Genomic DNA, 115,343 nt, shown 5'->3' with positions numbered 1-115,343 from the left:
TAGGTGTAGAGCGGTGCCTCGATTTTTATGGGCGTTTTCCCCAATGAAAACGCCACTGCACGCCCGCTTCCGGATTCCCAGCAACAGGGAAAATGCTCTACCCGGCGTCTGATGGTTTATGTGTCGCCGTAATGCGCCATCTTATGTACCCAGAATGGTAAAGCGCATCTTCCATCAAGCGAGGGCAGATATCCTGGCTTGCATGCTGATCGATGAACGCTCTACCGCTATCAAGTGACTATCCTCAGGCAGGTGGAGATTGAGATGGGGCATATTGACTTGAAGGATTCGCCTCTATGGGCGAATTACGTAATGCGCTCACGAGAGCAGCTAGCGCAGAAGGTATGTTATTCGGCAGAGGCGGCGGCACACTGCGGTGTCCAGGAGCAAGCAAGGCCTTCAATCTCAAAAACGGCGATTCCAGGTAGCGGAAACTCAGAAATGCCGCGCCGTAGGTGTAAGCAAAAGCAAGGGGGAAAACAAGAAGATTGAGGTGATAGGGATGCAGTTTGCTGGACACAATCAAAAATTGAGCCTCAGGCAAATCATGAAAAAAATAGAATCCGTAGCTGATGACGCCAAGTCGTCTGAGCGCCGGATGCAGGAGCGCTCGATACACCTTCGATCTCTCATCCAGGCACCTAAGGAGCACGCCACCGCCTGCAAAGGCAATTAACGTGTATCCCACCGTCTGCAGCACAGGATTATCGATCTCAAAATAGCAATGCCCGCTGAAGATAAGCTGCAATAACGTGAGCAGACCGAGACTGCCCCAAAACATGACATGAGCAATACGTCGCAATGACTCGCGAGAGGGGGTTGCGCCACGCAGCCAAAGTGCTATCCATGCGCCCACAAGCAGCGTATCGCACCGCGCATAGGTAGCGTTATAGAGGTATTTTGTCTTGTACGCCAGAGCCGGGTCGTGAAAATAAAGAAGACTCCGTAATACGACCGTCAGACAAATAACGACGGCACATATATTCATCAGTTTTGTGCGTGAAGGAACGAGCCAGACAATAAGCGGCCATAACAAATAAAACTGTTCCTCTACGCATAAGCTCCAGAGCGGCCCCAGCGAGACCTGCATCCCAGGGAGTTGGGGGACCCAAAAGACAGTTGGGTTTCCGTGCTTGAGAAGAACTGCTCCTTTGACGACAAAGTTCATCACATACAGCGGATTTGTCCATATGTAGTTGGAATATCGCAGGTGCAGCAGCGGAGTCAGCAAGAACACTAAAAGGAAAAACCCATAAAAGACTGGAAGAATACGTAATGAACGTCTTATATAAAAATTGCGGAAGTAGTGCTCTGTCCGTTGTGAATCACAGAGGATTCCAGTAATCAAAAAACCGGAGAGAACAAAGAACAGGTCGACTCCTGTCCAGAATCCTGGAAGAAAGTGTCCGGGCAGCGCAATCGGCATGTAATGGCAAAAAAAGACCATAAGGATTGCAACGGCACGTAACCCGTCGAATGCTGGGTAGTATTTATGAATCCAGTTGTGCGGCCTCTGGATTTCTGCTTCCGCAGGCGCGGACTGAATGGCAACCTTGAAGATTGGGTTGGAAATATAGCACCTCTCGAGTACGGTCCATCTCTAGTTGTTCGAACGTCTTCTCCGCGTGAGCGGCAAGCCACAAACCAGGGTGAATCATCGAGCGCTCGATTGCATTATTGGGGAGTTGGCAACAGAAACGCCAACCGCGCAAACCCAGTAAACGAGCACACAGGCAAACTATTTTCACTTATGAGTACACAATGCAATGACATGCTGCAATAGCTGCCAAACGCCGTCAGCTTCTTATCCCAAGTGCTGCAGTCGAGCTAAAAATTGCTCAAAATTAGCGTATGCGAATTGATTCCACCAGGATAGGCTGCTATTGCCAAACGGTAAATGTGAAACCGGCGATGCGTATAAAATTTTGACGTGTGCAGCTTTTATATCAGAAACCGCATTTGCTGACACAAAAAAATATATGTTAATTATTAGGTGCGCAGGCATGCGAAACCACAAAATAGAGTGTTTTCCAATTATGGGGGAGGCGGATATTTTAAATATTAACTTCTTCGATTCATCACATCGTTAAGCTGTGGACGAGCTATCGCCGGACACATTCTCTCTTAGGGCGGGTTCTCTCATTCGCATAACGCTCCACCCTGTTATCGCCATGATCATGGCAGCGGCGCAGGGAACTGCAATTCCCATCCGCAACGATCCTGTTCTGCTGGAGACCGTGCCCGTTAGTAGCGGCAACAGCGCGGAGCCGATGCCCCCGATGACGTAGACGGTATTGCCGCTGTCATGTTCGAACACCAGGGCGAGTAGCAGGGGATAGATGGGGCCGGCGGCGAATCCGATCGCAAAAGCTGCCGACAACAATACGGGACCGTTGCGGAAGAGAATCAAGGCTGCGAGAGCCGTGGCCATCGCCAACAGGTTCCATGTCAGCAGAAACCGTTTTGTGGCTCGTCCAATGGCGGCACTCGAATGGACCAGACGGCTTGTCAGCAGGCCGATCCAAAAGCAGGTAGGCGCGCCTATTGTGATGCGGAGGCTGTCCCCGCTGCGTTGCGAGTAGGTCGCGAGCCAGCCAGCCGACGAAGCCTCCACGCCTGTTGCGCAGAGCACGAGCACCAATAGGGACAGAGGTGCTGCAAACCCTGCCAGTTTGAGAGACCCAGCCGCGGCCTGCGATGGTGTGGGACGAGGCTCATCTCGTTCGAAGGCGGCTACCCACACACCAAAGGCGGCGAAGGCGGAGGCCAGAAGCAGCAAGACGTTTTTTGCATTGGCTGTATTGCGAATGCCCTCGTGCAGGATGATCCAGGGGGCGGTGCAGGCGCCGATAGCCCACAGCAGGTTTAGACGGGTCATCTCAGCCGGGCGCGTCTCCGTCCATCGCCTCGACTGAAGGAGGCTGATGGAGGTCATGGTGATTCCCAGGCCCAGGCCGAAGAGCAGGATCGCTCCATTGGCAGTCCTGCCGGAGGCAAAGGGCAGAAGGGCTGCTCCGATCGAGGTGCAGAGGGTTCCGCGAAAGATCGACCAGCGCAGCGACCCGCGGGAGAGCAGGGCTCCGCTGGTTCCTCCTACGAAGAAAAGGCCCAGCAGTAGTCCCACTTCAGAGTCTTGAAGCGACCAGCGGGCAAGCAGCCACGGCATGAGAGCGCCGGGAAGGGCGCAGGAAAACCCTGTTGCCGCGAAGGCAAGATACAGAGGCAACCGCTTGCGGATCGAAAGCCAGCTAAGGAGCTTCGGCTCAGGAGACGAGTTCATTTCTTCCCGGGATGAGATCGCGCCGCTGCTGATTTCTTCGGAGCCGGTCCTGTCGACTCACGAACGATCAGTTCAGGCTCAATGGTGACAATAGAAGGGACCCGTTCGCCGGCGATCTTTCTCAAGAGCAACTGCGCGGCTGTGCGGCCGAACTCCTGTAGCGGTTGCCGAATCGTCGAGATGCTGGGCACGTTGAATGCTGCAGCGGGGATATCGTCGAAGCCCAGGATGGAGACATCGTGGGGAACGCGCAAACCCGTATCGAAGAGGGCTCGCAGCGTTCCAATGGCGGCGACGTCGTTGAAGCACAGCATGGCGGTGAAGTTGCTCGTGTGGCGCAACAGGTTTCGAATGCCCGGATAACCCAGCTCGGGTGTGTCGAGGTCCTGATCCAGTTTGACGGTCAGGTCGGACGAGACGGTCAGTCCCATGCTGCGTGCTACTTTGACCGTTGCCTTCCAGCGGGCATCCGAGTCCGAGCTGACGTTCTGACCGCGCATGAAGGCGATCTTGCGGTGACCGAGTTGATAAAGGTGTTGTAGCGCCAGCTCTGCCGCACGTTGGTGGTTCAGGACGACATTCGTGACACCGGGCAGGGCATGATGGCTCGCAATGGCCACGGTCGGGCATTGCGGCGATTTCTTGAGATGGGTATCGATGGCCAGGATGCCTTCGATGCCTCGCGCCGCCATCAGGTTGGGATACTCCAGCACCAGGTCTTCGCGATGGCGATGATGCGCCGTGAAGAAGAAGTAGCCCTTGTCGATCAGGGAGTCTCCAGCGCCTGCCAGCACCTGCGTATGGTAGCCCTCGCCGAAGACCGGCAGCAGCACGCCGATGGTCTGGCTCTTCATCCCCTGCAGGGACCGGGCCACAAAACTCGGCTGGTATCCGAACTTCTTGGCGGCGGCATGAACGCGATTGCGCGTGATCTGCGGAATGGAACGCCCCGGAACATTGTTCAGGACGAAGGAGATGGTTGCGGGGCTTAGATCCAGGAAATCGGCAAGCGTCTTGAGGCTTACACGAGCCGGGATGCTTGGTGATTTGGTTGAACGTGGCATTACCGCCCAGTCTAAACCCTGTCAGGGCGGTTGTAGCAGGTTCGGACAGGTTCTTAGCGTGGTTCTTTTGCAGGGACCCTTCTCCTTTAGGGCCACTTGCGCATCACTCCTGCGACTCGTTATAGTTTTCCGGCAGCGCGATCCGCGATGCATCTCGTTTAGACAAGCGTTTATCTTCAATAATCGAAAAGTATTCGGCGACACCAGGAGCAATTCATCATGCGCATCTTTCAAGCTATTTCCCCCTCTTTTCCCCGGATTGCGGCCAGTTCGGTCCTTTTGCTGGGAGCGCTTGCTGTGCCTGCCCGTGCTGCCGGTCCGAAGGTTACGCAATGGCTGACGACGCCGGACCGCACGTCTCTGCTGGCAAAACAGCCTGGGCAACTCCGCTTCAAAGATGCCTCCGGAGCGGGACCCACGATTGAGGTGGATGATGCGAAGACCTTTCAGACAATGGATGGTTTTGGCTTCGCTCTGACGGGAGGAAGCGCCGAGTTGATCATGCGCATGACCCCGAAGGCGCGCACGAGCCTTCTCCATGAGCTCTTTGGCGTGAAGGGGAATGCGATTGGAGTGAGTTATCTCCGGGTGAGCATCGGTTCCTCCGACATGAACGACCACGTGTTTACCTATGACGATCTGGCGCAGGAGGAGAAGGATCTGTCCCTGAAGCACTTCAATCTGGGCCCTGATCTGAAGGACGTGGTTCCTGTTTTGAAGGAGATTCTCGCGATCAACCCCAGGATCTCTATCCTCGCTTCCCCCTGGAGCGCTCCTTCGTGGATGAAGACGAACGACGATCCGAAAGGCGGCTCCCTCAAGCCGGAGTACTACGAGGTTTATAGCCGCTACCTGGTGAAGTACATCGAGGCGATGCGTTCCCTGGGGATTACGATCGCTGCGATCACGATCCAGAACGAGCCGTTGAATCCAAAGAACACGCCGAGTATGTCCATGTCGTCGGAAGAGCAGGAGCAGTTCATCCAGCAGGCTTTTGGGCCGCAGCTTCGCAAGAGCAACCTCGCTACGAAGATCGTCCTCTACGACCACAACTGCGACAAGCCGCAGTATGCGATCTCAATTCTTAAGGACCCAGAGGCCAGCCAGTACGTCGATGGTTCGGGCTTCCATCTTTATGGCGGCACCATCGATGCGATGACGACGGTCCACGACGCGGCTCCGCAAAAGAACCTCTACTTTACCGAGCAGATGATCATCGATCAGAAGTCTGACCCAACTCTCCAGATCGCCAAGCCTGTGTCTCGCGTTGTGATCGGTGCGACTGAAAACTGGAGCCGCAATGTCCTGCTTTGGAACCTGGCGGCCGATCCGCAGTTCGGTCCCCACACCAGCAATGGAGGTTGCCCGGTCTGCGAAGGCGCCATCACCCTCGATGGCGACAAGGTAACTAGAAACCTGGCCTTCTATACCGTTGGTCAGGCATCGAAGTTTATTCCGGTGGGCTCTACTAGGATCGCTTCCAGCCCTGCCTCTGCTGAGATTCCTCCGCATGTTGCCTTTCGCACTCCGGCGGGGAAGCATGTGCTGATCGTTGCCAATCCGGGAGCGGAGGCCAAAACCTTCAATATTCGCTTTGAGGGCAAAGACATCAGCACCAGTCTCGGAGCGAATGCGGCCGCGACGTATACGTGGTGATTCGGGAGTGTTACCTAACCTTGTTCCAGGTCTAACCAACTTCTCGCTTTGAAGGGGCGGGGCTGAAGCCCCGCCCTTTCAAAGCAAAAGCTGAGCCTGGGCGAATTTTGATGATAGGTCCCGGCCTTCTGGCATCATCCACAACACAAAGGCCACCAGAATCTCCTGGCGGCCTTTGTCTGCTTTATGAAGAATGGTTTTAGTAGACGTCGCGCTGATACCGCTTGGCCTTCTTCATCTCCCCGAGATACTCCGTCGCGTGCTCCAGGGTTCCGTTCGAGCCCTTCGCGATCACATCCAGCAATGCATTCTCCACGTCCTTGGCCATGCGGCTTGCATCGCCGCAGACATAGAAGTAAGCTCCGCGTTCCAGCCAGGCGTAGAGTTCCGCAGCCTTCTCCTGCATGCGGTCCTGCACGTAGACTTTCTTGCCCTGGTCGCGCGAGAAGGCGGTGTCGAGCCGTGTCAGCAGGCCGTCCTTCTGCATGCCGAGGAACTGCTCCTTATATAGGTAGTCCGACACCGACCGCTGCTCGCCGAAGAAGAGCCACATGTCGCCCTTTTCGCCGAGGGCCTGGCGATGCTCCAGGAACGCGCGGAACGGTGCGATGCCTGTGCCCGGACCGATCATGATGACCGGCGCATTGGTGTCTTCGGGCAGACGGAACGCGTTGTTCTCGTGCAGGAAGATCGGCATGGTGCTGTCTACGGGAGAGCGCTCGCCGAGGTGGCCCGAGCACACGCCCTGCCGGTCGGCATGGTGGGCGTTGTAGCGGACGACGCGTACGGTCGTATGTACCTGGTCGGGATGTGCTGCCTGGCTGGAGGCGATCGAATACATGCGCGGTGTCAGGCGCTGCAGAACGTTGAACAACTCTTGGGGCTGCTTTACGATGCCCGGAAACTCGGTTGCGAGGTCGATGAACTCACGTCCCCAGACGTACTCCTCAGCGATGGCCTTGTTTTCCTGGCCCATCAGGGCCTTCAGGCCGGCAGGAACGTTCTCGCCGCACAGCTTGGCGTACTGGTTCAGGTTTCCGCGGCCCAGTTTGCCGATGCCGAGGCGCGTCGTCAGCGCATCATGCAGTGAAATCTCGACCTTGTAGTGGTCCAGTACGCGCTCCGTGCCGTCGAAGCCAAGCGCCTTCAGGACGCCTTCTACAGCCTCTTCGCGGTTCGTCGGGATAATTCCGACGGCGTCGCCCGGCGTGTAGGTCATGCCCTCTTCCAGGGCCAGTTCAATGTGGATGGTCTCTTTTTCCGACTCGGGGCCGGTCAGCCGATCGTTTACCAGGACTTTAGAGGTGTAAGGCTGGTTGCGTGTGTACTTCGAAGCATGTTCACTCATGTTCCTTTTATTGTAAACGGCCAGAAACGCCGAGGTCTGCGGGCGAGCGAGCTTTCCAAATGGAAACCGCCGCGCTGCGGTTGCGGTAGGCTTTCTTACATGGCAAAGAAGCGAATTGGTGTGCATGTAGGGACCTCGGGCGGGGTATGGACGGCGGTAGAACGCGCGGCTGCGGCAGGCGCGAACACATTTCAGATCTTCAGCGCGAGTCCCAGGCAGTGGAAGTCCGCGCCTGTAAAGCCTGAAGACGCGCTGAAGATGCAGGAACTGCGTGCAAAGCTCGACGTAAATCCCGTGGCGATCCACGCCAGCTACCTGATCAACCTGTGCTCGCAGACCGAAAGCGTGCGGGCGAACTCCATCGGCGGCTTTCGTGGCGAAGTAGAGCGGGCACTGGCGCTGGGGGCGGAGTTTCTGGTGCTGCATCCGGGAAGCTGGAAGGGGCTGACGCGCGACGAGGGCTTGCGGCTGGCTGCGCAGTCGATCGAGCAGGCTATCGAGGGGCTGGCATGGCAGGACAAGAACTTCCGCATCCTGATCGAGAACACGGCCGGCGCGGAGTTTTCGCTGGGCGGCAGCCTGGAGCAGGTCGCCGAGTTGGTGGAGCGGCTGAAGGCGTGCGCGCCGGTCGCGGTGTGCCTCGATACGTGCCACGTACACGTTGCTGGCTATGACATTGTGTCTCCCGAGGGCTACGACGCGACGATGCAGCAGATCGGCGAGACCGTCGGCTTCGACGCGGTGCGGGTCTGGCATTGCAATGACGCGAAGGCCGCGATGGGCTCGAAGCTCGACCGGCATGAGCATATCGGTGAAGGCACGATTGGGGCGGCGGCATTTCGGCGGCTGTTACACGATGAGCGTTTCGCCCATGCGGCGTTTATCGCGGAGACGCCCGTGGATGAACCCGGCGATGAGACGCGCAATGTGATGGCATTACGGGCGTTGTCGGCGGGGTAAGGGGACGTCGTTGGATGAAGAGCTAGCCCTGCCGCAATGGAAATTTAAAAAGACTTCAGAAGATTGATTGATTTTCTCGTATCGGATTGATTACCTTGATTGCGCTTGACCGTTGAGGAATTAGCTAAGGATCCAGCCGAGAGGGAATGACGATGCGCATGAAGCTTTGTCGTTGGACGATGGCCGCAGCGGCTGCTGGGATGGCTCTGAGCGTGGCGGCGAAAGCGCAGAACTCGGAACCTGTCTGCTCTGTGGGTGTTGGCAGTGCGAGCGGCTACGGCTCTTCGGGTAGAGTTGCCTACACCGCAACTGCAAAGACGATCTTTGAACAGCGACTTCCAGATGGCAACGTCGTTGGTGGTTTCATGCGGACCCACTTGGCGCGTGATGGGGCAGGGAAACGGATGTCCGAAATGGGGCAAGGTTGCGTGCGGGATGAGAATGGCGAGCCGAGAGCTCTGCTTTATGTGAGTGTTTTCGATCCTGCGACGAAGACCTCGATGAATTGGAACGTGGGGAGAGACGATACGCCCAAGGTTGTTAAGGTATTTCATGCGTCGACAACGCCGCGCAAGCCGTTAACGCCGGAAGAGCTTGCCGCTCAACGTAAAGCTGCGGAGAGGCAGCAACCTCCAAGAAACGAGTACAAAACGGAGGATTTGGGCTCCAAAATCATTGCAGGTGTGGAAGTACATGGATCGCGGACGACGCGGACAATTCCGCCAGGGGAGGAAGGCAATCAGCTTCAACTGGTGACGACAAACGAAATCTGGCAGTCGACTAAGCTCGGACTTGTGATGATGACTGTCAGTGACGATCCAAGACACGGAAAGACGACCTACGAGATAGAAGAACTGGACCAGAACGAGCCGAACCCTGCTGTATTCGCTCCTCCCGAGGGGTACAAGATAGAAGACCACCCGGCTGACGTTATAACCGCTTCTACAGCTCAGTAGTGCTCCGGTTCTTTACAATCAATCTGTATGCCAGAGATTGAGAAGAACGAGAACCAGAACCGGTACAATCCCGCAGAGATCGAACCCAGGTGGCAGGCGCGGTGGGACGCCGATCCTTCGCTTTACGCAGCGGAGCCGCATTCGAGCGGCAAACCCAAGTTTTATTGCCTCGAGATGCTGCCGTACCCCAGCGGCCAACTGCACATGGGGCATGTGCGCAACTACTCCATCGGCGATGCGCTAGCGCGCTTTATGTGGATGCGCGGCTATAACGTGCTGCACCCCATGGGCTGGGACGCCTTCGGCCTGCCGGCGGAGAACGCCGCGCTCAAGAACAACACGCCGCCGCGCGAGTGGACCCTCAAGAACATCGAGCAGATGAAGGTGCAGATGCGGCGCATCGGCCTCAGCTACGACTGGGCCGGCACCGAGATCGCCACCTGCCTGCCCGAGTACTACCGCTGGAACCAGTGGATCTTCCTGAAGATGGTCGAAAACGACCTCGCTTATCGCAAATCGAGCAAGGTGAACTGGTGCCCGAAGTGCGCGACCGTGCTGGCGAACGAGCAGGTCATCGGCGGTTGCTGCTGGCGTCACGAAGACACGCTCGTAGAGCAACGCGAGCTGGAACAGTGGTTCCTGCGCATCACGAAGTATGCCGATGAGCTGCTGGACGGCCTGGACAAGCTGCCCGGCTGGCCCGAGAAGGTGCGCACGATGCAGCGCAACTGGATCGGACGCAGTGAAGGCACGCACGTCGACTTTGCTGTCAGCGAGCCGGAGGGGCAGCGAGTCAGCGAGTCAGCGAGTCAGCGAGTCAGTGAGCCGGAGGGAAAGATTCGGGTGTTTACGACCCGTGTGGATACCATCTTTGGTGCGACGTCGATTCAGCTTGCGCCGGAGCACCCGTTGGTCAAGCAGTGGGCGTTGAATGATGCTGCATTGCAGCAGTCTGTTGAGGAGATGATCGGGCAGCAGAAGGTCGCGCGTGAGACTGGTGATATCGGCAACATCGAGAAGCATGGTGTCTCTACCGGCGGGCATGCGGTCAATCCCTTCAACGGCGAGACGCTGCCGATCTGGGTCGCGAACTATATTCTGGCGGACTACGGCACGGGCGCGATCATGAGCGTTCCGGGTCACGATGAGCGCGACTTTGAGTTCGCGCAGAAGTATGGCCTGCCGATCAAGCGTGTTGTTGCGCCGAGCGTTTCCGGCACCGAAGAGATTGCGCTCCCCTACACCGGCAAGGAAGAGGCCGTGCTGGTCGACTCCGGCGAGTGGACCGGTGAGGCTTCGCTCGAAGCGCAGGACAAGATGGCTCGCTTCGCTGAGGAACACGGCTTCGGCCAGAAGACCACGACGTTCCGCCTGAAGGACTGGGGCGTGAGCCGCCAGCGCTACTGGGGCACGCCGATCCCGATGGTGTATTGCATCAACGGACATGAGGGCGTGAAGCCCCAGGGCGTCGTTGCTCTGCCGGAGAGCGCGTTGCCGGTGCTGCTGCCGGAGAAGATCGAGATCACGCAGGAGGGCGGTTCGCCGCTCGCCAAGGTGCCGGAGTTCGTCAACACCACCTGTCCGGTGTGCGGTGGTCCCGCGCGGCGTGAGACCGACACGATGGATACCTTCGTCGATTCGAGCTGGTACTTCTATCGCTACACCGATGCACGGAACTCGAATGCGCCGTTCGATTCCGACAAGGCTAATTACTGGTTCCCGATCGACCAGTACATTGGCGGCGTAGAGCACGCCATTCTGCACCTGATCTACTCGCGCTTCTGGACGAAGGTGATGCGAGATCTCGGGTTGATCAAGAATGCCGAGCCTGCCGAGCGCCTGTTTACGCAGGGCATGGTCATCAAGGACGGCGCGAAGATGTCCAAGTCGAAGGGCAACGTGGTCTCGCCCGACGAGATGATCTCGCGCTACGGCGCCGATGCGACACGCATGTACGCCCTCTTCGCTGCGCCGCCGGATCGCGATCTGGAGTGGCAGGAAGAGGGCGTTGCGGGCATTAGCCGCTTCCTGGCGCGCGTCTATCGGCTGACTTCGAAGTTCGCGCCTGTTGTGCGCGAGCTGGAGAAGAACGCACACGGCGATGAGATTGCCCCGTCGGCGTTTGCGGCTCAGACGCCAGCCGGCGCGGCGCTGCTGCGCACGCTGCATCAGACGATCGCCAAGATCACCGAGGACTTCAGCGGGCGCTGGCACTTCAACACCTGCATCGCCGCGATCATGATCCTGGTGAACGAGATCTCCACCGCCGAAGCGGCGATGGACGCGGGCGATATCTCCGCAGGCACGATTGCCGAGGTCTTCCATAAGCTGGTGTTGATGCTCGCCCCGTTCGCGCCTTTCATGGCGGCGGAGTTGTGGGAGCAGATGGGCGGCGAAGGCGTGCTGTTCCGGCAGCCCTGGCCGGAGGCCGACGCGGAACTCGCACGTGAGAGCGAGATTGAGATTCCCGTGCAGATCAACGGCAAGCTCGCGAACGTGGTGAAGGTCGCCGCGGAGAGCGACGAAGAGACGATCAAGGCGGCAGCCCTGGCAGATGAAAAGGTCGCCGCGCGGCTCGTGGGCAAGACGGTGGTCAAGACCATTGTGGTCAAGGGCCGCATGGTGAACCTGGTGGTGAAGTAGTGCCGGAGACTGCAGGCCATCACGTACCGGTTCGTGGAACGCAGTCGTTCGTTGGCGTGATGGCCGCAGTGTGGAAGCGGCCATCGCTCACGGGTTTTGAAGTGCTTTGGCGCTGGCTTGTCGGGGGGCCGATTGTTGCGCTGGTCGCCTGGGAGGCTATGCGCATCCAGCGTGTTGTGCCGGTGGATACACGTGCGCTCGAGGCGATGACGGTCTTCAAGCCCGTGGACGCGGCGCAGACCCTGAGCCTGGTGGCGAGTGCTCTGCTGCCAGCGATCCTGCATGTCGCCCTTTGGCTTGCGCCGCTCGCGTTGATAGCCTGGGCGGTGGTGGCTGCGTTCGGCAGAACGTATGTGCTGCGTCGCCTGGATCCACAACTGGTTCCGAAACCGGGGACGCTGCTGGTGCTGGGCGGCCTGCGCATCGTCGTGCTGCTGGCGGTGTATGGAGTCTGGTTCTGGGGCGTTCAGTTTGCGGGGCAGGCGGCGGTTACAGGGCCTGTGGTCCACGGTGGCGAGCCGAACCTGGTGCTCTACGCTGCGATGCTGATCTGCGGGACTCTGGCTCTGTTTGTCGCCTGGGCGGCTACCGGATGGCTGCTCGATATTGCGCCGGTGCTCGCGATGGTTCGCGGTATCGGTGCGATGGAAAGCCTGCGGCAGGCGTGGAAGCTGGGGCCTCTGCGCGGCAAACTGGTCGAGATCAACCTGGTGATGGGGATCATCAGGATCGCGCTGCTGGTGCTGGCGCTGGTCTTCTCGGCCTGTCCGCTGCCGTTTGAGAGTGTGGCGACGCAGGATTTCCTGGTGCACTGGAGTATGGGAGTGGGCGTGCTGTACCTGCTGGCGTCGGACTACTTCCACGTTGTGCGGACGGCGGCCTATATTTCGCTTTGCCGGGTGTATGAAGTGGCTTGAGGCTGTTTCGCCGTTGCTTGTCTTTCGTCGTCATCCTGAGCCGCAGGCTCAGGATGACGACGAAAAACAAAAGCTAGGCAGACCCATAGATTTAGACTAGATCTGTGGACACTCCTCAAACTTCAACCATCGTCATCCTCGATTTTGGATCGCAGTACACCCAACTGATCGCGCGTCGCATCCGCGAGTTCAATGTCTTCTCCGTCGTGCTGCCCTGCACAACGCCTCTCGATAAAGTGCTGGCTCTTCAGCCGAAGGGCATCGTGCTCTCCGGAGGCCCATCGAGCGTGTACGACGATACAGCCCCCAAGGCCGATCCCAAGGTGCTCGAAACCGGCCTGCCGGTGCTTGGCATCTGCTACGGACTCCAGTTCATGACCCATCATCTCGGCGGCAAGGTCGTTCCCGCCGCGGCCCGCGAGTATGGCCATGCGGAGGTCGAACTCGTCGATCCGACGGCGCTATTCCATGGCCTGCCGGAGAAGCTGGAAGTCTGGATGTCGCATGGCGACCACGCTGAGACGCTTGCGCCAGGCTTTCGCGTGACAGCCCGCACGGCCAACGCCGTGGCGAGTATCGCCGATGAGTCGCGCAAGATGTGGGCGGTACAGTTCCATCCCGAGGTAGCGCACACCAAGCAGGGCATGGCCCTGTTGAAGAACTTCGCTGTAGACATCTGCGGCGCAAAGCAGGATTGGACCCCCGAGCACTTCATCGCTACGACTGTCGCCAAGATTCGCGAGCAGGTAGGCGAGACGGGGCATGCTATCTGCGGCCTCAGCGGCGGTGTGGATTCGAGCGTTGCGGCGGTGCTGGTCGCGCGTGCGATTGGCGACAGGCTGACGTGCATCTTCGTAAACAATGGCGTGCTGCGCAAGGACGAGTTTGCGAAGGTACAGAAGACCATGCGCGAGGAGCTGAAGCTGAACGTCGTCGCGGTTGATGCGAGCGAACGATTCCTTGGCAAGCTGGCGGGTGTGACCGACCCCGAGAAGAAGCGCAAGATTATCGGCAACGAGTTCATCTCGGTCTTCGACGATGAAGCCAAGAAGATCTTTGAGGCGGAGAAGTCCTCGGGCGAGGAGATTGCCTGGTTGGTGCAGGGGACACTCTACCCCGACGTGATCGAATCCGCCAGTGTCCATGGGCCTTCGCACGTGATCAAGAGCCATCACAACGTCGGTGGCCTGCCGGAAGACATGAAGCTCAAGCTGATCGAGCCGCTACGCGATCTCTTCAAGGATGAGGTTCGCCGTATCGGCCGCGATCTCGATATGCCGGAGGAGATTCTTGAACGCCAGCCCTTTCCGGGGCCCGGTCTCGCGGTGCGCATCCTTGGCGAGGTTACGCCGGACCGTGTGGCCATCCTGCAGGAGGCGGATGCGATCTGTGTCGAAGAGATCAAGCGCGCGGGACTCTACCGTAAGGTCTGGCAGAGCTTCGCGGTGCTGCTGCCAGTCAAATCTGTGGGGGTGATGGGCGACCAGCGCACCTATGCCTATACCTGCGCGATTCGTGCGGTGGAGAGCGAAGACGGCATGACTGCCGACTGGGCTGCGCTGCCGTATGAGGTGCTGCGTGCTATCTCCAGCCGCATCGTAAGCGAGGTGCGGGGAATCAATCGCGTGGTGTATGACATTACGTCGAAGCCGCCAGGGACGATTGAGTGGGAGTAATCGGTTAGTCCACTCATCGAGTGGGCCTTCAAAATAAAGGCGGGTGATGAGATGCAGGGCCAACGGCCCGGTTTCATACCAGCCTGGGGCAAAGCCCCAGGTACGCGAATTACCAAGACACTAAGGGCTGAAGGCCCGACTCATGAGTGCCAGGGATGAGTCGGGCTTTCAGCCCTCACAAATTTCCTCACCCTTTTCCTGGGGCTTCACCCCAGGCTGGTATGAAATCGGGCCGTTGGCCCTGCGTTATCCGAATAACAGCTATTCCGGCCCTACTGCGCACCATCAACGCGCACGGTGCGGATGCCGAAGACGCCGGGAATCGCCTCTCCTTCTTTCGCCTGGAAGCGCACCGTGATCTTCTGCTTGCCCTTCACGATGTCCAGCGGAAGTGGATACTTTACATCGAAGAAGCGAACATCCTGCTCCGGAGTTCGTCGTTCCATCGACTGCTCCCCGACCTTCGTGCCGTCCACCAGGACGTCGAAGCCGCCTTTGCGCCCTCGTGCATCGTTGCTGTAGGTCACGACCAGGGTCGCAGGAGAAGCGGGATCGACCGGCAAGTCGTACGAGAACCAGTTGTTCCCCTGACGTCCGTAGCGGCCCTGCAGCTGTACTGGTGAGCTATCTTCGTCTTTCTCCGCAAAATCGCGTTCTGACTGCATCTGCCCGGGCTGAGCGAAGCCGATGGTGGCCGCCGTCAATTTTTTCTCGCTTGCCTCTTCGGCTTGATAGGCCGCGGATTTATTGGCCCAATCAGTGGGCGTAAACACGTCCCAATAGATCGCGTACCGGCGGCGCGGCATCTCGTAGAACGGCGCAAATTCGATGTCCTGTTTCAGCCCGACGTTGGCGGTGCGAAAGACTCCATCCTTGCCGGCAACGGGCTTCAACCAGCCATCGACATTTTGCTCCGCAGTGATCAACGCAGGTGCCGGCTCGGGAGCCGTTCCGCCCTGGCCGCCGGAATGTCTGCGGCTCACCTCCGGCCCAAGATCGCCTGCCAGCACAAGCGGTCCCCACATGATCGCCATACGGCTCGGATTGTCCGGCAGAGCCTCTTTCCGCAGCGTTTTGGGCAGCACAATTTCGACCGTATCGCCCACTTTCCATTTGCGGTTGATCTCGATGTACGTATCGGGCGTCGAGGTGTTTGGCAAGGTCTCACCGTTTACCTTTACCGAAAAGCCGGCACCGACCCAGTACGGACGCCGCAGCGCAATCGTGAACACCTTCGTCTTCCCAGAGGTAATCTTTAAGGCCGCCGAATCGCCCATGGGCAGGTTTGTCACCATCTCGAGCTTCATGCCCTGCGATGTCCAATCGACCGTGGTCGGATCATACTGGCTGACCCAGAGCTTGTTGCCGGATTCGCTGTAAATCCCGTAGGCATGAAAGGCGTGGGTTTCCATCTGCGATCCGACGCAGCAGGTAAAGCTTTCGAACTTGTCCTGATATTCGTGCTGCACGCCGCGTCCGACCGGAACCATGTAACTGACGCGTCCGTCTTCGGGATCCTGTCCGCCGAGAATCGCGTTGAGATCCGCGCGTTCGATAAAGTCTGCATAACGGGCCTGAGGGTCAAGCGAGAAAAGGTCCCGCGCCATCTTGATCATGTTGTAGGCGGCGCAGCTCTCGGCGGTGCGCCCGTCGATCATGTCATTCATCTTGTCGGGCTGTCCGAAATATTCATTTTTGCCATCCCCGCCGGTGGCGAAGCTGTGGTGCTCGGACACCTCGTCGAAGAAGAACATCGCTGCTTTCCCGTCGGTTTCATCCCCGGTGTAGACGTAGCGCGCGAGCTCTCCGATCATCTTCGGGATCTGCGTGTTGGCATGCTTGCCGGCAAGGATGTCCTGCCCTTTCGACAGAGGATCGACGATAGCGTGATGTTCGAACTTGTCCGAAAGCTTAAGCCAGCGCGGGTCGTTGGTGTCGGCGTAAAGATCCGCGAGCACTTCGTTCATGCCGCCGAACTCGGTTGCGAGCATGCGCTGAAGCTGCTCGTCGCTGAGATGTCCCACGATGCTCTCTGCCCATCCGGCGAACTTGATTTCGACGTCGAGCGCTTTGCGGTTCCCCGTGAGGTGGTACGCATCGCGCAACCCGGCAAAGAGTTTGTGCTCGACGTACCAGGGGGACCATAAGCCATTCAGATCGAAGCCTCCGGAGTGGATCTCGCCCTTGCTCAGATCCTGGAACCGAACCTTGCCATCCACACCCTTTGCATCCAGCAGCGCGCCGATGTAGCCGTCTCCCTGCGCATTTTGGATGTTCTGCAACTCCGTAACGAAATCGTCAGCGCGGTTCTTGAAGCGTATATCTCCCGTGGTCGCATACATCATGCTGATGGCGGAGAGATAGTGTCCTGCGATATGTCCGGTGAGCTGCCGGCCGTCACCGTCCCAACCACCGTACCCTTCCGCCTTGGGGTCGAGACCGGCGCGCTGGCGCAGACGGGCAAGCATGCGCTCGGGCTGAAGGTCGAGGAGGTACTGGGCGTCGAGGTCTTGCGCCCGCTTCAATGGGCCACCCGTCAGCCGCACGCTACTGAACGGTAGAGGGACAGCCTTGAGCTGAACCTTTTGCTGAATCGTCGCGGCATGCGCGAAGGGAAGCGCCTGCAGAAAAGAGCAGAGAAAGAGTACCGGCGTGGTGAGCTTTCGCATACAACCTCGAATCGTATTTACGAATACAAAATAGTATAATTAAAGTAGGGTTTTGTGCTGGCATTGTGGTTTTTGCTGCTTCTGTCGCTTCCCACAAATATCCAGTTGTTCCCGTACGCCTTCTCTCCAGCCTTCGGCAGAGCAGAAGGGTTTCTCATCTTTATGGCCCGACTGAAGTCGGGCCTTCTGATTTATGCGCTAAGACCAGGGCATTTGATGGCATTCGCTGGGCACGCTTTTATCGATTCTCTGGGAAAGGCGGCGACAGGGAATGACAACGTGTATCGTGAGACGTCAAAGTGAATAGAATTCAGGGACGGTCTCAATGAAAAGGCTTGGAGTGCTGCTGCTTTGCGGTGTTGCGAGTGTAGGTTCCATGCGGGTGCAGAGGCCTGTGCAGAGCGTTCCTGATTGGCAGAAGGCGGCTGGCGGAGCGATGACGTTTGAGGTCGCTTCGATTCGCGAGGACAAGGGCGAGTTCAAGTCGCCTTCGTTTGCACTGAGTTCCGATGATTGGTTCCGGGAAACGAATGGGCGGTTTCACGCAGATTTTGCGTTGCCGACCTACATTGAGTTTGCTTACAAGATCTGGCTCTCGGGAGAAGAAGAGAAGGCCATGTTGGCCAATCTTCCCGGGTGGGTGAAGACAGACCGATTTGATATCGAGGCGACAGCCCCGCTGCACGCGACCAAGGACCAGTACCGGTTGATGATGCAGGCACTATTGGCCGACCGATTTGGACTAAAGATACACTTCGAGCAAAAAGAGGCTCCAGTGCTCGCGATGGTGCTGGTGAAGCCCGGGAAACCGGGGCCGAGGTTGATTCCGCATGCTCAGGGGCAGGCTTGCGACGAAAAACCGAAACCGGAGACCTATCCGATAGAGTGCTATGGTTACTTCGCCAGGCCCAGCAAAGACGGCATGGCTCTGTTTGGTTCACGAGCGACTTCCATGGATCTGGTTGGCAAGTTTGTAGGGAGTTTGGGCGGGTCTTCAGAGGAGATCGGCCGCCGTGTTGTGGACCAGACCGGGTTGACGGGGCTGTGGGACTTTACTCTGGAGGGTCCCCCACCGATGCAGACGTCTCCGCCGGATGTGGCATCGACGGGACCGACCGTATTGGAGGCCGTGCAGGAACAGTTGGGAATCAAGCTGAAGCCGACGCGGGCTATGGTTTCTGTGATTGTCGCAGACCATATTGAGCGGCCTACGGAGAACTAAGCCACTTGGTCGATAGGACGACGTATCGTCCCAATATCGAGAACGGCGTTTGTCGCTAATCATTGAGCAGTGTAGGAAGAAAAGAATTCAAGCATAGCCGTGTCACAGCCGTAAGGCACGTTTAACCTTGGCAGAGTGTGGGAAGAAATTTCGCAAAGTTTCATAGCCCAGCTTGTCACCGGCTAGTCTATCCCCGCAGAAATTGCCGGTAGAGTTCTGTCTCGTGCCAGTCCTGGCCTCTGCCATGTAAGATGGCTCCCGTAGCTGTCTGACAGATTCCCGTGGAGTGTGCGCAATGCGTTTTGTAGCGTTGATTGGAGTGTTGGCCCTGGCGGTAGTGCCGCAGGCGTGGGCGGCTGGTACAAGTGCGAAGACCTGTGATGTACGTGCGTTCGGCGCCAAGGGCGATGGCACGACCAAGGATACGGCGGCTATTCAGGAGGCCATCGATACTTGTGCCGGCTATAAAAAGGGTGGTGTCGTAAAGCTCAGCGGCGGCACATTCTTGAGTGGACCCATCTCCCTGAAGTCGAATATCACGCTGAACATTGCCGAGGGCGCGACCCTGCTCGGTTCTCCAGACCGTGAGGACTATCCCAAAGTGACGTTTGCCCGGCAACCGACCGTGCAGCCCCTGGTGGGCTCGGTGAATGCGGAGAACATCACCATTACCGGCGGCGGAACAATCGACGGCAACGGACATATCTGGTGGGAGTATGTGCACGCCGTGAAGGAGGCCGGTGTACTGGGCAACGATCATCCGCGACCGATGGGCCTCGTCTTCGACCACTCGAAGCACATCCGTGTCGAGGGAATCACCATACAGAATGCGGGCTTCTGGCAGATCGTGCCGTACTACGCAGACGATCTTGTCTTTCGTAACCTCAAGATCCTCGCTCCGCACTCGCCGAACACCGACGCGATTGACCCCTTCAGCTCCAGCAATATTGTGATCGACCACGTGTTCTCGTCGGTTGGAGATGACAACGTCGCGATCAAGTCAGGCGCGATCAACTCGCCCGGACCGGATGCTCCTTCGAAGAACATCATGATCACCGACTGCACGTTCGAAAATGGCCACGGGCTCTCTATCGGCAGTGAGATCGCTGGCGGCGTGCAGAATGTTCACGCCGAGCGGATTCACTTCAAGGGCACGGACCAGGGAATTCGTATCAAGGCGAATCGCGACCGGGGCAACGATGTGAGCAACATCTCGTTCAAGGACATCGACATGGTCGATGTGAAGACGGCGATCCTGATCACGGAGTATTACCCGAAGGCAGCGCCGGACGGTGAGGTTCCGTCTATGCCGATGGGACGTCTGACGCCGCGCTTTCACAACATCGCGATCGAGAATGTTCATGCAACTGGAAGTGGATCGGCAGGAACGATCGTAGGTTTGCCGGAGTCGCCTGTGGAAGGGCTGTCGTTGAAGAACGTCGATCTGCAAGCGAAGACCGGGCTGAAGATTGCCTATGCGAAGGTCGCGTTCGACAACGTAAAGGTCAAAGCGGACGAGGGTGAGAACCTGACCGTGGCACCGACGGCGACGGTGGCCGGGAAGTAAGAGGCGGAGGCAGTAGACTCGCCTTATGCAGTATGTGTGGAAGGCATCAGTCGTGGTGGCGGTCTTCGTCGGCGTAGGATGGCTGACGGCGAAGACCGTCATCGCCCACGCCGCGCCGGGTGGAATGTATGCTCTGCAGGTTCGGCTTGGCAGCGCAATGGCGGGACTCTTCGCGGGGGGAATTGCGGCGACCCTGGTCTTGATTGCGCTGCTCTGGAAGCGGAGCAAGAGCTAAGCGAGATCGGTGAGCAATCGGGCTTCGACCTCTGCGGAAGTTAGTCCCGCTATGCGCAGCATCTTGGTCCGGCTGGTCGCGCCGGTGAGGAGTTCGATATGGGCTCGCGGGATGTTGAGGCGGTCGCTGAGGAAGGCGATCAGCGCGGCGTTGGCACGTCCGTCGGTGGGCGGTGTGATCAGTGAGACCTTGATGGAACCGTCGTGTGTGCCCGTGATGGCATTCTGTTTGGCCCCGGGATGAACGCGTACTGGGAGGGAACAGCCGCCGGGCGTATCCCGCAGCGCGAGAATCACACGTAACTCCGTTTGCCGAAGATCGCAGTGCCGATGCGTACCGTGGTGGAACCCTCTTCAATGGCCACTTGAAAATCGTGGGACATCCCCATGGAGAGCTGCGTGAGATTTGAATGTTTGGCAACGTTCTCGTCGCGCAACCTGCGTAGATGCTGGAAGTAGGGCCGTGCCGTTTCGGGGTCGTCGCTCCAGGGGGGAACGGTCATCAATCCCAGGGGTTTTAGGAAGCTGAATGGTTGCAGGGCATCCAGGAAGGCTGGGAGTTCTTCAGGAGCGAGACCATGTTTGGTCTCTTCATGCGAAAGCTTCACTTCGATGAGCAGGGGCAAGGTCTTGCCGAGGGCCTGTGCGGCGGAGTTGAGGCGTTCCGCGGTCTTCAGCGAGTCGACGGCGTCGATGGCGTGGAAGATCTCGGCGGCCTTGGCTGTCTTGTTGTTCTGCAGGGGGCCGATGAGGTGCAGGTCGAGCCCTTCAAGCAGCTCAATTTGCGCGGATTTGGCCTGAGCCTCCTGCACGCGGTTTTCGCCGAACAGGCGCTGGCCTGCGGAGTGGGCTTCCAGAATAGCTTCGGCGGGGTGCATCTTGCTGACGGCCATCAGGGCGACGTCTTCTACACGGCGGTTGGCACGGGCGCAGGCGTCCGCAATCTCATTGCGAAGACGATCGATGTTTGAGGTTATGGACATATTATGTCCAGTTTAGACGCGAAGCCTGAGATAAGGATTCTCATTGGCCAGACGCATAATCGCGGATTTAGTGGACGCCGGCGGCCTGGGCATCGCGTGCGGCCTGGTGCGCGACCTTTTCTCGGTGTGTGCGAACGTAGTGTGCGGCGATGTCGGGGTAGAACTCGCGGATGGAGGTGAAGGCGATGTCACGCATGGAGGCGTAGGCGAACTTCGTGGCGAGGACACCGAAGCTGGTGGCTCCCGCGGGATAGTACTCGCGGGAGATGACCTGGGTGAGCACTTTGCCGCCGAGGCCGGCGATATTGGGGGTCTGCTTGCCTCCGTAGGTTTGAGCTACGGCCTGCCGGCTGATGACGTAGAGGGCGCGGATGGGAATACTGTGGCCACGGCCCATCGCATAGTAGCGCGTGTCTTCATGCAGCAGGCTGGGAAGAAACCAGGCGGAGAGATAGGTGCCGTCTGTCTTGTCGAGCAAGCCGCGCCAGGTGTAGGCATAGAAGCCATCGACACCTTTGCCCAGGACTGGATGAGAGTTCAGGCCTTCGGCCGAAAGGGATGTGATGCCGAGGAAGATAAAGGAGGAGTAATCGAACGACTGATGGGTGGCTACCTGGAAGTTGTACTTCCAACCGGGAGGATGAGCTACGGCACCGCCTGAAACAGAACGAAAGTTCGGCATAAACCCGAGAATGCGCTGCGGCTGGCGGCGATTGAGCGGAATCGGGTTTCCATTGGAGTCGAGTTCGATAGGGGGAACAGGTTTCTTCTTGGTGTCGGGAGAGTTGTCCTGTGTCCGTTGGTGCGGATCTTTCAGATCCTGATTGTCCGCGGAATCCGGATCGCTGTTGGAAGAGGAGTCGTCGGTATCCAATGTATCCGGAGAGGTGCCTGTTTCGGTGGGCGAAAACAGCAGCGCGGAGGGAGCATTAGGAAGCGCAGGATGAGTCACTGGCGTAAGGGTCGCAATCAGCACATTGGAGGGAGCTTGCTGGGCAGAGGAAGTCAGGGGTAGGAGGGCGAGTCCGGCAAAACCAAAAGCACAGGCGCAAAAAGCCCGTGGCATAGACCAGACATGCGGGGAAAAAGACAAGCAGACACCATCCTGACGAAGTTACTCGCGCTTACAAAGCAGCGGAATTTGGATACACGTAGACTTACTATATTAGACGGCCTTTTTCGCATAGAGTTGCGCAAACTTGAAGGAATGCCCATGATTTGTCACCTTATCGAGGCAGGCACATGAGGATTGATTCCTAAATATCCTGCATCCTATTCGGCATTATGATCGTCCTACGTGGAAATGGAATCGAAAGGGGCGCAGCGTTCGCAACAATTCGCGAAGGCTTGGGTTTGATCCAGCATTCGGTTCCCGTTTTACGGCAAGGAGTTCAAAAGATGTTGTTTACCTTTACTAGACCCTCAGGTTTTGTGCGCCGCACTGTGGCGCTGTCGGCGATTCTCGGCGCAAGTGTTGCCGTGATGAGTGCGCAGACCAGCCAGTCCAGCGATTCTTCAGTCGCCCGGGCTGCCACCCAGTCCAACGTGGCTTCTATGCAAAACAGTCTTCAGGCGAAGCCAACATTGAATTTGGACGTTCCGGTAGCCGGAACCAGCAGTGACGCGCTGTTTTCAAGCAGCAGCGCGGAGATCAATGAAGTGGCGGATAACTCCGCTGCTCCCTTCAATTTTGTCGATCCCCAGTATGGTGGCGGACATCAGCGCTATGGCCGTCCTCGCTATCGTGGCGGCAACACGAACGCGGATGGCTCGAACAAGTTCACTTTCTACGGTGGCGCCGGTTTCACCGTACCGACTGGCAATACTCATACCTATCTGACCCCGAGCTACAGCTTCCAGGTCGGCGGCGGTCCTCAGTTCAGTAAGCATTTTGCGCTTCCGATCGAGTTCGATTGGGATAACTTCGGCTTCCAGGGCCGTACGCTCGCCAATCAGACGACAATCTATAACACCTACATCGATCTCTACAATCAGAACCCGGACCCCTCGGTTGGCACCATTGCACCTATCTCCAACCTGGACGGTAGCAGCCATGTGTGGTCCTTCTCCATCGATCCCACCTATACGTTCTACTCGGGTGAGGGACTGGGCGCTTATGTCGTAGCCGGTGTCGGCTTCTACCACAAGACAGCCGATTTCACGGTTCCGGCGCTCGGTGAGTACTGCGATCCGTTCTATGGTTGCTATACCTACTCTGCAAACCAGACCATCGACCACTACACTTCGAACGCACCTGGCTTCAATGCCGGCCTGGGACTGACCTATAAGTTCTCGCGCTTCTCGAATGAGCGGTTCTACGGCGAGGTTCGGTATGTGTTCGTTGATAACTCGCAGCGTGCCGGTGTTACGGCCGCTACCGCTTCCGCGGCAAATGTCGATGTGGCGAACGATTATCCGGCGAACAGCAACCACACGGGATACTTTCCGATCAAGTTTGGCGTCCGCTTCTAACGGATACTGAATAGGTTCGTGCAAGCAGAAAGGCCCGCGAAAGCGGGCCTTTCTGCTTGTGTGCGAACGAAGGATGGTTTTATAGTCGAGCCTAAATCCCTACAGGGTAGGGCTTCTCGTGGATCTCGCTGCCCTGTGTGCCCCTGCGTTCGAAGAGTCCCTGGAAGAGGCTCAGCAGGCCGGTGTACCAGTAGCCCAGAACGAAGAGCAGGAGAAACGGCACGGTGAAGTAGTTTTCCGTGCTGAAGGCATACCAGACCGTCCCGGCGAAGTAGCAGCCGATCGCCAGTTCGATCCAGGGGATGATCCCCAGCCGCTTCCGGTACTTCCTCGCCTGTGACTTCTCGCCTTTTTTCTCAACGCGATACTTCGGCGTACGTGCGAACGCACTCTTGATGCCGAAGAGCGCTTCGAGCACGGCCTTGGTGTTGGTGATCGTGAGACCGACTCCCAGCGACATCAGGAAGGGAAGGTAGAGAAACGTCTTGTACCAGGTGCGCGGAAAGAGTTCTTTCTGGCTGACCAGATAGAAGCTCGAAACCGACATCGTCGAGGCCATGAACAACGGCAGGTCGATCAGGATCATCTGCAAGGGACCCTGCCAGGAACGAATGATCATGGCAGGCATCAGCAGGGTGGAGAGCACGATCATCAACGGATAGCTGATGTTGGCGGTGAGATGGTAGAAGGCCTCGAGCTTGGTGTGGAACGGGGCTTCCGAGCGGAAGATCGTAGGCAGAATCTTCTTGCTGGTCTGGATGAGGCCCTTGGCCCAGCGTGCCTGCTGGGTCTTGAAGGCGGTCATCTCGATGGGCAGTTCGGCGGGGCACTCGACATCCTGCAAGTACTTGAACTTCCAGCCTTTGAGCTGTGCCCGATAGCTGAGGTCGGTGTCCTCGGTGAGCGTATCGTGCTGCCAGCCACCGGCTTCTTCAATGGCTCCGCGACGCCACATTCCGGCCGTGCCGTTGAAGTTGAAGAAGACACCCGCACGGGAGCGCCCGCCGTGTTCCAGTACAAAATGGCCGTCGAGCAGGATGGCCTCGACCTGGGTGAGAAACGAGTAGTTGCGATTGAGGTGTGTCCAGCGCGTCTGCACCATGCCGATACCGGGTTCGGCGAAGTGATGGATCACCTGCATCAACCATTGAGGCGGCGGCACAAAGTCGGCGTCGAAGATGGCGATCAGCTCACCTTTGGCTACCTTCAGACCTTCTTCCAGGGCCCCGGCCTTATAGCCGTAGCGATTGGTGCGATGGAGGTAATGGACTGGCTGTGGTTCAAGGCCTTCCGTCCCGGCGGCATAGCGGGCGACGATGCCTCGTGCGACGCCGGTGGTCTCGTCGGTGGAATCGTCAAGGAGTTGGATCTCGAAGCGGTCGCGGGGATAGTCGAGGCGGCAGCAGGCGTCGATCAGGCGGTCGATGACGAACTGCTCGTTATAGATCGGGAGCTGAATGGTGACGAAGGGCAGCTCGGACTCCTCGAAGCGGGCGACCGGCTCCGTGGAGTGAGAGGCGTTGCGGAGGTTGCGGTAGTAGAGCCAGACGAGCTGATAGCGATGGAGGCCATAGAAGGCCAGGATGATCATCACGATGAAGTACGGGATGAGCAGGGCGACATCGAAGACGTTCCAGCGGTACTCCCCATGGAAGTTATAGATCTGGCTCGTGTAGTGGGAACGCCAGTAATAGCCCAGGCCATGGGGACTGGCGAGGAAAAACGCAAACGCTTTGAGATGACTGATCAGAAAGGAACTCCGGGCCGAGCGAGGTACAGACGCTAAGCAGGGCATGGATCTTTGCATCGCGCTCTGCGTCAGGGTATCGCATTGATTTTACGCGAGGAGGCTTAGAGATACCTTGCGATTTCGAGAAGGTTGCCGTCGGGATCACGGAAGTAGACGGAGACCATCCTGCCGAGAGCTCCATGACGCTCTACAGGGCCTTCCTCAATGGCTATGTCGAGGGATTTCAGGTGGTGGAGGGTTTGCTCAGGCTGATCGCCGGTGATGAAGCAAAGATCCCCGGAGCCTGGTGTAGGATTTGCCGCCTTGGGGTCGAAGGTATGGTCTGTCTGGTGGAGATTGATCTTTTGCTGGCCGAACTTGAGAGCCCAGCGACTGTTAGCTTCGGCGGCTTCAAATCCGAGGACGCGAGTGTAGAAGGCGATCGTTGCAGGAATGCTTGCAACGGTGAGGACGAGGTGGTCGAGGCGGTCTATCTTCATGGGTTTGTTCTAACGTGAGGCAACATAGCCGCTACGTATGGTTATAAGGGAATGTATTTTAACTTTTGTATATACATTTGATATACATCTACTCGTAGAGCCATCTTTTCTATTGACACGTTTAGCGATGAAACGGGAGATGAAAATCTATGAAGACATCCAAAGAACGTATGCGCGAACGGCTACGGACACCAAGGGTCATGACTGCGATCAGTCTCCGAATTCCGGAGAGTGTGATCGAATCGCTGAAAGAGATTGCGCCAAGTCTCGGCTTTTCCGGTTATCAGGGGTTAATCAAGGCATATATTTCGCAGGGGCTGCGAAGGGATTTAGAGCGTCTTGAGGGATCGCAGGTGCAGGCGCTTACGGAAAGCTTGCGGAGGCAGGGTGTGCCGGATGAGAAAATTTCGGCGGCAATCAAAGATGCTGGGTTTATTTTTTTGGCATAAGGCTCCCGCAGACGAACCCTGGCAAATAAGCTTCAGGGACAGTCCTAGGAGGGCTGCATCAAATGAATGCTGATTCTGCAATCAAGTATTTGGAACAAATACAGACCACCATTACCTCGAAAATCGACGACACGCTGTTGCTTGAACCTGTAAACACGGTAGCTTATGCGTCAACTCTTCGCTACAAGGTCTTCCGACAGGGACATCGCTTACTCCCTGACTTTGAGATATTTGACCTGATTCCGAAGAATGACAACGAGGCATCAAGGCAAATTGAGACGATGTTTCGAAAATATCTACAGTTACATTTATTGAAAGCAGCCTAATTCAGGAACATCGTCCGATAGAGCGTATCGCGCTGCACGGGTTTGAAGCCTGCGTCGCGAATGATGCGGCGAAGCTCCTCTTCCGTCGTGCAATTCGAGGTGCCTGCGGCGCGAACCACGTTCTCTTCGAGCATTACCGAGCCAACATCATTACCGCCGAAACGCAGGCCCATCTGCAGAACCTTCAGGCCCTGCGTGACCCAAGAACTCTGCACATTTTCGATGTTGTCGAGATACATGCGGCTGATGGCGAGGGTCTTGAGGTATTCGACCGAGGTAGCCTCATCCCAGCCGCGACCGCCGAGAGCGGTGTTGTTGGGCTGGAAGCTCCAGGGGATGAATGCCGTAAATCCGCCGGTCTCTTCCTGAAGCTGGCGAACCACTTCGAAGTGATTGACACGATGCTCCATCGTCTCGCCGACGCCGAACATCATGGTTGCCGTAGTCCGCATGCCGAGCGAGTGTGCGGTGCGGTGAACGGCAACCCAATCTTCCGTTCTGCACTTCAGCCGCGCGATGCGTTTGCGGACCTCGTCATCGAGGATCTCTGCACCGCCGCCGGGAATGCTGTCGAGCCCGGCGTCACGAAGACGCGCAATGGTGTCGCGCAGCGAGATCTCGGAGTACTCGGCGATGGCCAGAATCTCGGAGGCAGAGAGGCAGTGCAGCCAGATGGACGGGAAGCGCTGCTTGATGCCCGTGAAGAGCGATTCGAACCAGTCGATCTTGAGGTCGGGATGGATGCCGCCCTGCATCAGTACGCCGGTGCCGCCCATCTCGACTGTTTCGCGGATCTTGTCATAGATCGTGTCGAAGTCGAGGATGTAGCCTTCGGCGGCGAGCTTGCCCTTCAAGGGCCGATAGAAGGCGCAGAAGGTGCAGTATTCGGTGCAGAAGTTGGTGTAGTTAATGTTGCGGTCGATGATGTAGCTGACCACGCCCTCCGGGTGGAGGCGGCGGCGGACCGCATCGGCCTCCATGCCGATGCCGATGAGATCGTCGGAGGCGAAACAGTCGAGAGCTTGCTGGCGGGTAATGCCCATAGGGTTAGTTTACGCCTGTCGTCTGTTTCCTTGCAGTTCTGGTGGTTCGGGGTTGGTTCAGCAGAGGGCGACGAGGGGTTTAGCTAAGAGGTATTCGTAGCTGAAGCCCTCGTTGCTCTCTGCTGATAGAGGTCCCTCACGCTGTCGGGATCAGCTCACGAGCTGCAGCGCGGGCGTCGCGAATGAGGTCAGGCAGGCCTACGCCCCGGTAGCCGTTGCCCAGCAGTGTCAGATCGCCAAGTTTCGCGATGTGCAGGTCGAGTTGAACCATGCGTTCGAGGTGGCCGACCTCATACTGCGGCAGGCTGCGCGGCCAGCGGCGCACGGTGGTGAGTACCGCATCGGGCGCAGGGAGTGGGCCGAGGACTTTGGTGAGCTGGGCGAAGGCTGCGGCGGCGATCGTTTCGTCGGATTGGGGGGAGAGCGTATCGGCGCTCGGCCCTCCAAAGAAGACGCGGATGACGCGGGCTCCGGCTGGCGCACGGTCGGGGAACTTCTGATCGACGAAGGTGGCGGCAAGAAGTTGTGGCTCGCTGGTGGAGCGTGCCTGGGGCACGAGGAAACCGAAGCCCTGCGGAATCGAGAAAGTGCTCGCGGCGGCGGCAGGCCAGCACAGTGCGGCGAGTACGGCGGAGCTGGCATCGGTGGGGATGAGTGCCGCGGCTTCAGCATCGAGCGGCGTGAGCAGGGCGCGGGTTGCGTCGATGGGGGTGGCGAAGAGGACGTGATGGAAGTGCTTCTTACTGGTGCGCCCCTCAGTGGCAAAGGCGGAGGTGCGGAGCAGCCAGCGTTTGCCCTGTCGCTTGATCGATAGAGCTGAGCGGCTAAGGTTCAGCCGTTCGGGCGGCAGCTGGGCAACGAGGGCCTCGATGAGAGTGCCGAGGCCGTTGCGGAGGGTCGTAAAGAGCGATGGCACCGGACGGCTGCCGCGCGTCTTTGCTTTGGCCTGCAGGGCTGCGATGAGGGAGCCGTATTCGCGCTCCATGGTGATGAAGTTGGGCATCACGGCGCGGACGCTCAGGGTCTTTACATCGCCGCCAAAGACTCCGCTGAGCAGGGGAGCGCCGATTTTGGTGAGGACCTCCTCACCGAAGTGGCGGAGGATGAAGCTGGCAACGGACTCGTCTTGTTCCGGAGCTTCGGAGCGGAGTTCCGACGCTCGCTCCAACTCGGCGGCATAGGCTTTGCGGGCTGTATCTGAGAAGAGAGGCGAGTCTTCGAGTGTGCTGAGATTCTCCGGAACCATCATGCGCATGCCATCGGGCATCGGCTGGAGCTTGCCGTCGATCAGGATGTAGGTCTTGCGAGTGGCGTCGTTGCTCGAGATCAGCTCTGCGCCGAGGCCGAGTTCGAGTGCCAGTTCGCGAGCCCAGGGCTTTTCCGAGACCCAGCCATCGGGGCCGCCTTCAAGGACGAAGCCCTGAGACTGTGTGGTTTCGACGATTCCGCCGAGACGGTCGCCGGCTTCATAGAGATGCCAGTCGATCTCCGCTCCACGTTTGCGGGCGAGTTCGAGCTCGTAGGCGGCGGTAAGGCCGGCGATTCCTCCGCCGATGATTGCAATGCGCTTCATCGACTTATCTTATTAGGAGCAGGGGCCTTGCCGGTTGCTTTGCGGTCATTCTCTGTTTTCATAGCGGTTTGATCGGAAGGAGGTAGGATTCGGTAGAATCACCTTGCTTGTGCTGTCTCGCCAAGGCACGTATGCTTTTGTGCCAGAGCAGAATGTTTCTAAATTCGTCTCTGATCGGTGTCCCATCCTTATGAAGATAGCTCTGCGGTTCGCCTCTTTCGGTCTGTTGTTTCTCCTCCCAGCGTTTGCCCATGCTCAGGGTGTAGGTGGCTGTGTGGATTCGCCGGAGTGCCCGACTGCCGTGCTGGGCCTTGTTGGGGCTGCGGGAGCCGCGCTTTACGTGCGCTTTCGCTCACGCTGACCTCTGATCTTCTCTTCTGCCTTCCATTAATCTCTGTTTTCTGACGGATAGATTGCTGCTGGGTACAGCATCACTGTGCCATCCGCGCGTCTAACGGGGGAGTATTCTGCAGTGGAGGCAGATGGATGAAGGGAATTATTCTCGCCGGCGGGTCCGGTACGCGACTCTACCCGGTGACACAGGCCATCAGTAAGCAACTGCTTCCTGTCTATGACAAGCCAATGATCTACTACCCCCTCTCAGTGCTACTGCTGGCGGGGATTCGCGACATTCTCATTATCTCTACCCCTGAGGACACACCACGCTTCGAGCAGTTGTTGGGCACAGGGGAGCAGTGGGGGATTCACCTGCAATATGCCGTGCAGCCCTCGCCTGACGGCCTGGCGCAGGCGTTTCTGATCGGCAAAGAGTTTCTTGCCGGCGAAGGCTGCTGCCTGGTCCTGGGAGATAACCTCTTCTACGGCCACGACTTTGCACGGAGCCTGCGCAAGGCCGCTGCACAGGCCTCCGGTGCGACTGTATTCGCCTATGCGGTGGGCGATCCTGAACGCTATGGCGTCGTGGAGTTCGATAAGGATGGCACGGCGATCTCTCTGGAAGAAAAGCCCCTGAAGCCGAAGTCGCGTTATGCGGTTACGGGAATCTACTTCTACGATGCGCAGGTGGTCAGCGTAGCGGAGTCGCTGCAGCCCTCGCCTCGTGGCGAGCTTGAGATTACCGATGTAAACCTGTGGTATCTCCGCAACGGGCAGCTTCGTACCGAGCTTCTTGGACGCGGCATGGCATGGCTCGATACGGGGACACACAACTCGTTGCTGGATGCCGCCAACTTTATCCAGACCATCGAACGTCGCCAGGGCCTCAAAATTGCATGTCCTGAGGAGATTGCTTACCGGCTCGGATACATTACCGCTGCGGAGCTTGAAGCGCTGGCGGCGAAGCTGGGCAAGAGTACCTATGCCACCTACCTACAGCGTATCCTCGCGGAGACGGTTTACTGATGACTCTGTCGACCTCCATCGCCGAGACCCCTTTGCAGGCTGCAGAGGGGGAACAGCCTGTCGTGAACGGCAGTGCGCTCGAACTCGATCACCTCGGTCTCATCGTGCAGGACATCGCAGTGGGTCGTAACTTTCTGCAGCAGACACTGGGCATTACTCGCTGGACGCCGGTCGTTGACGATCCTGGTCTCTGTGTCTCGGTGCAGTTTGGCACGGCCTCCGGGGGGCAACTGATCTACGAGCTCATTGCCCCGCTGGGAGAGGGCACGCCGATTGCCAATGCACTGCGCACGGGCAAACACATTCTGAATCACCTGGCCTATCTGACTCCCGATCTTGAAGCCTCGGCGGCGCATCTGCGCGAGCAGGGCTGTTATCCGGCCGGCGAGCCGCAGCCGGCGCTGGCTTATGAAGGCCGAAGGGTCCAGTTCTGGATGTCTCCTCTGCGCTTTGTGATTGAGCTCATTGAAAAGCCCGGTCATCGCCACAGATTCGAGGAGCCCTCTCTTTGAGCCGCGTGTTTGAGCTTGCGCGTGAGGACGGCTGGGCGCAGCTTCTTCCGCGTCTGGCGCGGGCTGCCGCCCATCGTTTCCGCGACAGCTTTACCGCGCGCAAGTTGCGGGCTCCGGGGTTTCGCAATGGACGCCATCCGCATCTGTCCGGTCTTTCGCATATGCGCATCGGCCGTAACTTCAGTGCGGGGGACAGTCTCTGGCTGGAGGCTGTGGTGGAGTATGCGGGGGAGCGGCTTTCACCGGTGCTGACTCTCGGTGACGAGGTGAGCTTTTCGGACAACGTTCACATTACCTGCATCAACAGCATCACGATAGGCTCTGGAACACTGATTGGCAGCCGTGTGATCGTCACGGACCATTCGCATGGAGTCTACAGGGGCGAAGGGCAGTCTGGGCCGGATACCGTACCGTCAAAGCGCAGGCTGCATTCGACTGGAGTGGTGTTGATCGGGCGCAATGTCTGGATCGGCGATGGGGTAGCCGTGCTTGCCGGGGCAACGATCGGCGATGGGGCAATTATCGGTGCGAATTCAGTGGTAACCGGCATGGTTCCTGCAGGGACGGTGGTTGTCGGAACGCCAGCGCGGCCTGTTCGGCGATGGAATGAGACGAGCCGTGCGTGGGAACCGATAGCGTAGGTTGTGAACGAGGGCACGCTTCATAGAGGCTGCGCTTGATAGACTGACCGCATGATGCTGCCGTCTCGTGCCGCCTGCACGATTGTCTCTCCGAATTATCTTGCCTATGCGCGAACGCTAGCAGCGTCGTACCTCGCGCAGCATCCGGGCCAGCGTTTTTTCGTGCTGATCGTCGCGAACCTCCACGATCCTTCACCCTTCCAGGGCGATGCCTTTACCCCGGTCATGCTTCACGAGATCGGTCTGCGGGATGTCCACGCCGAGGCCATGAAGTATGGCATTCTCGAGTTGAATACGAACGTCAAACCGACGTTTATGAAGCACCTGATCGAGCGCTATGAGCTGGACGCGCTGGCTTACATCGACCCGGATATCTTCTGCTATACCGCCCTCGACCCGGTCTTCGATGCGCTCGCCAACGGAGCGTCCGCAGTGCTGACGCCGCATATTACGACGCCGGTCTTCGACGGGCGCTCGCCCAGCGAGCAGGACCTGCTGTTCAACGGTTCGTACAACCTGGGCTTCATCGCCGTGCGCCGTTGCGAGGAGAGCTGGAACCTGCTGACGTGGTGGGAAGAGCGTTGCCTGGAGCTTGGATACAGCGAGGGCCGAACAGGTCTGTTCGTCGACCAGAAGTGGATGAACCTCGCTCCCAGCCTGTTCGGCGGCGTCTGCATCCTGCGCGATTCCGGTTGCAACATGGCCTACTGGAATCTGCATGAACGCACGCTGGCCGAAACCCCCGAGGGATATCACGTCACCAGTTCCGTCAGCGGACGCGTGCTTCTGCGCTTCTATCACTTCAGCGGCATTGTGGTGAGCGACCCCGAGGTGCTGTCGAAGCATACCGACCGCTTTACGCTGGCCTCGCGCCCCGATCTGCATCGGCTTTTTGCCGACTACAAGGCCGCGGTGATCGCCAATAAAAACGGTGCGGCGGAGTCGCTTCCCTATGGCTTCGACTCCTTCTCGGATGGGACGACGGTCACGCTGCTGGCGCGGCGCATGTATGCGAAGCACCAGGCACGCTTTCCTGCGGAGAATCCCTTTGACGCGAAGTCGAAGTTCGCAGGGTTTGCGAGAGAGCAGAAGCTGGTGCAGGGCACTGTCGCTCAGGCGAAGTCGACGTGGAAAGAGTTCAATCCGCACGATCGCCGCGTTGAAGCTGTACACAAACTGCTGAAGGTTGCCTTGCGCGTGCTCGGCCCGCATAAGTATGAGCTGTTCATGCGCTATCTCGCGTACATCACGGTGCTGCGCAACCAGTCGGTCTTTTTGCGCGATCCGCAATGGCCGGCCGATGAGACGGGGAAGTAGCCGATGCCGCGCCTTCTGATCGTCAAGCTCGGCGCGATTGGCGATGTCGTCATGGCGATTCCGGGTGCGTATGCCATGCACCGGGAGGGCTATGCCGTCGATTGGGTCTGCAACACGGTGGTCGCTCCCATTCTGCAGCTTTACCCATGGATCCATGTGATTCCCGTTGATGAAAAGGCGCTGCTGCACAGCGGCAAAGTCAGCGGGCTCCGGGTTATGATGGCGGTATGGCGCCTGCTTGCGGGGCGCAAGTATGACGTTTGCGCGACGTTGTATTACGACGCTCGCTACAACCTGCTGACGCTGCCGGTGCGCGCGCCGCGCAAGGTGATGCTCTCCAGGACCGAGCGTGCCACTCAACTTCTTCCAGGACGCCATCACACGGACGAGTACGCCCGCATTCTGCTGGGCCGCAAAGATGGGGAGACACCAAGTCAACTGGCTCCGATCGTTGTTTCCGGCCCGGCGCAGAACGTCCTCCCGCCGAAGGGAGACAAGCCTCGGATCGCGCTTGTTCCTGGGGGAGCGCGCAACATGATGCGCGATGACGCCCTGCGTCGCTGGCCGCTTGAGAGCTATGTCGAACTCGCGAAGCTTCTGTTGGCGAGGGGGTACGAGGTTGTTCTCTGCGGTGGCATGGATGATCGCTGGGTGTCGGATGCTTTCACCTCTCTTGACGTGACCAACCGCATTGCGACGATGTCTCTGGTGCAGCAGATCGGGGCCTTCAACGAGATCGATGTCACCGTTACGCACGACACGGGACCGCTGCATCTTGCGGGCATTACGAGCACAGCGGTGGTCGCGATCTTCGGTCCCACCGACCCGCGCGGACGCCTTCCGCAGCGTAGCAACTGTGTCGCACTGTGGGGTGGAGAAGGCTTTGCCTGCCGGCCCTGCTATGACGGCCGCGACTATGCTCCCTGCGAGCACAACGGTTGTGTCCGCCAGATCACGCCCGCGATGGCGCTCGGAGAGGTCGAGACGCTGCTCGTTGCCAGGCGCGAAGGCCGTGAGTTGCTGCCGCGCGTTCGTACTCCCAAACACACGCCTGTGCCGGCGCTGGTCCAACTTGGAGGAGCACGCCCATGACCTCACCCGCCAAAGTGCGTGCCCTGTTTCTCGACCGCGATGGGGTCGTGAACCATGAGGTTGGCTACCTGTATCGTCCTGAGGATGTTCGTTGGGTTGAGGGCATCGTCCCGCTCTGCCGCACGGCGCAGTCGCTGGGTTACAAGTTGATTGTGGTGACGAACCAGTCGGGCATCGCGCGCGGCTACTATACGCCGCAACAGTTCGAGGACCTGATGACGTGGATGCGCTCAGAGCTTGCTCGCGATGGCATTACGCTCAACGCTGTGTATCACTGCCCCTATCACCCGGTCCACGGTGTCGGGGAATACAAGCGCGAGCATGAAGACCGTAAACCCGGCGCCGGAATGTTGAGGCGCGCAGCCAGTGAAGAGTGGATCGATCTTTCGCAGTCGGTCCTGGTTGGCGATCGTTGCTCGGACATCGCGGCGGCAAATGCCGCGGGGCTGAAACAGGCGTTCCTGCTGCGCGGAACGGAGAGCGTACCCTGTGAGGGACTGCATCGGGTGGTGGAGTCACTCGCTGAGGTAGAGCAATGGCTGGTGGGTCAATCGTAGCCGCACTAATGTTCAAGCGCTTTTAATCTTCAGGCAGCCGTACTCTTTAAACGGTCATTCATGGGCTCCGTACAGCCCTCTCTTACCAACCCGCATCCTATCCCAAAGAAGCGGCCCGTAGAGGTTGCCTGCAACCTTATTTGCTGTAGCCTCGTATTGAATACAAAAGCTACAGATTGTGGATGGATGTACGCATTTTGCTTGGCTTTATGGCCAGTTGATGTCAAAGTGCAACCATTTACACAAAGCGCAGTCCAATGGATAAGCCTTTTCGGGCGATTATCGTCATGGGCGTGGGCGATAGATTTGCAGAGCCGTACCAACAGAGCTTCAACACGAGAGCGACATAAAGATCGCAGCCGCCGTTGAAAGATTTGGTCTGAAGTTCGGCGATAGAGCCGGACAGGGCCCCGGGAGAAGAAGAAGCGTATGGCGTTAGAGATGTACTCCTACAAATCCGAAACCGCCGCCATGAATGGCCGGGTATTCTCATTCCCGGACATCAGCTCCGGCACGACCGGCAGGGTCTCTCGGTTCGAGCAAGGGCCACAGGGCACCTTCCGCTATAGCGTGCTCAAGCGTGGGTTGGACATCTTTCTGGTGCTGCTTTTCTCGCCTATTCTGCTGCTGATCGTCGGTATCGTTGCCAGCATCGTCCGGTTTACCTCGCCAGGACCGATCTTCTTCTCGCATCGCCGTATCCGCGCCCAGGGCGGCTTCTTCTCCATGTGGAAGTTCCGCACAATGTGCGTCGACTCGGCAGAGGTGTTGGAAGCCTATCTTCAGGAGAATCCTGACGCCCGCGAGGAGTGGCTCAAGGCCCGCAAGCTCCAGAACGATCCTCGCGTCACCCAGATCGGTAATTTTCTGCGCCGCACCAGCCTGGACGAGATTCCACAGTTGTGGAACGTTTTCACCGGAAGCATGAGTCTGGTGGGACCTCGTCCCATCGTTGCAGCCGAGGTCGAAAAATACGGCAAGCACTTTGTCGACTACTGCCTCGTCAAGCCCGGCATTACAGGGCTGTGGCAGGTATCCGGACGCAGCAGCACAACCTATCAGCAGCGGCTTCAACTCGACAGCCGTTACGTTCACGATTGGACCTTCTTAGGAGATATCAAGATTCTCTTCAAGACGTTCTCCACGGTCCTGAAGCAGGACGGCGCTTATTAGAAGCGGGTTCACCGCAAGAGTGAACCCCTCTCCGCATCACCCACTAGAATCAAGCTATGCAGCGTGGCAACCAGCGAAATCGCCAACTCGACCTCTGGGTCGGCACACCGCTGCTGAATCTCCTGGCCAGCTTTCGCCGCCGTCGCACGCAGCGGCCTGCCAATCCTCAGCGTATCGGCGTGATCTGCTCGCCTGCCCTGGGCGATACGCTGCTGTTTTCCGGCCCTCTGCAGGATCTTCGGGCCGCCCTGCCGGAGGCGCACGTCGTGCATCTTTGCATGCAGCAGAACTTAGCTGCCGCCGAGATCATTCCGGGAGCCGACAAGCGCGTCCTCATCGATCTCACCAAGCCGCCTGAGACGATTCGCCGCATTCGCGCGCAGCGGTTCGACGTGCTGCTGGACTTTACGAGCTGGCAGCGCCTGACGGCGTTCTACACGATGCTCTCGGGAGCGCAGTTTACCGTCGGCTTCCACTCGCCGGGCCAATATCGCAGCCGTGGATATGACCGCGTCGTCAGCCACACAGCCGACCGTCATGAGGTCGACAATCTGCGAGCTTTGTTAGCGGGGAGCGGTGTCGTCCCGCCGGTAATCCATCCGCATGCGCCTGCTGTCGTGATTTCTGAAAATGGTCCTGCGCCACTGGCGGAGGAGCGCGACCTTGTTGTATTTCATCCCTGGGCTTCGGGCCAGAACTCCGTGCTGCGCGAGTGGCCGGAGGACCGCTGGGTTGAGCTGGCCCGGCGTCTGGTGCGGCCGGAGACTTTGTTTGTTATAACCGGAGCACCTTCTGACAAACCGCGTATGACGCCGCTTCTTGAGCGTTTGGAGGCTGCTGGTCTGCGCGCTGTGCCGTTTGTCAGCCCCGATGGTTTTCTTTCGCTGACGCGTCTGCTGCGCCGCTCCCGGCTGGTTGCGAGTGTGAATACCGGAGTCATGCATCTGGCCGCGATCGCGGGTGCGCCGACGGTATCGCTGAACGGGCCGACGGCCGAACATCGCTGGGGAGCACGAGGCCGCTGCTGCGCCAACGTTCAGCCCGCCGATGGAAGCGGTGGCTATCTGCACCTGGGCTTCGAGTTCAAGGGGCAGCCTACGGACGTCATCGAGCGCATTACGGTGGATCAGGTAGCCGAGGCCTGCGAAGCCCTTACAGCCCGTTGCGGTGGTGTCACAGTGGGGGCTCGCTGATGCAGAACATGCGCGATATCCTGCGTGGATCGCTGGGCCGCAGCCTGCGGGAACTGCCGGATGAAGACCGTCTCGCCGCGGCGTGGCCTGTGGCCTGTGGCGCTGCGCTGGCCGGCCACGGCGAGGTCCTGCATCTCGACGCGGAGCGCGTTCTGCATGTGCGGGTGGCGGGCTCCGAATGGATGAAGCAGTTCCTGCACATGCGCTCGGCGCTGGCCAACGACCTGGGTCGCATCGCCGCAGTGCGCTTCAACGGGATACACTTCGAAGAGAGGGGAAGTGTGCGGCCATGGCCTCGCACGGTACCCCCAAAGTCCCCGAAGGAGTAAACGATGAGCCAGGCAGCGACCCCCGAGGTTGCAGGAGTAACACTGGACGAAGTGCGGCACGTCGCCGACCTTGCCAATCTCGAACTCACCGCCGAGGAGCTTCCGCGCATGGCGCGCGATCTGAACGCGATCCTTGGACACATTGCGGAGTTGAACGAGCTCGATACCCACGACGTTCCGCCGATGGCGCAGGTCGCCGAGATGCTCGGCGCTCTCCCGGCGATGAGCGGTGAATCGTTGCGGCCCGATGTCGTGAAGCCTTCGATCGACCGCGCGCTCGTCATGGCTGAGGCTCCCGAGACCGATGGTCGCTTCTTCAAGGTCCCGAAGGTCATTGAGCGCTAAGAGCAACCGCAGACTAGACAGGTTCCAACGCATCAACAGGTTCTAAAGCGTCAATAGGTTTTAAAGCATCAAGGAGAGCCACGCACAACATGGCTGAAACACTGCAACTCGAAACCCTTTCGCTCTCCGCGGCCCGTACGGCTGTCGTCGAGGGCCGCGTCTCCGCCGCATCGCTGGCCGCCGAGCACTATGAGCGTATCGCCACCGTCGATCCAGAGATCAACAGCTATCTCGCGCTGAGCCGCGAACGGGCGATGGCCCAGGCCGAACGTGTAGACGCTGCGGCAAAGGCCGGAACGACTCTCGGCCCGCTGGCCGGTGTTCCCATCGGCATCAAGGATGTGTTGACGATGCGCGGCGCTCCGGCGACCGCCGGGTCGCTCATCCTGAAGGGCTATCATCCCCCCTATGACGCTACCTGCGTTGCGAAGCTTGAAGCGGCGGGAGCCGTGCTGCTCGGCAAGCTGAACTGCGACGAGTTCGCGATGGGCTCGTCGAACGAGAACTCGGCTTACGGGCCGGTTCACAATCCACGCGCTCTCGATCGTGTTCCTGGCGGATCGTCCGGAGGCTCGGCGGCGGCGGTTGCCGCAGGCTTGTGCGTGGCGTCGCTGGGGACGGATACGGGCGGCTCCATTCGTCAGCCCGCTGCCTTCTGCGGTGTCGTGGGCGTGCTGCCGACGTATGGCCGCGTCTCGCGCTACGGTCTTATCGCCTTTGCCTCCTCGCTCGATCGCGTCGGCCCCTTCACGCGCTCGGTTGCGGACGCTGCGACGATGCTTGATGTGCTGGCGGGCCCCGATCCGCTGGATGCTACGTCCTCTCTCCAGCCTGTCGCGAACTATTCCGCCGAGGCTGCCAAGCCGGTCGCGGGGCTGCGCATCGGCGTTCCCGTGGAGTACTTTGGCGAGGGCCTTGATCGGGAGATTCGCGCCGCCATTGAAAAGGCGCTTGACGATCTGCGCGCCGCCGGTTGCAGCATCCACAAGGTCTCCCTGCCGCATACGCGCTATGCCGTGCCGACCTACTATGTGATCGCGACGGCGGAGGCCAGCTCCAATCTCTCTCGCTTCGACGGCGTTCGCTATGGGCTGCGCGCGGAGGATGCCAATACGCTTGCCGCGATGTTCCGCAAGTCGCGCGATGAGGGCTTCGGCGCCGAGGTCAAGCGGCGCATCCTGCTCGGCACCTATGCGCTCTCGGCGGGCTACTACGATGCCTACTATCGCAAGGCGCAGCAGGTACGCACGCTGTTGACGCGCGACTTCCTCAGCGCCTTCACGCAGGTCGATGCCATCGTCTGCCCGGTGACGCCGACCCCCGCGTTCAAGCTCGGCGAGAAGACTGACGACCCGATCCAGATGTATCTCGAAGACATCTACTCGGTGGCGGCATCGTTGGCGGGGATCTGCGGTATGAGTGTGCCGTGTGGGACGACACAGGCTGGCCTGCCGATCGGTGTGCAGATCCTTGGCCGCCACTTCGATGAGGGAACCATGCTGCGCGTCGGCGCTGCCGTGGAAGCGGCGCAGTCGGGACGTTAGAGTGGACGAAATCGTTCGCGAGGTGAGTTTCGTCAAGGGCACGGGTTCCTCTGTGCCCTTAACGAAACGCCCTCCACGCACGTTCTTCCTGGCTGCTGCGTTTGTTGTCGCTGCTCTGCACGCAGGAGCCCAGCAATCGACCACGCCTCAGACGATACCTCCGGTCACACAGTCGATCACGGTCACCGCCGATCGCGGACTTGAGGATATCAACGATTCCGCCACCAGCACGGCACTGCTCTCACAGCAGCAGCTTGAGCAGGCGCCAGGTCTCGCGCTCGATGACAGTCTGCATTCGGTGGCAGGCTTCCAACTCTTTCGGCGCACAAGTTCGTGGACCGCGAATCCCACTTCGCAGGGACTCAGCCTGAGAGGACTCGGAAGCACGGGCGCGAGCCGCACTCTGGTCATCAGCGATCAGACTCCGCTCACCGATCCCTTCGGCGGCTGGGTGCATTGGAACGAGATTCCGACGCTAGCTATCCAGCAGGTGCAGCTGCTGCGGGGAGGCTCCGCGGATCTGTATGGCTCAAGCGCCATCGGTGGGGTCATCGATGTGGTGCCCGTGGAGCCGCCCCCGGGGCACGTCTTCAACTTCTCAGCAGATGCTTCGGGCGCGACTGAGAACACCGGGGTAGGAGACGCGTTGCTTACCAGTGCGACGCACTTCCTCGACACGCTGGCGGCCTTCAGCATGGTCGATAATGGCGGCTACATCACGACGGCTCCTGCGCTGCGCGGCTCCGTCGATATCCCTACGAATGTCATCAGCGAGAGTGGCCGTCTGGAACTGCGAACTCCTGCTGAACTACATGGTGTCAGCGCCTTTCTGCGCGGGAACGTGATGAACGAAGCGCGCATCAATGGAACTCCCCAGCAAACCAATGCCGCTCGCCTGTGGCGCTACGTCGGCGGTGCCGACTCCGATTCCACGCTGGGGCACGGGGTGCTGCGCCTGTACGGCTCACGCGAGGGCTATCGCCAGGGGTTCTCCTCCGTTGCTGCCGATCGCAACTCTGAAAAGCTCACCAAGCTGCAACGGGTTCCTACCGACGAGTTCGGCTTTGCCCTGCAGGGCTCGCGAGCGTTGCCGCGTGCAGTGACAGCGGCGCTGGGGCTCGACCTGCGCGACATTCGTGGAACCGACGACGAAACCGGCGTAGTGAACTCCCTGCCTACGACGACCACCAGCACCAGCGCTCGCCAGCGTGAGACGGGCGGCTATGTGGATGCTGTCTGGCAGCCTCGGAACTGGTCGCTCTCCGGCTCGGTACGCGTCGACTCGTTCCGGACTTTCGATGCGCAACAGCGGGTCTCAAATTCTCCGGTGACCACACCCCTGCCGGAGATCGACGAATTGGTCGCGAGCCCGCGCCTCGGGCTGGTGCGGCAACTACCGCACGGCATCGCGTTGACGGCGACGGCCTTCCGCGCGTTTCGTGGGCCGACGCTGAACGAGCTCTATCGCACCAGCCAGGTCGGCCAGCAGACGACTCTGGCGAACTCGTCACTGCTTGCCGAGCGCGCTACCGGTTTTGAGTTCGGCGGTAATCTCACGCTGGGACATCTCGGGACCTTGCGCTCCACATACTTCTGGACTGAGGTCAATCGGCCGATCTCGGCGGTTCAACTGAGCCAGACCGCAACGACGCAGACCCTGCAGCGCCAGAACCTCGGCCAGATTCGCAGCCGTGGCCTGATGCTTGAAGCGCAGTCCGAACACTGGCATGGCTTTGACGCGACCTTCGGTTATCAGCTCGCTGTCGCGACGGTGACCGCCTTCAATTCGAACAGCCCTGAGCAGAACAATCTCACCGGCAAATGGATTCCGGAGGTCCCACGCGAATCCGTCACAGCGACTGCGAATTATGCCGCGCCTCACGTGGCTAACTTCCACCTCATCGCCAGCTATACCGGGCAGGAGTTCGACGATGCGGAGAACCAGTTCCTGCTGCACCCCGAGGCTCGTTTCGATCTCTCGGCAGACCGCTCGCTTTCGCATGGTCTATCGATCTTTGCGGGTGCGCAGAACCTTTTGAATCGCAGTATTGATGCGGGTCGCACACCGATCCTGACGTTGGCTGCTCCACGATTGGTGCAGGCTGGATTGCGGTATAACTTCAGTCGCTGATCAACGATTCATCCGTAGGTCACGAATCTTATCAAGGCGATGATGAAGGGCCAACGGCCCGGTCTCATACCAGGAAAGATGGTGGGAGATTTTTGAGGGCTGAAAGCCCGACTCATCTGTGGTCTAACCGATGAGTCAGGCTTTCAGCCCTCGGAAGTTATGGGTCTGCTCACCTGGGGCTTCACCCCAGGCTGGTATGAGACCGGGCCGTTGGCCCTGCATCGTTGCCGCCATCATCTTTCGTTGCCCATGGCTCGTTTCCTGTTTCGCCCAACCCAGCCACTCCGAAAAGTTGCGCGCAACCCGGCACACAGACCTGCGTTTATCTAAATGCACGGCGCTTGTAAACGCAGTACAGGAGGCAGGTTATGAAGTTATCCAACGTTACCTCGAAGCTCACGTCCATGAAGTCAAGCGTAGTCAAAGTCCTTGCCGCAACAGCTCTGGCGGGTGCGGTTCTCGTCGCGGCAGCTCCTGCTGCCCAGGCCCAGCGTGTCGTCGTTGGCGTGCGGTTCGGTGGCCCTCGCTATGTTGTTGCGCCGCCTGCCTATGGATACCCTGCCTACGTAGGCCCTCGCTACTACGGCTGGCATGGCCATGAGGACTTCTACCGCGGACGCTATGGCTATCGCCACGACTACCGCCGCTACTAAGTACAGGCAACATCGACGTTCGCGAGGCCGCTCCCCTGGGGGCGGCCTCGCTGTTGTAAAGGGTTTGGTAGCCTGTCTGACAGATTGTGTGCCGAATGCGGTACCATTCTCTGCATCATGGATCGTCGCGATTTACTCAAGCTCTCGCCGCTCGCCCTCGCCTCCACCATCGGCCATATCGCTTTGGCCGAATCGCCCGCACCTGCTGCTGCAGAGGCGGTCTTCAACGTTCGCACCTATGGCGCGACGGGCGACGGTAAGACCGTCGACACCCCGGCGATCAACAAAGCCATTGAAGCCGTGGCCGCGGCCGGCGGAGGCACGCTGCTCTTTCCGGCAGGGACGTACATGTGCTTCACGATCCATCTGCGCAGCAGGGTCGACCTGTACCTCTCTCGCGGCTGCACCATCCTCGCCGCCGACTCTCCCAAGCCCGGTGAGACCACCGGTTATAACGGCGGCACCTACGATGCCGCCGAGCCCAACAAGCCCTGGGAGGAGTTCCAGGACTACGGCCATAACCATTGGCGCAACTCGCTCTTCTACGGCGAGAACCTCGACAACTTCTCCATCCTGGGTCCAGGGTTGATCCATGGCTCCGGTCTATCCTGCGGCACGCGTTCACGTCAGGCCCAGCTCGACCAGAACTCGCCGCGTGGACGTGGCCTTCTCTTCGACGCGGAACAGGCCGGTGTCGGCAACAAGGCCATCGCGCTCAAGAACTGCCACAACGTTCTCCTGCGCGACTTCTCGGTACTGAAGGGCGGCCACTTTGCCCTGCTCGCTACGGGTGTTGATAACCTCACGCTCGACAATCTGCTGATCGACACGGATCGCGATGGCTTCGACATCGACTGCTGCAGGAATGTGCGTGTCACGAACTGCACGGTCAACTCGCCATGGGACGATGCGATCTGCCCGAAGTCCAGCTACGCGCTCGGCTATGCCCGCTCCACGGACAACGTGACCATCGCGAACTGCTTTGTCAGCGGGACGTACGAGCTTGGCTCTGTTGTGGCCGGTACGTGGAAGAAGTTTGCGGCGGAGATGAAAGTTTCACGCAACGGCCGCATCAAGTGCGGCACGGAGTCCAACGGCGGCTTTCGCAATATCACCATTTCGAACTGCGTCTGCGAAGGTTCCAAGGGTCTTTCGTTAGAGACTTCCGACGGTGCGCTGCTCGAAGACATTGCGATCTCGAATATCACGCTACGCGATACGGTCGATGCGCCGCTCTTCCTTCGCCTCAACCGCCGCAATCGCGGTCCGAAGGACACGATGCGTCCCGGCACGCTGCGCCGGGTGGCTATATCCAATATCGTCTCGCATAACTCGCTGGCGTCCACGGCGTCGATCTTCTCCGGGATTCCCGAAAATCTTATCGAAGATGTGAAGCTCTCCAACTGCTTCTTCGGTCACAAGGGGCTGCCCACCGACGCGCTCACGGGTTGGGGCGATACCTCCAAGCCCATGCCTGACTGGCATAACCTGCAGGTTCCCGAGATCGAAGACGCTTATCCTGAGCTGCTGCGCTTCGGACCTACGCCGTCGAATGGCTTCTTCATCCGCCATCTCAAAAATCTCGAGATGTCGCATGTCGAGGTCGCTCCTCAGAACCCCGATCCGCGCCCGGCTTTCTGGCTGGAGGACGTGCATCGCGCAGACTTCTTTGCGGTCACTGCGCCGGGTGCTGCGAACTTTAACTTGCGCAAGGTTACTGACCTGCGCATTCTCTGGAGCCGCGCGGCGAAGGATACGACCCTTGCGAACGTGGAGAGCCAGACACTCTAAAGATTCTTACCTTTGCCTTTGGGCTGGCGATCCTAAACGGTCGTCAGCCCTTTGTTTTTGCTCTTGCTTTTCTGGTTGTCATTCCGAGCGCAGCGAGCGAACCTGCTGTCTCCCGCTCTTTGCTCGTACCACTCAGAAAACATGTGAGTAGGGCGGTTTGAACGATCGCATAAAGTTTGTGCTGGCACTACCAAAAAACGGGAGGAAGCAGGTTCGCTCGCTGCGCTCGGAATGACAACCAGAAAAGCAAAGACAAGAGCTCCATACCCTTTGCCCTGCATTCCTCCCCATTCAATCCCAGAAATCGCACCTCACTGAAAGAGGGTTGGTCTTGATATAGGACTGAAATAGTCTGCATTCAAGAACGAGTTGCCGTGGAGTCTTTTGGCGAAGCGCCACGGCAACTTCGGAGATCGATGATGAAGGCTGGACGTGACTCTCTTCGGGATGGTCCCGCAGCCTGCATCCACAAGGAGACGGTTGCATGCGTGGACGAAAGAAGTTCAAACTCCAGCGTTCGCTGGGGATCGAGTTGCCAGGTCTGGGAAAGCCCGGCGCGCTCGCCAAGAGGAACTATCCGCCCGGCCAGCACGGCAGGGTACAGAGACCAACCATCACCCAGTTTGGGTTGCAGCTTCGTGAGAAGCAGAAGCTGCTCTTTCACTATGGGCTGCGCGAGGAGCAGTTGCGGCGCTTTGTGCGCAAGGCGCGGAGCCTTAGCGCCTCCAACTGGATCGAAAGCCTGATCGGGTTGCTGGAGCGCAGACTCGACAACGTTGTCTTTCGGCTTGGGTTTGGCCGCAGCATCGCCGCGGCCCGGCAGTTGGTATCGCATGGACACATCCTTGTGAATGGCCGTCGCCAGACGATCGGCTCCATGGTGCTTCGTCCTGGTGAGGTCGTCTGGCTCTCGGAGAAGGCAGCGCAACTGGAGGCGATTCAGTCTTCGCTTGAGTCGCCTCGCCTGCCTTTGCCCAGCTATCTGCAGCTTCAAAACCCCGGTACTCCAAGCAAGGGAATTGTTCTGTTTATTCCGAACTCCAGCCACATTCCATTTGAGTTCAACAAAAAACAGGTTGCTGAGTATTACGCAAAACGCGGCGTGTGACGCGCGCTCTGCCGAAGTCTTCGAATTGCGCTCGCATCGAATCACCCGTTCCAAGCCGTTCAAGGAGAAAGTTATGGATGAAATCAACGTAATACTGGCGAAATACCCTGGGTTGGGCCATGTCCAGCTCTGTGAATGCAACTCCATCCACCTGAGCATCGGTCCCGTCACGGTTACGCTCTCGCCGGAGGCCTTTGTAGAAACAGCGATTCTCATTCGCAATGCGATGGAGCAGCTAAGAGAGATCGTCGGGGCTCGGGAGTCGGGAGAAAATCCCTTACGGCCTGGCGAGAATCATCACAATCAGTTCATCCACTGAAGCTCTCGAATAAACGATAAAGTCTTGCCGGTCACGAGAGAGTGATGATCAGCAAGCCCTCGGAAGAAAACGTTGTAAGTGAATACTTCAACGATCTACTCCTGGCCTCCATAGGTCAGAAGTAGATCGTTGGATGTGAAACTACCGAATGATTAGTTGAAGCCAAGCGAACTATTAAACGCAAAGCTGTTGGTGGTCGTCCACTGTTGCCAGTCGGAGATAATGTCTGCCTCTGAACTAGTGGAGATATTGGGGGTAGTGGCCCAGAAGGTGGGATTGTAAAGCCCCCAGCCATTGGGATTGAGACCGCTGGTGGCCTTATAGGCCCAGAAGGTCCAGCTTTCTCCGCCATTGTTATAGTCGCTTACCGAACCCTGCCAGGTGGACGCGCTATATTGGAAGTCGTTCCATTCGCCGATATAGCCTGGGATGTTGTAACTGGAGTGATTATTGAAATCATTGACCTGGTTGACTGATCCCTGCGCGACTACAGCCTGAGAAGCGTTCCACTGATACTCGTGCATCTCGTAGACGACATTGGTCCATCCTTCCGTGGAAGGGTTGGGCAGCATGCTCCAATCCCAGTTGCCCCAGGTTCCTTCGATGATGATGATGTGCGAAGGATCGATGGAGCGGACGGAGTTGTATAAGCTGGCGTTGGCACTGATTACGGCGCTATTGCTGGGTGCGCCGGTAGGCTCATTGATCAGATCATAGCCCGCGACCGTTGGATTTCCTTTGTAGTGGTTGGCAATCTGCCACCACATAAAAGCGGTATTGCCCTGGTCGTTGCCGTTGGTCCAATATTGGTTCTGATTTTGCTGGCCGGTATCGTCTGAGGTGCTCTGTCCGCCTACTACTCCATGCATGTCGATGATCACATAGATACCTTGCGCTGCGGCCTGGTTGACCACCCAGTCAAGCTCGGTGAAGGCATCGGATCTCCAACTGGAGTTGGAGACGTTCGCGATGGGATAGAAGTTGCCCCACCAGACCGGCACGCGCACGGCATTGAACCCAGCCGCTTTAATATTGGCGAAATCGGCGGCGGTGATCCAGGACTGCTGGTAGTCCCGGATTAGTGCCTGCTCTTCGGCAACGCCGAAGCGGTTGTCGAGTTCGGAGATGATGCTGTAGGTGTCAGGAAGGCCACCACTGTCGGCGGGGCACATCCAGGGTTCCATCACCATGAACCCACCCAGGTTGACGCCCTTCAGTTGAACGATATTTCCGTTCGCATTCACGATTGAGCGGCCACTGGTGTGCAGCATGCTGAGCTGCGCCAGTGCGGAGTGAGAACAGGCAAGGATGACGAAAAGACAGGCCGCAAAGCGAAGGGCGATGCGGACTAGTAGGCGAGATGCACGGTGTGCTGCTGTAACTCTATTCATCTGAGTAACCTCTTCTGCACAGCAGGATGAGCGAATATAGCTCTGTTTCGCGCTGTATGGACTGGACGATCCGGTTGTGCCGTTGTGGGCCGTTGAAGAGTAGGAGTCTTCAACGGCCCGGTATTTTTGTGATGCTCCTGAGGAGCGAACATCACGCCGGCAACGCTATGGAGCAGGTGGGTTGTGCCGTTAGAACTGCTCGAAGATATTGGGATGTGCGTTGTTGGGGCCAGGAGATAGAGCGATTTTTCGACGCGGCTTCATAGAGCCCGATTCGAAAGCCTTCGGGGCCTGATATTTGTTCGGACTGGAACGGAAATCATCCTCCCGATGGTGCGGGATTATGGATCGGCTACCAACACTTCGGTTGTTATCGGAAAGTGTGTGGTCTGCATCTTTACTGTTATTTCAGGGCGGGGTCAAGATCCCCAAGTAAAGCCAGAGAAGATTCAGTGCTGCAGAGTCTCGTAGAGCGAAACGATCTCCAGTTTTTTCGTTGCAAGTATTTGCACTCTGTGGCTGGTAAGCGGAAACACTAACAGTCAGTAATTCTTGTGTCAATACAATTTTGTAAGACTAACGTTTGTCTATTGCGAATTGTTCGTGATTCCACCTTTTTATGGTTTTATTAATAAGTTGTAATACCGGCCTGTGGCGCATGACTGGCAGATTTTTGTAGGTAGGTACAGAAATAAAAACTTGGACTCACCGGGCAGTCATCTGTGGGTGACGGCAGGTTATCCGTTCGCAGAGTGGGGGATGCCGATGGGCAGTTGTGGAGGATTACACACGGTGCCGTTCTGCGGGTCGCTATCATGAAGACATGCGCCCGAACCTGGCCAGTCTCGTTGAAGACTTTCGCCGGCACGCTGCGGAGACCGCGGTCGTGCGGCATCGCGGCAACCGGCGCTACGCGACGACGTATGGCGAACTGGCAAGATTAGCCGGTTGTTTCGCAGCGGAGTTGGAACGCCGTCAGATCGTTGCCGGTGAGCGTGTCGTGCTATGGGGCGAAAATTCTGCGGAGTGGATCGGAGCCTTCTTTGGCTGCCTGCTGCGCGGGGTCATCGTGGTGCCGCTGGATGCAGCGGGGTCAGTTGAGTTCGCCCAACGTGTGGTGGCGGATGTTACTCCACGCTTGATCGTGGGTGACTCCGGCCTGCTGCAATCTCTGGGCATGGATTTGCCGCAGCTACCGCTCTCAGGCCTCGTGGCACAACTGCCTTCAGAGCCCCTGTTTACAGTGAGCGAAGCTGTTACGGCCCAGGCACCGTTTCAGATCATCTTTACCTCCGGCACGACATCGGAGCCTAAGGGTATCGTTCATACGCATCGCAATGTGTTGGCGAGCCTGCAGCCGATCGAAGATGAGATTGCGAAGTATCGAAGATATGAGCGCTGGGTGCACCCCCTGCGCTTCCTGCATAGTCTTCCGCTGAACCATGTCTTTGGGGAGTTCATGGGGTTGTGGGTGCCTGCGCTGCTGGCGGCGGAGGTGCATTTCGTCGAGCAATTTGATGCGGCGCGCATGACTGCGCTTATCCAGCGGGAACGCATCTCCGTGCTGGTGGCGGTGCCTCGGGTGTTGCAGCTGCTGCGAGCGCATCTACTCGGGCGCTTTGCCCGGTTAGCCATAGAGTTGAAGCAGGCCAAAGGATTATCAGTCTGGAAGCGCTGGTGGCGATTCCGTCAGGTGCATAGCGCCCTGGGGTGGAAGTTCTGGGCGGCGATCTCCGGTGGCGCGTCTCTGCCGCAGGAGCTGGAGAGCTTCTGGCGCGATCTGGGCTTTGCTCTCATCCAGGGCTATGGCATGACGGAGACGACGGCTCTGGTCACGCTGAATCATCCCTTCCACATGAATCGAGGGACGATCGGCAAAGCTCTTCCGGGGCGTGAGGTGCGTCTCAGCGAAGAGGGAGAGATCCTGGTGCGCGGTGACATGCTGGCCACGGCCACCTGGCAGAACGGAGCGATGCGTCTTCGCGATGGAGAGTGGCTGGCGACGGGAGATCTGGCTGTACAGGAGGCCTCCGGCGGGTTGAGATTTACGGGCCGAAAGGGCGACGTGATTGTCACCAGCGCGGGCTTGAATGTGCATCCCGCCGACCTGGAAGAGGCGATGACGAAGCAGCCCGGAGTCTATGGTTGTGTCGTCGTGCCATGCCAGACAGCGGTGGGCATGGAGCCGGTTGCCGTGGCACTTTTCCGGGGCAACGAACAGGAGCTGCAGGCTGCCGCCAGCCAGGCAAATCACGGACTGGCCGACTATCAGCAGATTCGACGAGTGCTCAAGTGGCCGGAGCCGCAGTTCCCCTACACTTCAACAGGGAAGTTGCTGCGGAGGAAGGTGGCGCAGTGGGCCTGCGCAACGATTGCGGGTAGTCAACACGGAGATGCTTCGGCTGCAACAGGGCAAGATGTGCTGCTGAATCTGATCGCGGCTGTAACCGGCGAGCATCCTCCTGCCAGCTCCGACGATCTGCGGTTATCGGAAGACCTGCATCTGGATAGCCTCGGGCGTGTGCAGTTGCAATCGACGCTTGAGCGGGAGCTCGGTGTGGAGTTGGCCGACGATGCGATTGCCGCAGTGCAAACCCTGGGCGAGTTGCGCTCGATGGTGGAGGGAAGCATTGCTGCGGAACCACAGTTACAAATCGGTTCTGTCACGGAGGATCGTCCTGCTGCGCCGTCTACCCCTGCGACAAGTGCATCGACGTCACCGGAGGAGATGCGTGAATTCAAAGATGCGTATCCTCGATGGCCCTGGAGTTGGCCGGCGCAGGCGATGCGGGTGGCCTTTGTTGAAGGGGTGATGCGACCGCTGGTGTGGTTACTGGTCGCGCCGCGTGTAGAGAGCGTGGCTACTGAATTGCCGCCAACGCCTGTATTGGTGATTGCCAATCATGTGACCTCCTACGATGCGGCGTTGGTGCTGTACGCACTATCGGGCCGCCTGCGCCGCCGGATGGCGATTGCCATGTCGGGCGAGATGCTGCTGGACTTTCGTCACGCGCGAAATCAACGGAGTGCCTTACGCAATCTGTTGGCGCCGGTGGGATACCTGCTGGTCACGGCATTGTTCAATGTCTTTCCGCTGCCTCGCCTGCGAGGGTTTCGGAGAAGTTTTGTGCATGCGGGCGAGGCGATGGATCGGGACTATTCGGTGCTGATCTTTCCGGAGGGAACCCGGAGTAAGGATGGAAGGCTGCAACCTTTTCGCCCGGGGATTGGGTTGCTGGCCCAGGATTCGCGCGTGCCGATTGTGCCGGTAGCCTTGATCGGTTTGCATGAGCTCCGGGCCAGGAAGGCGGGATGGTTCCGTTCAGGGCGCTTGGTGGTCCGTGTAGGGCTTGCCCTCTCCGTCGAGGGATTAGCCCCGGCGGAACTGACGGCAAAATTGGAAGCGAGCTTTCGGCAGCTTCAAGAATAGGAATTGCGCCGTTACTGCGCGGCTCGCCTGATCTTCTTCTGCAGGTTGGGAATGTAGCTCTCTTGAGCATCCTGTTCGAGTCCCTGGGCAGCCACGATTGCTGCTTGCCAGGCGCTCACCGCTTCGGGCTTCTTGCCAAGCTCGGAGGCTGCGTCTCCTAATGCCGTCTGCGCGAAGAGATTTGTGGGCTGAATGGCTACTGCTTGGTGAGCAAGTGCGAAGGCCTCCTCGGGATGGTGATGCCTGAGGAGAGTGTGGCTCTGCTGGGCTCGGCTCATGGCTGCGGCAGAGGACATATCGAACGTTCCGCGATAGACGTAGACCGCCTCGTCGATGGACTCGTCAGGCCGCCGGGATTGGAAGCTTTGATAGGGATTGAGTTTGCCGCTGGGCCACTCGCAGCCGCTAAGGTCTCCGGCGCTGATCAGTACGGTTCCGTTGATCGTTGGAGGCATAATCTCCGAGCCTCCAAGCCAGGCAGTATCGATGGTGGGTAGTGCATGGCAGTGGATGCCGTAGGTTGCCGGATCAATCTCCGGTAGCGCGAAGTAGGCGAACCAGCAGTCTTCTGAAGGATGACGGTCCTGCCATTGCTTGACCTGCAGGAGCTGTTGCGCCCAGTCGACGTTTGCATCACTCAGGAGGTTGTGAAGGTTCTTCGGTCCTCCCACAGCCTCGTTGGCGTAGGCCATCTGGTTAGGGAAGACTGTCAGTGAAGAGACGATGTGCGCTGCGATGAGCAGCGTGCAGACCACGGCCCAGCCTCGATTGATACGGGCGAGAGTGACAGCGCCAGCCGCGGCGAAGATCGTCAGCAGCACGTACATCGGCAGAAGATGCCGTGCTCCGATGTTCATGCCGGCAGCGATGGCGATAGCGAGATAGACCAGCGCGGGAACCAGAATATAGGTCAACTCACGGCGCTTTTTCAGCTTGCCGGTAAGTGTGGCGAATGTTGTGAGAGCCAGCAATACGAGAAGCCCAAGCGTCGTCTTGATGAGGATGACGGCGGGAAAGTACCACCACTGACCGTTCGCGTAGACTTTTCCGAAGATAAACGTGGGATAGAACTCTGCCATGCGCTTCACATCGACGAGACCTATCAGGTAGGACTCGGGCAGGAGATGAAGGCGCGCGATGGTGAGGACCGCGGCGGCCTGAAAGTGGCTGAGCGGCGCGGTGTAGTTGCGCAGCGACGTGCTGAGCTGCAAGCCCGCCGGGCGAGCCGCATAGCGGAAGCCATAAAAGCTCCACAGCACGACGACGCTGACGATCGTGATGGCAGCCAAGGCCCCCGCCAGCCTTAGTGCTGTGCGGGCGCGTTCGGGCTTCGGCGCGATGAGAATCTCCCATGCGATGAGCAGCAGAAGCATGGGCGCGATGAGGATGCCCGAATGCTTGGTTGCGAGCAGCAGGCCGACAGTGATCCCGGTAAGCCCCAGGCGAACGAGAGTGGGGCGAGTGATGTAGCGATAGAAGGTGAAGATCGAAGCGAGGAAGAAGAGCGAGACTCCGACATCCGTAGTGACGAGCGCGGAGTGCGCGAGGATGTTGGGATCGAATACGGCGAGAAGGAGTGCTACGAGGCCTGCGGTATCTCCAAACCATTCGCGTGCTGCAAGGAAAACAGTGAGGGCGAGGAGGAGTGCGAGCAGCTCCGCGCTGACTCGCATGCGGAAGACGAGCCGCTGGCTCGCTCCGTCATTGCGAGCCAGCCAGTCGCGGCCGCTGAGGTAGGCCTCGGTTTTGAAATCGCGGCCTTGCTGCGGTGGAATCCAAAGGGGCTCGTGCAGTATGGGAAGAGTGGCGAGGAGCTTTACGAGCGGCGGGTGCTCAGGATTAAGCCCGTAGTCACCCGCCTTCCACATCATGTAACCGGCGAACATGTGGTTGCCTTCGTCGAAGGTAAGCGATTCGCGATGGACGATGTAGAGCGCCTGTACGGCCTGAAGAATAAGCAGTGCGATGACTGCAGGCCAAAGCCACTTCCGTTGCCGAGAGATCATGCCACCATCCTGAGGGGATTATTGGGCTTTGGCTGCGCTTACCAGCACCTCCACGCCTGGGACGATCCTGTTTAGCAGGATAGCCTGTGGTTTTTCAAGCTCTTTAAGCTCAGCCAGCTGTTTCTTTTGCATTTCGGCGCTAACGGGCGCGTTATTTTGCAGGGCATCGAGAGCGAGTAAGCCGATGGTGGCGGCCTGCGAGAGGTTGTGAGACAACGGTGCTAACTCAGCCGTCAAGGTGGATTTCGGTAGGGAGGGCTGGAGAGTTGCATCGTTGTCGCGCCACAACGCCAGCCATTGACGCGCTTTCTGCCAGTCTTCTGGGGTGGCCTTTCCTGCGGCAATTCGCGCGGCGAGGTCATTGAACTCCCGGGCCTTGTCGCTTTCGGGGGGAACCGTGTCGACGAGTCGATTCAAGGGATAGAAGGCATCATAGGCCCGCAACTCTTCCCGAGCATAGTCCCTGGGGGGCTGCACTACACTTGCAAGGACCTGTAGCGCCTTTGGATCGCTATAACTATTCAACCTCCGCATCATCTGCTCTCTGACACCCTGATAGGGCAAACCGTAATAAGCAAATTTTTGCGAGAGCGTATCGATACGCCGGTACATGGAGTCGGCATCCTTCACACTTTGAGCGGACCAGAGCCGCTCCGCGATGGCGGCGGTTCGCGGCCAGATTTTGCCGGTTATGTTTTCAGGAGTGGCGTACTCCGTCCACATGGTCGCTTCACCACCGAGAATATTGGCTTCCTCCGCAGGGGATAACTTGGCCTTGCCGTTCTCGAGAGGATCTACCGCATAATGGTCGGCTGCCGATTGGTTTAGATCGATGTAGTAGCCTGCGGATAAAAGCCCGCGATAGCCGCGCCGTGCCGCTTCCGCCAGGGAATCCTGACCGCGCCATGATTGGATTACGACATCGTGAGGCGTATCCGGTTGCAGCACCTCGTCCCAACCGACCGTAATCTTGTGACGCTTCGTAACGAGCTGCTGCACCCTGCTGGTGAAATACGCTTGCAGGCCAGCATCGTCCTTGATGTGGTGGGCCTGCATGTACTGCTTGATGCGGGGATTGGCATCCCATTCCTTGCCGTTGCACTCATCTCCGCCGATATGGAAGTAGGCATCGGGGAAGAGGGCCGTCATCTCACCGAATAACTGATCAAGAAACTGGTAGGTGCTCTCACGGGTGGGGTCCATCGCTGGGTCGAAGATCCCCCAATGACGTTCAATTTTGTAGGGTCCGCTGCCGCTCGCCAGGTTGGGATAGCCGACAAACCATGCGGTTGCATGGCCCGGCATATCGAACTCTGGAATGACACGGATACCACGGTCGCGGGCGTATTCGAGGATGCCTCGAACCTGGTCCTGCGTATAGTACAGACCGTCCGAACCTTTCTCCTGCAGCAGGGGAAAGATCTTGCTCTCTACTCGAAAGCCCTGGTCTTCGGAGAGGTGCCAGTGAAAGACATTCATCTTCACGGCCTCCATACCATCGAGGTTCTGCCGGATGACCTCGAGCGGCATAAAGTGGCGTCCTGTATCGATCATGAGTCCGCGCCAGGGAAAGCGTGGCTTGTCGTCGATCGTTATGGCGCCAGCCGCATAACCCCCAGGGGTGCTGTGAACCAATTGCAGAAATGTCTGTAACCCATGCAGTACGCCCAGGGGAGTCGGCGCAGTGAGCTGCGCTCCTGTGGTGGTGATCTCCAGATGGTATGACTCATCTTCGCCAAGCTGTTGTACGGGAGCACTTGGCCCAGCTGTCTTGATGATGAGCTTTCCGCCTGCATCGGTCTGGGGAGGCACGCCGGAGGTCCCGATCTCCCGGGACAGAGTATCTAAGAAACGCGCGCGCGCCCGCTCAAGGCGCGGTTCCGTGTAGCCCTCCAAGACAACCTGCAGCCCATGATCGACCGGCAGGTTACCGGTTCCCTGTACTGCGGTTGCAGGCAGAGGAATGAGGGAGAGCGGTGTCTGGGCCTTCGCTGACGAGTTGCCGGCGAGCAACATGAAAGAGAACATAAAGACTGCGCAACTCGTACGTCTCATATCTGAACGGAACATGGCACCTTCTTGATTGTGGAATCGTCTGGCAAAGCTTAGAAAAGAGAATTGTATAGAGCTGGTGACAAAGGAAGGCCGAAGCTTGCGCTCCGGCCTTGTCCTTGCTGTTTCGGTTAGAGGTTAGAAGTAGAGCTTTCCGCTGAACTGCATAATACGAGGCGAATGAGCGGCTGTGGCCTGTCCAAAGGTACCGTCCGCAATGCCCGTGTCTAGGGTTGAGAAGTTTGTGTGGTTGAAGACGTTGAAGGTTTCAGCGCGCATCTGAAGATTGGCTCGCTGGGTGATTTTGAAGTTTTTCAGCAAGCCCAGGTCAATCTTTTCCAGTCCTGGGCTCAGAAAGCCTCCTACTGGAGCAGTGCCGAAATGGCCTTGTGCCGGTATGAAAGAACTCGTTGTGAACCATTGAGCCTTTGTCTTGGTCAAGTGGACTGGAGCTATCTGATCGGGGCGAGGAAGAATATCTGCATTTGGATTTACCATTCCCAAACCGCCTGGATAGGGTCCCCCTGCATTGGTAGCCGCGCAGAGGGGAGTGATATTGCCTGCAGGGTTGTTATTGCTTGGAGCGGTGCAAGCGAAGGGATCGGTATTCTGAGAGAGTGTGGTGGACAGTCCGGATTGGAAATTGGTAATACCCGAAATCTCCCAGCCGCCCAATACGTGCCCAAGCAATCCGTGTTGCTCACGGAGGAAGGGTTCCTTATAGACGAAGTTGGCGATAAAGATCTGCGGTTCATTGATGGAAGAAGGTCCGTAGTCCAGTTTCGGATCATAGGTGTAGGTATTGGCTGTGCCGCGATCGTTGGCTTGATCCGACAGGTTCTTCGACCAAGTGTAGGCGATACCTAAGTTTAGGTCTCGCGACTTGTGAGTCAACTGTACCTGTAGCGAGTTGTAGTTGGAGGTGAAGACGGGAAGCCGGGTATGGAAATCCGAATACCCCAGATAGGGACGGATGTTGTTGAGAGGATCTAACGGATTTTCTTCACGGGTAGCTAGCGTGGGCATATTCAAATCCAGCTCTCCCAGCAAGTGGCGAGAGACTGAGCCCACATAGGCAATTTCCAGCACGGTCGTGGGGGCCAGTTGCTGCTGTAGTGAAAGGTTGAAATCGGTATACGAAGGAACCTTGAAGATGGGATCGCCTGTTGTTGTAAGAGCATTCGGTCCGAGAGCAGGTACCGCGGCACCAGTCCCCAAAGGATTATCAAATGACGTGTTGCTGATCGTCGTCGTCTGCACTAGCGGTGGATCGCTGAATGCGTTCTGTTCCCAGATGCCGTCCAGAGTGCGGTCGAAGAATATGCCGAACCCGCCGCGCAGAACAGTCTTCCCGTTCCCATAGAGATCGTAGGCAAAGCCTACGCGGGGCGCAAAGTTCCAGTTATTGTTTGGGTTCACGATGCCGCCATAGGGAGAGCAGGAGGCCTGAGAGGTGATGGCCTGAGCGGCTGCGCAGGCAGAGCCCGTGGGAAAGATCATTCCATTGGCATAATTTGCCGACGTGAAAGCCTGCCCGGCCACAAAGTTTCCATTGCCATCGAGAAGCGGCGCTTTCTTCGGGTCGTACACCGTCGGATCAAAGTTGGTGAGTGTATCGTTTACATCTCCGGGCGAAGGGAATCGTGTCCAGCGAAGGCCTAGATTCACATTCAAGTTGTGGGTCGCTTTCCAGTCGTCCTGGATATAGGCTTCCGTGTTCCAGAATTGAAGGTCCGGAACGATATCGCGGCTGCCCTGTGTGTACAGCGCCACATTGCCCAGCAGAAAATCTCCCCATGTATTGAATTGGAAGTTCGGATTTCCGCCACCACCGTTCTCGGTCTTCAACATCTGCTGGACTGTAACGCCGGCATGCAGCGTGTGATTGCCCAGGGTTGCCGTAAAGTTGTCAAAGATGTTGCGGTCCAGATTGCGTTCGTTGTATGGAGCATTGCCTTGCGACACGCCGGTAACCGAGGAGTCCAGCAGAGTCACGCCTGGAATACGTCCGTAGGGGTCGGGATAGGCCTGCTGGTTCGTCAGCGAGGCAAGGACGCTGGGTGAGTTTCCAGCGCCATTGAGTCCACCCTTGATGCCTCCCTGGGAGTATGCAAACTCGAGTTCGTTCACCATCTTTGGAGAGATCGTCCAAGTCAGGTTCCCCACGACGTTGTAGCCCGGAGCATTGATAGGCACATTCAAGACGCCTGGGTAGTTAGCGCCACCAAACAGGCCCGTAGGACTGTTGCTGGGAGCGGAATCTTCCATGCCGCGCGCAAAGAAATGCAGCCTGTCGCTGAAGTAATGGTCGATACGAACCAGGTCCTGGCGAAAGTTGTTCAAAACGGTGTAAGATGTAATGTTGCTTCCTTCAGCAAATCCAGTTTGAGCGTTGACCGTAGTGAAATTTGCCGGGAACTTGCTGATGATCTGCGACAGGTATACCTGGGCATTCTTACTGATGCAACTGGGATTGTTGATATTGATGGTGCCGACACCACCCGAACCGACACCGCCCTGCGCGGTGGGTGCGATGTAGGGCGTATAGCTGGTGACGCAGCCCGCGGGTGCATTCAGTGCAGTCGGTGAGAAAAATGTGCCACTTAATTCAGCCGCGGTCGCACCCGGTACATTGTTTGTTGTAGGTGTAGAGATCTTGCGCCATTCTTCCGACCAGAAGAAGAAGGTCTTATTCTTGCCTGTGTTGTAGGCATGCGGAATATAGAGCGGCCCGCCCAAAGTAAAGCCGTAATTATTGTAATGATCAGGCGAGCGAGGGAGACCGGTCAGATTGTTGAAGTAGGAGTTTGCATTGGTATTTTCCGTTCGCACAAATTCATAGACATCGCCATGGAACGAACTGGTGCCGGACCGGGTCGACACCAGAACCTGGCCGCCTCCGCTGCGTCCGAAGCTGGCATCGTAGGAGCTGCGTTCCAGCGTGAACTCCTGGATAGCATCGATGCTGGGGGTGTTAAGTAGCGTGGTGTTCGAGCCGCTGTCGTTGATATCCGCGCCATCGACCGACCAATTATTAGCGCCCGTACGTGCGCCGTTGACGGAGATCGTAGACGTACTGTTAAGGCTGCCAAAACCGGGCTGATCCGGCAGTTGGCTTACAACGCCTGGCTGTAGCGTAACCAACTGTTGAAAGTTGCGATTGACCAGCTCCAACTCGCGTACCTGGGTTCCAGAGATGGTTCCAGCCTGAGAGCTGCTTTCGGTGTCGACAGACACCGGGTGATCCTCGACCGTCACCGTCTGACTTTGTGATCCGGGCTTCAGTTGCACATTGATTGTGCGTTTTTGCGCCACATTCAGAACGACGTTACGGTCCGCAAATGTCTCGAAGTTTGGGTCCGTCACAGTAATCGTATAGGTGCCGGCAGGTAGGTTGCTGGCTGTGTAGTTTCCGGAGCTATTGGACTGGACTATACGAGGTTCTCCATTCACTCCGTTCTGAGTGATGGTGATACTGGCGTTCTGAATCACTGCACCGGTGCTGTCCGTTACCGTGCCTGAGAAAGTTCCTGCCAACTCCTGTCCACGCGTCAGCGGAGAGAACAAAAACAAAATCGTCATTAACAGAAGAAGTAGATAGGAGCGTTTTTTTGTGAAACTCGCTCTCTTCGCCGAAACGTTCGGAACGAACGCAACTTCTGTACAAAAAGCGGAACTAGCTTTGATCATGAGGCTCTCCATAAATATTGCTGCTCGCGGCGCAGGAGCGTGGTTTTCGAATTGCTCAGCTTTGTCTGTGGTTTAGTCCGACCTTCAGATCGCGATCTGTTGCGATCCGAAGGTCGAACTCGTTAGGAGCTATTTTCACCGGCCAGGACGACTTCTCCTGTACGGCACAACGTTCTTACGGGTTAAGGTCTGCTCCAAGGGCTTTGGTCAGGGATGAGCTGGTGTCGTCGTCTTTCAACGCCCAAACATAACCACCGCCCAGGCCATTGGCCTTGATGTAGTTCACCTTGCATTGCACCGACTCAGGATTGTCGTAGCTGAATGCCGTGTTGGTGGTTGGGTTATACATACGAACTACGCAGCGGGTAGCGTCGTAGCTGGAAGTGAATCCGTGATTCAACAGGTTCTCAATCGTCTGATAGGTTGCCAGACCGTCGGTCAGGATGTAGTCGCATCCTGCTGCCGGACTTCCCTGGTTATCACCTGTCGAGCAGTTTCCTACGCCGTTGAGGTTAGGAACCGGAGCTGTTCCGTTCGTAGTCAGAGCGCCAGTCGGATCTGTAACTCCGGTTGCGTTCTGGTACATGCCGCTGTTGGCTGAGGTCAGACCTCCCGCCCAGCCAGCACCATAGAGTGGGAAGCCCATGGTGTACTTGGCCGGCGCTGCGCCGTGAGCAAGATAGTACTGTACGGTGGATTGAATCGTCTCACCTGTTCCAAAAAGCGGGCTTGCAGCCTCGTCGAACAGCGGAGACGCGTCATTGGTGGCGCTTGAAAAGTCGCCGGAGTAGTTATAGCCGTCGACATTGATGTAGTCCAACACCGCGGACAGACCCGCGATATTGATCGTGTCATAACCGCCATCGTTGCCCGAGTCCGCAGCCGCGCCCGGTGTTGACGGACCAGCAGGCAAATCGGCGAGTAGCTGATAGGTCTTGCCGGTGGTTGTCGTCAACGTGTTCAGCTCGTTGCGGAATTCGGTCATCAACGCGGTGAAGTTGGCCGTATCGTTTGCGTTCGGGAACTCCCAATCGATGTCGAAGCCATCGAAGAGAGTGCCGGTGGAAACACCCGAGGCGATATTGCCCTGGATGAACATGTTGACGCACGAGCTGACAAACGCCTGGCGCTGAGCAGCCGTGCTGGATGCCTGGTCGAAGAGCTGATTGTAGGTGGGCGGATTCCATCCACCGATGGAGATCAACACCTTCAGGTTGGGATGGAGCTGCTTGAGTTGCGCGAGTGCGCCAAAGTTACCCTGCAGCGGAGCTACGGCGGGAGTAGCACCAGTTACCTGTGGGACGACCTTCTGGTAATCGGCATAGGAATCGGCAATTGCGCAAGTCACATTGCTGCCGTTCGCAGCAGGCTTGGCAAAAGCATAGATGAGATGCGTAAGAGCGTTGACTCCTCCACTGTTCTGTAGGTCCGCAACGTTCGAGTTGGCATAGTAGGTGCCCCACTCTTCAAACCACCCGCCAACAAACGACTGGCTGACGACGGCGGTTGTCGTTACCTTTACCGTGGCTCCAGTCGATGTGCCGGCGCTATCCTTGGCTACGACAGTGAAGGTATAGGCGGTCGAAGGCGTCAAGCCGCTCACGGTATCCGACGTTGTGGTTGGGGTTAAGGTCGAAGGTCCACCTGAGATGGAATAGCTGACAGTGCAGCCAGTAGGAGGCGTAACCGCGGTCCAGCTCAGATTGGTGGTGGAACCCGTCGTGCCAGAGGCCGTCAGGCCGGTGGGGGCACTCGGCGCGGTCGCGCAGGAGCTGGCCAGGGTCTTCACACTCACTGCCGAACTCGCGGCTGAGGTACCCGCAGCGTCCGAGGCTTCCACGGTGAAGCTGTAGGTTGTAGAGGGAGAGAGGCCCGTTACGGCATCGGAGTTTGTGCTTGGGGTCGCAATCGAAGCTCCACCTTGCAGCACTTTGTAGCTAACGGTGCAGCCTGTAGGAGCAGTAACCGCTCCCCAGCTCAGGCTTGTGCCGGAACTAGTCGTTGCAGAAGAAGCTAATCCAGTTGGTACAGCCGGCACCGTCGAACAGGTCGAGCTCGAACAGGCTCCTGTCGCGGTCCAGGGCTGACCCGTGGTCGGTCCGCCGCTGTTGGTTGCTGGACTGTTGCCTTGGGTCCACCAGTTGGCGACGTAGTTTTCGCCGCTCAGACTTGCTGTCATGCCTGCGGTGTAGATCGCCGTGGCGCTCCATGCTGGAGCGCATGCGGTCTGGGCTGAGGCGGCCCTGGGAAGTGATAGAACGAGTAAGCCACAAAACAGAAATAGGGAGATGATAGTGCGCTTCATTTGAATCTCCTTGAATTTTGGGGGCTAGATTCTCCACCCGTGGTTGAGAGTTTGGAAACTCGATGAGGGGCGTGCCAGATTGGTCTGGGTAAAACCTGAGAGCGAACTTGCGATCATGCTTTGAGCGGACAGGATGGGAGGGAGGATCGATGCAGCAACCTATAGTGCGGATAACAAACCAGCCAATAAGCACAGGCGGAAAGCGGTTCGACATCGTTACATTCGAAACCTCCATCGGTACGTCGATAGAACAGAATGAAATGCGAGCCTGAAAGAGAGTGAGCCGCAAAGGTTCTGCATACGACGTTCACTCGAAACGTGACGCGAAAGATTGGGTACAAAAGATACTTAGGAACGTATCATTAGAATCAAGGACGGTCAACAGTATTTTAACAATACCTTGTTCAGCATTGCCTGCATCTGTGTTTACGAAACAAATTTAAAAAAGGATACGGAGATATCTCCTGCTATCGCAAGATGTTGCAGGGATTGCAGGGTATTGACGCCTGTTGCAGCGCTGCCTGGCCGAACGTTTTATCGTCTGTCGAAACCAGGCAAAGCAAAACCAATCAGATAGAGGTTTACAGTCTGGATCTGTCAGCGATGGATCTAGTAGCGATATAGTTTCTGCTCAGAATCCCGCATGGCCATAGCCACGGCGCCCCATACGACGGCCGATTTTCCGAGGCTACTTGGCAACACCTCGGCGACCGCAATCTCACTTTTGCGCAGCATCTCCACCGTCGGCTCCAGTAATGCCGCATGGGCTCCCAGTTCGCCCCCGAATACAAAGAGACTGGGATTCAAGGTGAGAGCGAGATTGAGAACCACGTCTTTGAGCAGGCGGGCACGCTGCAGGACCAGTTTCTGTGCAGCCGAGTTGCCTTCCAGTGCGAGGTCCAGCACATCGCTTGCTTTGCGTACTTTGATCGCCGCGCCCGATTTGTTTCCGGCTGCATTCCAGCTTCTTAAAATACCGGGACCGCCTACCACCTGCTCAAGGCCGCCGAATTCATACAAAGAAGGTGGCATGCCCGAGACGTTGGGGATGCGGAGATAGCCAATTTCTCCAGCCGACCAACTCGATCCATGCACGATCTGGCCATTGACAAATATTCCCGCGCCGACACCCGATCCTACGGTGACGAAGATGAAACTTTCTTCCGATTGAGCAACACCGCGAAAGTGCTCCCCAATCGCCGCGAGATTGGTATCGTTCTCTACAAACAGGGCACACGAGAATTGCTTTTTCAGCATGTCCAGGAGAGGAAGATCTCTCCAGGCGTTTAAATTGCTAACGGAGATAACGACTCCATCGCGAACGTTGATAATTCCGGCTACGCCGACCGTCATGGCAAGTAACTTCTTCCAGGCCAGACTATGTCTCTGCATGATTGCTTTTAGCGAACCACGCAATATCTCGATCACAGCAATTGGATTGCGGGAGTCCTTTGGCAGAGATTCGTACTGTTCCTCGATGAGCGTGCCGTTCAGGTCAGTAACCAGAATACGAAGTGCGTCCGCAGTGATGTCGACTCCTGCAAGGCATCCATAGTCAGCTTTGAAGCGAAGATTGTCCGGCCGGCGGCCGCCGCTGGATGTACCTTCGCCAATCCATTCAATCAATCCGAGGTCGTTGAGATCGGAGACGACATTCGCAACCGTTGGAGCGCTCATGCCGGTTTCGCGAACAAGATCCGCACGCGAACAGTGGTCCAATTTCTTCAACAACATCAAAATTGTGCGCGCATTTGTCTGGCGCATTAATGCGGGACTGCCTATCAATATTCGACTCTTACTCATCCTGCTGCCTCGAACGATCCTAGAAAAATTCTAAAACTTCCGCCATCAGCTCTTATGGGTAATCTAGCTTATCTATTTCCGTTGAAGGAAACAAAAGCGAATGACAAACCTTGAACTGCCTTGATTGAACCTGGCAGTAGCAATCTTGTCTAACCAAAGATGCGGGCAGGGACATCCACGTAGGCCTACTCTGGAATGGAATTCCTACATAGTCTCATAAACTGTTTCATTTGGGGAGAAATACATTACGCAGGATGTCTACCTGCTCGTTTAACAGGCGCTTTGAGACCTCCGCAGAAGGAATACTGGCGAAACCATGAGGGATGGAGGGAACCAGGTGGAGTTCCACGGCTACTCCGGCCTCTGTCAGGCGCCGTGCGTAATGGAGGCCTTCATCTCGAAGGGGATCAAGGCCAGCGCAGAGTATGTACGCTGTGGGCAGGTCAGATAGATACTCAGCGCGTGCCGGAGCCGCGTAAGGCGAAACCTCCTGCACGTTTTGACCAAGGTACCAGCGCCACATGGCCTCTGCTTCGGGTCTCGCAAAGTCGGGAACATCGGTAAATTGATGCGCGGACGGTGTCTCGAGACGGTCATCCAGGGCAGGAATCAACAGCATCTGAAAGCAGATCCTGGGCCCCTTCCGGTCACGCGCGAGCAGCGCGGTGGCGGCGGCGAGATTCGCTCCCGCACTGGAGCCTCCTATGGCAAGGAGGTCGCGATCGAGATTCAGGTTCTCGCTCTCGTTCCAGAGAAACTCAAGTACGCGGTAGCAGTCTGTAAGTGCGGCGGGGAAGGGGGCTTCGGGAGCGAGCCGGTAAGCTACGCACACAACGGCACACTGCGCGTTGTGTGCATAATGGGCGCATTGCCGCTCCTCAGAGAAAAGGTCTCCGCAATAAAACCCACCCCCATGAAGGTAGAGCAGTACGGGCAGTGCGCCCTCTGCGGCTTTTGGGCGATAGATACGTATCGGGACCTGCTTTTCTTCGCTGTTGGAAGAGGGAACATCCAGGTCTTCTATCTCGAGATCTAACTCTGATGCCCACGACTTAGAACCCTGCCGTGCAGCAGCGAGTGCTTCACGCGCAACGTTTGCATCCCGGAGAACCTCCCTCGGGTGCTTGGCAAGCGATGCGAACGCAGGATCCATTGATAGGTTCGACATTCATTCTCCACGAGCTTAGAAGATAGATTTTTCCTGTACAAAGTCCCGCATCTCCTCACGGAAAGGCAGAGCGGTAAGAGCGCCGCGGGCACGGGTGGAGAGGGAGCCGCAGATGCAGGCCCTCCGCAGTTGCTCTTCGATATCGGCCCCGGATAACCAGGCATCGATAAAACCGGCGTCAAAAGCATCGCCCGCCCCGGTAGTATCAATCACTTGAACATCTGGCGGCACCATTGTGTACAGCTGGTCGTTCTGAAAAGTGACCGCTCCACGAGGTCCCAGTTTAATGACTGTGTGGTGCAGTCCCAAAGCGGCACAGGAACGTAGCATCTGTTCTGGTTTCTTGTGTCCGGTTAGCAATTGGGCTTCGCTCTCGTTCGGTAAAAATAGGTCGACCATGCGTAATATATCAAGGCTTCCAGGGCTCAGGAACCAATCCTTGCGCCACCCTGGGTCGATCGACAGGGTGCAGCCGGCGGTACGCAGAGAAGGCAATAATACTTTTGCATGTTCAACTTCGAGCGGCATGGCGAAATGAACGTGCTGAGCCATGGAAAGAGCAGCGATCGTTTCAGGCAGAGCTACATATTTTTCCAGAATTCGATTGGCGCCGGCATAGCTCAAAAAGCTGCGGTCCGAGGTCGTCGACATGCTTACAGTGAGTGCATTTGGGAGCTCAGAGGAGGCAGCGTGCTCAGCATGCACTCCAAACGAACTTAGTCTCAAGCGAAGCCATGCCTCTTCATCTTCCCCAAACACTCCGAAGATAGAGGAGTTGTGGCCAAGGCGAGCCAAGGCGCAGGCTGTGTTGACGGTGCCGCCCCCGGCCTCGCGGCGATACTGCTCTGCGAAGACCTCTTCCCCGGGCAGCGGGACGTGGTCAAAATCGGTAAAGATATGGTCTACATATACTTCGCCGACAACGGCGATATTCCAGCATTTAGTCATAAGGTTTCAAAAGGCCAGCTTTGTTCCTGGCGTGATTTATAGAGAAAAGCAGCTATTCCCGCGAGCGTGATGGCGAGAGCGAGAAGGATATTTCTTACGCCGCTGGAGGCCAGAATAAGGAGCCATCCTATAAAAGCGATGACTACCGGTAAGGGATAGAGCGGCATGCGAAAGGTGAGATTATTCTTGCCGGCATGACTCCTGCGCAATAAAACTACCGCGACGCACTGGGCAAGAAACTGGACCATCGTCTGGATAACGATGACCAGGCTGATGAGCGTACTAAGGCTGAGCAAGCAGGCGCAGGCGGAGAGAACGCCGAGGATCAGCAGCGAAGCATGCGGAAAGTTTTTCGTCGGGTGTTCCTTCGCAAAGATGCTGAAGAACTCTCCTTGCTTTGCAGCCGCAAAGGGAATGCGCGAGAAGCCGAGCAGGATGGCAAACACGGAGGCAAAGGCTGCGACCAGGATGAGCACATCCGCGATCCTGGCATACCTGACGTTGTAAACCGCCTGCATGTAGTCCGCTACGATCGCGCTGGAGTGCATGCTCTGTTGAACCGGGAGTACGCCGATGATGGCAAGGTTCATGGCGATGTAAAGAATAGCCACCAGGAAGATGGAACCGATGATCGAGTAGGGGATCGTGCGTTCGGGACGCTTCAATTCGCCCCCGATCAGGCAGACGTTATAGTAGCCGGCGTAATCGTAGACAGCGATCAGGGTCGCGGCGCCTACACCCTTCCAGAACGCGCCATCCATGACCGGATACCCGCCGCTGAACTGTTCTTTGAGGGCGAACGGAACGTGTGTCGCTCCACTCACGATGATCCAGATGATGGTTCCGATGACCAGTAACCAGAGCCCGATGGAGATGGCGCTGATCGTCGTGATCCTGCGATAGAGCAGGATCACATTGATGAGGCAGACCGCCATGGCGATGAGGGAAAGCCCCCCATCGTGGAGGGTCGGCCAGAGATATCGAAGGTACTGGGCAAAGCCCACGGCGCCCGAGGCAATCAGAAGAGGAGCGGTTAGCACAGACGACCAGAGAACAAGAAAGCTTGCCGCCTTGCCGTAGGTTTTCTCTCCGAAGGCATACCGGAGGTAAAAGTAAGGCCCTCCGGAGAAGGGCATGGCAGAACCGAGTTCCGCCCATACGAGGCCATCGCACAGCGAGATCACCGCACCCAGAACCCAGGCGAGCAGGACCTTCGAGCCATGTACAGCGATCAGGACGAGGGGGATGCTCAGGAACGGCCCCACCCCTATCATATTGAGCATGTTAGAGGTGCAGGCTCCGAAGAGCCCCATTTGGCGATCTGGACCTTCCTCTGCACCTGCTAGATTGACCTGCATGAGAGGCTCCGGATCACCATTGAATATAGACGAGTATCCCGCGATGCCGATTCTTTGTCAATAGTCGTTAATAAGCCTCTATGCCTTGCGAAGCCCCTGAGCTGCTTGAAGTGGCAATGCCAGCTTATTTTCGGGGTTTTAGCGGGGCCGTGGCGGCTGCACTCGCAAACAAAATGAGCAGTACGTCAAGATTCCGTTGACCGGGATACATGTTAACGATACGTTCATAAGTATCTTTCTGAGCCAGAACCCCGCGTATCCTCCTGGCGGGTGCCGTTCCTGCAGAGCCTTCACGGCTGATTCGTTCTGGACCATGCCTTTCATTGTCCTCTATCCCTGTATTCCTAGGAGATTCGAATGTCGCGAATGCTAAATCGCTTTCTGCCCATGCTTCTGGTTGGGTTTGTCATGAGCACCTTGTTCGTAACTCCGTTCCTTCCTCCTGCCTTGTTGGCTCAAGGCATTATTACGGGCTCACTCACCGGCTTTGTCTCCGACTCTTCCGGAGCTGCTGTGGTCAATGCGAGCGTTACAGCCGAGAACGAAAGTACCAAAGGCCTCTTCAAGACCGTTACCGGCTCTGATGGCACGTTTACGCTTCGCGACCTGCCGGTGGGTTCCTACACGGTGAGCATTGTGAACGAAGGCTTCAGCAAAGACACGATACAGCAGGCACTGGTCACGACCGGCAATACGACCTCGATCGGGAACGAGAAGCTGCAGCCCGGTTCGATGACAGAGACGGTGCAGGTAGCAGCCAGTTCAGCAGCTCTGCTCGATACGGTTTCATCGCAGGGGTCGGCGACGATTGAGGCAAAGGCGCTTCAGGAGCTTCCTGTCTATGGCGGATTCGACACCACGGCTTTGCTGTCGCCAGGGATCGTTTCGACTCATGGCAATGGGCAGGCGCAGTCGAACGGAACGGATTATTCCTCGAATGGCCTGCGTTCGCGGTCCAATAACTCCGAGCTCGATGGACAGGCGAACAACGATCTCCTGATTACCGGCCCGCAGATCTACTTCTCCAACCAGGACGCGCTGCAGGAAATACAAGTGATCTCCAATAACTTCAGCGCGCAGTATGGGCGCAATGCGGGCAGCATCGTGAACTACGTTACGAGGAGTGGCGCCAACGAGTTTCACGGGTCAGGCTTCGAGTTCTATACCGGAACCTGGCTGTCGTCGCTAACGCAGGGCCAAAAGGGGCCCCAGTTTGGTTATTGCACGCCGGGGGAAGATGTATCGTCCGGCTGCACACGGCCTGCGGTACCGGGTTTCGTTCAGAATGCTTTTGGTGGAACTCTCGGTGGTCCGGTCCTCAAGGACAAGCTTTTCTTCTTTGGCAGTACCTACTGGGTAAGAACCTTTCAGGGAGCAACGCGATATACCAGCGCGGGTACGCTCTTTCCTGACGCTGCAGGCCTGGCGCAACTACAGCAGAGTTTCCCAAACAATCCCGGAACGGATGAACTGGTGAAGCAGGGCCCATTCGCTTATGCAGCAGGACATCCAACCTCGTTCGGTCCAACCTCCTCGGTCCTTGTTACCGATGGCAATACAACCCAGGCGATTGAGATGGCCCAGGTCGCGCGCAACGTGGCGAACATTGATCTCGATCAGGAACACATGGGGCGCCTGGACTTCCAGCCAACGGAAAGGGACCACTTCTATCTGCGCTACATCTACCAGGACACCCCACTCATTGCTTACTTCGGTAACCTGGTGGCGGGCAGCAGTGTCAACGTTCAAAGTTCTACGCATTCGGTCGGCGCTGACTGGACTCATACCTTCTCGCCGCGCTGGGTCGACCAGATTCGTTATTCTTTTCAGCAAGCCAGGCTTGGGTTTGAAGGGTGGTGGAGTGCCTGATTGTACGATCGGCAATCTGGGCGCCTGCCCGTCGAGCGTAAGCTTTGGAAGCTCGTTTCTCCAGTTAGGCTATCCGGCAGGCTACCCCACGGGGCGTATTACCAAGGTGACCCAGGTGCAGAACAACGCGACGGGATCTATCGGCCGCCACAGCATCAGCTTCGGTGGCGAATTCGATTACCAGAACAATCCCAATATCAATCTGCCGAACGGCGCGGGTGTCTTCAACTTCACACCGGGCCCTTCGGGCTTCCCGCTTCGCAACACGTCGTCAGGAGCGGACACCTACAATGGATACACAGCGCTGCTGGAGGGAGTCTCGTTTACTTCGCTGACTGCCGGCAATGCTACGACACACTTTGAAGCGCCTAACGTATTCCTCTATATTCAGGACGATATCAAGGCCACGCCGAACCTTACTTTGAACGTCGGTCTTCGTTATGAGTACTTTGGACAGGCGGTAAACGCGCTGCACAAAGAGACGGTGGCTCAGCAGACAGGCGCAAATCCCTTCTGGAATACCTCACTGCCGCTCTCCGCGACTACTTTCCCCCATATTGATAACTACTGGAAGAACATCGAGCCGCGGCTTGGATTTTCTTTCAATCCCGACATGGATAAAGGGTTAGTGATACGGGGTGGATTTTCGATCAACGCCGATCCCCCCTTCAACGAGATATTTCTTACGGCTGCCTCAGGAAGCCCCGTCGTCAACTCCGGTACGTTTAACTGCGATGGACAGACTGTCAATTGTTTGCCTCATGGCGGATTCACCTACGCGGCCGTACATGCGCTCGACGACCCACTGATTCCATCGGGTGGAGATCCAAGATTCAATCCCGAGCAGGATGTGCCGACCAGCTTTCGTCCCGCTTCTGTAGAGACCTGGACACTCGGCATTCAACACCAGGTCGGGAAAGAGAGCGCTGTTGAGATACGCTATGTCGGCAATCATGTAACTCATGAGTTCCAGAGAATTAATTCAAATCCCTACCTGGGCAGTGCCTCTCCCTGTACTGATCCTGCTTCGGCGGGATACCTGCGTTTGGACTGCACGCACTCCTTACGCAGCACGGTGGCGAATACGGCGTTCTCACAGTACAACGGCCTGCAGACTTCCTTCACAACCAGGTCGCTTCATCATTGGAGTGGCTCGGTTGCCTATGCCTATAGCCGCGCGATCGATAACACGAGCGAGATCGATAGCACCTTCGCCGGCGGTACGACAATCGCCTACGCTCAGAATCCCCTGGATATTTCGACAGGTGAACGCGGGGTAAACGGGCAGTCTTATACGCATTCGCTCGCTGCCAAGGTTACTTTCACCTCTCCGTTCTTCAAGGAAGAGACAGGGATTCTGGGCAGGTTACTTGGCGGATATCGGGCTAATGCTTTCTATACCTACAACAGCGGTCAGCCCTTTACTCCATTTCAAAGCGTCGCCGCACAATCGTTAAATGTGAATCAGAATGATCCCAAGAGCTACAGCAGCAACTGTGACTCGGTGTTCAGCAGTTATTTCAACTCCGGCAATGATGTATGCCGGCCAGTTCTTTCGAATCCGAAGGCGCCCCTCGGATCGGTTGGCATCAACACGGGGCATGGTTATATGGACTATGCCGTAAAGGGGAAATATATCTCTCGCAGCGATGTTCACTGGATCTACAACAACCAGTACGAGGCCGAGGCACTTGGCAACCCGTATCCGGGAGTAGGACGGAATACGCTTCGCGGTGCTGCGTGGAACTCGGTGGATGCGAGCATCTATAAGGACATCCGGCTAAAAGGAAAAGTTACCCTCCAGTTGCAGATCACCGCGTTCAATGCCTTGAATCGCGCCTATTTTGCAACTCCGGATGGATATCTTGAGGATGTTCTGAAGTCGCCGCAGCCTGGATTTCTGAATCACTATTACAGTTCCGGCTCAACGGCAACGTTCGCTGCGAATGGCGCCATCGTGCCGCCGCCGGGAAATCGAAATATCCAGCTGGGAGGCGAACTCCGTTTCTAAGTGGAGTTCATCTTCGTCAACCGTTGCGGAGGCATCATCGCTGATGCCTCTGCTACGGTAAGTTGTCCGCAGTGTTTGAGGGAGCGTAAACTGAGGGGCGCGAGGAGGCCAGCATGCTGTTGAAAGAGGTGGCCAAGCCGATCTCCTTGATGTTGTGCCTACTCTCCCTGTGTGCTGTCTTCCATACGGCCTTCCTGGGGCCGCCAAGCGGACTTCACGAGAGAATCTGGGACTCTCTTGAGTTGCTGGCGCTGTCCGGTGGAATTGCCCTGGCAAGCGGACTAATCTTCGGCGAATCGACCCAGAAGCCCCAGGCAGGTAACGCGAGGCTTGCGTCCACCTTGCCTATGCAGTTGTTCTGGTGGGCTTCAGGATTGATGTTCCTTCTCTTCGTTGGCTCCTGGTACCTGGAGACCTACTGCATCTTCTATCGGAACGTTCATTTCTGATCTGTGAAATTGTTGCCTAAAGCTGAAGCCTGACCCGCATCCGCAGCAGAACTCCCGCAATCGCCAGCATGAGAGCCGTAAAGATCGCTGAGCGCAGAGCTCCGGGCAAGCCCGAGTTGAGGTGAAGCTCAAACCACTTGAAGCCAAGCAGTGCGGTAAGGAAGTACCATACATCCGGCAGCAGGTAGGTAAGCAGCGTGTTCGCTCCGGCGGGGTGTACGAAGGCTGCCCAGGAGGTTTGCCTCTTCACATCGCACAGCCAGAAGAGGGCAGTGAACAGCAGCACAGCCGCGCCCACGCTGTAGAGTCCCCAGGTCGGTGTGTCGCGAATCTTGGAGATGCCGAGCGGCGTCAGGAAGTACCCCGCGATAAGAGACGCAATGCCGAAGGCCGACCCCAGCAGGAGCTTATTGCGCAGCGTCTGCCAGCGCTCTTCGCCGATGAAGACGACTGATGTGACGATACCGGCCATCGTGACGAAGGCCATCGTGCCGTCGCCGAAGGGCCACACGTAGAGTGGGAAGCTGTGCTCAAAGACGATGATCTTTGCGCTGCAGAGGCTGCTGAAGGCCACCAGTACGATGAACCACGCGAGAGAGGCCCACGGCCAACGGCGCGTTGGAATGTAAAGGAGTGACACGGCGAAGTAGGTGCATCCGATGAGACCGAGAATCTCCAGATAGGAAAAGCTAAGCCAGGCGACGTGGCCGTCGTGCGTGACGCGGCGGAAGATCGCGAACATGACAAGCGCCAGCGCAAGACCGCCCAGGCGCAGCCACTTGTGCAGATTTGCATGGCGGCCATTGCTGGGATAGACACTGAGAAAGAGCGCCATCCCAAGAAGCGCAAGCAGAGTCCAGGCATAGGGAGACATGTGCATCAGCGCGGCGCTGCCCTTGCCGGCATTGGCGAGGATCACTCCCAGGGCAACCAGACTGACGGAGCGGATGAGCACATGCAGCCAGAGCTGGGGCATGGATGGGTTCTTCTTCAGCCGCTGCTGGATAGCGAGCGGCATGGAGAGCCCAATGATGAAGAGAAAGAACGGGAAGACCATGTCGACATAGGTCATCACGTCGATATTGGCCTTCGCGTGATGCGTCCACCAGGGCAGACCCTGGACGCCATCGAGATCGTTGACGAAGATCATGACGGCCATGGTGAGGCCGCGGAAGATATCGATCGAGGCCACGCGTGTTGCGCGAGGAGCTTCGCTTACAAATACCGGTTGAGCAGTGGTCATTGCGCTTTATCCGCTGTGGGTTGGGTTAAACCTGTGTGGACAGTATCGAGCAGTGTTCCCGAGGGATCGCCATCGTAGTCCCAGAACATAATGCCGCCCAGGTGTTGGTCCGTCACATAGCGCGCCTTCAACGCGAGCGATTCGGTGTCTTCATAGGACACGAAGATCTTCTGGCTTGGGCTGTAGAGGTAGGGCACCGATGCGGCCTTATCCCAGTAGCGGTCGAAGCCGTTGTTCAGCAACGTTGTCGAGACGATGCTGTACTGTGTGTAGCCTTGCGGCAGCGGAGTTCCGGCCTGAAAGAGGCCATGCTGCACGTCGGCGACATCGCCCCACCGATGTCCATAGAAGGGAACGCCGAGGACGATCTTCTCCGCCGGCACGCCCGCCTGCTCGAACTCGTGGACGGAGCGGTCGGCGGAGATCTTTTGCGGATCGTTCGGATCTGTGAAGAGCGGCGCATGATTGCCTGTCGTCTTCTCTGACCCGTAATAGTCATAAGCCATAAGGTTGACGGTGTCGATATACTGCTGCACCTTGTCCATTTCGGTGTTCATGATGTAACCCGATGAGGCCCCAGCGGCGATCGTGAGATAGAGCTGCCGATGCAGCTTGCGCTCCTGATGCTTGAAACTCGCGCGTAGTTCTTTCAGCAGCAGTGTGAAGTTGTGCGTGTCTTCCGGCCGAAAGTGATTCGTAGACCCCGCCATGCCGGGATACTCCCAGTCAATGTCCAGGCCGTCGAGCTGGTGATGCTCAACATAATCGGTCACGCTGGCGATGAATTCACGACGGGAGGCCTTGGTGAGAACCATGTCGGAGAAGCTGTCGGACCACTCCCAACCGCCGACGGAGACGAGCACCGTAAGTGAAGGATTCTGCTGTTTCAGCGCTACCAGATCCGCCAGATTCTGGTCGTCGTTCTTGAAGCCGTTGACGATCCGGCCGCCCCGGATATTCGCAAAGGCATAGTTGATGCGCGTGAGCTTATTGACGGCAATCTCGTTCGGCTGCAGGGTGCGGTCCTTGAGAAAGACGTAAGCGACGATGGCTTTTTGCGGAGGAACCTTCGGTTCCGCGATGGCGTGGAAGCCATTAAGCAGGGTCAGCGCGCCCAGAACCGTCAGGCGTAGCGGAGACCAGAAGCGTGGGACATCGCGGCGTCTTTCATTCATAGACAAGCGTTTGCTCCCTTAGTTATGTTCGTTAAGCAAGTTCAGTATAAAGTCATACCATCATTGTCGATAATCGCTGCGCATGTCGAGAGGAATCTGCTGATTGTGAGAGAGCGCATGAAGATGGATCGTTATGGCGTCAAGTTATTCGTGGGCTGCTGCCTGTTTTCGTTCGCTCTGGCGGGTACCGCCCAAGCGCAGGTCCAGCCGCGGGTGCTGGTAGACCAGGTCGGCTACGAGACCGCCTCGGTCAAACAGGCGTTAATCCTCGGTACGGAGCAGGATCACCCACGGCAGTTCTCACTGGTGGATGCTGCGACAGGCAAGACGGTGCTGACGGCAGACCTGACGCCCAGCGGGGAAGTCGGCCACTGGGGAGGCCGGGTGTTCTGGACGGCTGACTTCTCCGCGTGGCATACGACCGGGCACTACGAGGTCCGGACGAAGACCGCGGCAGGTGAGGTAAGTTCTTGCCCCTTTGCGATTGAGGACAACCTCCTGGAGCGCGAGACGCTCTCGAATGTCGTGTACTACTTCAAGGGGCAGCGTTCCAGCGGCCTGTTCGACAAGGCGGATCGGCACCTGAAGGTTCCGGGCGGTTCCGGGTTCGTCGATCTTCATGGTGGCTGGTACGACGCGACCGGTGACTACGGCATCCATCTCTCGCACCAGAACCTGACGTCGTACTTCAATCCGCAGCAGGTGCCGCTGGTGGCCTGGACACTGTTGAAGAGCTACCTCGTGCTGCAGGCACGGCACGACGATAACTTCAGCGAATACGAACGGCGGCTGCTGGATGAAGGCTTGTTCGGAGCCGATTACCTGGTGCGGATCAAGCGGCCGGACGGCTCGTTCTACGAGAGCATCACTGAGCCGGGCAAAGAGAAGCTGGCGAAGGATCGGGAGATTGGAAATCCGAACTGGCGGACGCAGATCAAGAAGAACGCCTCGGACTCTACCGAGCAGATCCAGACCGCCAACGGCCCGCATGCCTACGAGGCGAGCTTCCGGGCCGGTGGGGGCATGTCGATCGCTGCTTTGGCGCTCGCCAGCACCATGCCTGAGGAAGGCGACATCTCCCGCACCGAGTATCTGAAGACAGCGGAGAGCGCGTTCGAGTTTCTATCCGCGCACAATCGGGAGCTGTTGAACGATGGCAAAGAGAACATCCTCGACGACTACTGCGCGCTCATGGCGGCTACCGAGCTCTATCGTGCGACGAAGCTGCCGAAGTATCAAGCTGCTGCCGATGGCCGTGCCGAACGGCTGATGGGCCGGCTCACAACGATAGCGGGATATCAGGACCCGTGGCGTGCCGATGAGGGGTCGCGTCCGTTCTTTCATCCGTCCGATGCCGGGCTGCCTGTAGTGAGCCTTCTGGAGTATGCCGAGACCGCGTCTCCTGCGATGCAGCAGAAGGTCTACGCGGCGGTAAAGCGGTCGTTGCACTTCGAGCTGAGTATCACCGCGGAGAAGAACAATCCGTTCGGCTATGCGCGGCAACTGGTGCGCATGGGCGATGGCAAGGTGCGCAGCGCGTACTTCTTCCCACACGATACGGAGGCCGCTCCTTGGTGGCAGGGCGAGAACGCGCGGCTGGCCTCCCTCGCCGCTGCCGCACGCATGGCTGCGCCGTTTTACGCGGACGATCCTGGCTTTCAGAAGCAACTGCAGGACTACGCATGGAATCAACTGCACTGGATCGAAGGCCGGAACCCATTCGATGTGAGCATGCTGATAGGCAGTGGCCATGGCGATACCGCGTATATGTTCTTCAAGTCCTATAAGTACACAAGCGCTCCCGGGGCGGTCATTAACGGCGTCACGTCAGCGACGAACGATGAAGACGGCATCGCCTTCAACGAAGGCTTCGCTGTGACCGGCAAGGACGAAGACTGGCGCTGGACAGAGCAATGGCTGCCGCATGCGGCCTGGTATCTGTATGCGGTAAGCCTGCCCCATCCGTAAGGTCAACGCTAAGAAAGTGCGGGGTAGCCACTTGAGAATGACAAGTGGCTACCCCGCGATACCAACAGCTTTCTCTATCCGGACTACTTTGCTTTTCCAACCTCGATCCCGTTGATCTGGGGATTGTCCGCAGCCCCGACGACGAACTGAATCGTAAGGGTTCCGGTGTTATCCGCCGTTACTGCGAACGACTGCACTGTCGCGATAAACTCCCCGCCCGCCGACGCGAAGATATCGTAGTTCGTTAGGACCTGGCTGCCATTGATCAGGACATTGAACAGTCGTTGTCCCGGAGCTGTCCAGAACGTCTCGGCGAAGTGCAGATCCACGATGTAGCTGGCTCCCGGCGTCAGGCCGGGAATCGTATACGTCATCGGACCAAAGCGATTCGTCTGGTAGACCGCTTCAGGGGCGGGGTTGGGAATCTTCGAGGTATTGACTGCGGCGCTGGTGCTCGTCGCCGTGCCACCGGAGAAGTCTTCATCGGCTGCCCAGGAGCCCACTGCCGCTCCACCGGCATTGATGTCCAGAACGTCGGAAGCGATGGCGCCTCCAGCGGTCAGAGTCGTGATGCTGGCTTCATTCGTGGCAACTGAAAGTCCAGCCTGGTTCAGGGCAGCGACGGCGTAGTAGTAGGTTGTCGCGGGATTCGCACTGGTATCCGAGTAGGTTGTTCCCGTCAGTCCCGAAGCCAGTTCACTTGCGGCCGTGGTCGCGAACCCAGGCTCCTGGCTGCGAAACACGCTGTAGGTAACTCCCGGAGTAGCACTCGCGGACCATGTCAGGTTGATCTGCTTCGTTGAGGCTTCGGTTGCCGTCAGCTTCTTCGGAGCTGCTGGAGCAGCCGGGCAATTTGTCTTGCACAGAAGCCCGATCTCGATGCCGTTGATCTGCGGATTATCCGCCGCGCCCACCGTGAACTGGATCGTGATTGTTCCGGTGGAGTCGGCAATCGCAGACAGCGACTGTACGACCGCGGTGTCGATCTTGCCAGCATAGGCGATGATGTCGAAGTTTCTCAGCACCTCCTTGCCATTGATCAGCACGTTGAATTCGCGCTGCCCAGGCGCGGTCCAGAAGGTCTCTGCAAAGTGCAGGTCCACGACATACTTCCCGTTAGGCGTCAGCCCCGGAATCGTATAGGTCATCGGACCGAAGCGGTTGTGCTGGTATACGGATTGCGGTGCAGGATTCGCGACGAGCGAGGTGTTGACCGACGCTCCTGTGCTGGTGGCAGTGCCGCCTGTAAAGTCTTCGTCTGCAACCCAACTTCCGTTGGCCGGGCCGCCTGCGCTGATGTCGATCACATCCTGGCTGATGACTCCACCGGTGCTGGGGATCGCGGCGGTTGCCTCATTGGAGGCGCCCGACGTGCCACTGTCGTTCGTCGCTTCGACGACGTAGTAGTAAGTCGTCCCAGGGTTGACTGCGTTATCCGTGTACGAAGTGCCAATCACGCCCGAGTAGACCAGGTCGCTCGCCGAGGGTGCGAAGCCGGAAGACATACCGCGAAATACGCTGTAGCGGACACCCGGGCTAAAGCTCGGTCTCCAGGAAAGATCGATCTGATTGGAAGACACTATGGCAGCCTTTAGATCGCCCGGAGCAGCCGGTGCTATCGGGCAGCCGAAGGTGCAGGGCGCGCCCTGATAGAACGGCAGAAAGCTTGTCTGGGTGCCGCTCTGTACCGAGCCTCCAGCCTCGTCCACCACATGCGTGATGGAGCCGCTTCCCGGCAGGAAGACGGAAACGGCATGCGTCACCGTAACGCCGGGCGTATTCGGCACCGAGATCCCGCTGTCTTCGACGATATCGACACCCTGGTTGAAGAACGAATAAACGCCCATGCCGTAGGCCGTATGGTTCTTGACCTGCGGAGCAACCACATAGGAGGGATAACCATTCGCGCTACCATCCATCCATGCGCTCTGGCTGGGCGGGTCGTAGGGCAGTTCGCTCTGGTAGAAGATCGTTTCGCCGCGTTCGCCGTTCCACTGCACCTGAGCCTGCTCGTAGTGTTCGACGGCGAGGCCGAGCGCGGTGACGTTGTCTCCGTTGACAATCACACCATGTTCGGCCACGTTGACGGTCCATCCGACACCGTTTCCGTGGTCCGCGCGCCACGCCCAGATGTTGTCCAGGATGACGTCGTTGCTGTCGATCTGGAGCGTGGTGGTCGCAGTGCCCGGCGTGCCTCCGCCGATGCGGAAGAAGACGTCGTTAAGAGACGTCGGGTTCAAATGGTGCGAGGGTCTCCCTCCGTTCTGATTCCCGAACCAACTTTGGGAGCTTCCAACCTGCATCAAGACAGGGGAGTTGACGGGCCCTGCATCGATCAACAGGGCTGCAAGCCGCACTCCGTCGACGTCGGCGACCGTGATGGCTGCGGTTCCTGTCTGGGGAACCAGTGTCGGGTAGCCCAGGCCCAGCACGACCGTGTTCGGCCTCGTGATGTTGATCGATCCTTGAAGCGGATAGATGCCGGGAGTCAGAATCAGATTCTTGCCCTCGGCCAAGGCCCTGTTGATCTGTGTGACAGGAGTCGAAGGCTGTGCGATAAAGAAGTCGTCGATGGGGAGTGAGTATCCATGATCGAGCCCGTGTGACCAGGTGATCCCGGACGAGCCTTCTTGCAGCGTCGGCACAAAGACGTTGAACCTGTTCCGTTTGTCCACATACAGGAAGGGCTTCTCACGGCTTACTGGAGTCGTTGGAAGCACGGTGAACGTATTGCTCGGATAGTTTGAGAACGGGGCACCTTCTACTCCGGAGAAGACCATGTTCCAGTTACTTCCACTCCAGCTTCCGATCTGGCTGTTGCGTGTGTACCACTGCTGCTGCGAGCAGGAGTTGAGATTTCCAGTAACTACGGTGTCCGAGATGAAGCCGCCGCTCGAAAAGTTGCAGGCAGCATTGGTCAGCTCCATCGCTCCGTTGACCTGCATCCTCCGGAAGGATATGCCCTGCGAGACGCCCCATTGCAGCGTCGTCGGCGAGTTTTCTCTCATGTTCTCAATCGAGCGCCAGAAGATGGTGGTGAGCGCGCCAAACTCGTCCACCTCATTCTGTTCGATGGAGCCGTTAATGGTGACGTCATTCGGCGACTCGCCCAGACCGGAGACGGACTCGTAGTAGCCTACCTGCGCCTGGACGCTGTAGGTTCCCGGCATGAACAGCACCGCATGACGATTCGTGCTGAACTGGGCCTCCTGCGAAAGAGAATCCAGCTTGCTCTGAATTGTCGCGCTCGGCATATCGGGAGTGATGATGGAAACATTTGGGCCGAAGTTGGGTGTGGCCTGCGCCGATCCTCGACTGGTCAGAAGAGGAAGTGCGCTGAGCGTAAGACCCAGAAGAAGCGCGGAGGAAAAACTCCGGCGTTTTCCGGTTCCGAACGATATTCCGTTCACAAAGAAGGCGGGACGATGGATACGTGCCATGAACTTGCAACACTGGTGTGTCATGAGACCTCTGTCGGATGGAGTCGAGCGGTTTTCTTTGCCACTTTTCTCAATTTCTCAAGAGGACCCGCCACTTCAAACCGGTCAATCTGGCTGTGGCCTATTCGCGTCATGAGAATGATCAAGAAAATAGCGTAGACAAGATCGCACGATCACGCTTTGACTGTCCAGCGAGGCCGGATTGTCCTGAAGAGTGCAGATAAAGGTTTGTCTTAGTTCGAACGTACCAGCCGGATCACGGCATACAACTGGGCAATAGCGATGACAAAGGGCCCATAGGTCTTTCCTGGATCTTGCTGCACGAGGCCGACGATGGAATCGAAAAACTGAATAACCCCTGCAAGGCTACCAAGGACGACAAGTACCGATATCCAGCGTTTGTAGATGGCTACGAATACGACACACGCCAGCGAGATCGAGCGGGCAGCCGCATACAGCGCAAAGACGAACGAGGCATTGGTAGGGACATAACCGGCGGGCAGGATGGACTCAGGACGAAGGAGTCCTGCAATGGAAAAGCCGCTCGCTATAAGGACGTTCAGAGCCGTAATCCACGAGGCGGTACGGAATGCTCTTATTCGTGAAGAGACGCTTGCCATGGTTCGATCTACCTCTCGTTTGAAGGGCGTTTACATCTTCTTGGCTGCAACTGATTTCTCAGAGGGAAGCTGACTTACATCCCAGCCTCCGCCAAGGGCTTCTATGAGCTGAACACTGCTGGTTACCTGCTGTACGTGCAGCGTGACCGCGGTCTGCTGATTGCTGAGCAAGGTCGTCTGCGCGGTGAAGACATTCAGGTAGGTATCGACTCCGGTGCGATACCGGACATCCGCCAGATCGTAGTACCGCTGTGCCGCTGCGATCGCCTGCTGTTGCTGTTGCCTCTGTTGCGCGAGGATGCGCAGGGAAGCCAGGTAGTCCTCAGTCTGCTGAAACGCGGTAAGCACCGACTGTCGATAAGCGGCGACATCGCCGTCGTACTGCGCCTGGTACTGTGCGATGGTGGCGCGGCGCAGGCCGGCATCAAAGAGCGTCTGCGATGCGGAGGGGCCAACGGAGAAGAAACGGCTGGGCCATGCAAACCAGTTTCCTATGCTGGAGCTCTGCAGGCCGCCTTCCGCGGAGAGACTGAAGCTGGGATAGAAAGCTGCTGTCTCCACGCCGATGAGAGCATTCGCTTGCGACATGGTGCGTTCCGCTGCGGCAATGTCAGGACGGCGCTGCAAAAGTTCCGAAGGCACCCCCACCGGAATGGCGGGAACCTCTGTCGTAAGAGAGCGCACCGGGATAGAAAACGTCGATGCGGGCTCGCCAATCAATAGCGCGATGGCGTGCTCATACTGGGCCCGGGCAACACCGAGATTAGTCGCTGTTGCCTCGGCTGTCCGGAGGTTGAGCTCTGCCTGGGCAATGGCCTGATCGTCGTCGATGCCGGTCGTTCGCAGGACCTGTGTGAGCTTGAGGCTCTGGCGCTCGGCTTCGATGGATTGCTGATAGAGCGCGATCAGTTCATCCTGACCGCGAATCTCGAAGTAGTCGACGGCAAGGTTCGCCTGCTCTGTGAGCCGTTCGTTGGCGAGATCGGCTGCGCTGACCTGGGCCGCGTTGGCGTACTCGCGGACAGTGTTCCGAATGCGTCCCCAAACGTCAGGCTCCCACGACACATCAAACGGAAGATTGAAGTCGTTGCTGTTGAGATTCGCATTGCTAAGCCCCTGGGCGCCTTCATTGCCTGAGGCGCGAGCCCGTGTGTAGGCAGGCGTGGTCGTAACTGTAGGCGAATAGCTGGCCCGAGCCTGTCGCACCTGAGTACGCGCTGCCATGAAGTTCTGAAAAGACTGCGCGATGTTCTGGTTGGAGATATTCAGCTTGTCTTCAAGCGCGTTGAGTTCGGGCTCTTGATAGATCTCCCACCACTTGCCGCGCAGAGTTGCATCCTGCGGTGTGGCAGGTTTCCAGGTGCTGCCGTCCGCAGCTACCTGCGGTGCGACTTCTTTGAACGCCGGAGGAGCCTGGACCACAGGCGGAATGTACTTGGGGCCAACCCTGCAGCCCTGCAGAAGCAGCAGGGTTCCGGCGATAGCTGCAGTCATGGTGCGGCGTCGAGGAGTTGATGCGAAATAAAAAAGGGAAGCCATTGGTTTTATTTCCTCTAAATGGCAGCGGGGTTCTGTGTCGTGCCGAGTCGATGGTTGTGACGCTGTTTGAACCGCTGACTCATCCGGTCGAAGTAGAGATAGATCACCGGAGTGGTGTACAGCGTGAGTAGTTGGCTGAAGACCAGGCCGCCGGCGATAGCAACGCCCAGTGGACGGCGCAGCTCCGATCCCGTTCCGTGACCGAGAGCCAGTGGGAGCGCGCCAAAGAGCGCGGCCAGCGTGGTCATGAGAATGGGCCGGAAGCGCAGCATGCAGGCTTCAAAGATGGAGTCGCGCGTGCTCTTGCCCTCTTCGCGCTCGGCCTGCAGCGCGAAGTCGATCATCATGATGGCGTTCTTCTTCACGATTCCGATGAGCAGAAAGATTCCGATGAGCGAGATGATGTCGAGTTCGCTGTGAAAGACGATGAGAGCAAAGATCGCGCCTACGCTGGCCGAAGGGAGCGTGGTGAGAATCGTGATGGGATGGATGAGGCTCTCATACAGAACACCGAGAACGATATAGATGGCGAGCAGTGCCGTGATGATGAGCAGAGGCTCCGTCGAGAGCGATTTCTGGAAGGTCTCCGCCGTGCCTGCAAACTGGCTTCGCACTGTGGCTGGAGCGCCGACGCGCTGCTGCATCTGGGTGATGAGGGCTGTCGCCTGCCCGAGCGAAACTCCGGAAGCGAGATTGAACGAGATCGTAACCGACGGGAAAAACGACGAGTGATTGATAGCCAGCGCTGAGGTGGAAATCTTCTTGTGGGTGAAGGCGTTAAGCGGCACCGCGCCTGGACCTGAGACGTGCAGATAGGTCGAATCGAGCGTGGAGGGATTGCGATAGAACTGCGGCGCGGCCTCCATGACCACGTAGTACTGATTCAGAGAGGTGTAGATGGTGGAGACCTGCGACTCGCCAAACTCAAAGTAGAGGGCGTTATCGATAAGCTGCGGTGTAATGCCGAATCGCGCTGCCGTCGGGCGATCGTAGTTCAACAGCATCTGAAGGCCGTTGTTCTGCTGGTCGGTGGTCACGTCCTTCAGTTGCGGCATCTTGCGCATCTCGGAATAGAGAATCGGAGCCCATGTGGACAACGCATCGACAGTATCGGCGGAGAGTTGGTACTGATAGGCTGCGTTGCTCTGCCGGCCGCCCACGGAGAGATCCTGTCCAGGCTGCAGGAAGGTGGACGCCCCGGGCAGTGCGCCGAGCTTTGGACGCAGGCGGTCCAGCACTGACGCTGCGCTGACATTATTGCGGTCTGTGAGCGGTTTGAGACTCACGAAGACGAAGCCCGTGTTGCTGGCGCCACCGCCGGGCCCGCCTTGTCCACCGGTAAACCCGGCAACGCTGCTCACGGCCGGGTCCTTCGAGATGATGCTCTGCACATCGAGGAGGGAGGTCTTCATCGACTGGAACGAGGCATCCTGCGAGCCCTGAATTCCTCCCAGCAGAATGCCTGTGTCCTGCAGGGGAAAGAAGCCCTTGGGTACGCGCACGACGAGGACGACGTTGAGGACCAGCGTTAGAACGAAGGTCAGAACGACCAGCGCCGGGTGTTGAAGTGTCCAGGTGAGGCTGCGGCGATAGCCTTCCAGCAGGAGATCGAAGCCGCGTTCACTGAGGCGATAGAGGTGCCCATGTTTCTGCCCCTTCGCTGGCTTCAACAGGTAGGCGCACATCATGGGGGTGACCGTCAGCGAGATCACCATCGAGACAGCGATAGAAGTGTCGAGCGTAAAAGCAAACTCGTGGAAGAGCCGTCCTACGATTCCACCCATGAAGAGAATGGGGACGAAGACCGCCATGAGCGAGAGGCTCATGGAGAGAACAGTGAAGCCGACTTCCTGCGCGCCCTTGAACGCCGCCTTCATCGGTGGCATCCCTTCCTCGATGAAGCGGGTGATGTTCTCCATGACGACGATGGCATCATCGACAACGAAGCCGGTGGAGATTGTGAGCGCCATCAGGGACAGGTTGTCGATGGTATAGCCAAAGAGATACATGACCGCGAAGGTGCCGATGAGCGAGACGGCTACGGCAACTCCGGGAATCAGGATGGCGCGGGGGCTGCGCAGAAATACGAAGACGACGGCCACGACCAGCACGACGGAGAGGAGGAGCGTTCGCTCGACATCGTTGACGGAGGCACGGATGGTTGTGGTGAGGTCGGTGTTGATGGAGAGCTGGTCTCCCACGGGAATGGATGCGCGGATCGAGGGTAGCTCTTTTTTTATGCGATCGACGGTATCGATGACGTTCGCATTCGGCAGCCGGAAGACGAGCAGGATGACGCAGGGCTTTCCATTGACGAAGCCCGCGGAGCGAATCGTCTGTACGGAATCGAAGACGCGGGCGACATCGCGCAGCCGCACGACTCTTCCGTTGTTGCTGCCTACGACGAGCGGGGCATAGTCCTTCGCCTTGGAGATCTGGTCGTTCGCGGTAATGTCGGCTGTGGTGAACTCGTCGCTGAACTGTCCCTTCGGACGATTGGAGTTCTGTAGAGAGATCGCATGGGCGACATCCTGCGTGCCGATCCCGTAGCTGTTGAGCTGCTGTGGATCGAGATCCACGCGAACGGCGGGAAGCGAGCTGCCGACTACCTGTACCTGTCCTACTCCCTGCAGTTGCGAGAGCTTCTGCTCGATGATCGAGGAGGCGGTATCATACATCGCACCCTGGTCTGCTGTATCCGAGGTGAGGCTGAGCACCATGATTGGAGCCGCCGCCGAGTTTACTTTTCTGTACGTCGGATTGGCGGGAAGGTTTGTCGGCAGATAAGTACGTGCCGCATTGATCGCAGCCTCGACATCGCGTGCGGCTCCATCGACGTCACGCGTGAGATCGAACTGCAGCGTGATAGACGAGATGCTCAGCGTGCTCGACGAGGTCATCTGCGTGATGCCGGCGATGTGGCCGAACTGACGTTCGAGCGGCGTTGCGACCGACGAGGCCATGACCTCGGGGCTTGCTCCGGGGAGCGATGTGGCTACCGTGATCGTCGCGAAGTCTACCTGGGGCAGTGAGGAAACAGGCAGGGCCTGAAAGGCGATGAGACCGGCAATCGTAATGGCAACCGCGAACAAAGTCGTAGCGACGGGCCGCTTGATAAACGGAGCAGAGATGTTCATAGCTGCTCCGCTGTGGCCGGACGATCGAATGCGGTTTGTGTCCGGTGCCCGAACCGTTGTGCGAGGCGATCGAAGAAGACGTAGATGACTGGCGTCGTGTAGAGGGTGAGAATCTGGCTGACCAGCAAGCCACCAACCATGGCAATACCGAGTGGACGCCGCAGCTCCGAGCCGATCCCGGAACCGAAGGCCAGCGGTATGCCTGCGAAGAGTGCGCAGAGCGTAGTCATCAGGATGGGGCGGAAGCGAAGCTGCGAGGCCTCGAAGATGGCTTCCACCGAACTCTTCCCGCGCGTGCGTTCTGCTTCGAGCGCGAAGTCCACCACCATGATGCCGTTCTTCTTCACGATGCCGATCAAGAGAATGATTCCAATGACCGCGATGATGTCGAAGTCCTGATGGAAGAGGCGCAGGGCTAACAGAGCGCCGACTCCCGCGGAAGGCAGCGTGGAGAGAATGGTGATCGGATGAATGAAACTTTCGTACAGGATGCCGAGAACGATATAAACGGCCACCAGCGCGGCAAGAATCAGGATGGCTTCATTCGAGCCGATAGCTTTGTAGGCTGCGGCCGTTCCCTGGAAGCTGGTCTGCACACTGGCCGGCATATGCAGATCGAGCTGGGTCTTCTCGACGGCATCGACTGCCTGTCCAAGAGCCGCTCCAGGGGCAACGTTGAAGGAGATCGTCACGACCGGAAACTGTCCCTGATGCGCCACGGTAAGCGGAGCTTTGATCGTCGCGAAATGGCTGACGGCTGAGAGCGGAACAGGGGTTGAGGGCGAGGGAGAAGAGCTGGACGAAGAGCCTCCAGAGCCCTGGCTGGAAGAAGACGTAGAGGACGACGATCCCGATCCGGAGGAAGAGAGCACGGTGGTCGGCGTGGTCGCCGCCAGGCTGGTGTTGCTATTTGTAGAGCCTATGGAAGAAAGGCTATTGCCGGTGCTGGAGAGGGTCGTGCTGGTTCCACTGGTGTTGGAAAGCACGGTGCTCGGCGCGGAGGCTGACAGTCCCTGATTGGAAGAGGGAGACAACGTGGCTACGGTAGCGCTGCCGCCAGCCGAGGTCCTGCCCGAGGTGCTCTGTGCCGTAGAGGAAGAGCTAGAGCTGTTCGAACCTTGTATGTAGATATCGTTCAGCTTGGAGGGGTTTTTCTGGAAGTCGGGCAGAGCTTCGAGAATGACGTGATACTGATTGGATTGCGTGTAGAGCGTGCTGATCTGCCGCTGCCCGAACGCGTCGTAGAGCGTGGAATCGATCTGGTCGGGTGTGATGTTCAGACGCGATGCCGTGGCCCGGTCAATGGAGAGCTGTGCGCTCACACCATTGGTCTGCTGGTCGGTCGCTACATCAGTGATCTGCGGTAACTTCCGCAGTTCAGCGACCAGCTTTGTGGTCCAGGCGTTCAGCTCCTCAACATTCGGGTCTTCCAGCGTGTATTGATATTGCGTGCGGCTGACGCGGTCGTCGACGGTGAGGTCCTGTACCGGTTCCATGTAGAGCTGAATCCCCGGTATCTGCTGAATGCTCTTCTGTAGCCGGGCGATTACCTGGCTGGAGGTGAGGTGTCTCTCCTCGATAGGCTTGAGGTTGATCTGGATGCGGCCGCTGTTGAGCGTGGTATTCGTTCCGTCGGCACCGATGAAAGAAGACAGGCTTGCAACTGCCGGGTCCTGGAGGATCGCATGGCTTAGCTGCTGCTGCTTCTGCGACATGGCTGTGAAAGAGATAGACTCCGGCGCCTGCGTAATGCCCTGAATGATGCCGGTATCTTGTGTCGGGAAGAAGCCTTTGGGGATTTCGATGTACTGAAAGACAGTAATCAAAAGCATCGCCGCCGCAACCAGCAGGGCAACGGTCTCGTGCCGCAACACCCACCGCAGGCTACGACCGTAGGCAGCAATGATGCGGTCGAAGAGATCTTCGGTCCAGCGATAGAAGCGGTTCTGCTCGGACGGTGGCGTGTGGTGAAGCATCCGCGAACTCATCATGGGAGTGAGCGTGAGTGAGACGAGGGCAGAGATGAGGATGGTAATGCTGAGCGTGACGGCGAACTCGCGGAAGAGCCGTCCAACGATATCGCCCATGAAGAGCAGGGGAATCAGGACGGCGATGAGCGAGATCGTCAGCGAGACGATGGTGAAGCCGATCTGCTCGGCTCCCTTGAGGGCTGCCTCCATCGGAGCCATGCCGTCTTCGAGATAGCGTGAGATGTTCTCGATCATCACGATAGCGTCATCGACGACGAAGCCGGTCGAGATGGTGAAGGCCATCAGCGTGAGGTTGTTCAGGCTGTAGCCCAGCAGGTGCATCGCTGCCAGCGTGCCGACCAGCGAGAGGGGCACAGCAACCGCCGGAATGATGGTAGCTGCAATATTTCTGAGAAAGACGAAGATGACCATCACGACCAGAGCAATCGTGAGCATCAACTCAAACTCGACATCCTTGACCGAAGCGCGGATGGTCGTGGTGCGATCGGTAAGTACATGCAGCTTGATGGAGACCGGGAGGCTGGCCTGCAGCTTCGGCAGTAGCTGCTCTATCTCCTGAACCACCGCAATGGTGTTGGCGCCCGGCTGGCGCTGGATGTTCAGGATGACGGCGGGTGTCTCATTCATCCACGCGGCAAGCTTTGTGTTCTCTACACCGTCGGTGATCTTCGCGACGTCGGTCAGCATCACCGGTGCACCGTTTTTATAGGCGACGATGACATCGCGATAGCCATCGCTCGAGAGCAACTGATCGTTCGCGTTGATCTGGAAGTTCTGCGCCGGGCCGTCGAAGGTGCCCTTCGCGCTGTTGACACTGGTATCGGTGAGAGCTGTACGAAGGTCTTCGAGGTTGATGCCGTAGGAAGCGAGAGCGACCGGATTCGCCTGGATACGTACGGCCGGCTTTTGGCCGCCGCTGATCGTAACCAGTCCAACGCCGCTCAACTGGGAGATCTTGGGCGCGAGCCTGGTGTCGACGAGGTCTTCCACCTTCGAGAGCGGCATGGTCTCGGAGGTAAGCGCCAGTGTGAGCACCGGAGCGTCGGCGGGATTCGACTTGCTGTAGACAGGCGGTACGGGCAGGTCTGTCGGCAGATAGCCCTGGGCAGCGTTGATGGCTGCCTGCACTTCTTGTTCTGCAACGTCGATATTGAGCGTGAGCGCGAACTGCAGCACGATGACGGAGCTGCCGTCGGAGCTGGTCGAGGTCATCTGCGTAAGACCGGCTACCTGTCCGAACTGGCGCTCAAGCGGCGCGGTAACCGCGGAGGACATAACCTCCGGGCTGGCTCCCGGATAGAAGGTCTGAACCTGGATGGTGGGATAGTCCGCCTGAGGCAAGGCTGAGACCGGCAGGCTCGAGTAGGCGGCAAGTCCCACCACAAGAACCGCGGCCATCAACAGTGCTGTGGCTACGGGCCGTTGAATAAAGAGGCGTGAAGGGCTCACAGCGTGCTCCCTGACTTGTCCTGCGTCCTCTCCAGCCGTTGCTGGCCGGAGTCAAAGGCCTGCATGCTTTGGATCGTCACGGTCGAACCGCTTTGCAGCTTGTCGAAGCCGGTCACTGGAACAACCGTGCCCGCATCGATTCCAGTCACAGCAGAGACGTCGCCTTCAGTGGTGAGCTCTGTGACCGCTTGTATCTTGACCGTGTTTCCGGTGACGACATAGACAAAGGCCTGCGTGCCATTTCGCTGCACTGCCGCGGAGGGAACAAGCACTGCGTTCTTGAGCGTCTTTACCAGCAGGCGCGCATTCACAAACTGGTTGGGATAGAGCGTGAGGTCGTTGTTATCGAACTGAGCGCGAAATCGCACAGTACCGGTTGAGGTATCGATCTGGTTGTCGAGGGTCAGCAGTTTGCCGCTGGCCAGCTTCGTCTCCTGCGATCGATCGAAGGCATCGACAGGGAGTGCCTTGCGATGGAGAATCTGATCGCGAACCTGGCCGAGATTATCTTCAGCCACATCGAAGACGACCGTAACGGGCTGCAGTTGCGTGATGATCACGAGTGGGTTGGAAGCTCCGGAAAACACCGTATTGCCGCGATCGATCAGGCGAAGACCAATCCTCCCATTGATGGGTGAGGTCAGGTGGCAATAGCTCAACTGCACCTGCGCGGCCTGCACCTGGCCGATATCGTTTCTTACCGTACCGCGATACTGTTCGACCGCAAGCTTCTGGTCGTCATAGGTTTGTTGGGCGATGGCCTGTAGTGTCACGGCCTTTTCATAACGGGCCAGGTCCATCTCCGCCTGCGCCAGTACGCTGCGGTCATGCTGCAGGGTTCCTTCGGCTTCCTCTAGTTGGGCTTCGTAGGGGCGCGGGTCGATGTCGATCAGTGGATCGCCACGATGCACCATCTGGCCTTCGGTGTAGTGCACGTCGGTTACCGTGCCGTTGACCTGGCTGTAGAGGTTGACCGTGGCAACCGGTGTTACTGTCCCCAGGGCATCGACGTAATAGCCGATGTCTCCCAGGTGAGCTGTGGCCGCTTTGATCGTTGCAATCTGCGGTCCGGCTGTGGCGGATGACTGGGTATCTTTCGGCTTCCGCGCTATCAGGACCACGATGGCGGCTACGAGCACCAGCGCGACAAGCAGGAACCAGGGCTTCCGGCGGCGCGGCGCGAGCGAGGTGTCCTGCGCAGCCTCTTGTCCTGCCGGGGAACGTTCCCCTGTGTTTTCGTGGATGGATCCGTTCTCGCCCTGTGCCACAGCTTGTCTCCCTGGTCTCTTGTTTCGATATAAAACCGAACCGTTCGGTACTCCTAGGATTGAACTGGAGCGGAATCGGATTCAAATATTTCCAATTTGGATGGGGAAAGCGGCCTTGACCTGTTCGTTCATTTCCCATGAAACGCCGATATCAAACTCCATATCCACGGAGAAAAAACTCGACGGTATTCTTCACTTTCCTGCGCTTTTCGTTTCTTGTGGGTTTGGGAAAGATTCCAAGCGATGCCCGCATGACCATCTCAGCCGCAAGCAGGTCCATAAACTGGCGGGCGGCTATCTGCGAGTTCAGCTTGCGCAACCTTCCGTGAGACACCTGTTCTTCAAGATATTTGGCAAGCGAGCCAATGGTTCGTGCCGGGCCCAGCTCATAGAAGATCCTGGTAAGTTCGGGAAACTGCCGCCACTGCATGGAAAGGGTGCGGCGCAAGGCGATCGTCTCCTCCGAGAGCACGAGATCTAACATGAACTCTCCAAAGGAAGTGAGCGCCTTTGCAGGGAGCGCATGAGGGACCAGGACCGTACCAAGTTCGGCTGCCATGATGTCTGTGCGTCGCCGAATGACCGCGCGGAAGAGCTCTTCTTTGTTCGGAAAGCGGCTGTAGAAAGTCTCTTTCGATGCATGAGCATGTCGTGCAATCTGGCTGACACTGGCGCCCTCGAAGCCCTTTTCAAGAAAAAACTTCCCTGCAACATCCAGCAGATGATCGGTCAGGGCTTCTGATCTCTCCTTTGGAGGTGCTGACACTGCCTTTTTCGACTTCGACATCCTGTTACGGTACAGGAACCCCGAAATCGTATACAAGCACACCTCCCGCATTGCGGAACCGAACGGTTCGGTTTGCAGAACGTTTTACAGCCCTGCACGATACTCATTCCAAGCATGCCGCAAAACTTTGTCGTTGCGTGTCGAGAAATGTCGAGTACGGGTTAAGCTGTTGCTCTGGGCGGAAACGGTGTCTCCCCTGCCGTCGGCAGCTCGATTGAGAGGGTCAGGCCTTTTCCTGCAAGCTGCTGTGCGGAGATCACGCCACGGTTCGCCAGCACCGCTTGCCGGGCGATGGCGAGCCCAAGACCGGAACCACCGGCGATCGCCTCGGAGTTCTTGTTGGGGAGCGTAAAGAAAGGCTCGAAGATAGCCTCTTCCTGCCCGGGAGGGATGCCTGGGCCGTCGTCCTGGATCAGGATTGTGCCTGTTGCCGATCCTGAACTCTGGAAGTACGAGACCTGAACACAACCTTCGGTTTGAGCAAATCGCAATCCATTCCGGAGAACATTATCGAGAGCCCTGCGCAACAGATCGCGGTAGCCCTGCATTTGGAAAGGTTCGCCTCTTACGATAAGAATGGACTTGCCAAACTCTTTCGCCTCGTAACTGACATCCGCACACGCTTCATCCACCAGCGCAGCGATATCAAAGAGCTCGATGTCCCGGGTAAGTTCGTTGCCGCTCTCCAGCCGCGCCAGCAGCAGGAGTTCCTGTACCAGGCCGTTGAGGCGGTCTGCTTCATAGCCGATGCGCCCAAGCTCATGCTCCAGTTGCGGGCCGGCCTTTCGCTTGGCCAGGGCCAGTGCGATGTTGAGGCGCGTCAGCGGCGAGCCCAGTTCGTGCGAGGCATGGGCGAGAAAGCTTCTGTAGCGCTCGACCAGCGATTCGATGCTCTCCGCCATTTGGTTGAACGTCTTTCCCAACTCTCCGATCTCATCCTTGCGTTCAGATAGCGAAGGATGGGCCCTTGTCTTGAGATCACCCTTGCCAAACTGTTCCGCTACATGGCTGAGTCGGGCAATAGGCCGCACAAAATAGGCGGCAACAAGGCACGAAAAGAGACCCGATACCACCAGGAGACGTCCCAGCTTATTAAGTTGCGAAGCGACGATAGCACGCTTGGAGAGGGGGACCGTTGCCAGGTAGATATACGGTGTTGGGGAGTCCGGATCGGCGGGCAGCGCGACATAGGTCTTGGCGAACAGCGATCTCGTCATCACGCTCTTACTGCCTTCGACATCCACTACCAGGTGGAGCTCCATGGAAGACAGCTTTCTCCCTGCGAGCCCAGCGACCGGAACGCCATGGGGGCTCAGCAATACTCCGGAGTAACACGCAGGCTTTTGCTGTTGCAGTCCCTGGAGCCCGGCCTGTTGATATCGATCGAGAACGCTTTTAGCGCAAGCCTGCAGGTCCGTCAGCGGAAGCGTCCGCAGTCTGTCATCCGGCAGAGAGGATGAGAGCAGGAACGGCGAGATCGCGATCATGGCGATGGTAACGAGCCAAAAGATAACAAAGATACGTATGAAGATCTTCAAGGCGCGGTAGCCCCATCGTTTCCGCAGATGTAGCAGTAGCCGACATTGCGGATGCTCTTGAATCTATCCTTGCCGTTGGCGTGCGCTCCTATTTTTTTGCGCAGGTTGTTGACGAGGTTATCGACGCTGCGGTCCAGACCGCTCGGCTCTCTTCCGAAGATGCGGCGTACGAGCTCCTCGCGTGAGACGGCCATGCCTGGCTGGCTGAGAAGCACCTTGAGCAGGTGGAACTCCGCGCCTGTGAGATCGAGCGGACGCCCCTCCAGGGTGATGGAACGCTCCAGATTATTTACCGTGAGATCTCCCAAGGTAAAAGTAGCGAGATTTTCTCTGGGATGAACTCGTCTCAGGATGGACTGTATCCGGGCGAGTAACTCCTCGGGCTGAAAGGGCTTGGGGAGATAGTCATCGGCGCCGCTTTCGAGGCCGTGGATGCGGTCTTTTGCGGCACCACGCGTCGTCAGCATAAGAATAGGCGTGTTCGAGGAGTATCGAATCCGCCTCAGTACTTCGAAGCCGTCGATTCCCGGCAGCATGACATCGAGGATGATCAGAAGAAAATACTGTTGTTGGGCCAGGCGTATGCCGTCTTCGCCGGTGTCGGCGGCTGTGATCGAGAAGCCTCCCGACCCGCAGTATTCGGTGATCAAGGCGGCCAGGGATCGGTCATCGTCGATCAACAGCAGGCGAGAGGGCTGCACGGGCATCTGTGGTGTTAGACCTGTCACCTATCTATTGTCTCTCCTACTCTCGGAATATTTTTGTCGAGAACTGTCGTTTTTCGATGATGGGTGGACTGTATTTCAGAACTCAGCCAAAAGGTTTTGATAGCTCACGACAATTCTCGACATCGATTGATCTGCGGCTAACGTCAGATTGCTAGAGAGCTACGCGAGCAGTAACTCTCTTGATCCTATGGTGTCTTCTCTGGAAGCTTCACCATCGAAGAATCTGCCAGCCGGTCTGGCATTCAATATTTTTAGCAACGATCTGAAAGGATGTTCCTTTTGCAATATTTCAAAAGAGCCGGTGTTTGGCTGTCTTTATCCCTCTGCATGGCAGTATCGACTATCGGAAGCGCACAGTCTCCGGAAGTGTCTGGCGTAGTTTCCTCGAACACGGCAGGCGTTATTCATCTGGCGGGGCTGCCGGACGTTAAGTCCAACACGAAGGGCGATTTGAGCGTGACGCCCGATGCGCTCATGTTCAGCAACAGTGATATTCGTGCGCTCATTGCCACCAATCGGATCACGGCGGTTTTCACCGGAGATGAGCGGGCGGAAAAGGGAGGAACCACGGGCCAGATCGCCCGCAAAGTAATCCCCTATGGAGGAGGCGCAGCTCTGGGGGCGTTCTCTCAGAAGTCGGTCGATCTTCTCACCGTGGAATATCGCGATGAGCATGAGGGATATCACGGAGCGATCTTTGAATTACCCGCGAAGCAAGCGGCCGAGTTACAGAAAAAGATCCTTGCTGAAACGGCTCCGCTTGCTGCGGTTAAGTCGCAAACCTGTTCGGCTACTGGAGTAAAACCAGATACGATTCTCGTTGAGCCTATCGATATCCATGGAATGGAGATACCTGCTGAGTATCGAGTGCTCTTCTACGAGCACCTCCTCACGGAATTGCGTCGTACACAAACCTCGCAGACCTACTTCCGCGCTGGCGATATTGCGGCCGGCCCAGGTTGCACGGCCTTCACCTTGCAAGTGGCTGTAGTGAACTTCCAAAAGGGCAATCAGGCACTGCGAGCTTCCACGGGGCCACTGGGAATGTTCCTTGGCACCACCAAGATCGCGTTTGAGGTAAAGCTCGTGGACCGGCATGGTGAGACTGTGATCGATACGAATCTGAAGAAGAGCAACCGCAGGGATTCCGACAGTTTGAATGTAGTGCATGCCATCGCAAAGAGCATCTCTAAGCATCTGGACAAAGAGATGAAGAAGGGACAGTTGAGCCGTTCGACGGTATGAACAGCAGCTCTCTCGATAGTCTCCGGACAATGAAGCCTGGCGCTCAACAGGCGGTGTACTCTCTGGAGAAGGGAGAGAGCAGCATGGACAGACGACAGTTCAACACGTTGCTGGCTGCGGCTGGCGTTGGAATGGGAAGCCCCGCCTTCGCCTCGGAGACTGTTCCTGAGACCTTGCACCTCTCAAGGAATGGGTGGATGCCCAACAATGAGCATCTGCCGGTATTGCTCTATCGGGGTGTCTTCGCGGCAGGTGGAGGGGACATGGCTTCCGCGATGGAGGCTGCGTTCTTGCGGAACGGCTGGCCGCCGCAGTGGAGGAACGGAGTGTATGACTTCCACCACTACCACTCCACGGCGCATGAGGTGCTTGGTTTCGCCGCGGGATGGGGCCGTCTGGTGCTTGGCGGAGAGGGCGGGCACAAGTTGGTCGTCAAGGCAGGGGATGTCGCGGTGCTCCCCGCAGGCACTGGGCACTGCCGTCTTGAGGCCAGCCCGGATTTCCTTGTAATCGGGGCTTACCCTCCCGGTGAGGTGTGGGATATCTGCCGCAAGGCGCCCGACGCAGCAGCCTCCGAGCGGATGAAGACAGTCGCCTTTCCGGCCTCCGATCCGGTGAGCGGACCAGGGGGGCCACTGGTCAGACAATGGCATCCTGCCGGACCGGAACTTCGGCCTTCCTGAGGAGCGGCAGCGGAGGCAAAGTCAGATTATTCGCCTGCCTTGCGGACGCGTGTCTCGAGGACATGGGGATCAGAGATAGGAGAAGAACAGGTGGTCGCGGTGCACAGAAACGCTGCAGCGTGAGGAAGCGTTGGGTACTGAACATCCGCCAGCGGCAGAGGCCCTTCAGCGGGGTCCCACCACTCCAGCCTCCTATAGGCCGGAGCTGCACTGAGAGCGGTCTGAAAGAGAGCCTTCGCCCCCACGTCCTTCTTCGCTCCAACAATGGTGATGTGAAGAGGAGGCCGGGTGAACTCCGCCTCAGCGAGCAGCACAGGCGCTGAGAGCCACGCGATGGCCACTTCGCGCGTTGCAAGATAACGCATGGCTCGTGTCGCGGCTTCTCGGTCTCCCTTGTCGCCTGTGTAGTGCGAGAGCCGATTGGCGAAGCGAGCGAGTTGCGCGTTTTCGTCGCGCTCCGGGTGCGGCTTGTAGGTGTGATCGGTAGAGGTCTTCGACGTTACGAATCCCGCGCCCGTTGAAGCTGCGAAGTTGGTGGCGATAAAGCGTCGTGAAGCTTCGGCGCGGTTCAGCCACTCGCGATCACCGGTGACTTCATAGAGCGAGAGGAAGGCCTGCCCCATCGCGAGTGAGTCTCCAAGATAGGGCCCGGCAGCATCCTGATCGCCGTGAGAGAATCCACCGTTTGTCAGGCTGCGATGCGCGACGACCCAGCGGGCCGAGCGCACAGCTTCCTGCAATGTCGATGAGTCGCCGGTAACGGCATAGAGCGTGCAGAGCGCATTGACCATCCAACCGCTCTCGCGCGCGTAGAGGTGCTTGTCGACGCGCGGAATTCCGAGGGCGCGCCGCTTGGCGTCATTGAGCTGGAAGTAGTTCGCGCTATGCTTGCCTTCGATCAGGTCGGCATCCTGGCTGACGTAGAAAGCGCCTTCAGGACTGGTGAGGAAGGCGAGAACGTAGCGATGGATGTTCTGCGCAGCTGTGAGGTACTCCGGGCTGTGGAACTGTCCATAGGCCTGCGCGTAAGTCCGTATACCCTGCGCCTGGATGAAGAGCAGCTTCTCGAAGTGCGGTTCCTTCCAGTTTCCGCCGGTCGAGTATTGATACTCTCCGCCCCACACCGGATCGATCAGCGCCTCTGCCGCCTGGAGCGTCTCACGGACGCGCTGCTCTTGCAGCTTGTCGCCTTGCCGTGCAAGGGTGCTGGCGTACTCTACGGAATCGGCGTCGAGATATTTGTGGCCGAAGGCCCAGCCTTTGCCGGAGACGTCGTACTGTTTCTCATACTCTTTCTTGACCGCGTCAAGCAGAGCAGGCGCAAGAAAGGGAGTCGCGGCATAAGTGATGGCCTTCTCCGGCTCCACAGAGGGGCCGGGCGAGGGATCGTCGATCACCGCCTGCAGGATCGAAGCCATCTGCTTCGGTGGAAGATAGCCCTGCCGCTTCACGATCTCGCCGCCATTCGCGTTGAAGATGACCGTCGCAGGCCAGCCGTAGTCTTCATAGCGGTTGGAGATATCGGGCCGCGAGTCCTGATCGACTTTGACGGCGATGTAGCTCTTACCCATGAGCCGCCGTACGCTGGGATCGCGATAGGTTTGCTGGTCCATCACATGGCACCAATGGCACCACACCGCTTCGAGATCGAGCAGGACGAACTTGTGCTCTCGCGCGGCTTGTGCGAAGATCTCGTCCGACCAGGGATGCCAGACGATGGGTTGCGATGGAGATTGTGAGCGAGCGGGAGCTGTGAGAAGAACCAAGGGCAGAAGCCAGCGAAGCTTCACTGCAGGCCTATATAGTCTGGTGGCTGTTGGCAGAACCAGCCAAGCTCCGCCGCATGCGCGAAGCACTGCTGAATCTGCCCTGCCTGCTCTTCGGGAGTCAGCTTGCTGCCTGTGAAGGCCGTCTCGATGGCCGCTTCGAGCGTTTGATGCTTCTGCAACGCCGAGAGAAGAAGGTAGGCCTCGCGCTCGATGCGGCGATAGTAGACCGAGTTATCGAAGCGGTGGACAGCAAGATACGTTCGTGCACGCCGCAAGCCCGGCAGCCGCAGCCTGGAGGTCTGCTTGCGCTCCATGACGGCGTTGCTCATGATGTCGGACTCCGGCGTCTCCTTATGCACGGCCAGAACCAGCTCGTCGACAGGATATTGAAGGTCGAGGAGTTGAAGATGCGGCTGCAGCCAGAGCTTGGAGCCGCCGTCGAGTTCCGCGAAGTCTTCCTGTGTCAGCGGCGCGACGGCGGCGCGGTCAAAGCTCTCGACGTACGCCCACTCCAGCCGTGCGATATCGAGCAGGAGCACATGCCGTCGCGGAGACACCTCCGGATGCTCCTGCAGCCAGAGAGGCAGTCGCCCGCCCAGGTTCCGCAGGGTGAAGGAGGTGGAGGGATTCTCTTTGAGATAGGCGAGTACCATCGCATCGAAGCGCTTGGTTCCCAGCACGGCTGCGAGTGCAGGGAAGTCTTCCGAGACCGCACCAATGACGCGGAACCAATATTGGCGGTTGTAAATCTCAAGACGTTCGAATGAGGTCAGGCGGTCGTTCGGCTTGACGTAGCTTGCTGCAAGCTCGCTCATGGAGCGGCCGTCTTCGAGCTCCTGCTGCATCTCGAAGTCTTCCGTCAGAGGCCGGCGAACGTCCTCTGACATGCGCCGCTGGAGTTCGAGCAGGTTCATGCCCGGACCTCGTCGCGCTGCATCTCCGGCAACGCTGCAGGAGGCGTCTGCTGTTCGTTGAGATAGAGGTTCGCCTTCAGGGCCTCGTTATGGACTTCGTCGAACGAAGGGATGTTGTCGTCCCACTCCAGCAGCGTGGCCGTTGGGCCGACGCGTTCGATCGCGCGGGCATACATGCGCCACACGGGATCGAGCACGGGGTGGTCGTGAGTGTCGAGCGTGTACTTCTCGAACTTCGAGTGGCCGGCGATGTGGATCTGCGCTACGCGGTCGGCAGCCACGGCGTTCACGTACTCCATCGGATCGAAGTTGTGGTTCTGCGATGACACGTAGATGTTGTTCACATCGAGCAGGATGCCGCAGTCGGCGGCATGAACGACCTCGTTCAGAAACTCCCACTCGGTCATCTGTGATTCGTGGAACTCGGCGTAGCTGCTGACGTTCTCTACGGCGATGGGGATCTCGAGGAAGTCCTGCACCTCGCGAATGCGCGCCGCGGTGTTGCGTACGGCTTCGAAGGTGTAGGGCAGAGGAAGCAGGTCGTGGGTATAGCGGCCATCCACGCTGCCCCAGCAAAGGTGATCGGAGAGCCACGGAGTCTTGGTGCGCCTGGTCAGCTCTTTCAGCCGTTTGAGGTGTTCGCGATCCAATGCCTGGGCGGAGCCGAAGTACATGGAGACGCCGTGCTGAACGACGCGATACTGCTCCAGTATCTGGTCGAGCACCTTGAGCGGCCTGCCCCCATCCACCATGTAGTTTTCAGAGATGATCTCGAACCAGTCGACGACAGGCTTCTCGGAGAAGATGTGGTCGTAGTGCGGCACCCGCAAGCCAATTCCTACCCCGTAATCTGTGAACCCATTAAACCGATTGGCTGGCATTGCATACTCCTGGTGCTGTGAGGCCTGAAAGGAAGCAGGGCCTGAAGGAAATCCTTCAGGCCCCCTAAGTGTGAGCCAGATACGGGTGAAAAACTAGGCTTTCGGTCCCTTGGAACCGTCGGTTGCGCAATCGCCCTTACCCTTGCAGGAGTTCTTGCCGGGGTGCTTGCCGCCGCCCTGACCCTTGCAATCATTCTTGCCCTTGCAGGAGTGCTTGGTGGTGTCGGGGGTGGCCTGCGCGAGGAGAACGCCGGCCGAAACCGAGGTGGGTGCGGAGGTCTGCTGCGCATTCATACGAACGGAGGTGCCACCGAGGAGGCCGGCAACTGCAGCGGCCAGAGCAAGCGACTTTGTGGAGTTCTTCATGAGAGGAACCTTTCTATGGGTTGGGCCGCGCACGATGTGCACAGGACGTTAATAAAGAAACGCAAAAAACTGCCGTACTGACAGAACGCGATGACGAGCCGAATGGATTGCCAGCGTCGAAGCTTAATCGTCGCGTATCCATACTGCACGTTGGAGTACGGAATACGAAATAGGTTACAGGGTTTATTTTTCCGTAAGCCCTGGCTGCGTGGAAGACCTGCCCTGGGTGTTCCTTCCTATGCTGCTTATTTATAAGGGCTTAGGCGGCAAAGGGGTGGTGATGGAATCCCGGATGGCAGCCAGCGGAGCTGTGGCATCGAAGGTGACGCCATGGGTAGTAGAACGAACGCCAAGCTGGGCCCAAAGCTGGGGAAGATCGACGGGAACCGGGGTTACACTCCACCGGGCATACATCTGCTCCAGCACATGGGTGCCCGAAGCCTGATCGCCAATGTCGAGGACACGCGACAGCGGCCACTCCTTGTCGATAGAACCTCCGGCAGCGACGATGGCGCGCAGAGCATCCTGCAATCCGCGCCGGTTGCCGGTCTGTTTGCGGATCTCAACATCAGCCATGAGGCAGAACATGGCTCCGCCCCAATAGGTTCGACCCCAGGTGTGGGTTACATCGAGCCCCTGATCGTGCGGTTCGGGTTCTCCGTTGGGCATACCCTGCATCATGTCGGCCCAGATGCCCGCAGCGGAAAGTTGACCGGCCTGCACGCGGGCGATAGGTTCGACATAGCTGGCGATCCCTTCTTCGAGCCAGTGCTGATCGTCCGGCAACGACGGCAGAGCCGTGTGGACGAGTTCATGGGTGATAACCCAATCGGAGGCAAGCTCCTCGCGGGTTGTCGATTGCCCGATGCGAAGACGCAGAAAGGCTGAAAAGCCCGACCTGTTGCCCCAGGTCGTTCCCTGCAGTACACCGTGCTGGCCGACCACAGGGATGACAAGGATGCGAGTGCGTGGGGCAGGGAAGCGGCCATAGTAGGTGGACACTGCCTGGGCTGCCGTTTGAATGCGTTGAACGATCTCACTCCGAGGCAGGTCGAGCGGACCGTCGGCGAAATCAATCTGCAGGGTTGCGCTGCCGACAGCCAGAGTCTGTGAGAGCGCGATCGCCGGCTGATGGGGGCCATTGCCTTGCGCGTCAGAACTACCCATGGACGTTGTTATGATCCACAGAAGACCGAGAGCTCGTGCCGTTCGCAAGATCCGGAATGTCACAAGCATCCTCTGTCCCCACCGGCGTACAGCGGCGGATGTCGCAAGGATTCCACTACGGCCGGCACAAGGTCAATCGGCAACTCAAAGCGGCTTAGAATCAGCGCCGAGTACCTTGCCGCTTCCCGGCGCCTGGGCAAACAGGATGAGGTGATGCCCCGTCATCCCATGGAACGAGGTCGGCAAGGCAATCTGCACGGTTTGTTGTGGGGCTTCCTGCAGCTTGGCCACACGCAGAAGCACGCGCGCCACGGCAACATGGGACAAGGTACGACCGGAGTTCTCGCCGCGAGGCACGATCGATTGGTCCGCATCGTCGGTGAGAACGGCAAAGATCTCCGAGCCCCGGAACGAAGCATCGCCCTTTGCGGAGAAGTCCACCGTCAGCGAACCGCCCAAACGGTTTACAGAAAGAATGCGAAGATCCACCGGATCTGTACGATTCTGCTCCTTGCGGATTGCGCTTGCGAGGCTGCCTTGGTCGCTGCCGACAAACTGCTCCGTGCCGTTTACGACCATCTGCGGGGTATACACGCTATCGAGCCCGAACCTCGAGCCATACCTGTTCTGCCGGTCTGTATAGAGGTCCGAGGAGAACGGATCGGTCCATCCGAGCGAGTTCCAGTAGGTAACGTGTTCACTGATCCCGACGATGAGCTGGCCTGCGCCGGGTTGAGTTCCGTTGATCGCACGGAGCAGATTGTCCGCGGGCGGACAGCTCGAACAGCCCTCCGAGGTGAAGAGTTCTACGAGGATCACTTTGGGCCGGGATGCCGCGTCAGCCGGTGTCGCTACCTGTGCCGACAGCAGGAAAACGTTCGAAAGCCAAACCATTGCAATGCCTTGAATGAGCCGTACCATGCCTATCACCTCGTTGAAGCTGCACATCTGACGCGAAAAGGCGTACCGGGGTTACAACCGTTTGCCCTTGGTCATCAGCCCTTTGCGAAAGGATCTGTGCTTTTTTGGTGGCGGTGCCTCTTAGTGTTTCTTATTTAGGATTCAAAAAAAAGTTTTATGAAACACAGCTAAAGGCTCGTTTGACGTGTTAAGATTCCACCTCATCATCACTTTCACTCACCACTCCTGCTGTAAAAGTCTTTCGTTCTCTCCGAAGTCACTACGCGTGTTTGTACGGAGGAGAAGCGCAAAGGATGTACAGAACCTGCCCCTGATCCAAAAATCTGCAAGGAGGATTCTTCGATGAGATACAAACTTGCCCTGTCACTTTCCACCGCGGTCCTTTTCCTCACCACGACCGCCGCAGCTTCAGCGCAAACCACTACCGGCACGATTGGCTTTCACCTTCTGCTGGGTGACGGCAGCGCGGAAGAGACTTTAACCCTGAACGGAGGCAACTACACGGACCTCATCATGTCGAACATGATCGCGGGCGTCATGTATGGCCACCTGGTTCAGGAATATGCAGCCGTTCCAGGCATTCAATTCAACAAGGACTATCTGTATGGATCTATCATGGCGCAATTGTTGCAGGAGAACATCGCCACTGAAGACTACGAGTCCAGCAGCAGCCTGATCGACCCCTCTTCGGACCAGCAGGCTGTGATGGATGAAGGTCAGGGCGGTCCTTATCAGATCAATAACTATGCTGTGGACCTGGTCGCCGGCAGTTATGCTCCTGCCGGTCACTCGCTCATCAATTACATCGCAGTCCAGAAGAATATTGGCTACACCATGGCGAATGCCGCGACCCAGTATTCGAAGGTAACGCCGCCATCGTTCAACAATAAGTATTACGGTCCGATGTTGCCGGCGTTCTTCCACTACAACGACATGGTGGCGTTAAACGTGACCGGCAAAGGGCAGTACGGTTGGACGACTCCCTGGGAGCCGGAGTACGACGAAGCGCTGGCCAACTTCGTCACCTTGCCGAACAGCTTCCTCGACGTGATTCTCAACGCCGCCTATAACCAGGGATACTACGGTACCCTGGTCCCCCAATACAGTACCGAAGGGGCAACCGCGACGGAGTCAACGGTGGCGTCGGTGAACTCGTATAGCTCTGTCTGGGGAAATTCGAACACCTATGCCCAGTATCCTTACCAGGTTCACTACTACCTGGATCAGATGTACGACAATCCGGTTCCGACCACGAGCCCGTCCACGGTAGTCACACCCACCAACCACATCATCTTTAGCGTAGGCACGCTGGAAGGTGTTTTCTCTGATGTGTTCCAGACTCTGGCGCATTCGAATGGTACCAGCGCGGCACAGTTCTTCACTGCCGCGCAGGCGCAGACCGCATTCAACTCTGCGCTATCGCAACATGGTGTCTCAAGCAGCGCCTCGCTCGACCTCAGCAATGCCAGTAACCGCGCAACAATCTTCGCGGTGATTGACAGTGCCATCGGAAACCTGGAGTCAACCGTCGGCATGAAGTTCAATGCCACGACAACATCACAGCTCTAACCTGAACGTATCGAGGCAATATCAGGACAAACAAAAGCTGCAGGCTATCTGGAGAAGAGGCGATAGTCTCTTCTTCGGATAGCCTGCAGCTTTTAGGTTCCCTACTGCACCGTAACGTTCAGGCTTGTGGTCTGTGTCACTCCTGAGCCTCCGGTGGCAATGACCTGGACCGTATACGTGCCGGAAGGAGTTGTTGTACTGGACCCCGAATTGGACGAGCCTGGGTTGGACCCGCCGCAGCCGGTCAGCGCATTTGCGAAGCCGCCCAGCAGAAGCAGCAGAGCCATCGTCCGTAAAGCAACCTTCAGCTTGCGGCGACGGCTTGCCAGTGCCAGCGCGAACAAGCCCGGGAGGCCCAGTGCCGCTGCCCATGTGATTGTTCGTGAGCCTCCAAAGAGGGAAGAGGGCAACGAAAGACTCGCAGAGGTGCCGGTAGTAATCGTCAAGGTTGAGGTTGACGAGTTGCTGCTGCCGCTAAAGACGACAGAGGACGGTGCGAAGGTGCAGGTAGCATTCTGCGGCAGGCCGGTGCAGGTGAGCTGCAGCGTTCCCGCGTAGCCTGGTGCCACTGCAAGCTTCAGAACGTCCGAAGCCGTACCGGCCGCTGCGACGGTGAGCGTTGGGCTGCCTTGGGTCACAGCGAGGACCGGAGTAGCAGCGGAGGTCGATGGCATGAAATCCGCATCGCCGCTGTACTGAGCCGTGAGGCTGACATTGCCTGTTGGAAATGCCGTTGCGGTATAGCTTGCAACGCCGTTGGTCAGAGTGCCCATTCCGAGTAGAGTTTGTCCAGCGTAGAAGCTGACGCTGCCGGTTGGGATGCCGCCGGTTGCTGACGCTACTGTCGCAGTAAACGTAAGGTTTCCGTCGGAGAGCACAAAGCTCGTTGTCGTGTTGGCCAGTACGCCCTGAGTTACGACGACCGAAGCTGTTCCGGTTGCGCTCTTATAGGTTGCAGCTCCCGCAGAGTCCGGGGTGAAGCTGGCGGTCAGCACCTCTGTTCCGACCGGCAGTGTTCCCGCAGGAATGACGATTGTAGCGCTGCCTCCGCTGAGCGTGGCCACGGCAGAGGTGTAACTTCCACTGGTGAGCTTGACCGAACCCGTGGGAACCGGGTTTGTGCTTCCGCCGTTGACCGCGATCGTAACCGTCAGGGCCTGGGCCGTGGTGATGCTCGCAGACGACAGGCTCAGCGTCACAGCCGGAGCACTGATTCCGAGCGTCGTCTTTGCTGAAGTGCTGGCGGCGTAGACGGTGTCGCCGACGTAGCTCGCATCCACAGTGACCTGGCCGATCGGCGAGATGCCCGATGCAGTTGCAGTCGCCTTCTGTGCAAGCTGAGACGTGAAGACCGTGAGGGTGTTGTTGGGGAAGTTGTTTGTGATGGCGATGTCCTTGATGCCGTCACCGTTCCAATCTTCTACGGCGAGTGCCAGCGGGGACGATAAGCTACCAGAGCCTGTCGCGAATGTGAAGGTGCCGTCGCCATTGCCCAATGACACAATAACGTTCGAGCCGCCGGCGCTGGCGATGATGATATCTGCCTTGCCGTCGTTATTCACGTCAGCCACTGCGATCGCCGTTGGGGAAGGAATGCCGACGTCAGGATTAGCAGCCGCGGTGAAGGTGCCATCACCATTGCCTAGCAGTACGGTAATGTACGGGTTATAGGTGTTTGCAACCACAAGATCGAGCTTGCCATCACCGTTCAGGTCAGCCGTCGCGATCGAAACGCCGTTGCCGCCCACAGCGAATGTACCCGCCGGAGCGAATGTGCCGTCGCCTGCGCCCAGCAGGATAGTCACGGAGCTGGTAGAGGAATTCGTGACCGCCAGGTCCAGGATCCCGTCTCCATTGAAGTCGCCCTGCACCATCGAACCCGCAGAGGAACCCGCCTGCGGGCTCAGATTAGAGGGAGTGAATGTACCGTCACCATTGCCCAGGAGAATCGTCACAGTGGCATTTCCCGAATTGACTACGGCAAGGTCGAGCAAGCCGTCACCGTTGTAGTCGCCAACCGTCATTCCTGAAGGCCCGGAGCCCGTCGGCGGATTGGAAGCTGAGAGTGTGAACGTGCCGTCACCATTTCCCAGAAAGACGTTGATGCCGTTGCCGTTGTTGTTGTTGAGAATGACCGCGAGGTCGACATGGCCGTCACGGTTGAAATCTCCCGCAACGACGGTGAAGGGGCCACTACCGGTTTGCAGGTCGGCCGCCGATTTGAACGTCCCGTCCCCGTTACCCAGGAGGATCGTGATGGTATTTGCGCCGGCGTTTGCCACGGCGAGGTCGGGGATGCCATCGCCATTGAAGTCACCGGTTGCAATCGACTCGGGCTGTGCACCGAGCGTGGGCGATTGCGAGACGGTGTTCAAGCTGAGGGCTGGCATGCTGCTGCTCAACTTGGTGCTCGCCAGGGAGAAGTTGCCGTCTGTGGTATCGATGAAGGACACATTGCCGGAAAGTGCAACCGGCCCCTGGCCCGTGACCGTAGCGGTCAACGTGTAATTGCCCGTACTTCCACTTTGCGCAATGGTGGTTGTCGTGGAATGTGCAGCCGTTACGGAGAGGCTCGATGCCGCCGAGGTGCTGATCGCGTTTGTGTTCGTGCCGGCAAAGACCGCCTTGTAGCTATGGCTTCCCGCGCCCGGAATGAACTGGAGAACCGCAGTTCCAGCCTGAGTCAGTTGCGCGGTACCGATCAGATGGGTGGCATCGCAGGACGTTGCCGTAGCATCGCAGAAGTTTACCTGGCCGGTGGTCAACGAAGCAGATCCTGCGGTCACCGATGCTGTCGCCGTGACCAGTGTGCCAGAGGCTACGGTGGTTACAGCGCTGCTGGCCGACGTCAGGGACAGGTTCGTTGCCGAGGCTGTTTGGGCGGCTCTTACCCTGACGGGAAGCGCAACCATAGACATGAGGGAGCCGGAGGTGCCTGTGATCGTCACTGTTCCACTGACCGGCGTGGCTGTATCGGCTGCCGTCAATGTGAGCGTGCTGGCGCCCGAAGAGGGGTTCGGAGAGAAAGAAGCTGTAACTCCGCTGGGCAGGCCACTCGCTGTATAGCTGACGCTGCCGGAAAATCCATTCTGAGAGGTTATGGTCATGGTCGACTTCTCCGAGCCGCCCGGGGAGAGGATGACCTCGGATGGCGCAGCGGAGAGGGTAAAGTCGGGCGAGTTGACCATCAGCACGAAGGAGGTGGTCTGACTAAGCGAGCCGGAGGTGCCCGTGATCGTGACGGTTGCCGCTCCTGGCGTGGCATTGTTGCTTGCCGTCAAGGTCAGGATACTCATTCCCGTGGTGGGGTTCGGAGAGAAGGTTGCAGTAACACCGCTGGGCAGACCGGAGACAGCGAGATTTACATTGTCGGTGAAGCCATATTGAGGGTAGACGTAGACGTTGCCGGTGCCGGATGCCCCTTCGTTCAAACTAAGACTTCCGATCGAAGTGGAAATGGTGAAGGTGGGGGCATTGACGCTCAGTTGGAAGGTGCTCGTAACGGTCTGGGAACCAGAGGTGCCTGTGACTGTTACGGTGCTCGTGCCTACGGGAGCGGAAGCTGCAACGTTGAGCGTGAGCGTGCTGCTAAAGTTCGTAGAGCTGGGCGAGAAGGAAGCTGTCACGCCGCTGGGGAGCCCGGAGACGGAGAGGTTCACATTTCCCGTGAAACCGTACTCCTGATACACGTAGAAGTTGATGATGTTGGTGGTCCCCTGACCGGCTGTGACACTGTAAGGGGTGGACACGGTGAAGGTCGGGGCATGCACGCCCAGCGTAAGATTCGCCGTGGCTGTCATGCTTCCGGACGTACCGGTGATGATGAGCGGGTATTGCCCGATTGCCGCGGTGCCGCTCGCGGTCAACATCAAAGTGCTGCTGTTTGTAGTGGGGTTGGGCGAGAACGAAGCGGTCACTCCGCTTGGCAAGCCCGCAATGGACAGGGTTACATTGCCGGTAAAGCCGTTCTGATTAATGACGTTCGCGTACGTGGTGATGGAGGTCCCTTGCCCGACGTCTACGCTGCCGCTGCTATAGATTGTGAAGGTGGGGCTGGAAACACCGAGGGTCAGTGTGGTGCTGGCGGTCTGTGTCCCCGATGTGCCGGTCACCGTCAGGGGGTATTGGCCTACGGGAGTTGTACTGCTGGCATTCACCGTCAGAGTGGTGAATCCGGTGGAAGGATTAGGGCTGAATGAGGCTGTGACGCCGCTTGGCAAGCCCGCGACGGACAGATTCACGTTGCCTGTGAAGCCATACTCAGGGTTTATCTCTACATAACCAAAACCCGAAGTCCCTTGGCCGACGGTGATACCTCCGAAATTCGAGAATGTGAAGGTAGGAGTGTAAACCCCTAAAGTAAGTGCCGCGGTCTGGGTCTGCGTTCCCGAGGTGCCCGTGATGGTGAGAGGATACTGCCCGATCGCCGTGGTGCTGCTCGCCTGCAGAGTCAGTCCTGAAGTCCCTGTCGTCGGGTTTGGAGAGAACGAAGCGGTCACGCCGCTGGGCAGGCCGGAGACAGCAAGGGTCACATTGCCGGTGAATCCGTACTGGGGAGTGATGCTGACGTAGGAGGTTGTCGATGTGCCTTGGCCGAGGCTAATGTTGGAGCCGGCAAACAGGCTGAAGGTCTGCGCAAAGATGCCGAGCGTGAGGGGCGTGGTCACGGTCAAACCCCCGGAGACGCCGGTGATCGTCAGGTTGTACTGACCCACCTTGGCGGAATTGCTCGCCGAGAGGATCAGCGTACTGTTGCTGGTCGTCGGGTTCGGAGTCCAAAGCGCGGTCACGCCGCTGGGCAGGCCGGAGACGGAAAAAGTTACATTGCCGGAGAATCCGTATTGAGGGGTGACATATACATACGAGTTCCCCGAGCTGCCCTGCCCGATATTGACGGTGCCGGAATCGGAGATTGTAAACGTGGGAGCAAACACACCCAGGTTGACGGTGGTTGTGGCAGTGAGCGCGCCGGATGTGCCGGTGACGGTCACAACGCTCTGGCCCACGCTCGCGGAACTGCTCGCCGTAAAGGTAAGTGCGGAGTTTCCGGTGGTGGGATTGGGAGAGAAGGACGCGGTTATGCCATTTGGTAAGCCGGAGACAGCGAGATTTACGTTGCCGGTGAAGCCGAATTCATCGAGCACTTCAATGAAAGCGGCTCCCGAACTGCCCTGTCCGATGTTGACTGCCCCGCCCGAAAGAGTAAAGGTCGGTCCATGGATCGAGAGTGACAGGTTCGTGGTCTCGGTTAGAGTGCCGGAGATGCCTGTGATGGTCAGGTTACTGTTGCCGGGCGCGGCGGTGTTGCTGACCGTAAGTGTCAGGGTGCTCGTGCCGTTGGTCGTGGCGGGAGAAAATACTGCGGTGACGCCTGTGGGTAGACCTGCAACGGAGAGCTTCACCGTATTGGTGAAGCCATAGAGCGGCGTCACTGTGATCGTTGACGTGCCCGTCGCTCCTTGATTTACATCCACTGGCGACGCTGCCAGCGCGAAACTGGGCGCATGCACCGCGACCGTGACGTTGGTGCTTGCAGTCAACGTGCCTGATGTACCGGTGATGGTGATGGCCTGGCTGGCGTTAGGTGCGGAGTTGCTTGCCGTCAGCGTGAGGACTGCCGATCCGGTGGCCGGGTTCGGAGAGAACGATGCGGTTACTCCTGTGGGCAATGCGGAGGACACGGCGAGATTGACGCTGCCATTGAAGCCGCCCGCATCCGTAACGGTCACTGTTGCGGTGCCCGTACCGCCGGGATTGATCGCAACCGTGCTTTGCCCGCTGGCCAGCCAGAAGCCAGGTATCTGTGGCCCGGCGAGATCGTCGATCAGGTGCTGCCCGTTGGCGCTGCCCCATCCGGTCGTCAGGTCATAGCCCACGACCGCGTTGAACGATAGGGGCTGAAAGTTCGTGTCATTGTTGCCGACGGTGATGTCGTGGAAGTCGGCGCTGTAGTTGGCCCCCTTAGCAAGAGAGTAGACCTTTGGGTTGATGAAACCCAGGCCGCCGCTGGATGCGCTTTCGTTTTCCACTGCCTGCTCATTCACCAGGGCCATGAAGCCCGCCCACCGCGGAGCCGCAAAGCTGGTACCCGCCCCGATGGTGTTGCAGAATCCGCCATCACAGTAGTAGTTATCGAAGTCGCCTTCCATGGCTACATCGGGCACATTACGCAGGATGGCCGAACCGCCGTTGGCAGAGGTCGCGAAACCAACCTGCCAATTCGGGATGGAGATGTTATCGGGGCTGATGCCACCCCCACTGCCATTTCCCTGGGAGTTCCATACGGTCTCCGAAACCCAGCCCCCGCCAGCGCCGTCGGTGCCCAGGTGGGTACCCCCCACCGCAGTGATGTATTGGTCCTCCGCGGGATAGAAGAAGGGGGAAATGAGCGCATCAAAAGCGCCGCTATCGCCGGAGGCCACGAAGAAGCTTTGTCCCTGCGCGGCCATCTCCTGAAAATACGCATCGTCAGACGTCGGATCGGCCGGTCGCCACCCCCACGAACAGCTAAGCTGTTTCGCGAGGTTCTCTGAAGCCATGGAGTTCAGGATGTCTTCATCATTGCCTAGTGTGCCGATATAGACCCGCACCTGGCTCAGGTTGGGAGCCATTCCAATGGCCTGAACGATATCCAGCACCTGCTCGCCATCGTCTCCAATCGTTCCGCCGGTAGCGCCATCCAGCAGCACATTGTTCACAGGAACCTTATAGGTCTGGCCTGCATTGCTGAAGGTGAGATTGACGTCGTTGAGATCGTAACCGCCAAACTCCAGAAGGCCGATGGCCTGTCCGTTGCCGTCCAGCGTCGTTCCGCCGTAGTACGCAGCGCGCATGTCGCTGCCCAGGTACGAGCCGCCCGGCCCCGAGCCTGTAACAGCCGCCGCCTGCTGGGCCTTGGACCCGAGAATGGACATGGGGTGCGGTATCGAAAAGTTATCCAATCCGGCGATATGGGATACCGGCACGCTGAGATTGAGCGAAGGCTCACGATCCGGTGAGAAGAAGGTCCGGTTCTCTGTCGGATGTTGATACAGGCTCATCTTCACGTTGAACGCAGCGTTGATCTGCGTCACGGTACCTGCGATGGGAACGATGAGCCGGTTCGCGGGAAGCGCTGTCACGGTCATGCCGTTGGCTTTCGCGAAGGCGACGACGGCCTGGAAGTCGTCGTTAGTGGGGCCAAACTGATCAGTGAACTGAGCCACGCTCAGGAAGTGCCGGTAGTCCGGGCTGGAGGGGTCGTACAACCTGCCGAGAAGGCTCGTCAGTGCCGCGCTGTTCCGCAGCGGCAACACGATAGAGGCATGGATCTGCTGATCCGGGGGCATGACGCCAGCCAGTGCCGCGCGATGATTTAAAACTTCGGCACGCACATGATTCTGCAACACCTGAAGCTGTTGCGCCCGCACAGCGGAAGGAATGCCGAGTGTGACTGCGAGAACGGCGATCCAGAACAGGAACAGGCTTGCCCGGCCAGAAGAGCGGTGCAGAGAGCAAGCTGACTGGCAGCGCGACAGGAAGGTGGATGCGGCTCGGCGATTGAAAACCATGTGCGTAGAACTCCCAGACTCAAGCGAACCTCGGGGTCTCGGCCATGTGTCAAATCGATAGTCGATGACATGCGAAGGCCGGGCCCTGGATCAAGAGTTTGCAGATGAGGATGATTGAATCAAGCGGGAGTCTATCACAAGCGTAAGAATGTTCTCGTAAAGCCAGCCAGAAGAATATTTGAGATTCTTCGAGAAATATCTAGACAACCGCTTTTCTAGAGAGCTAGGATGCTCGCGCTCGAAGTTTGGCCATGCCCACCCATCTGTAACCAAATGGACCGAACGGCGAACAAATTTGCCCATCCTGGAGTTTTTATGCAGAAGAAGAGTTTGTGGGTCTTAAGTTGGATGTCCCGCGCACGCCACGGCGGCCTTACCGCGGTCGCAATGTTGCTTGCGGCGCCGTTGTTTGCTCAGACCTCGGCCAGTATCTCGATCAACCTGGATTCGACGCAGCTTCGGCGCGCGATCCCGAACGACTTTTTAGGGCTTTCGCTGGAGATGAGCTCGATTGAAGCCGGCAATAACAACGGGGCTGCGTGGCTGAGCGGAAATGCGACGGCTTACAGCACGATGGTGCAAAAGATCGGCGTAGGCAATATCCGGATTGGCGGAAACTCTTCGGAGCGGCAGCCTTATGCCTCGGCGCAGGACGGTGCGAATGTAGATGCGTTTGCGAACCTGATCGGAGCGGACCTGATATGGACGGTGCCGGTAAAACTGTTCTACGACCAGAGCACGAGCGTGTCGTATGTGTCCGGACTTTATAACGACCAGCATGTGGCGCATAACTACAGCTATCCCACGAACATTGAAGTAGGCAATGAGCCGGACAACAGTGAAGACGTCTCCGGCAGTTCTATCTCGCAATCGACATGGCAGTCGCGATATGACGGGTTCAGTAGCGCCTTCCGCTCACAGATCAACAGCGGCATTCTCTCCACGGGACCCTCGACAGCAGGTTGCTGCACGTTCTCCACGGACTTTATCAACGATGCTACGTATCAGGGATCGCTGAAGAGCACGATCGGGGATGTTACGACGCACTACTATCCAGCGGGCAATGCCGCGAGCTTTGGATCGGTCGGCGCCGGCGATGCGACGCTGCTGGCGGCCTCATTGGACTCGCAGTATCAGAGCTTCTACAACTCGTTTAACGACAATGCGAGCAATAACGGCTACAAGGTCCGCATTGAAGAGACGAACAGTGCGTTCGGCGGTTCGAACAATGGTGTGACAAACTCCTATGCTGCGACGCTGTGGGCGCTGGACTACTTCTGCTATATGGCCTACAACACGAATCTTTCGGGGATGAACCTGCACACAGGGCCGATTGGATCGAATGCCGGATCGTATAACGCGATCTCACCGGTAGGCGTAGCGTCGTCCTATACGCTGGAGCCTCCGGGATACGGCCTGTGGGCATTCCACTACGGTAGCCAGGGTCAGCCGGTAAGTACGACGGTGTCGAACCCCAGCAACGCCAATGTGTCTGCCTATGGACTCTTGGAGACCAACGGCGGAGAGACGGTTCACGTCATTAATAAGACGTTCGGCTCGGGAGCGGTCAATGTAACCGCGACCATTACTCCTGGCGGCAGCTTCACGCATGCTCAGGTAATTGTGCTGAAGCAGGCGAACAACGATGTGACGGCACTGAGCGGTATCACGTTCGGCGGCGCTCCGATGAACTCGGACGGAACGTGGACGGGAGGGTACGGGGCACCAGCTACCCTGACGAATGGTACGTACACGTTTACACTGCCGGCAGCCCAGGCAGCGGTCGTCCACTTTTACTAGGCCGTATCGACACGTAGGCCTTGCTGCGGTTCCGTATGGCTCGGCAAGCATCTGACTGAAATGCACAAAAGCCCGCGATTTGCGGGCTTTTGTGCGTTATCACCATAGAGCATTAGGTAGTGTCTGACGAATCGGAGCTACCGGCTTTTGTTCTTGTGGCTGCTTTTGTTGTCGCCTTTGCCCCGCCGATTGCCTTTGCTTTGAAGGGGCGGGACTTTAGTCCCGCCGTCTATGCACTGTTGTTGGTGTGGCTTTAGCCACGGAGGGAATGCTCGCTGGGCAAAGAGCCTCTCCGGCTAAAGCACGGACTTATCTCAGGAAGCAAAAACAACGCCACAAGCCGATAGCTCCGATTCGTCAGGCACTACCTAGTGCAGTAACAGACTGACAGTGGATAGAGGCTGTGGCGGACGTCTCTCCACGGACATCCTGTTAGCCCGGCCAAACTGCAAGGAACGCCGTGGGCCTCAAGAGCATTTCGGATCGAAGCCTCTGTTGTGTAAGCGAAACGGAATAGAGTTCAAGCTCTGCCTCTTTATTCCAGCCAGTACACAAATCATTGCTGCTTTTACCAAGCTTTCTGATAGGCAACAAGCTCGAAAATGTAACGACACCTCCTATCGTTTGACTAAACATGGCCATGCATTCCAGGCCGGCTTTCAAATGACGGGCATTTAGAAAATTCTCAAGAATCAATTTCGCCATTGCGCTCTATATGGAATGCAGTCTAAACAGGCCCGACTCTGCTGCTGGTAAATCGCGAATTAAATAAAAAGACACTCGATCAAACACATAAGACATGCTGCTTGCGAGTGTCCTCCAACATGCCTGATGAAAAGGAATGAAAGTCTATGTCAAGCAATCATGAACTGCTGGTCGTAACTCAGGAAGGCCCCGTTCAGGGGACCATGGACGGAAACATCTTTGTCTTCAAAGGCATTCCTTACGCGGCACCGCCGATTGGCGAGCTGCGTTGGCGTTCACCCGCACCGGTCAAGCACTGGAGCCATATTCCCAAAATAGTGCCGGCGTATGGCGATGCGAGTTTGCAGAATTGGAAGCTGTGCGCTGCGATCGGCGGTGGCGATCCCAGGCCGTTGAGCGAAGATTGTCTTTATCTGAATGTCTGGACGCCCCATCTGGATACCAGGGCTCAAGCGTTGCCGGTCATGGTCTCTATTCATGGCGGGGGCTATGTGATCGGTTCGGGTGGGCTGCCGGTATTTGTCGGCACGCCGCTGGCTGCGCGTGGTGCTGTGATTGTCACCGTCAACTATCGTCTCGGACATCTGGGATTTTTTGCGCATCCCGCGCTGGACCGGGAATACCCTGATGGCGAGGTGGTTAATAACTTCGCGTTGCTCGATCAAATTGCCGCACTTGAGTGGGTGCAGCGTAATATAGCGCACTTTGGCGGTGATCCGGGCAATGTGACCATCTTCGGACAATCGGCAGGTGGCCGTAGCGTGCTTTCTTTGTTCGCCTCGCCGCGTGCGACGGGATTGTTCCACAAAGGAGTGGCCCAGAGCGTGTATGGATTGCCCGATGTGTCCCGGGAAGATGCGCTGGAGCGGGGAGAGCATTTTGCCGCTTACTACAATCTGGACGGAGCGAACGCAAGCGCCGAAGATCTTCGCAAACTGGATGCAGAGGGGTTCTGGGCAATCGATTCGAAGCCTGCGCAGTTTGGCTTGCCGACACCTATCAGCGGAGACACGGTACTGCCCGAGCCTCTCTTCGATGTGTTTGAAAAGGGGGAACAGGCGAAATTGCCGCTCATTATCGGTAATACAAGCGACGATTCGAGCGTGTTGGCGGATTTCGGGTTTTCACCGAGCGATATTATTGAGGCCTTGCATACGGCCGAACAATATGACAACGTGAAATTGCTTTATTCTGGCGTCGATGATGATGACGAGTTGGGCCGTCAGGTCGGCCGCGACCTTTTGTTCACCACCATGACGTACCTGATCGTAGAGAAACACCGCGCGGCAGGAGCACCAAGCTGGCGCTACTATTTCGATTACGTCGCGGAGAAGGTTCGAGCCGATTTTCCCAACGGCGCGCGTCATGGTGACGATGTCCCCTATGTCATGGACACGGGGAATATCTCAGCTCCCACGAATGAATATTTTTCCAAGCAAGATGAAGCCTTTGCGCAAAAGGTCAGTCATTATTGGTTGGAGTTTGCCCAGTCTGCTACTAATGCTTCGGAATCCATCGCTGGAGACATTGCGTGGCCTAAACATAATGGCATCCCCATCATCGTTATCAGAAAGAATAAGACGATGGGATTTGGCAAAAATTCGGGGGACACGATTGGATTGGAAGATGACTTCATGTGGTTACGCGTGAGCGTCTTCGAGCCAATTCTCAAAAATATCGGCGATATGATCCCCAAGGAAGAGAGCCATGTTCATTCTTATCAGCAGGGCTGATAAGAATACGTGCGGCAGCAAAGCCGCGTGATCAGGAAGGCTATGGTGCAAATAGTGGATGTCGCTTGAGTAGAGTGATGTTTGCTATTTGCATCGGAGTCAAACATCCTCTTCTGTAACCACAAAGCTTTATGCCGTTTTCCTGGATGCACAAGAGCCCGCGATTTGCGGGCTCTTGTGCATCTGTTCTGTAACAGCCTTGATGAGGTGAGAACTAGTAGGTGATCCCATCGTCGAATCGAAAGTTCGTTGAATTGTCCACCTCTACGGTTCAAGAACAAAGTTTTCGATTGATATATGAGGCCCGGCGAGTGATCGGTTTCTCTCCGGCTTGATGCGCACAGTAATCTCATCGAAGCTTCTATTCCTATAGTTTCGTGGAATTTGAAACGTCAGCGTCTCTGGTACCGGCGCGCGATTAAGCGGCATGGGCGAAACTAAGCTTGAGATAAGTACCTTGTCACCAAGCGAGACGATGTCGGTCTTCTTTGTCTCTGCGTTCCGTAATACGACTTCCAGAGTGATTGATCCGGGTCTTGCATCTCCGTTGATGAGATTCAGGCGCAGTGAACGGCAACAGTTCATCGCGATTGGAGTTCCAAGGGGTTGGTGCGCCTCCATGATGAGGGAAGATACATCCGTTGAAACTATCCTGGCTTTCAATGGATCGCCGTGGGTGATATGGGCAGAAGGCGATGGCCGCGTGTCCGGTTCCTTGAAATACCAGTAGGCCCCATCGAACGGGATCGAGCGTGGTTTGCCGAACTCCGGTGTGCCCCCGATGCGGGTTGGTGTGAAAACCTCGTGAGGTTTTGGAGGACGCAGCAGGATGATTCCTGTATACCCTGAAGACGCTTTATGGGTCGCAACAATGGAAGGTGCGCTGGATGCATGTACCGAGCGCATCCCGAGCAGACCAGCCATCTGAGCGCCGACACCCGCAAGAAAAGGAGCAAGCGCCAGTGCCAACAGAAGCCAGACGGTCATGGAGTTTCCCGCTGAAAGGTGTAGCAGACGCTTCTTGCTCAAGAATCCGCTGAGACGGCGCTTCACGATATACGCCGCTCCGGCCGCGAACAGGACCCCGGCCATCCACGGGTGACCGCCAATCAGTATCCCTAAACCCAGTTCGAAGACAGAAGAGATCAGCAGAGCAGGCAACAGCCAGTGCCAAAACGGCGACTCGTCTTCTGCATAAAAGAGCTCATTCGTTCCCAGGTAACTTACAAATGCGTCGTCGTCTTCTTCATGATGAGGCTGATGCCACAGGAATACGAGCACTCCAAAAGTCGCCAGGATCGGCAGAAAGAGAGCAACCCACACAGAGTTTTCATAGGTCAGCAGGGCCAGCAGTGGAAGCCAGACGGCCGCGATCCACACGCCTCCTATGACTCTCCACATATGGTGTCGAGTCCTGCCGATATTGCCTTCGCTCAGAAAGCGAAAGGAGCTCCACGTCGCCAGAGTATGAACAAGAACCGCAATCAAAAGGTAAGTGGTGGCTCGTCCAATCAACTGTTCCCACGAATGCAGAGGAGATGAGGGTGGAACACAGACGAAGGCCACAACCAAACCAGTCGAACCCACGCTGATCATTAGCGGCCACCCAATCGGTACTGAGTGCTCATCGGTGGACTGAACGGTCATCTGTACGCTCCCGTAATAGCCGCATACCCTATGTCAGCATGCTGTCAAAATAGTATGTCCAAATCAATCTCTATGCCCATTTTGACGCTGCAATCTTTTTTGCGATGAGCCGCAGCGAAGACAAGCCGATGAGCCGCCTCCAGAAAGGCGATTCATCGGCTTGTCTTTACAGGGATTGGGACAGTGGCTAGTTGTTCAGCAGACGCTTACGCAGCGTTTGGACGTCTGCATCGGAGACGTGCAGCTCCGTGCGGCGGTAGTTGTCGAAGGAGCCATACTTTGCATCGATAGCGCGGAGCGTGGCGCGAAGATATTCGGGGTCGGCTGCCATCATGGCCTTCTGCTGTTCAGGAGTCAGCTTCGCCATAAAGCTGGCGCTGCTCCCGCTCGCTGCGGTCATCTTCTTGATCGCCGCGGGGTTGGCTTCTCTGAGATAGCGATTGGTCAGAGCGTAGTCGTTGAGGACGGTTTGCTCAGGAACGCCGAGGGTGAGCAGAACAAATGCGCTGAAGACACCGGTACGATCCTTGCCGCCGGTGCAGTGGTAGAGCAGGGGAAGGCGTTCGTTCTTGAGTTCCGCGAAGACTTCGGCATACTCGGGAGCGGCTGTGAAGGCGAAGTTCGCGTAGACCTTCGTCATCCAGTCACGAAGCTGCGCGGGCGTGGGGTTGGTGGCGAGCATCTGTTGCATCGCCGCATTGGTGTTGTGGTTCTTGTCATCGGTACCGATAGGCAGGGCCATGTGCTTGGCGGTGTCGTTGGGAATCCATGTCTCTGGTGCGGCTGCGTTCTCCTCGGGGGTGCGGAAATCGCAGATGACGCGGATGCCCGCGTGGCTGAGATAGCTATAGTCGGCGGGCGTGAGATAGGTCAGCACGCCCGAACGGTAGAGCAGCCCCCAGCGCACGAAGCGGCCGTCAGTGGTCTCGTAGCCGCCGAGGTCGCGGAAGTTCGGTGTGCCTTCGAGAGGCAGGCGGCGGATGGAAATCTCGCGCTGCTCTCCGCTATCGGCCTTCAGGAAGAAGAAGACGCGTTCACCAGGCTTGCCTGCGTGGAGTGTGACGGTAGACTCGCCGGTCTTGAGGAGTGCGGAGCCGGTGGGCTGCTGGGCGTTGGTGCTGGCGAAGATCTCGACCGTATGAGTATTGCCGGTGAGCGTGTAGCTAAGCTTGTACTCGTCGGGTCCGGTCTGGGTGCAGTCGAGAGGGGTGATGTCGGCGTGTGCGAATGTAGCGGCCGCGAAGAAGAGGGCGAGAGCACTTTGTTTCAGCATGGAGTTCCTCGATGGGGTTGTGGAATTGTCGGTTGGAGCTGCGGTCTCGTAGCCACGGTGCGCAGGTGTAGTTTGTGTATGGGTGCTTTGGGAGAGAAGTAAGCCGTCCGGCTGCCGATGGGGATCAGCGCCGGACGGCTGCGTTGCGTACTAGAAGCTCAGGCGAAGCCCTGCCTGGATCTCGCGCGGCGTGTTGGCCTGGCTCAGGAAGATCTGGCCGAAGCTTGACGACGCGATGCTTGTGTTCGGTCCTGCAAACTGGACGCGATTGAAGGCGTTGAAGAACTCCATGCGGAAGTCGAGGCTGTAGCGCTTGGTGAAGTAGAGCTTCTTGGCCGCGAGCATGTCGAAGTTCTTTGTGCCGGGCGCACGCACATCGGCAAGATACCGCGGTGCATTGCCAAACTGGAACGAGGGTGTGGC

The 115,343-nt window shown here is 57.8% G+C and carries 81 protein-coding genes (1 of these 81 cut by a window edge); 39 read left to right on the top strand and 42 right to left on the bottom strand.

The annotated features are described in order from the left end of the window. Positions 1-244: 244 nt before the first annotated feature. The 3 genes from HDF15_RS06160 to HDF15_RS06150 form a co-directional block, all read right to left on the bottom strand. Positions 245-1,498 (bottom strand): acyltransferase, encoded by a 1,254-nt coding sequence (locus HDF15_RS06160; RefSeq protein WP_311733047.1) that lies wholly within the window; start codon positions 1,496-1,498, stop codon positions 245-247. A 588-nt stretch (positions 1,499-2,086) separates the two neighbouring features. Next, positions 2,087-3,280, bottom strand: coding sequence for a sugar MFS transporter (locus HDF15_RS06155; protein ID WP_184253757.1), 1,194 nt, complete (start codon positions 3,278-3,280; stop codon positions 2,087-2,089). Further along, complete coding sequence (locus HDF15_RS06150; protein ID WP_014267315.1) at positions 3,277-4,344, bottom strand: LacI family DNA-binding transcriptional regulator; 1,068 nt, start codon at positions 4,342-4,344, stop codon at positions 3,277-3,279. The genes HDF15_RS06155 and HDF15_RS06150 overlap by 4 nt, the downstream gene beginning before the upstream one ends. Before the next feature lie 219 nt (positions 4,345-4,563). Here HDF15_RS06150 and HDF15_RS06145 point away from each other — a divergent pair, with 219 nt between their 5' ends. Continuing rightward, positions 4,564-6,000, top strand: a complete 1,437-nt coding sequence (locus tag HDF15_RS06145) for a glycoside hydrolase family 30 beta sandwich domain-containing protein (RefSeq protein ID WP_184253755.1) — start codon at positions 4,564-4,566, stop codon at positions 5,998-6,000. Between the two features lie 199 nt (positions 6,001-6,199). Here the strand turns inward: HDF15_RS06145 and HDF15_RS06140 are convergent, their stop codons facing one another. Further along, positions 6,200-7,348: a sulfite reductase flavoprotein subunit alpha gene (locus HDF15_RS06140; protein WP_184253753.1), complete on the bottom strand. Its 1,149-nt coding sequence runs from the start codon at positions 7,346-7,348 to the stop codon at positions 6,200-6,202. A gap of 99 nt (positions 7,349-7,447) precedes the next feature. On the opposite strand from HDF15_RS06140, the gene HDF15_RS06135 reads away from it, so the two are divergent. The 5 genes from HDF15_RS06135 to guaA all read left to right on the top strand — a co-directional run bounded on the left by HDF15_RS06135 (position 7,448) and on the right by guaA (position 14,500). Continuing rightward, the gene (locus tag HDF15_RS06135) at positions 7,448-8,308 is read left to right on the top strand and encodes a deoxyribonuclease IV (protein ID WP_184253751.1); all 861 of its coding nucleotides are present in this window, start codon (positions 7,448-7,450) and stop codon (positions 8,306-8,308) included. 179 nt (positions 8,309-8,487) lie between these two features. After that, the gene (locus tag HDF15_RS06130; RefSeq protein ID WP_221314293.1) at positions 8,488-9,264 is read left to right on the top strand and encodes a hypothetical protein; all 777 of its coding nucleotides are present in this window, start codon (positions 8,488-8,490) and stop codon (positions 9,262-9,264) included. Positions 9,265-9,291: 27 nt separating this feature from the next. Further along, the gene (gene leuS, locus HDF15_RS06125) at positions 9,292-11,907 is read left to right on the top strand and encodes a leucine--tRNA ligase (RefSeq protein ID WP_184253747.1); all 2,616 of its coding nucleotides are present in this window, start codon (positions 9,292-9,294) and stop codon (positions 11,905-11,907) included. Beyond that, entirely contained in the window at positions 11,907-12,824 is a 918-nt protein-coding gene (locus HDF15_RS06120; RefSeq protein WP_311733045.1) for a hypothetical protein, read from the top strand. Before leuS ends, HDF15_RS06120 begins: the two co-directional genes overlap by 1 nt. 104 nt (positions 12,825-12,928) lie before the next feature. Next, positions 12,929-14,500 (top strand): glutamine-hydrolyzing GMP synthase, encoded by a 1,572-nt coding sequence (gene guaA, locus HDF15_RS06115; RefSeq protein WP_184253745.1) that lies wholly within the window; start codon positions 12,929-12,931, stop codon positions 14,498-14,500. Between the two features lie 272 nt (positions 14,501-14,772). Here guaA and HDF15_RS06110 read toward each other — a convergent pair whose 3' ends face one another. Next, positions 14,773-17,169 (bottom strand): beta-L-arabinofuranosidase domain-containing protein, encoded by a 2,397-nt coding sequence (locus HDF15_RS06110; protein WP_184253743.1) that lies wholly within the window; start codon positions 17,167-17,169, stop codon positions 14,773-14,775. Positions 17,170-17,494: 325 nt separating this feature from the next. Between HDF15_RS06110 and HDF15_RS06105 the strand changes: the two genes are divergently transcribed. The 3 genes from HDF15_RS06105 to HDF15_RS06095 all read left to right on the top strand — a co-directional run bounded on the left by HDF15_RS06105 (position 17,495) and on the right by HDF15_RS06095 (position 20,193). Beyond that, on the top strand, positions 17,495-18,391 hold the full coding sequence (locus HDF15_RS06105) for a TIGR03435 family protein (protein WP_184253741.1): 897 nt from the start codon (positions 17,495-17,497) through the stop codon (positions 18,389-18,391). 295 nt (positions 18,392-18,686) lie between these two features. Next, positions 18,687-19,958, top strand: a complete 1,272-nt coding sequence (locus HDF15_RS06100; RefSeq protein ID WP_184253739.1) for a glycoside hydrolase family 28 protein — start codon at positions 18,687-18,689, stop codon at positions 19,956-19,958. A gap of 25 nt (positions 19,959-19,983) precedes the next feature. After that, on the top strand, positions 19,984-20,193 hold the full coding sequence (locus HDF15_RS06095; protein WP_184253737.1) for a hypothetical protein: 210 nt from the start codon (positions 19,984-19,986) through the stop codon (positions 20,191-20,193). Here the strand turns inward: HDF15_RS06095 and HDF15_RS06090 are convergent. The 3 genes from HDF15_RS06090 to HDF15_RS06080 all read right to left on the bottom strand — a co-directional run bounded on the left by HDF15_RS06090 (position 20,190) and on the right by HDF15_RS06080 (position 22,241). Beyond that, the gene (locus HDF15_RS06090; protein WP_184253735.1) at positions 20,190-20,489 is read right to left on the bottom strand and encodes a DUF167 domain-containing protein; all 300 of its coding nucleotides are present in this window, start codon (positions 20,487-20,489) and stop codon (positions 20,190-20,192) included. The two genes, HDF15_RS06095 and HDF15_RS06090, sit on opposite strands and share 4 nt — an antisense overlap. Then, positions 20,486-21,175: a YggS family pyridoxal phosphate-dependent enzyme gene (locus HDF15_RS06085; RefSeq protein ID WP_184253733.1), complete on the bottom strand. Its 690-nt coding sequence runs from the start codon at positions 21,173-21,175 to the stop codon at positions 20,486-20,488. The genes HDF15_RS06090 and HDF15_RS06085 overlap by 4 nt, the downstream gene beginning before the upstream one ends. A gap of 67 nt (positions 21,176-21,242) precedes the next feature. Next, positions 21,243-22,241: a hypothetical protein gene (locus HDF15_RS06080; RefSeq protein ID WP_184253731.1), complete on the bottom strand. Its 999-nt coding sequence runs from the start codon at positions 22,239-22,241 to the stop codon at positions 21,243-21,245. A gap of 332 nt (positions 22,242-22,573) precedes the next feature. Here HDF15_RS06080 and HDF15_RS06075 point away from each other — a divergent pair, with 332 nt between their 5' ends. Continuing rightward, positions 22,574-23,647 carry a hypothetical protein gene (locus HDF15_RS06075; protein ID WP_184253729.1) on the top strand — a complete coding sequence of 358 codons (1,074 nt, stop codon included), beginning with the start codon at positions 22,574-22,576 and terminating at the stop codon, positions 23,645-23,647. A 91-nt stretch (positions 23,648-23,738) separates the two neighbouring features. Here HDF15_RS06075 and HDF15_RS06070 read toward each other — a convergent pair whose 3' ends face one another. Together HDF15_RS06070 and HDF15_RS06065 are read right to left on the bottom strand one after the other, a co-directional pair. Further along, positions 23,739-25,442 carry a cellulose synthase family protein gene (locus HDF15_RS06070; protein WP_184253727.1) on the bottom strand — a complete coding sequence of 568 codons (1,704 nt, stop codon included), beginning with the start codon at positions 25,440-25,442 and terminating at the stop codon, positions 23,739-23,741. A 56-nt stretch (positions 25,443-25,498) separates the two neighbouring features. Then, positions 25,499-25,876, bottom strand: a complete 378-nt coding sequence (locus tag HDF15_RS06065) for a VOC family protein (RefSeq protein WP_184253725.1) — start codon at positions 25,874-25,876, stop codon at positions 25,499-25,501. Between the two features lie 149 nt (positions 25,877-26,025). Here HDF15_RS06065 and HDF15_RS06060 point away from each other — a divergent pair, with 149 nt between their 5' ends. Further along, a complete protein-coding gene (locus HDF15_RS06060; RefSeq protein WP_184253723.1) occupies positions 26,026-26,325 on the top strand; it encodes a hypothetical protein in 300 nt (99 codons plus the stop codon). Between the two features lie 62 nt (positions 26,326-26,387). Continuing rightward, complete coding sequence (locus HDF15_RS06055) at positions 26,388-26,651, top strand: hypothetical protein (RefSeq protein WP_184253721.1); 264 nt, start codon at positions 26,388-26,390, stop codon at positions 26,649-26,651. Here the strand turns inward: HDF15_RS06055 and mqnC are convergent. Beyond that, positions 26,648-27,694, bottom strand: coding sequence for a cyclic dehypoxanthinyl futalosine synthase (gene mqnC, locus HDF15_RS06050; RefSeq protein WP_014267293.1), 1,047 nt, complete (start codon positions 27,692-27,694; stop codon positions 26,648-26,650). The two genes, HDF15_RS06055 and mqnC, sit on opposite strands and share 4 nt — an antisense overlap. A gap of 136 nt (positions 27,695-27,830) precedes the next feature. Further along, positions 27,831-29,267, bottom strand: coding sequence for a protoporphyrinogen oxidase (gene hemG / locus HDF15_RS06045; RefSeq protein WP_184253719.1), 1,437 nt, complete (start codon positions 29,265-29,267; stop codon positions 27,831-27,833). Between the two features lie 190 nt (positions 29,268-29,457). Here hemG and HDF15_RS06040 point away from each other — a divergent pair, with 190 nt between their 5' ends. The 17 genes from HDF15_RS06040 (at position 29,458) to HDF15_RS05960 (ending at position 45,334) form a co-directional block, all read left to right on the top strand. Beyond that, positions 29,458-29,628 carry a PExPT-CTERM protein gene (locus HDF15_RS06040; protein WP_184253717.1) on the top strand — a complete coding sequence of 57 codons (171 nt, stop codon included), beginning with the start codon at positions 29,458-29,460 and terminating at the stop codon, positions 29,626-29,628. Between the two features lie 125 nt (positions 29,629-29,753). Continuing rightward, positions 29,754-30,629, top strand: coding sequence for a glucose-1-phosphate thymidylyltransferase RfbA (gene rfbA / locus HDF15_RS06035; protein ID WP_184253715.1), 876 nt, complete (start codon positions 29,754-29,756; stop codon positions 30,627-30,629). Then, positions 30,629-31,141, top strand: a complete 513-nt coding sequence (locus tag HDF15_RS06030; protein WP_184253713.1) for a VOC family protein — start codon at positions 30,629-30,631, stop codon at positions 31,139-31,141. The genes rfbA and HDF15_RS06030 overlap by 1 nt, the downstream gene beginning before the upstream one ends. 5 nt (positions 31,142-31,146) lie before the next feature. Next, positions 31,147-31,782, top strand: coding sequence for a hypothetical protein (locus HDF15_RS06025; protein WP_311733046.1), 636 nt, complete (start codon positions 31,147-31,149; stop codon positions 31,780-31,782). A gap of 51 nt (positions 31,783-31,833) precedes the next feature. After that, entirely contained in the window at positions 31,834-33,099 is a 1,266-nt protein-coding gene (locus HDF15_RS06020) for a group 1 glycosyl transferase (protein ID WP_184253709.1), read from the top strand. A 3-nt stretch (positions 33,100-33,102) separates the two neighbouring features. After that, positions 33,103-34,191, top strand: a complete 1,089-nt coding sequence (locus HDF15_RS06015) for a glycosyltransferase family 9 protein (protein WP_184253707.1) — start codon at positions 33,103-33,105, stop codon at positions 34,189-34,191. Next, positions 34,188-34,748, top strand: a complete 561-nt coding sequence (locus HDF15_RS06010; RefSeq protein ID WP_184253706.1) for a D-glycero-beta-D-manno-heptose 1,7-bisphosphate 7-phosphatase — start codon at positions 34,188-34,190, stop codon at positions 34,746-34,748. The genes HDF15_RS06015 and HDF15_RS06010 overlap by 4 nt, the downstream gene beginning before the upstream one ends. A 429-nt stretch (positions 34,749-35,177) precedes the next feature. Next, a complete protein-coding gene (locus tag HDF15_RS06005) occupies positions 35,178-35,921 on the top strand; it encodes a sugar transferase (RefSeq protein ID WP_184253705.1) in 744 nt (247 codons plus the stop codon). Between the two features lie 56 nt (positions 35,922-35,977). Continuing rightward, positions 35,978-37,114: a glycosyltransferase family 9 protein gene (locus HDF15_RS06000; protein WP_184253703.1), complete on the top strand. Its 1,137-nt coding sequence runs from the start codon at positions 35,978-35,980 to the stop codon at positions 37,112-37,114. Beyond that, positions 37,114-37,443, top strand: coding sequence for a DciA family protein (locus HDF15_RS05995; RefSeq protein ID WP_184253702.1), 330 nt, complete (start codon positions 37,114-37,116; stop codon positions 37,441-37,443). The genes HDF15_RS06000 and HDF15_RS05995 overlap by 1 nt, the downstream gene beginning before the upstream one ends. Positions 37,444-37,446: 3 nt before the next feature. Further along, the gene (gatC, locus tag HDF15_RS05990; protein ID WP_184253701.1) at positions 37,447-37,788 is read left to right on the top strand and encodes an Asp-tRNA(Asn)/Glu-tRNA(Gln) amidotransferase subunit GatC; all 342 of its coding nucleotides are present in this window, start codon (positions 37,447-37,449) and stop codon (positions 37,786-37,788) included. An 89-nt stretch (positions 37,789-37,877) separates the two neighbouring features. Beyond that, positions 37,878-39,332 carry an Asp-tRNA(Asn)/Glu-tRNA(Gln) amidotransferase subunit GatA gene (gene gatA / locus HDF15_RS05985; protein WP_184253700.1) on the top strand — a complete coding sequence of 485 codons (1,455 nt, stop codon included), beginning with the start codon at positions 37,878-37,880 and terminating at the stop codon, positions 39,330-39,332. Between the two features lies 1 nt (position 39,333). After that, on the top strand, positions 39,334-41,463 hold the full coding sequence (locus tag HDF15_RS05980) for a TonB-dependent receptor domain-containing protein (protein WP_184253699.1): 2,130 nt from the start codon (positions 39,334-39,336) through the stop codon (positions 41,461-41,463). 368 nt (positions 41,464-41,831) lie between these two features. Next, a complete protein-coding gene (locus HDF15_RS05975; protein WP_184253698.1) occupies positions 41,832-42,116 on the top strand; it encodes a hypothetical protein in 285 nt (94 codons plus the stop codon). A gap of 117 nt (positions 42,117-42,233) precedes the next feature. After that, the gene (locus tag HDF15_RS05970; RefSeq protein WP_184253697.1) at positions 42,234-43,907 is read left to right on the top strand and encodes a glycoside hydrolase family 28 protein; all 1,674 of its coding nucleotides are present in this window, start codon (positions 42,234-42,236) and stop codon (positions 43,905-43,907) included. Between the two features lie 484 nt (positions 43,908-44,391). Then, on the top strand, positions 44,392-45,015 hold the full coding sequence (gene rpsD, locus HDF15_RS05965) for a 30S ribosomal protein S4 (protein WP_184253696.1): 624 nt from the start codon (positions 44,392-44,394) through the stop codon (positions 45,013-45,015). A 73-nt stretch (positions 45,016-45,088) separates the two neighbouring features. After that, positions 45,089-45,334 carry a hypothetical protein gene (locus tag HDF15_RS05960; RefSeq protein WP_184253695.1) on the top strand — a complete coding sequence of 82 codons (246 nt, stop codon included), beginning with the start codon at positions 45,089-45,091 and terminating at the stop codon, positions 45,332-45,334. A 152-nt stretch (positions 45,335-45,486) separates the two neighbouring features. On the opposite strand, the gene HDF15_RS05955 is transcribed toward HDF15_RS05960, so the two are convergent. Beyond that, a complete protein-coding gene (locus HDF15_RS05955) occupies positions 45,487-46,725 on the bottom strand; it encodes a glycoside hydrolase family 5 protein (protein WP_184253693.1) in 1,239 nt (412 codons plus the stop codon). Between the two features lie 823 nt (positions 46,726-47,548). Here HDF15_RS05955 and HDF15_RS05950 point away from each other — a divergent pair. Beyond that, complete coding sequence (locus HDF15_RS05950; RefSeq protein ID WP_184253691.1) at positions 47,549-50,155, top strand: AMP-binding protein; 2,607 nt, start codon at positions 47,549-47,551, stop codon at positions 50,153-50,155. Positions 50,156-50,166: 11 nt separating this feature from the next. On the opposite strand, the gene HDF15_RS05945 is transcribed toward HDF15_RS05950, so the two are convergent. From HDF15_RS05945 to HDF15_RS05910, 8 genes are all read right to left on the bottom strand, one after another. Further along, a complete protein-coding gene (locus HDF15_RS05945; RefSeq protein ID WP_184253689.1) occupies positions 50,167-52,161 on the bottom strand; it encodes a glycosyltransferase family 39 protein in 1,995 nt (664 codons plus the stop codon). An 18-nt stretch (positions 52,162-52,179) separates the two neighbouring features. Then, positions 52,180-54,189 (bottom strand): family 20 glycosylhydrolase, encoded by a 2,010-nt coding sequence (locus tag HDF15_RS05940; RefSeq protein ID WP_260330865.1) that lies wholly within the window; start codon positions 54,187-54,189, stop codon positions 52,180-52,182. Between the two features lie 162 nt (positions 54,190-54,351). Beyond that, positions 54,352-57,750: a TonB-dependent receptor gene (locus HDF15_RS05935; protein ID WP_260330864.1), complete on the bottom strand. Its 3,399-nt coding sequence runs from the start codon at positions 57,748-57,750 to the stop codon at positions 54,352-54,354. Positions 57,751-58,078: 328 nt separating this feature from the next. Next, entirely contained in the window at positions 58,079-60,208 is a 2,130-nt protein-coding gene (locus tag HDF15_RS05930; protein ID WP_184253683.1) for a glycosyl hydrolase family 18 protein, read from the bottom strand. Between the two features lie 609 nt (positions 60,209-60,817). Beyond that, entirely contained in the window at positions 60,818-61,885 is a 1,068-nt protein-coding gene (locus HDF15_RS05925) for an ROK family protein (protein ID WP_184253681.1), read from the bottom strand. A gap of 352 nt (positions 61,886-62,237) precedes the next feature. After that, complete coding sequence (locus tag HDF15_RS05920) at positions 62,238-63,179, bottom strand: alpha/beta hydrolase (RefSeq protein WP_184253679.1); 942 nt, start codon at positions 63,177-63,179, stop codon at positions 62,238-62,240. A 15-nt stretch (positions 63,180-63,194) separates the two neighbouring features. Beyond that, the gene (locus HDF15_RS05915; protein WP_184253677.1) at positions 63,195-64,127 is read right to left on the bottom strand and encodes a carbohydrate kinase family protein; all 933 of its coding nucleotides are present in this window, start codon (positions 64,125-64,127) and stop codon (positions 63,195-63,197) included. After that, complete coding sequence (locus HDF15_RS05910; protein ID WP_184253675.1) at positions 64,124-65,485, bottom strand: APC family permease; 1,362 nt, start codon at positions 65,483-65,485, stop codon at positions 64,124-64,126. The genes HDF15_RS05915 and HDF15_RS05910 overlap by 4 nt, the downstream gene beginning before the upstream one ends. A 357-nt stretch (positions 65,486-65,842) precedes the next feature. Between HDF15_RS05910 and HDF15_RS05905 the strand changes: the two genes are divergently transcribed. From HDF15_RS05905 to HDF15_RS05895, 3 genes are all read left to right on the top strand, one after another. Further along, entirely contained in the window at positions 65,843-67,354 is a 1,512-nt protein-coding gene (locus HDF15_RS05905; RefSeq protein ID WP_184253673.1) for a carboxypeptidase-like regulatory domain-containing protein, read from the top strand. Next, positions 67,347-69,365: a hypothetical protein gene (locus HDF15_RS05900; RefSeq protein ID WP_184253672.1), complete on the top strand. Its 2,019-nt coding sequence runs from the start codon at positions 67,347-67,349 to the stop codon at positions 69,363-69,365. The genes HDF15_RS05905 and HDF15_RS05900 overlap by 8 nt, the downstream gene beginning before the upstream one ends. A 113-nt stretch (positions 69,366-69,478) precedes the next feature. After that, entirely contained in the window at positions 69,479-69,814 is a 336-nt protein-coding gene (locus HDF15_RS05895; RefSeq protein ID WP_184253671.1) for a hypothetical protein, read from the top strand. A gap of 16 nt (positions 69,815-69,830) precedes the next feature. Here the strand turns inward: HDF15_RS05895 and HDF15_RS05890 are convergent, their stop codons facing one another. Both HDF15_RS05890 and HDF15_RS05885 read right to left on the bottom strand, forming a co-directional pair. Then, positions 69,831-71,057 carry a DUF5009 domain-containing protein gene (locus tag HDF15_RS05890; RefSeq protein WP_184253670.1) on the bottom strand — a complete coding sequence of 409 codons (1,227 nt, stop codon included), beginning with the start codon at positions 71,055-71,057 and terminating at the stop codon, positions 69,831-69,833. After that, on the bottom strand, positions 71,054-72,232 hold the full coding sequence (locus HDF15_RS05885) for a glycoside hydrolase family 18 protein (RefSeq protein ID WP_184253669.1): 1,179 nt from the start codon (positions 72,230-72,232) through the stop codon (positions 71,054-71,056). Before HDF15_RS05885 ends, HDF15_RS05890 begins: the two co-directional genes overlap by 4 nt. A gap of 117 nt (positions 72,233-72,349) precedes the next feature. On the opposite strand from HDF15_RS05885, the gene HDF15_RS05880 reads away from it, so the two are divergent. Then, entirely contained in the window at positions 72,350-74,200 is a 1,851-nt protein-coding gene (locus HDF15_RS05880) for a glycoside hydrolase family 9 protein (RefSeq protein WP_184253668.1), read from the top strand. Positions 74,201-74,283: 83 nt separating this feature from the next. On the opposite strand, the gene HDF15_RS05875 is transcribed toward HDF15_RS05880, so the two are convergent. The 9 genes from HDF15_RS05875 to HDF15_RS05835 all read right to left on the bottom strand — a co-directional run bounded on the left by HDF15_RS05875 (position 74,284) and on the right by HDF15_RS05835 (position 90,697). Then, positions 74,284-77,664, bottom strand: a complete 3,381-nt coding sequence (locus tag HDF15_RS05875) for a malectin domain-containing carbohydrate-binding protein (protein ID WP_184253666.1) — start codon at positions 77,662-77,664, stop codon at positions 74,284-74,286. Positions 77,665-77,873: 209 nt separating this feature from the next. Then, positions 77,874-78,260, bottom strand: coding sequence for a hypothetical protein (locus HDF15_RS05870; protein ID WP_184253664.1), 387 nt, complete (start codon positions 78,258-78,260; stop codon positions 77,874-77,876). Between the two features lie 30 nt (positions 78,261-78,290). Then, positions 78,291-79,799, bottom strand: a complete 1,509-nt coding sequence (locus HDF15_RS05865; RefSeq protein ID WP_184253662.1) for an efflux transporter outer membrane subunit — start codon at positions 79,797-79,799, stop codon at positions 78,291-78,293. A gap of 14 nt (positions 79,800-79,813) precedes the next feature. Next, a complete protein-coding gene (locus HDF15_RS05860; protein ID WP_184253660.1) occupies positions 79,814-82,936 on the bottom strand; it encodes an efflux RND transporter permease subunit in 3,123 nt (1,040 codons plus the stop codon). Then, positions 82,933-86,376, bottom strand: a complete 3,444-nt coding sequence (locus tag HDF15_RS05855; protein ID WP_184253658.1) for an efflux RND transporter permease subunit — start codon at positions 86,374-86,376, stop codon at positions 82,933-82,935. The genes HDF15_RS05860 and HDF15_RS05855 overlap by 4 nt, the downstream gene beginning before the upstream one ends. Then, complete coding sequence (locus HDF15_RS05850) at positions 86,373-87,644, bottom strand: efflux RND transporter periplasmic adaptor subunit (protein WP_184253656.1); 1,272 nt, start codon at positions 87,642-87,644, stop codon at positions 86,373-86,375. Before HDF15_RS05850 ends, HDF15_RS05855 begins: the two co-directional genes overlap by 4 nt. Positions 87,645-87,795: 151 nt before the next feature. Continuing rightward, entirely contained in the window at positions 87,796-88,410 is a 615-nt protein-coding gene (locus tag HDF15_RS05845; RefSeq protein ID WP_184253654.1) for a TetR/AcrR family transcriptional regulator, read from the bottom strand. 182 nt (positions 88,411-88,592) lie between these two features. Further along, positions 88,593-89,969, bottom strand: coding sequence for an ATP-binding protein (locus tag HDF15_RS05840; RefSeq protein ID WP_184253652.1), 1,377 nt, complete (start codon positions 89,967-89,969; stop codon positions 88,593-88,595). Then, complete coding sequence (locus HDF15_RS05835) at positions 89,966-90,697, bottom strand: response regulator transcription factor (protein WP_311733043.1); 732 nt, start codon at positions 90,695-90,697, stop codon at positions 89,966-89,968. The genes HDF15_RS05840 and HDF15_RS05835 overlap by 4 nt, the downstream gene beginning before the upstream one ends. A 327-nt stretch (positions 90,698-91,024) precedes the next feature. Between HDF15_RS05835 and HDF15_RS05830 the strand changes: the two genes are divergently transcribed. Then, positions 91,025-91,942 (top strand): hypothetical protein, encoded by a 918-nt coding sequence (locus HDF15_RS05830; RefSeq protein WP_184253650.1) that lies wholly within the window; start codon positions 91,025-91,027, stop codon positions 91,940-91,942. Next, positions 91,939-92,625 carry a cupin gene (locus HDF15_RS05825; protein WP_260330862.1) on the top strand — a complete coding sequence of 229 codons (687 nt, stop codon included), beginning with the start codon at positions 91,939-91,941 and terminating at the stop codon, positions 92,623-92,625. The genes HDF15_RS05830 and HDF15_RS05825 overlap by 4 nt, the downstream gene beginning before the upstream one ends. 26 nt (positions 92,626-92,651) lie before the next feature. On the opposite strand, the gene HDF15_RS05820 is transcribed toward HDF15_RS05825, so the two are convergent. The 6 genes from HDF15_RS05820 to HDF15_RS05795 form a co-directional block, all read right to left on the bottom strand. Next, the gene (locus tag HDF15_RS05820) at positions 92,652-94,391 is read right to left on the bottom strand and encodes a thioredoxin domain-containing protein (RefSeq protein WP_184253646.1); all 1,740 of its coding nucleotides are present in this window, start codon (positions 94,389-94,391) and stop codon (positions 92,652-92,654) included. Positions 94,392-94,411: 20 nt separating this feature from the next. Then, positions 94,412-95,308, bottom strand: a complete 897-nt coding sequence (locus HDF15_RS05815; protein WP_184253644.1) for a DNA-binding domain-containing protein — start codon at positions 95,306-95,308, stop codon at positions 94,412-94,414. Next, positions 95,305-96,189 carry a DUF692 domain-containing protein gene (locus tag HDF15_RS05810; protein WP_184253642.1) on the bottom strand — a complete coding sequence of 295 codons (885 nt, stop codon included), beginning with the start codon at positions 96,187-96,189 and terminating at the stop codon, positions 95,305-95,307. The genes HDF15_RS05815 and HDF15_RS05810 overlap by 4 nt, the downstream gene beginning before the upstream one ends. Before the next feature lie 93 nt (positions 96,190-96,282). Next, positions 96,283-96,555, bottom strand: coding sequence for a hypothetical protein (locus HDF15_RS05805; RefSeq protein WP_184253640.1), 273 nt, complete (start codon positions 96,553-96,555; stop codon positions 96,283-96,285). Positions 96,556-96,804: 249 nt separating this feature from the next. Further along, on the bottom strand, positions 96,805-97,722 hold the full coding sequence (locus HDF15_RS05800; RefSeq protein WP_260330861.1) for a hypothetical protein: 918 nt from the start codon (positions 97,720-97,722) through the stop codon (positions 96,805-96,807). A 144-nt stretch (positions 97,723-97,866) separates the two neighbouring features. After that, the gene (locus tag HDF15_RS05795; protein WP_184253636.1) at positions 97,867-98,643 is read right to left on the bottom strand and encodes a DUF1223 domain-containing protein; all 777 of its coding nucleotides are present in this window, start codon (positions 98,641-98,643) and stop codon (positions 97,867-97,869) included. A gap of 342 nt (positions 98,644-98,985) precedes the next feature. Between HDF15_RS05795 and HDF15_RS05790 the strand changes: the two genes are divergently transcribed. After that, on the top strand, positions 98,986-100,212 hold the full coding sequence (locus HDF15_RS05790; protein ID WP_184253634.1) for a chitin-binding protein: 1,227 nt from the start codon (positions 98,986-98,988) through the stop codon (positions 100,210-100,212). Between the two features lie 101 nt (positions 100,213-100,313). On the opposite strand, the gene HDF15_RS05785 is transcribed toward HDF15_RS05790, so the two are convergent. Next, positions 100,314-107,762: an FG-GAP-like repeat-containing protein gene (locus HDF15_RS05785; protein ID WP_184253632.1), complete on the bottom strand. Its 7,449-nt coding sequence runs from the start codon at positions 107,760-107,762 to the stop codon at positions 100,314-100,316. 315 nt (positions 107,763-108,077) lie between these two features. On the opposite strand from HDF15_RS05785, the gene HDF15_RS05780 reads away from it, so the two are divergent. Together HDF15_RS05780 and HDF15_RS05775 are read left to right on the top strand one after the other, a co-directional pair. Beyond that, complete coding sequence (locus HDF15_RS05780) at positions 108,078-109,562, top strand: glycosyl hydrolase family 79 C-terminal domain-containing protein (RefSeq protein WP_184253630.1); 1,485 nt, start codon at positions 108,078-108,080, stop codon at positions 109,560-109,562. An 851-nt stretch (positions 109,563-110,413) separates the two neighbouring features. Beyond that, positions 110,414-112,000, top strand: a complete 1,587-nt coding sequence (locus HDF15_RS05775) for a carboxylesterase/lipase family protein (protein ID WP_184253628.1) — start codon at positions 110,414-110,416, stop codon at positions 111,998-112,000. 264 nt (positions 112,001-112,264) lie between these two features. Here HDF15_RS05775 and HDF15_RS05770 read toward each other — a convergent pair whose 3' ends face one another. From HDF15_RS05770 to HDF15_RS05760, 3 genes are all read right to left on the bottom strand, one after another. Beyond that, positions 112,265-113,647, bottom strand: coding sequence for a hypothetical protein (locus HDF15_RS05770; protein ID WP_184253626.1), 1,383 nt, complete (start codon positions 113,645-113,647; stop codon positions 112,265-112,267). Between the two features lie 187 nt (positions 113,648-113,834). Further along, positions 113,835-114,920 carry a tyrosine-protein phosphatase gene (locus HDF15_RS05765; protein ID WP_184253624.1) on the bottom strand — a complete coding sequence of 362 codons (1,086 nt, stop codon included), beginning with the start codon at positions 114,918-114,920 and terminating at the stop codon, positions 113,835-113,837. 150 nt (positions 114,921-115,070) lie between these two features. Continuing rightward, positions 115,071-115,343, bottom strand: the final stretch of a protein-coding gene (locus HDF15_RS05760) for a TonB-dependent receptor domain-containing protein (protein ID WP_184253622.1). It continues 1,911 nt past the right edge of the window; the window shows 273 of its 2,184 coding nt (coding positions 1,912-2,184); its start codon lies beyond the right edge, outside the window; its stop codon occupies positions 115,071-115,073.

The organism is Granulicella mallensis (genome assembly GCF_014203225.1).
GTDB classification, from domain to species: domain Bacteria; phylum Acidobacteriota; class Terriglobia; order Terriglobales; family Acidobacteriaceae; genus Granulicella; species Granulicella mallensis_A.
Note: the sequence above shows the minus strand (reverse complement) of the source record. Positions and strands in the feature narration are given on the sequence as shown.

Bases quoted from the DNA above. Each gene is read 5' to 3' on its own strand.
- HDF15_RS05910 (WP_184253675.1), bottom strand. From the start codon at position 65,485: ATGCAGGTCAATCTAGCAGGTGCAGAGGAAGGTCCAGATCGCCAAATG.
- HDF15_RS05825 (WP_260330862.1), top strand. From the start codon at position 91,939: ATGAACAGCAGCTCTCTCGATAGTCTCCGGACAATGAAGCCTGGCGCT.
- HDF15_RS05890 (WP_184253670.1), bottom strand. From the start codon at position 71,057: ATGACCACTGCTCAACCGGTATTTGTAAGCGAAGCTCCTCGCGCAACA.
- rpsD (WP_184253696.1), top strand. From the start codon at position 44,392: ATGCGTGGACGAAAGAAGTTCAAACTCCAGCGTTCGCTGGGGATCGAG.
- HDF15_RS05815 (WP_184253644.1), bottom strand. From the start codon at position 95,308: ATGAACCTGCTCGAACTCCAGCGGCGCATGTCAGAGGACGTTCGCCGG.
- HDF15_RS05905 (WP_184253673.1), top strand. From the start codon at position 65,843: ATGTCGCGAATGCTAAATCGCTTTCTGCCCATGCTTCTGGTTGGGTTT.
- HDF15_RS05930 (WP_184253683.1), bottom strand. From the start codon at position 60,208: ATGAAGCGCACTATCATCTCCCTATTTCTGTTTTGTGGCTTACTCGTT.
- rfbA (WP_184253715.1), top strand. From the start codon at position 29,754: ATGAAGGGAATTATTCTCGCCGGCGGGTCCGGTACGCGACTCTACCCG.
- HDF15_RS06140 (WP_184253753.1), bottom strand. From the start codon at position 7,348: ATGAGTGAACATGCTTCGAAGTACACACGCAACCAGCCTTACACCTCT.
- HDF15_RS06155 (WP_184253757.1), bottom strand. From the start codon at position 3,280: ATGAACTCGTCTCCTGAGCCGAAGCTCCTTAGCTGGCTTTCGATCCGC.
- HDF15_RS05925 (WP_184253681.1), bottom strand. From the start codon at position 61,885: ATGAGCGCTCCAACGGTTGCGAATGTCGTCTCCGATCTCAACGACCTC.
- HDF15_RS05785 (WP_184253632.1), bottom strand. From the start codon at position 107,762: ATGGTTTTCAATCGCCGAGCCGCATCCACCTTCCTGTCGCGCTGCCAG.
- HDF15_RS06030 (WP_184253713.1), top strand. From the start codon at position 30,629: ATGACTCTGTCGACCTCCATCGCCGAGACCCCTTTGCAGGCTGCAGAG.
- HDF15_RS06040 (WP_184253717.1), top strand. From the start codon at position 29,458: ATGAAGATAGCTCTGCGGTTCGCCTCTTTCGGTCTGTTGTTTCTCCTC.
- HDF15_RS06150 (WP_014267315.1), bottom strand. From the start codon at position 4,344: ATGCCACGTTCAACCAAATCACCAAGCATCCCGGCTCGTGTAAGCCTC.
- HDF15_RS06080 (WP_184253731.1), bottom strand. From the start codon at position 22,241: ATGCCACGGGCTTTTTGCGCCTGTGCTTTTGGTTTTGCCGGACTCGCC.
- HDF15_RS05960 (WP_184253695.1), top strand. From the start codon at position 45,089: ATGGATGAAATCAACGTAATACTGGCGAAATACCCTGGGTTGGGCCAT.
- mqnC (WP_014267293.1), bottom strand. From the start codon at position 27,694: ATGGGCATTACCCGCCAGCAAGCTCTCGACTGTTTCGCCTCCGACGAT.
- HDF15_RS06135 (WP_184253751.1), top strand. From the start codon at position 7,448: ATGGCAAAGAAGCGAATTGGTGTGCATGTAGGGACCTCGGGCGGGGTA.
- HDF15_RS06010 (WP_184253706.1), top strand. From the start codon at position 34,188: ATGACCTCACCCGCCAAAGTGCGTGCCCTGTTTCTCGACCGCGATGGG.
- HDF15_RS06015 (WP_184253707.1), top strand. From the start codon at position 33,103: ATGCCGCGCCTTCTGATCGTCAAGCTCGGCGCGATTGGCGATGTCGTC.
- HDF15_RS05975 (WP_184253698.1), top strand. From the start codon at position 41,832: ATGAAGTTATCCAACGTTACCTCGAAGCTCACGTCCATGAAGTCAAGC.
- HDF15_RS05865 (WP_184253662.1), bottom strand. From the start codon at position 79,799: ATGGCTTCCCTTTTTTATTTCGCATCAACTCCTCGACGCCGCACCATG.
- leuS (WP_184253747.1), top strand. From the start codon at position 9,292: ATGCCAGAGATTGAGAAGAACGAGAACCAGAACCGGTACAATCCCGCA.
- HDF15_RS05800 (WP_260330861.1), bottom strand. From the start codon at position 97,722: ATGGGTAGTTCTGACGCGCAAGGCAATGGCCCCCATCAGCCGGCGATC.
- HDF15_RS06060 (WP_184253723.1), top strand. From the start codon at position 26,026: ATGAAGACATCCAAAGAACGTATGCGCGAACGGCTACGGACACCAAGG.
- HDF15_RS05915 (WP_184253677.1), bottom strand. From the start codon at position 64,127: ATGACTAAATGCTGGAATATCGCCGTTGTCGGCGAAGTATATGTAGAC.
- hemG (WP_184253719.1), bottom strand. From the start codon at position 29,267: ATGAAGCGCATTGCAATCATCGGCGGAGGAATCGCCGGCCTTACCGCC.
- HDF15_RS06095 (WP_184253737.1), top strand. From the start codon at position 19,984: ATGCAGTATGTGTGGAAGGCATCAGTCGTGGTGGCGGTCTTCGTCGGC.
- HDF15_RS05895 (WP_184253671.1), top strand. From the start codon at position 69,479: ATGCTGTTGAAAGAGGTGGCCAAGCCGATCTCCTTGATGTTGTGCCTA.
- gatA (WP_184253700.1), top strand. From the start codon at position 37,878: ATGGCTGAAACACTGCAACTCGAAACCCTTTCGCTCTCCGCGGCCCGT.
- HDF15_RS06005 (WP_184253705.1), top strand. From the start codon at position 35,178: ATGGCGTTAGAGATGTACTCCTACAAATCCGAAACCGCCGCCATGAAT.
- HDF15_RS06145 (WP_184253755.1), top strand. From the start codon at position 4,564: ATGCGCATCTTTCAAGCTATTTCCCCCTCTTTTCCCCGGATTGCGGCC.
- HDF15_RS06110 (WP_184253743.1), bottom strand. From the start codon at position 17,169: ATGCGAAAGCTCACCACGCCGGTACTCTTTCTCTGCTCTTTTCTGCAG.
- HDF15_RS05780 (WP_184253630.1), top strand. From the start codon at position 108,078: ATGCAGAAGAAGAGTTTGTGGGTCTTAAGTTGGATGTCCCGCGCACGC.
- HDF15_RS05875 (WP_184253666.1), bottom strand. From the start codon at position 77,664: ATGACACACCAGTGTTGCAAGTTCATGGCACGTATCCATCGTCCCGCC.
- HDF15_RS06130 (WP_221314293.1), top strand. From the start codon at position 8,488: ATGGCCGCAGCGGCTGCTGGGATGGCTCTGAGCGTGGCGGCGAAAGCG.
- HDF15_RS05805 (WP_184253640.1), bottom strand. From the start codon at position 96,555: ATGAAGAACTCCACAAAGTCGCTTGCTCTGGCCGCTGCAGTTGCCGGC.
- HDF15_RS06100 (WP_184253739.1), top strand. From the start codon at position 18,687: ATGCGTTTTGTAGCGTTGATTGGAGTGTTGGCCCTGGCGGTAGTGCCG.
- HDF15_RS05945 (WP_184253689.1), bottom strand. From the start codon at position 52,161: ATGATCTCTCGGCAACGGAAGTGGCTTTGGCCTGCAGTCATCGCACTG.
- HDF15_RS05870 (WP_184253664.1), bottom strand. From the start codon at position 78,260: ATGGCAAGCGTCTCTTCACGAATAAGAGCATTCCGTACCGCCTCGTGG.
- HDF15_RS05995 (WP_184253702.1), top strand. From the start codon at position 37,114: ATGCAGAACATGCGCGATATCCTGCGTGGATCGCTGGGCCGCAGCCTG.
- HDF15_RS05860 (WP_184253660.1), bottom strand. From the start codon at position 82,936: ATGAACATCTCTGCTCCGTTTATCAAGCGGCCCGTCGCTACGACTTTG.
- HDF15_RS06105 (WP_184253741.1), top strand. From the start codon at position 17,495: ATGAAAAGGCTTGGAGTGCTGCTGCTTTGCGGTGTTGCGAGTGTAGGT.
- HDF15_RS05920 (WP_184253679.1), bottom strand. From the start codon at position 63,179: ATGTCGAACCTATCAATGGATCCTGCGTTCGCATCGCTTGCCAAGCAC.
- HDF15_RS05940 (WP_260330865.1), bottom strand. From the start codon at position 54,189: ATGTTCTCTTTCATGTTGCTCGCCGGCAACTCGTCAGCGAAGGCCCAG.
- HDF15_RS05795 (WP_184253636.1), bottom strand. From the start codon at position 98,643: ATGGTACGGCTCATTCAAGGCATTGCAATGGTTTGGCTTTCGAACGTT.
- HDF15_RS06020 (WP_184253709.1), top strand. From the start codon at position 31,834: ATGATGCTGCCGTCTCGTGCCGCCTGCACGATTGTCTCTCCGAATTAT.
- HDF15_RS06075 (WP_184253729.1), top strand. From the start codon at position 22,574: ATGTTGTTTACCTTTACTAGACCCTCAGGTTTTGTGCGCCGCACTGTG.
- HDF15_RS05830 (WP_184253650.1), top strand. From the start codon at position 91,025: ATGGCAGTATCGACTATCGGAAGCGCACAGTCTCCGGAAGTGTCTGGC.
- HDF15_RS06000 (WP_184253703.1), top strand. From the start codon at position 35,978: ATGCAGCGTGGCAACCAGCGAAATCGCCAACTCGACCTCTGGGTCGGC.
- HDF15_RS05880 (WP_184253668.1), top strand. From the start codon at position 72,350: ATGAAGATGGATCGTTATGGCGTCAAGTTATTCGTGGGCTGCTGCCTG.
- HDF15_RS06085 (WP_184253733.1), bottom strand. From the start codon at position 21,175: ATGTCCATAACCTCAAACATCGATCGTCTTCGCAATGAGATTGCGGAC.
- HDF15_RS05790 (WP_184253634.1), top strand. From the start codon at position 98,986: ATGAGATACAAACTTGCCCTGTCACTTTCCACCGCGGTCCTTTTCCTC.
- HDF15_RS05770 (WP_184253626.1), bottom strand. From the start codon at position 113,647: ATGACCGTTCAGTCCACCGATGAGCACTCAGTACCGATTGGGTGGCCG.
- HDF15_RS05955 (WP_184253693.1), bottom strand. From the start codon at position 46,725: ATGAATAGAGTTACAGCAGCACACCGTGCATCTCGCCTACTAGTCCGC.
- HDF15_RS05885 (WP_184253669.1), bottom strand. From the start codon at position 72,232: ATGAATGAAAGACGCCGCGATGTCCCACGCTTCTGGTCTCCGCTACGC.
- gatC (WP_184253701.1), top strand. From the start codon at position 37,447: ATGAGCCAGGCAGCGACCCCCGAGGTTGCAGGAGTAACACTGGACGAA.
- HDF15_RS05810 (WP_184253642.1), bottom strand. From the start codon at position 96,189: ATGCCAGCCAATCGGTTTAATGGGTTCACAGATTACGGGGTAGGAATT.
- HDF15_RS05775 (WP_184253628.1), top strand. From the start codon at position 110,414: ATGTCAAGCAATCATGAACTGCTGGTCGTAACTCAGGAAGGCCCCGTT.
- HDF15_RS05970 (WP_184253697.1), top strand. From the start codon at position 42,234: ATGGATCGTCGCGATTTACTCAAGCTCTCGCCGCTCGCCCTCGCCTCC.
- HDF15_RS06065 (WP_184253725.1), bottom strand. From the start codon at position 25,876: ATGAAGATAGACCGCCTCGACCACCTCGTCCTCACCGTTGCAAGCATT.
- HDF15_RS06070 (WP_184253727.1), bottom strand. From the start codon at position 25,442: ATGCCCTGCTTAGCGTCTGTACCTCGCTCGGCCCGGAGTTCCTTTCTG.
- HDF15_RS06055 (WP_184253721.1), top strand. From the start codon at position 26,388: ATGAATGCTGATTCTGCAATCAAGTATTTGGAACAAATACAGACCACC.
- HDF15_RS05950 (WP_184253691.1), top strand. From the start codon at position 47,549: ATGCGCCCGAACCTGGCCAGTCTCGTTGAAGACTTTCGCCGGCACGCT.
- HDF15_RS05765 (WP_184253624.1), bottom strand. From the start codon at position 114,920: ATGCTGAAACAAAGTGCTCTCGCCCTCTTCTTCGCGGCCGCTACATTC.